At 42.8% G+C, this 96,987-nt stretch carries 96 protein-coding genes, 7 pseudogenes and 1 riboswitch; of the genes and pseudogenes, 84 read left to right on the top strand and 19 right to left on the bottom strand.

Annotation, left to right across the window (positions count from 1 at the left end; translation table 11 throughout):
- Nucleotides 1-194 precede the first annotated feature (194 nt).
- The 3 genes from ACFQ0C_RS10230 to ACFQ0C_RS10220 are packed head-to-tail and all read right to left on the bottom strand — an operon-like array spanning nucleotide 195 to nucleotide 1,713.
- The gene (locus ACFQ0C_RS10230) at nucleotides 195-707 is read right to left on the bottom strand and encodes an SRPBCC family protein (protein WP_379366420.1); all 513 of its coding nucleotides are present in this window, start codon (nucleotides 705-707) and stop codon (nucleotides 195-197) included.
- 44 nt (nucleotides 708-751) lie between these two features.
- Nucleotides 752-1,090 (bottom strand): DUF1801 domain-containing protein, encoded by a 339-nt coding sequence (locus tag ACFQ0C_RS10225; RefSeq protein ID WP_258213818.1) that lies wholly within the window; start codon nucleotides 1,088-1,090, stop codon nucleotides 752-754.
- Complete coding sequence (locus tag ACFQ0C_RS10220; protein ID WP_379366418.1) at nucleotides 1,090-1,713, bottom strand: TetR/AcrR family transcriptional regulator; 624 nt, start codon at nucleotides 1,711-1,713, stop codon at nucleotides 1,090-1,092. The genes ACFQ0C_RS10225 and ACFQ0C_RS10220 overlap by 1 nt, the downstream gene beginning before the upstream one ends.
- Nucleotides 1,714-2,233: 520 nt before the next feature.
- Here ACFQ0C_RS10220 and ACFQ0C_RS10215 point away from each other — a divergent pair.
- Entirely contained in the window at nucleotides 2,234-2,671 is a 438-nt protein-coding gene (locus tag ACFQ0C_RS10215) for a GNAT family N-acetyltransferase (protein ID WP_379366416.1), read from the top strand.
- 400 nt (nucleotides 2,672-3,071) lie between these two features.
- A complete protein-coding gene (locus tag ACFQ0C_RS10210) occupies nucleotides 3,072-3,443 on the top strand; it encodes an iron chaperone (protein ID WP_379366414.1) in 372 nt (123 codons plus the stop codon).
- Between the two features lie 1,034 nt (nucleotides 3,444-4,477).
- On the opposite strand, the gene ACFQ0C_RS10205 is transcribed toward ACFQ0C_RS10210, so the two are convergent.
- Nucleotides 4,478-4,855 carry a MerR family transcriptional regulator gene (locus ACFQ0C_RS10205; protein WP_379366412.1) on the bottom strand — a complete coding sequence of 126 codons (378 nt, stop codon included), beginning with the start codon at nucleotides 4,853-4,855 and terminating at the stop codon, nucleotides 4,478-4,480.
- Between the two features lie 182 nt (nucleotides 4,856-5,037).
- Between ACFQ0C_RS10205 and ACFQ0C_RS10200 the strand changes: the two genes are divergently transcribed.
- From ACFQ0C_RS10200 to ACFQ0C_RS10190, 3 genes are all read left to right on the top strand, one after another.
- Nucleotides 5,038-5,886: an SDR family oxidoreductase gene (locus tag ACFQ0C_RS10200; protein WP_379366410.1), complete on the top strand. Its 849-nt coding sequence runs from the start codon at nucleotides 5,038-5,040 to the stop codon at nucleotides 5,884-5,886.
- A gap of 223 nt (nucleotides 5,887-6,109) precedes the next feature.
- Nucleotides 6,110-7,054 carry an alpha/beta hydrolase gene (locus ACFQ0C_RS10195; RefSeq protein WP_379366408.1) on the top strand — a complete coding sequence of 315 codons (945 nt, stop codon included), beginning with the start codon at nucleotides 6,110-6,112 and terminating at the stop codon, nucleotides 7,052-7,054.
- Between the two features lie 160 nt (nucleotides 7,055-7,214).
- On the top strand, nucleotides 7,215-8,165 hold the full coding sequence (locus tag ACFQ0C_RS10190; RefSeq protein ID WP_379366406.1) for an MBL fold metallo-hydrolase: 951 nt from the start codon (nucleotides 7,215-7,217) through the stop codon (nucleotides 8,163-8,165).
- An 862-nt stretch (nucleotides 8,166-9,027) separates the two neighbouring features.
- Here the strand turns inward: ACFQ0C_RS10190 and ACFQ0C_RS10185 are convergent.
- Nucleotides 9,028-9,288 (bottom strand): annotated as a pseudogene (locus ACFQ0C_RS10185) (ArsR/SmtB family transcription factor); the annotation flags it as partial.
- A 115-nt stretch (nucleotides 9,289-9,403) separates the two neighbouring features.
- A complete protein-coding gene (locus ACFQ0C_RS10180) occupies nucleotides 9,404-9,826 on the bottom strand; it encodes a DoxX family protein (protein WP_379366404.1) in 423 nt (140 codons plus the stop codon).
- 214 nt (nucleotides 9,827-10,040) lie between these two features.
- Here ACFQ0C_RS10180 and ACFQ0C_RS10175 point away from each other — a divergent pair, with 214 nt between their 5' ends.
- From ACFQ0C_RS10175 to ACFQ0C_RS10140, 8 genes are all read left to right on the top strand, one after another.
- Nucleotides 10,041-10,370 (top strand): ArsR/SmtB family transcription factor, encoded by a 330-nt coding sequence (locus ACFQ0C_RS10175; RefSeq protein ID WP_258213671.1) that lies wholly within the window; start codon nucleotides 10,041-10,043, stop codon nucleotides 10,368-10,370.
- Nucleotides 10,367-10,768, top strand: a complete 402-nt coding sequence (locus ACFQ0C_RS10170) for an SRPBCC family protein (protein WP_379366401.1) — start codon at nucleotides 10,367-10,369, stop codon at nucleotides 10,766-10,768. The genes ACFQ0C_RS10175 and ACFQ0C_RS10170 overlap by 4 nt, the downstream gene beginning before the upstream one ends.
- A gap of 119 nt (nucleotides 10,769-10,887) precedes the next feature.
- A complete protein-coding gene (locus ACFQ0C_RS10165; RefSeq protein WP_379366399.1) occupies nucleotides 10,888-11,355 on the top strand; it encodes a phage tail protein in 468 nt (155 codons plus the stop codon).
- A 184-nt stretch (nucleotides 11,356-11,539) separates the two neighbouring features.
- Nucleotides 11,540-11,668: a hypothetical protein gene (locus ACFQ0C_RS10160; RefSeq protein ID WP_379366397.1), complete on the top strand. Its 129-nt coding sequence runs from the start codon at nucleotides 11,540-11,542 to the stop codon at nucleotides 11,666-11,668.
- Between the two features lie 2 nt (nucleotides 11,669-11,670).
- On the top strand, nucleotides 11,671-12,225 hold the full coding sequence (locus ACFQ0C_RS10155; protein WP_379366395.1) for a TetR/AcrR family transcriptional regulator: 555 nt from the start codon (nucleotides 11,671-11,673) through the stop codon (nucleotides 12,223-12,225).
- Nucleotides 12,225-12,596: a DMT family transporter gene (locus ACFQ0C_RS10150; RefSeq protein ID WP_379366393.1), complete on the top strand. Its 372-nt coding sequence runs from the start codon at nucleotides 12,225-12,227 to the stop codon at nucleotides 12,594-12,596. The genes ACFQ0C_RS10155 and ACFQ0C_RS10150 overlap by 1 nt, the downstream gene beginning before the upstream one ends.
- Nucleotides 12,597-12,766: 170 nt before the next feature.
- Nucleotides 12,767-13,321: a dihydrofolate reductase family protein gene (locus tag ACFQ0C_RS10145; protein ID WP_379366391.1), complete on the top strand. Its 555-nt coding sequence runs from the start codon at nucleotides 12,767-12,769 to the stop codon at nucleotides 13,319-13,321.
- Nucleotides 13,322-13,362: 41 nt separating this feature from the next.
- The gene (locus ACFQ0C_RS10140) at nucleotides 13,363-14,058 is read left to right on the top strand and encodes an aspartate/glutamate racemase family protein (RefSeq protein WP_379366424.1); all 696 of its coding nucleotides are present in this window, start codon (nucleotides 13,363-13,365) and stop codon (nucleotides 14,056-14,058) included.
- A 430-nt stretch (nucleotides 14,059-14,488) separates the two neighbouring features.
- Here ACFQ0C_RS10140 and ACFQ0C_RS10135 read toward each other — a convergent pair whose 3' ends face one another.
- Nucleotides 14,489-15,106, bottom strand: coding sequence for an SCO family protein (locus ACFQ0C_RS10135; RefSeq protein ID WP_379366389.1), 618 nt, complete (start codon nucleotides 15,104-15,106; stop codon nucleotides 14,489-14,491).
- Between the two features lie 251 nt (nucleotides 15,107-15,357).
- On the opposite strand from ACFQ0C_RS10135, the gene ACFQ0C_RS10130 reads away from it, so the two are divergent.
- From ACFQ0C_RS10130 to ACFQ0C_RS10115, 4 genes are all read left to right on the top strand, one after another.
- Nucleotides 15,358-15,744, top strand: coding sequence for a DUF6262 family protein (locus ACFQ0C_RS10130; RefSeq protein WP_379366387.1), 387 nt, complete (start codon nucleotides 15,358-15,360; stop codon nucleotides 15,742-15,744).
- 154 nt (nucleotides 15,745-15,898) lie between these two features.
- A complete protein-coding gene (locus ACFQ0C_RS10125) occupies nucleotides 15,899-16,477 on the top strand; it encodes a hypothetical protein (protein ID WP_379366385.1) in 579 nt (192 codons plus the stop codon).
- A complete protein-coding gene (locus tag ACFQ0C_RS10120) occupies nucleotides 16,453-17,241 on the top strand; it encodes a c-type cytochrome (RefSeq protein ID WP_379366383.1) in 789 nt (262 codons plus the stop codon). The genes ACFQ0C_RS10125 and ACFQ0C_RS10120 overlap by 25 nt, the downstream gene beginning before the upstream one ends.
- 28 nt (nucleotides 17,242-17,269) lie before the next feature.
- Nucleotides 17,270-18,298 (top strand): cytochrome c class I, encoded by a 1,029-nt coding sequence (locus tag ACFQ0C_RS10115; protein WP_379366381.1) that lies wholly within the window; start codon nucleotides 17,270-17,272, stop codon nucleotides 18,296-18,298.
- A gap of 71 nt (nucleotides 18,299-18,369) precedes the next feature.
- Here ACFQ0C_RS10115 and ACFQ0C_RS10110 read toward each other — a convergent pair whose 3' ends face one another.
- Entirely contained in the window at nucleotides 18,370-18,735 is a 366-nt protein-coding gene (locus ACFQ0C_RS10110; protein ID WP_258213661.1) for a c-type cytochrome, read from the bottom strand.
- Nucleotides 18,736-18,942: 207 nt separating this feature from the next.
- Between ACFQ0C_RS10110 and ACFQ0C_RS10105 the strand changes: the two genes are divergently transcribed.
- The 5 genes from ACFQ0C_RS10105 to ACFQ0C_RS10085 all read left to right on the top strand — a co-directional run bounded on the left by ACFQ0C_RS10105 (nucleotide 18,943) and on the right by ACFQ0C_RS10085 (nucleotide 23,290).
- On the top strand, nucleotides 18,943-19,764 hold the full coding sequence (locus tag ACFQ0C_RS10105) for a sensor histidine kinase (protein WP_379366378.1): 822 nt from the start codon (nucleotides 18,943-18,945) through the stop codon (nucleotides 19,762-19,764).
- A gap of 23 nt (nucleotides 19,765-19,787) precedes the next feature.
- A complete protein-coding gene (locus ACFQ0C_RS10100) occupies nucleotides 19,788-20,420 on the top strand; it encodes a response regulator (RefSeq protein WP_379366376.1) in 633 nt (210 codons plus the stop codon).
- 20 nt (nucleotides 20,421-20,440) lie between these two features.
- On the top strand, nucleotides 20,441-20,788 hold the full coding sequence (locus ACFQ0C_RS10095) for a c-type cytochrome (protein ID WP_379366374.1): 348 nt from the start codon (nucleotides 20,441-20,443) through the stop codon (nucleotides 20,786-20,788).
- A gap of 295 nt (nucleotides 20,789-21,083) precedes the next feature.
- Nucleotides 21,084-21,875, top strand: a complete 792-nt coding sequence (locus ACFQ0C_RS10090; RefSeq protein WP_379366372.1) for a hypothetical protein — start codon at nucleotides 21,084-21,086, stop codon at nucleotides 21,873-21,875.
- A gap of 128 nt (nucleotides 21,876-22,003) precedes the next feature.
- Nucleotides 22,004-23,290 (top strand): IS110 family RNA-guided transposase, encoded by a 1,287-nt coding sequence (locus tag ACFQ0C_RS10085; protein WP_379366370.1) that lies wholly within the window; start codon nucleotides 22,004-22,006, stop codon nucleotides 23,288-23,290.
- 401 nt (nucleotides 23,291-23,691) lie between these two features.
- On the opposite strand, the gene ACFQ0C_RS10080 is transcribed toward ACFQ0C_RS10085, so the two are convergent.
- A complete protein-coding gene (locus tag ACFQ0C_RS10080; protein WP_379366368.1) occupies nucleotides 23,692-24,573 on the bottom strand; it encodes a DMT family transporter in 882 nt (293 codons plus the stop codon).
- A gap of 409 nt (nucleotides 24,574-24,982) precedes the next feature.
- Here ACFQ0C_RS10080 and ACFQ0C_RS10075 point away from each other — a divergent pair, with 409 nt between their 5' ends.
- The 3 genes from ACFQ0C_RS10075 to ACFQ0C_RS10065 all read left to right on the top strand — a co-directional run bounded on the left by ACFQ0C_RS10075 (nucleotide 24,983) and on the right by ACFQ0C_RS10065 (nucleotide 28,924).
- Entirely contained in the window at nucleotides 24,983-26,722 is a 1,740-nt protein-coding gene (locus ACFQ0C_RS10075) for a Rieske (2Fe-2S) protein (protein WP_379366366.1), read from the top strand.
- Between the two features lie 436 nt (nucleotides 26,723-27,158).
- A complete protein-coding gene (locus ACFQ0C_RS10070; RefSeq protein WP_379366364.1) occupies nucleotides 27,159-27,509 on the top strand; it encodes a hypothetical protein in 351 nt (116 codons plus the stop codon).
- 452 nt (nucleotides 27,510-27,961) lie between these two features.
- Nucleotides 27,962-28,924 (top strand): right-handed parallel beta-helix repeat-containing protein, encoded by a 963-nt coding sequence (locus ACFQ0C_RS10065; RefSeq protein ID WP_379366362.1) that lies wholly within the window; start codon nucleotides 27,962-27,964, stop codon nucleotides 28,922-28,924.
- 122 nt (nucleotides 28,925-29,046) lie between these two features.
- Here the strand turns inward: ACFQ0C_RS10065 and ACFQ0C_RS10060 are convergent, their stop codons facing one another.
- A complete protein-coding gene (locus tag ACFQ0C_RS10060) occupies nucleotides 29,047-29,769 on the bottom strand; it encodes a class I SAM-dependent methyltransferase (protein WP_379366360.1) in 723 nt (240 codons plus the stop codon).
- Nucleotides 29,770-29,970: 201 nt separating this feature from the next.
- Between ACFQ0C_RS10060 and ACFQ0C_RS10055 the strand changes: the two genes are divergently transcribed.
- The 7 genes from ACFQ0C_RS10055 to ACFQ0C_RS10025 all read left to right on the top strand — a co-directional run bounded on the left by ACFQ0C_RS10055 (nucleotide 29,971) and on the right by ACFQ0C_RS10025 (nucleotide 33,485).
- Nucleotides 29,971-30,495 carry a Mur ligase family protein gene (locus ACFQ0C_RS10055; RefSeq protein ID WP_379366357.1) on the top strand — a complete coding sequence of 175 codons (525 nt, stop codon included), beginning with the start codon at nucleotides 29,971-29,973 and terminating at the stop codon, nucleotides 30,493-30,495.
- 14 nt (nucleotides 30,496-30,509) lie between these two features.
- Nucleotides 30,510-30,872: a Mur ligase family protein gene (locus ACFQ0C_RS10050; protein ID WP_379366355.1), complete on the top strand. Its 363-nt coding sequence runs from the start codon at nucleotides 30,510-30,512 to the stop codon at nucleotides 30,870-30,872.
- Nucleotides 30,873-30,881: 9 nt separating this feature from the next.
- Entirely contained in the window at nucleotides 30,882-31,298 is a 417-nt protein-coding gene (locus ACFQ0C_RS10045; protein ID WP_379366353.1) for a glutamate ligase domain-containing protein, read from the top strand.
- 346 nt (nucleotides 31,299-31,644) lie between these two features.
- Nucleotides 31,645-32,085, top strand: a complete 441-nt coding sequence (locus ACFQ0C_RS10040; RefSeq protein WP_379366351.1) for a GNAT family N-acetyltransferase — start codon at nucleotides 31,645-31,647, stop codon at nucleotides 32,083-32,085.
- Nucleotides 32,086-32,299: 214 nt separating this feature from the next.
- Nucleotides 32,300-32,752, top strand: coding sequence for a GNAT family N-acetyltransferase (locus tag ACFQ0C_RS10035; protein WP_379366349.1), 453 nt, complete (start codon nucleotides 32,300-32,302; stop codon nucleotides 32,750-32,752).
- Nucleotides 32,753-32,955: 203 nt separating this feature from the next.
- Nucleotides 32,956-33,153 (top strand): NUDIX domain-containing protein, encoded by a 198-nt coding sequence (locus ACFQ0C_RS10030; protein ID WP_379366347.1) that lies wholly within the window; start codon nucleotides 32,956-32,958, stop codon nucleotides 33,151-33,153.
- On the top strand, nucleotides 33,132-33,485 hold the full coding sequence (locus ACFQ0C_RS10025; protein WP_379366345.1) for an NUDIX hydrolase: 354 nt from the start codon (nucleotides 33,132-33,134) through the stop codon (nucleotides 33,483-33,485). The genes ACFQ0C_RS10030 and ACFQ0C_RS10025 overlap by 22 nt, the downstream gene beginning before the upstream one ends.
- A 90-nt stretch (nucleotides 33,486-33,575) precedes the next feature.
- On the opposite strand, the gene ACFQ0C_RS10020 is transcribed toward ACFQ0C_RS10025, so the two are convergent.
- The gene (locus ACFQ0C_RS10020; protein ID WP_379366343.1) at nucleotides 33,576-33,842 is read right to left on the bottom strand and encodes a VOC family protein; all 267 of its coding nucleotides are present in this window, start codon (nucleotides 33,840-33,842) and stop codon (nucleotides 33,576-33,578) included.
- 338 nt (nucleotides 33,843-34,180) lie between these two features.
- Between ACFQ0C_RS10020 and ACFQ0C_RS10015 the strand changes: the two genes are divergently transcribed.
- The 4 genes from ACFQ0C_RS10015 (at nucleotide 34,181) to ACFQ0C_RS10000 (ending at nucleotide 38,020) form a co-directional block, all read left to right on the top strand.
- Entirely contained in the window at nucleotides 34,181-35,176 is a 996-nt protein-coding gene (locus ACFQ0C_RS10015; RefSeq protein WP_379366341.1) for an aldo/keto reductase, read from the top strand.
- Nucleotides 35,173-36,078 (top strand): creatininase family protein, encoded by a 906-nt coding sequence (locus ACFQ0C_RS10010; RefSeq protein WP_379366339.1) that lies wholly within the window; start codon nucleotides 35,173-35,175, stop codon nucleotides 36,076-36,078. The genes ACFQ0C_RS10015 and ACFQ0C_RS10010 overlap by 4 nt, the downstream gene beginning before the upstream one ends.
- 189 nt (nucleotides 36,079-36,267) lie before the next feature.
- Entirely contained in the window at nucleotides 36,268-36,984 is a 717-nt protein-coding gene (locus ACFQ0C_RS10005) for a phytanoyl-CoA dioxygenase family protein (RefSeq protein ID WP_379366337.1), read from the top strand.
- A 184-nt stretch (nucleotides 36,985-37,168) separates the two neighbouring features.
- Nucleotides 37,169-38,020: a helix-turn-helix domain-containing protein gene (locus ACFQ0C_RS10000; RefSeq protein WP_379366335.1), complete on the top strand. Its 852-nt coding sequence runs from the start codon at nucleotides 37,169-37,171 to the stop codon at nucleotides 38,018-38,020.
- On the opposite strand, the gene ACFQ0C_RS09995 is transcribed toward ACFQ0C_RS10000, so the two are convergent.
- Complete coding sequence (locus ACFQ0C_RS09995) at nucleotides 38,015-38,869, bottom strand: AraC family transcriptional regulator (RefSeq protein WP_379366333.1); 855 nt, start codon at nucleotides 38,867-38,869, stop codon at nucleotides 38,015-38,017. The two genes, ACFQ0C_RS10000 and ACFQ0C_RS09995, sit on opposite strands and share 6 nt — an antisense overlap.
- A 226-nt stretch (nucleotides 38,870-39,095) precedes the next feature.
- Between ACFQ0C_RS09995 and ACFQ0C_RS09990 the strand changes: the two genes are divergently transcribed.
- The 26 genes and pseudogenes from ACFQ0C_RS09990 (at nucleotide 39,096) to ACFQ0C_RS09860 (ending at nucleotide 66,962) form a co-directional block, all read left to right on the top strand.
- Entirely contained in the window at nucleotides 39,096-40,130 is a 1,035-nt protein-coding gene (locus ACFQ0C_RS09990; protein WP_379366331.1) for a Gfo/Idh/MocA family protein, read from the top strand.
- 100 nt (nucleotides 40,131-40,230) lie between these two features.
- The gene (locus ACFQ0C_RS09985) at nucleotides 40,231-41,577 is read left to right on the top strand and encodes an ABC transporter substrate-binding protein (protein WP_379366329.1); all 1,347 of its coding nucleotides are present in this window, start codon (nucleotides 40,231-40,233) and stop codon (nucleotides 41,575-41,577) included.
- A 92-nt stretch (nucleotides 41,578-41,669) separates the two neighbouring features.
- Nucleotides 41,670-42,614, top strand: a complete 945-nt coding sequence (locus ACFQ0C_RS09980) for a carbohydrate ABC transporter permease (protein ID WP_379366327.1) — start codon at nucleotides 41,670-41,672, stop codon at nucleotides 42,612-42,614.
- A 1-nt stretch (nucleotide 42,615) separates the two neighbouring features.
- On the top strand, nucleotides 42,616-43,455 hold the full coding sequence (locus ACFQ0C_RS09975; RefSeq protein WP_379366325.1) for a carbohydrate ABC transporter permease: 840 nt from the start codon (nucleotides 42,616-42,618) through the stop codon (nucleotides 43,453-43,455).
- A gap of 470 nt (nucleotides 43,456-43,925) precedes the next feature.
- A complete protein-coding gene (locus ACFQ0C_RS39125; protein WP_445324351.1) occupies nucleotides 43,926-44,804 on the top strand; it encodes a helix-turn-helix transcriptional regulator in 879 nt (292 codons plus the stop codon).
- A gap of 147 nt (nucleotides 44,805-44,951) precedes the next feature.
- On the top strand, nucleotides 44,952-45,470 hold the full coding sequence (locus ACFQ0C_RS09960) for a DinB family protein (protein ID WP_379366321.1): 519 nt from the start codon (nucleotides 44,952-44,954) through the stop codon (nucleotides 45,468-45,470).
- Between the two features lie 191 nt (nucleotides 45,471-45,661).
- Nucleotides 45,662-46,639 (top strand): hypothetical protein, encoded by a 978-nt coding sequence (locus ACFQ0C_RS09955; RefSeq protein WP_379366319.1) that lies wholly within the window; start codon nucleotides 45,662-45,664, stop codon nucleotides 46,637-46,639.
- A gap of 230 nt (nucleotides 46,640-46,869) precedes the next feature.
- Nucleotides 46,870-47,583 (top strand): FAD-dependent thymidylate synthase, encoded by a 714-nt coding sequence (gene thyX / locus ACFQ0C_RS09950; protein ID WP_379366317.1) that lies wholly within the window; start codon nucleotides 46,870-46,872, stop codon nucleotides 47,581-47,583.
- Nucleotides 47,584-48,175: 592 nt separating this feature from the next.
- Nucleotides 48,176-49,315: a hypothetical protein gene (locus ACFQ0C_RS09945; protein WP_379366315.1), complete on the top strand. Its 1,140-nt coding sequence runs from the start codon at nucleotides 48,176-48,178 to the stop codon at nucleotides 49,313-49,315.
- Between the two features lie 215 nt (nucleotides 49,316-49,530).
- The gene (locus tag ACFQ0C_RS09940) at nucleotides 49,531-50,172 is read left to right on the top strand and encodes an NUDIX hydrolase (protein ID WP_379366313.1); all 642 of its coding nucleotides are present in this window, start codon (nucleotides 49,531-49,533) and stop codon (nucleotides 50,170-50,172) included.
- Between the two features lie 430 nt (nucleotides 50,173-50,602).
- Nucleotides 50,603-50,791, top strand: coding sequence for a DUF4259 domain-containing protein (locus ACFQ0C_RS09935; protein WP_379366311.1), 189 nt, complete (start codon nucleotides 50,603-50,605; stop codon nucleotides 50,789-50,791).
- Nucleotides 50,733-50,996, top strand: a pseudogene (locus ACFQ0C_RS09930) (DUF4259 domain-containing protein); the annotation flags it as partial. The gene ACFQ0C_RS09935 and the pseudogene ACFQ0C_RS09930, both read left to right, overlap by 59 nt.
- Before the next feature lie 391 nt (nucleotides 50,997-51,387).
- Entirely contained in the window at nucleotides 51,388-52,116 is a 729-nt protein-coding gene (locus ACFQ0C_RS09925) for a hypothetical protein (protein ID WP_379366309.1), read from the top strand.
- A 53-nt stretch (nucleotides 52,117-52,169) separates the two neighbouring features.
- Nucleotides 52,170-52,910 carry a hypothetical protein gene (locus tag ACFQ0C_RS09920; protein ID WP_379366307.1) on the top strand — a complete coding sequence of 247 codons (741 nt, stop codon included), beginning with the start codon at nucleotides 52,170-52,172 and terminating at the stop codon, nucleotides 52,908-52,910.
- 246 nt (nucleotides 52,911-53,156) lie between these two features.
- Nucleotides 53,157-53,315, top strand: a complete 159-nt coding sequence (locus ACFQ0C_RS09915) for an NUDIX hydrolase (RefSeq protein ID WP_379366305.1) — start codon at nucleotides 53,157-53,159, stop codon at nucleotides 53,313-53,315.
- A 590-nt stretch (nucleotides 53,316-53,905) separates the two neighbouring features.
- Complete coding sequence (locus ACFQ0C_RS09910; RefSeq protein ID WP_379366303.1) at nucleotides 53,906-54,514, top strand: class I SAM-dependent methyltransferase; 609 nt, start codon at nucleotides 53,906-53,908, stop codon at nucleotides 54,512-54,514.
- A gap of 238 nt (nucleotides 54,515-54,752) precedes the next feature.
- A complete protein-coding gene (locus ACFQ0C_RS09905; RefSeq protein WP_379366300.1) occupies nucleotides 54,753-57,035 on the top strand; it encodes a helix-turn-helix domain-containing protein in 2,283 nt (760 codons plus the stop codon).
- Between the two features lie 151 nt (nucleotides 57,036-57,186).
- Nucleotides 57,187-58,704, top strand: a complete 1,518-nt coding sequence (locus tag ACFQ0C_RS09900) for an extracellular solute-binding protein (protein WP_379366298.1) — start codon at nucleotides 57,187-57,189, stop codon at nucleotides 58,702-58,704.
- 15 nt (nucleotides 58,705-58,719) lie between these two features.
- Nucleotides 58,720-60,855, top strand: coding sequence for an alpha-amylase family protein (locus ACFQ0C_RS09895; RefSeq protein ID WP_379366296.1), 2,136 nt, complete (start codon nucleotides 58,720-58,722; stop codon nucleotides 60,853-60,855).
- Between the two features lie 107 nt (nucleotides 60,856-60,962).
- A complete protein-coding gene (locus ACFQ0C_RS09890) occupies nucleotides 60,963-62,516 on the top strand; it encodes a type 2 periplasmic-binding domain-containing protein (RefSeq protein WP_379366294.1) in 1,554 nt (517 codons plus the stop codon).
- Between the two features lie 21 nt (nucleotides 62,517-62,537).
- Complete coding sequence (locus ACFQ0C_RS09885) at nucleotides 62,538-63,365, top strand: phytanoyl-CoA dioxygenase family protein (protein ID WP_379366292.1); 828 nt, start codon at nucleotides 62,538-62,540, stop codon at nucleotides 63,363-63,365.
- A gap of 131 nt (nucleotides 63,366-63,496) precedes the next feature.
- A complete protein-coding gene (locus ACFQ0C_RS09880) occupies nucleotides 63,497-64,447 on the top strand; it encodes an ABC transporter permease (RefSeq protein ID WP_379366290.1) in 951 nt (316 codons plus the stop codon).
- 16 nt (nucleotides 64,448-64,463) lie between these two features.
- Complete coding sequence (locus ACFQ0C_RS09875) at nucleotides 64,464-65,345, top strand: carbohydrate ABC transporter permease (protein WP_379366288.1); 882 nt, start codon at nucleotides 64,464-64,466, stop codon at nucleotides 65,343-65,345.
- Nucleotides 65,346-65,536: 191 nt separating this feature from the next.
- Nucleotides 65,537-66,076 (top strand): hypothetical protein, encoded by a 540-nt coding sequence (locus tag ACFQ0C_RS09870; protein WP_379366286.1) that lies wholly within the window; start codon nucleotides 65,537-65,539, stop codon nucleotides 66,074-66,076.
- 174 nt (nucleotides 66,077-66,250) lie between these two features.
- On the top strand, nucleotides 66,251-66,733 hold the full coding sequence (locus ACFQ0C_RS09865; RefSeq protein ID WP_379366284.1) for a DUF2975 domain-containing protein: 483 nt from the start codon (nucleotides 66,251-66,253) through the stop codon (nucleotides 66,731-66,733).
- 10 nt (nucleotides 66,734-66,743) lie between these two features.
- Nucleotides 66,744-66,962 carry a helix-turn-helix domain-containing protein gene (locus tag ACFQ0C_RS09860; protein ID WP_379366282.1) on the top strand — a complete coding sequence of 73 codons (219 nt, stop codon included), beginning with the start codon at nucleotides 66,744-66,746 and terminating at the stop codon, nucleotides 66,960-66,962.
- A gap of 140 nt (nucleotides 66,963-67,102) precedes the next feature.
- Here ACFQ0C_RS09860 and ACFQ0C_RS09855 read toward each other — a convergent pair whose 3' ends face one another.
- Nucleotides 67,103-67,879, bottom strand: a complete 777-nt coding sequence (locus ACFQ0C_RS09855; RefSeq protein WP_379366280.1) for a lipase family protein — start codon at nucleotides 67,877-67,879, stop codon at nucleotides 67,103-67,105.
- Nucleotides 67,880-68,752: 873 nt separating this feature from the next.
- Nucleotides 68,753-68,934, top strand: a riboswitch (cyclic di-AMP (ydaO/yuaA leader).
- Nucleotides 68,935-69,038: 104 nt separating this feature from the next.
- On the opposite strand from ACFQ0C_RS09855, the pseudogene ACFQ0C_RS09850 reads away from it, so the two are divergent.
- The 5 genes and pseudogenes from ACFQ0C_RS09850 (at nucleotide 69,039) to ACFQ0C_RS09830 (ending at nucleotide 74,916) form a co-directional block, all read left to right on the top strand.
- Nucleotides 69,039-70,873 (top strand): annotated as a pseudogene (locus ACFQ0C_RS09850) (APC family permease).
- 301 nt (nucleotides 70,874-71,174) lie between these two features.
- On the top strand, nucleotides 71,175-71,540 hold the full coding sequence (locus ACFQ0C_RS09845; RefSeq protein ID WP_379366278.1) for a hypothetical protein: 366 nt from the start codon (nucleotides 71,175-71,177) through the stop codon (nucleotides 71,538-71,540).
- A 389-nt stretch (nucleotides 71,541-71,929) separates the two neighbouring features.
- Nucleotides 71,930-72,562 (top strand): LysE family translocator, encoded by a 633-nt coding sequence (locus ACFQ0C_RS09840; RefSeq protein WP_379366276.1) that lies wholly within the window; start codon nucleotides 71,930-71,932, stop codon nucleotides 72,560-72,562.
- 198 nt (nucleotides 72,563-72,760) lie between these two features.
- Entirely contained in the window at nucleotides 72,761-73,207 is a 447-nt protein-coding gene (locus ACFQ0C_RS09835) for an aminoacyl-tRNA deacylase (protein ID WP_379366274.1), read from the top strand.
- Nucleotides 73,208-73,665: 458 nt separating this feature from the next.
- Nucleotides 73,666-74,916 (top strand): ankyrin repeat domain-containing protein, encoded by a 1,251-nt coding sequence (locus tag ACFQ0C_RS09830; protein ID WP_379366272.1) that lies wholly within the window; start codon nucleotides 73,666-73,668, stop codon nucleotides 74,914-74,916.
- Between the two features lie 333 nt (nucleotides 74,917-75,249).
- On the opposite strand, the gene ACFQ0C_RS09825 is transcribed toward ACFQ0C_RS09830, so the two are convergent.
- Nucleotides 75,250-75,864, bottom strand: coding sequence for a cysteine hydrolase family protein (locus tag ACFQ0C_RS09825; protein ID WP_379366270.1), 615 nt, complete (start codon nucleotides 75,862-75,864; stop codon nucleotides 75,250-75,252).
- Nucleotides 75,865-76,910: 1,046 nt separating this feature from the next.
- Nucleotides 76,911-77,315 carry a VOC family protein gene (locus ACFQ0C_RS09820; protein ID WP_379366268.1) on the bottom strand — a complete coding sequence of 135 codons (405 nt, stop codon included), beginning with the start codon at nucleotides 77,313-77,315 and terminating at the stop codon, nucleotides 76,911-76,913.
- A 1,039-nt stretch (nucleotides 77,316-78,354) separates the two neighbouring features.
- Between ACFQ0C_RS09820 and ACFQ0C_RS09815 the strand changes: the two genes are divergently transcribed.
- The 6 genes and pseudogenes from ACFQ0C_RS09815 to ACFQ0C_RS09790 all read left to right on the top strand — a co-directional run bounded on the left by ACFQ0C_RS09815 (nucleotide 78,355) and on the right by ACFQ0C_RS09790 (nucleotide 83,412).
- Nucleotides 78,355-78,837, top strand: coding sequence for a hypothetical protein (locus ACFQ0C_RS09815; protein ID WP_379366266.1), 483 nt, complete (start codon nucleotides 78,355-78,357; stop codon nucleotides 78,835-78,837).
- Nucleotides 78,838-79,100: 263 nt separating this feature from the next.
- Nucleotides 79,101-79,289, top strand: coding sequence for a transposase (locus ACFQ0C_RS09810; RefSeq protein ID WP_379366264.1), 189 nt, complete (start codon nucleotides 79,101-79,103; stop codon nucleotides 79,287-79,289).
- Between the two features lie 92 nt (nucleotides 79,290-79,381).
- Complete coding sequence (locus ACFQ0C_RS09805; protein ID WP_379366262.1) at nucleotides 79,382-79,795, top strand: MerR family transcriptional regulator; 414 nt, start codon at nucleotides 79,382-79,384, stop codon at nucleotides 79,793-79,795.
- A 197-nt stretch (nucleotides 79,796-79,992) separates the two neighbouring features.
- Nucleotides 79,993-81,423 carry an aldehyde dehydrogenase family protein gene (locus ACFQ0C_RS09800; protein ID WP_379366260.1) on the top strand — a complete coding sequence of 477 codons (1,431 nt, stop codon included), beginning with the start codon at nucleotides 79,993-79,995 and terminating at the stop codon, nucleotides 81,421-81,423.
- A gap of 152 nt (nucleotides 81,424-81,575) precedes the next feature.
- A pseudogene (locus ACFQ0C_RS09795) lies at nucleotides 81,576-82,486 on the top strand (MBL fold metallo-hydrolase).
- Nucleotides 82,487-82,602: 116 nt separating this feature from the next.
- Nucleotides 82,603-83,412: an SDR family NAD(P)-dependent oxidoreductase gene (locus tag ACFQ0C_RS09790; RefSeq protein ID WP_379366258.1), complete on the top strand. Its 810-nt coding sequence runs from the start codon at nucleotides 82,603-82,605 to the stop codon at nucleotides 83,410-83,412.
- A 214-nt stretch (nucleotides 83,413-83,626) separates the two neighbouring features.
- Here the strand turns inward: ACFQ0C_RS09790 and ACFQ0C_RS09785 are convergent, their stop codons facing one another.
- Entirely contained in the window at nucleotides 83,627-84,028 is a 402-nt protein-coding gene (locus ACFQ0C_RS09785; protein WP_379366256.1) for a VOC family protein, read from the bottom strand.
- A 247-nt stretch (nucleotides 84,029-84,275) separates the two neighbouring features.
- Here ACFQ0C_RS09785 and ACFQ0C_RS09780 point away from each other — a divergent pair, with 247 nt between their 5' ends.
- The 3 genes from ACFQ0C_RS09780 to ACFQ0C_RS09770 all read left to right on the top strand — a co-directional run bounded on the left by ACFQ0C_RS09780 (nucleotide 84,276) and on the right by ACFQ0C_RS09770 (nucleotide 90,273).
- Nucleotides 84,276-89,462 carry a bacterial Ig-like domain-containing protein gene (locus ACFQ0C_RS09780; RefSeq protein ID WP_379366254.1) on the top strand — a complete coding sequence of 1,729 codons (5,187 nt, stop codon included), beginning with the start codon at nucleotides 84,276-84,278 and terminating at the stop codon, nucleotides 89,460-89,462.
- Between the two features lie 70 nt (nucleotides 89,463-89,532).
- On the top strand, nucleotides 89,533-89,919 hold the full coding sequence (locus ACFQ0C_RS09775; protein WP_379366252.1) for an S-layer homology domain-containing protein: 387 nt from the start codon (nucleotides 89,533-89,535) through the stop codon (nucleotides 89,917-89,919).
- A 180-nt stretch (nucleotides 89,920-90,099) separates the two neighbouring features.
- Nucleotides 90,100-90,273, top strand: a complete 174-nt coding sequence (locus ACFQ0C_RS09770) for a cadmium resistance transporter (RefSeq protein WP_379366250.1) — start codon at nucleotides 90,100-90,102, stop codon at nucleotides 90,271-90,273.
- Nucleotides 90,274-90,567: 294 nt separating this feature from the next.
- On the opposite strand, the gene ACFQ0C_RS09765 is transcribed toward ACFQ0C_RS09770, so the two are convergent.
- Entirely contained in the window at nucleotides 90,568-90,714 is a 147-nt protein-coding gene (locus ACFQ0C_RS09765) for a hypothetical protein (RefSeq protein ID WP_379366248.1), read from the bottom strand.
- Between the two features lie 640 nt (nucleotides 90,715-91,354).
- Here ACFQ0C_RS09765 and ACFQ0C_RS09760 point away from each other — a divergent pair.
- The 4 genes from ACFQ0C_RS09760 to gerPC are packed head-to-tail and all read left to right on the top strand — an operon-like array spanning nucleotide 91,355 to nucleotide 92,682.
- Nucleotides 91,355-91,816, top strand: coding sequence for a hypothetical protein (locus tag ACFQ0C_RS09760; RefSeq protein WP_379366246.1), 462 nt, complete (start codon nucleotides 91,355-91,357; stop codon nucleotides 91,814-91,816).
- Nucleotides 91,800-92,018 (top strand): spore germination protein, encoded by a 219-nt coding sequence (locus ACFQ0C_RS09755; protein ID WP_379366244.1) that lies wholly within the window; start codon nucleotides 91,800-91,802, stop codon nucleotides 92,016-92,018. The genes ACFQ0C_RS09760 and ACFQ0C_RS09755 overlap by 17 nt, the downstream gene beginning before the upstream one ends.
- Nucleotides 92,019-92,031: 13 nt before the next feature.
- Nucleotides 92,032-92,214 (top strand): hypothetical protein, encoded by a 183-nt coding sequence (locus ACFQ0C_RS09750; RefSeq protein WP_379366242.1) that lies wholly within the window; start codon nucleotides 92,032-92,034, stop codon nucleotides 92,212-92,214.
- Between the two features lie 48 nt (nucleotides 92,215-92,262).
- Entirely contained in the window at nucleotides 92,263-92,682 is a 420-nt protein-coding gene (gerPC, locus tag ACFQ0C_RS09745; RefSeq protein ID WP_379366240.1) for a spore germination protein GerPC, read from the top strand.
- 436 nt (nucleotides 92,683-93,118) lie between these two features.
- Here gerPC and ACFQ0C_RS09740 read toward each other — a convergent pair.
- Nucleotides 93,119-93,503, bottom strand: a pseudogene (locus ACFQ0C_RS09740) (transposase); the annotation flags it as partial.
- Nucleotides 93,504-93,720: 217 nt separating this feature from the next.
- Between ACFQ0C_RS09740 and ACFQ0C_RS09735 the strand changes: the two are divergent.
- The 4 genes and pseudogenes from ACFQ0C_RS09735 to ACFQ0C_RS09720 all read left to right on the top strand — a co-directional run bounded on the left by ACFQ0C_RS09735 (nucleotide 93,721) and on the right by ACFQ0C_RS09720 (nucleotide 96,830).
- Nucleotides 93,721-94,516, top strand: a pseudogene (locus tag ACFQ0C_RS09735) (undecaprenyl-diphosphate phosphatase).
- Between the two features lie 161 nt (nucleotides 94,517-94,677).
- Entirely contained in the window at nucleotides 94,678-95,157 is a 480-nt protein-coding gene (locus ACFQ0C_RS09730) for a hypothetical protein (protein ID WP_379366238.1), read from the top strand.
- 908 nt (nucleotides 95,158-96,065) lie between these two features.
- Nucleotides 96,066-96,440, top strand: coding sequence for a YciI family protein (locus ACFQ0C_RS09725; RefSeq protein ID WP_379366236.1), 375 nt, complete (start codon nucleotides 96,066-96,068; stop codon nucleotides 96,438-96,440).
- Between the two features lie 120 nt (nucleotides 96,441-96,560).
- On the top strand, nucleotides 96,561-96,830 hold the full coding sequence (locus ACFQ0C_RS09720; protein WP_379366234.1) for a hypothetical protein: 270 nt from the start codon (nucleotides 96,561-96,563) through the stop codon (nucleotides 96,828-96,830).
- Here ACFQ0C_RS09720 and ACFQ0C_RS09715 read toward each other — a convergent pair.
- Nucleotides 96,793-96,987 (bottom strand): annotated as a pseudogene (locus ACFQ0C_RS09715) (transposase); the annotation flags it as partial. The gene ACFQ0C_RS09720 and the pseudogene ACFQ0C_RS09715 overlap by 38 nt on opposite strands.

Raw genomic sequence — 96,987 nt, 5'->3', positions numbered from 1 at the left:
CTTCCAAGCCGTCTGTTAGCTACGGAGCAGCTTGGCCTTTACTCCGACCGGACTTTCACCGGCAAGTTGTGCCTAGCTTGGCTAGGCGCGCAAGTCCTAGACTGCTGCTGTTTTATTGAACAAACGTTCCCAGCTGAAACGTAATGCTCAAAGTGATTAAGGTTTTTTGGGCCGATTAACTTTTTTATCGCATTCTACTTCAGGGAGACAAGATAGTCGGCAAGTTGGTCGAAAGTACCCTCAAGACCTTGTTGAAGCATTGGAGCCATACCGTTGTAGGTTTCTTGTTCCTCAGCGGAAGCGTTCACAGGGCCACCTTTCAGTTTTAAAACAGTTTTACCTTCGTTATCTTCTAGCGTGATGATATTCATAATTTCAAGAGGCCAGCTTGCGCTAAAAGGCGCTCGGACCGTATTGCCTTGTTCATCGGAAAAGGATTGGATATAAGCCACTTTCTCAGGTTTGACAACCTCTTGGTATGCAAATTTTCCCCACATAACGTGATTTCCGTCAGGAGACGTCTGAAAACCTAAAAAGTCGCCACCTGATCGAGCGTCCATTTTAACGACTTCGAGGGTGAACCCCTGCGGTCCCCACCATTTTGCGAAATGCTCGAGCTCTGTCCATGCTTTAAATACGAGTTCTCGAGGGGCATCGAATACACGCGTAAATGCAATTTCGAAAGATTGATTCAGATTGTTATCCATGAAAATCCTCCTTGTTTTTTGAAGGGAACTATTCCCCTAATTTGCTACAGAGTGCTTGAAGCCTGAACCAGAAGATCGGCCAGGAGATCGTAATCGGGTGTATCCTCTTTACGGATTTTTAGCCATTTCCTCTCGTCTGGCCCTTCAAATCCTTTTGGAAACGTAAGGCCGGAAGAATTCATGATCATGAATGCAATGGTATCTTTCGATGGTGATATAACCGCCGCATAGTGTCCATTTTTCAGGAAATGGGGCTTTTTGTACTGAATGCGTTCTTCGGCTTCTGGAATAACCTGATGGACCATCTGGCGTAGTTGGTTGCTGACCTCGATTTGCCATGGTTGACTAAGGTTCTCGATAAATGCGGAAACTTCCTGATTCATCATTTCTTTTGCCGCTCCTTTTCGTAGTTTGTTTTGGAAAGAGTTAGAGACTGGACGAAGATTATCACGTTCTCTTGTATGAACTGATCGAGACTGATATCAGGATAATTGTTACCAGCTTCCAAATCGTTAATGAACGCGCCATATTGAGCCATCAAGAATGTAAACGCCTGCATGGTGGGGTTCGTACAGACTATTTTTCCTTTTTCGCACATCGTTATAAAGTAATCTGTCAGATACGTCAACAATTGGCGAGGATGTTGCAGACGACGTTCTTTAAAGCCGGGGATATGGACCTCATCTTTTAAGGCGATCAGTATCAGCTTTCGGTCTCGGTTCATGATGTCATGATATTTTCTGCTGATGGTTAGTAGGTCGACCTCTAACTCCCATACAATCTGCTCGTTGAAAAGTACTCGCATCTCTTCGGCGTACTGAAATCGTTCAAGGGCGGCTTCAAGCAAATTTTGCTTGCTACCGAAATGTCGAAAAAGCGTCTTTTCGCTTAAATCGGCAAATGAAGCGATTTCCTCTGTCGTAACGCCGTGATAGCCTTTCTCCGAGATTAGGTCGATCGCAGCCCGTAACAATTTCTCCGCGCTCCCTTGCTTAGTTTGACGCATGATCAACTCTTTACCTTTCTGTAGAACATGAAATGTCTGTCAGTGGTGACTGACATTATATTATTACAAATTTATCCTCTCGTCAAGAGGCCTGCACCTCGCTTGAATGAAAAAACTTCCGGCAAATCGTAAGGCTAATAGTAATAGCCTATGTATGCAAGATTTCTTGAAGCACTTTCTGAGAAGGCATAGTGGTAAAGTGGAAAATAGAGTTGAATGTTGAAGTATCGACGTTAGACATTATAGTGGTGTTTGAGTTTTATGCATTCGACACATGTGGAGACGATAGTGTTGCTACAACGATGAACTATGCAGAAATCCTTAGATTTAGGCACTTTTATAATCATACTGTGTTTATATTAGATGTTATAAATACAGATATAAAGTTATACAAGAATGCATTACCGTTTCTGTGATAATAGACCTCTTTATTTAGTGGATATATTTTATTTTCTGTATAATAATTCAGTTAGTAGTTATTATTTGAAAATTTATATTTTGAACAGGAAGGAAGTCAATCATGCTGTTTCGAAAAGCTATTACAACCGATATACCACAGTTAATTAAATTTCGTAAGATATTGCTATGTCATGAGGACAACAGTAGTATGGATGAAACATTTAGAAACTACTTTGATTCCTCATTATCAGACAAGTCACTCGTTGTATGGGTTGCTGATGATGACGGAGTAGTTGTATCAGCAGTATGTTTTTGCTTATGTCGATTTGCACCACGATTTGAAAATCCTTCTGGATTAGTTGCATACATGACTAATGTTTTCACAATCCCAAATTACCGTCGTCAAGGTATAGTATCCAAACTTATTAGTGAAGCAATAGATGATTTGAAGACACAAGGAATTAGAAAAATCCTGCTACATTCGTCTGATATGGCTAAACCGATGTATGAAAGTCTTGGTTTTGTTGAAGGAAAGAACTATATGTCAATGAATATTTGATGCTGCAGCTCTTTATAGGAATTTAGAGATTCGTCAGAGGAAAATGCTTGCTCAATGGTCTATAAAACGTGGATATATGGATACCCTTCGGAAAAATAAGACTAAGTTCTAGTAAATAACGTTAAGCTAACAGCTAACGGGAGAACGGGAGTGCAGGAGTTGCTTATAGTGGCTCCTTTTTTATTTCCGCTGAAGTATAGGCAGGATAGCTGATTGGGAATAGCAAGTTTTATGATATATTAATAGAAGATTAGACCCTGAAGTGAATCAGTTGAACGTTGAACATGGAGAGTATTCAATTAATGGGGGGAAGTGTTTTAGCGTTTCTGTATGGAGTTTTAACGATGGAAGGGATTGAGGAATTTCTCTGAATGACATAATTATTTTAGGAGGGTACAACGTGGAAGTTTTTTTCGAATACTTAGCGCGTATTGATAACTCCGACCATCGGGACCGAACGGAGGAGATTTTAGCGTGGGTCGCCAACAAGTTCCCGAATTTGGAAGCGCAAATCAAGTGGGATACGCCAATGTATTCCGATCACGGCACATTTATTATAGGCTTTTCCACAGCGAAGCATCATTTGAGCATTTCACCCGAAGAAGTATGCATCACACACTTTGCCGATAAAATTGCACAAGCTGGCTATAGCGCTACCAAAGGCTTATTTAGAATACCGTGGAATGAGCCGGTAAATTACGAATTACTTGAGAAAATAATCGAGTTTAATATTTTGGATAAAGCAGACTATTCAACTTTTTGGCGGAAATAAAAAAATGTAATTCAACTAACGAGAAACGAAAGTGGAGGTGTTTGCCGACAAGCAGCTCCTCTTTTGGTTTATTTAAGTAACGAGCAGTTCTATAACTACATTATGGTACAATTTAGGGATAAATATAGAATTCCTGCTCTAATTTTATTCTTCGTGACTGGTAGGAGTTTATTTAATATGGATTGTATTATATTTAATCTTCGTTGTAATCCCATATGGGGAACAATATCATTTTTTTAGTGAAGGAAGAGATCCGCAAGAGGATAAAATTTTACCATATTTTTTAATGACTACTCCAATATTAACAGGCTATCTTATCTTAGTAGTTATAAATCTTAAAAAAGTAATATATTTACGTTGTTTGAATTATCCTTTAATTATTTTTAATATATACGTATTCTCATTTATATGTTTTTCAGTAATAGGCGGTGCAGTTTTATGGTTAATGGTTTTTACAGCATTAATTCCTTTGATACTGGTTCCTGTTAGTTTTGTATTGGGTTTAATTAAGGATATAAAATATAGTAAGAAAGATAATTAACACTTAGGTGAGCACGGAAACAGTTTAGAGTATTTTGCCCGACAAAAGGATCGTTGTTCTTCTCCGCTAAGTATCAGGAATTATAAAGGCAAAGTTTGATGAACTTCATGCACTTTGGAAAGAAAAATGAGATTGTCCAATGACACAAATGTGCATACATAACATATGGAAGAAAAGCTTGAGGAATCAGGCTTTTTTTTATGTAGGGAGATTTGTGTCATTTACAAAATGATGATATGGAACTTGCCATAGAATGGCTAGATGAACGCGGTTATGAATGATCAATGGATTTCGATGACGACGTTAACGATGGCTGGAGAAAAGATGACTTTCTACTCAAGTATAATGACTGGTAGTTTGGAGTAATAAGCTGCTATTGTTCTGGAGTAAAGGAATTTGGGCTAAGCTCCAGTTTATGCGTAGCTCCAACTAAAGTAGATGAGGTATTTAGGAAGAGAATTTTAAGAGGATACGATTCAAGCTGCCCTTCATATTACGGCAGCTTTTCAAATTTATTATCTTGGACATCGATTAACGCCACCTTGTAATTGATCTTTTCCAGTGTTTTCAATAAAAGTGTTATTTGTTCCTCCACTTTGCTTTTCTGGAGTACCAGCAACTTTCTTCTTTCTTGCAATGTACTATCCCCACTCTTATAAAGCTCCACATATTGTTTTATTTCTGCTAGTGGTAAACCTGTTGAACGCAGGGCTTGTACCGTCTCAATACAATCGATGTAGTGTTCACTAAACATGCGGACCCCATTCGCATCTCGTTCAACCATTGGCAACACGCCTTCTTTCTCATAGAAACGAAGTGTATATGGAGTAATGCCCATTTTTTCGGAAATTTCCTTAATAGAATAACCCATAAGATATCATTCACCGCCTGTTTTGATTAGAGTTACTCTAACATATTTTACAATCAGAACTTACATCGAGTCAAATACAATCCTTTACCAATAAGGAGTAGATATATGCAATTGACTTAGAGTCACTTCAACCAGGTAAGCTAAGAAAGAAAAACAATAAATTATTCGAAGGAGATAGTTTTATGACAAAAACCGTATTGATCACCGGGTGTTCGACCGGATTAGGAAATACTACAGCCAGGAAGTTTGCTTATGAGGGATGGAACGTAGTTGCGACGATGCGCAAACCGGACCAGAGTTTGGCAATGGAAAATCCCGAACGGATTTTTGTAACGGAGCTCGATGTTACAAATCCTGCGAGCATAGAGGCCGCGATTGCGGCAGGAATTTCCAGGTTTGGCCAGATAGACGCCGTTGTGAACAACGCTGGAGTCAGCATCCTCTCGGTGTTTGAAACAACACCTATGAATGCAATCCGCGGGGTTTTCGAGACCAATGTCTTCGGTACCATGAACGTCATTCAGGCGATTACACCTTATTTTCGCGGGCAAGGCGGCGGAACCATTGTAAATATCACTTCGAACTTGGGTTTTGCGTCAAACCCGCTTCTTACGATCTATGCCGCGACAAAGCATGCAGTCGAAGGGCTTTCGGAATCGCTAGCGTACGAGCTTGAATCGCAAAATATTTCCGTCAAACTGGTGGAACCAGGTGCCATGCGAACGACGAGCTTCGCGTCGAACACCATGTCCGCATCCCAAGATGTGTCCGTTCCACAATCGTACAAGCTCTATTTTGATCACATGATGCAATCTATGATGAACTATCCATTTGATAATGCAGATGAAAACCAGGTTGCCGATCAGATTTACGCTGCTGTCAGCGATGAGTCTGAACAACTACGTTTTCTTGCAGGTCCGGATGCGGAAGAAACTGCTAGACTAAGATGGACCACGTCTGAAGAAACGTACATGACTACCATGCGCGAACTGATGGGGCAAACAGCATGGAGAAATATGCAAGGAAAGTAAGGATTTAAATAACCAAAACCAGTACTTGTCCTTAAAATTAAAAGCGCGATAAACGCCTCAGTGATGTACCACGTGCAGATTCTGAGGGTTTGTTGCTTATTATGAAACATTCGCGTAACAGCAATTTGAGAGTGGACATTTTCAACTATTGCCAACAAGGACAATGCATGGATCGGACATTGAAAAATGAAGTGTAAAAGTATAAACAAAGGATGATTGGATTATGGAGAATAAATTAAACCCGGAAATTAAAGAAATGTTTTCTTTTATACCAGAAGTCATTTATACCCGAGAGAATTTAGGTGCCAAAAGGAACGAGATGAATGAGATGTTTGCTGGTTTAGCTGGATCGCTGCCCATTAATGATGCAGTTATAACATCAGAGAAACATGTTCCAGGAGCAGAAGGGGATCCAGATGTTCGGATCAAAATTTATGAACCAAAAGCGAAGGATGAAACCCTTCCAGGTGTTCTATATATTCATGGTGGTGGCTATATCCTTGGATCTGCTGATATGATGGATCCTGCTTTGCAACAACTAGTATCTGAACTCAATTGCGTCATCGTTTCAGTGGATTATCGACTGGTTCCAGAACATCCTTTTCCGGCCCCACTCGAAGATTGCTATGCTGCACTCAAATGGTTCTCTGAAAATGCTGAAGAACTGGGGGTTGATTCATCTAGAATCGCCGTAGTTGGTCCCAGTGCCGGAGGTGGATTAACGGCTGCTGTATCCCTTTTGGCAAGAGATCGCAAGGGGCCTTCTATAATATTCCAAATGCCTCTATACCCAATGATTGATGATCGGAGCATTACTAAGTCCAGTAATGAAATAACAGATGAAAGAGTATGGAATAAAACAAAAAACCAATTTGGATGGAAAATGTATTTAGGGGAAATGGATGAAGTATCCCAATATGCTGCTCCAGCACGTGCAACCGATTTGTCAGGACTTCCACCCACATACACATGTGTTGGTGACTTAGATCCATTTCGTGATGAAACAATCGATTATGTATTAAGGCTAACGCAGGCTGGTGTGCCTACAGAGTTTCATTTATACCCCGGATGTTTTCACGGCTTTGAAGAATACTTTCCTACTGCTGAAATCAGCCAGAGAATTGTAAAAGGATATACTACGGCATTAAAGCATGCCTTACACAAATGATCGTTTATCCAATTTATGACTCTTATAGAATTAATAAAACGACGCGGTTAATAACTAGTAAAATGGTAGAAGGGATTAAGGATAAACAATTCATAGAATAAAAATAAACAGAGTGTAGAAATACGTTGCGAAGATAATGAATGAACGAAAGATGATAACCATGAAAAAATATGAAAATCAGATTCCGACCGATATGAGAATGGGTTTAACAAAAATATTCAGTATATTAAGAGATACTCTATTTGGAAGAGCGAAATTAAAGCCTGCAGCTAATATTGATGTAGAGACTTTTCGGTTAGCTGACGAAATTACTGTTCCGGATGCTGCACGTGTAACGTGGTTTGGCCATTCGGCTTTTCTACTTGAAATAGAGAGTAAAAGACTTCTCTTCGATCCGATGTTAGGCACTCGAATTCCGTGGGCTGGTGCGAAACGATACAGCAAGAATCTGCCTCTTCAGCCAGAGGATTTTCCCGCGATTGATGCGATCATTTTATCCCATGACCACTATGATCATCTGGACTATTCTTCAATTCGTAAACTAAAAGATAAAACCCGTCAATTTATCGTGCCATTAGGAGTAGGTCGTCATTTGATCAAATGTGGAGTCACACCAGAAAAAATTTCCGAGCATCAATGGTATGAAGAGCTAGATGATCTCACGTTGGCATGTATGCCGGCGAGGCATTTCTCAGAAAGAGGGTTATTTAACCGTAATTCTACACTGTGGTGCTCTTGGGTGATCGTCGGACGTGGGACGAGGATTTATTTCAGCGGAGATAGCGGCTATGGTCCTCACTTTAAGGAAATCGGTGAAACATACGGACCCTTTGACTTGACAATGGTGGAATGTGGGCAATACGACGAGCGGTGGTTGATTCATATGAAGCCTGAAGAAACGGTGCAAGAGCATCTTGATCTTAGAGGACAGCTCTTGATTCCCATTCATTGGGGAGCGTTCACGCTAGCCTTTCACTTATGGACTGATCCCATAGAACGGGTCACGAAAGCAGCATCAGCACAAAAGGTCAACATCGCAACTCCAAAAATCGGCGAAACTGTTGTGATAGCTTCTAAGGAAATTCCGACGAGCACTTGGTGGAAAAAATAGAACATGTTATGGAACATCACCTTCACATAGCATTTTGTCACGTGACACTTATCCACGCACTTGACCAAGCTATTACATATGATACACCATAATTTAATTTAATTAAGAGGGTGTATCAGAATGTCATGTTCGTGTGGATGTGGAGGAAGAAAGCGCCGCGAAAAGAAACGGAATAAATTCGTAAAGACTAGTAAGATGATTAGTACTCGAATTGGAAATTCAATGCTCTCTGTTCCATCATTTATATGTAAAGGTCGTAAACGTCGTCACGGAACAGGAATAGATTCTGTCAATTTATTCCACGATAGCCATTTTAGGATCACCCAATTCTCAATCACGGGAAATGCCGAACCATGTACTCCATTAATCACTGTAGGAAAAAGCTTTACCGACGCTAGAAATTGTCTGTTGGCAAATGATTTTGTAATACAGGACGCAACAGAAATAAGAATGAGATTTGTAAGATTCGCTCCAATACGGGTCGGAAATGAGATTGAAAACCTGATGATGCGAATTGGGACCGATCTGACAATCCCATTTCCAGAAGTAACGGGAAACTTATGAACAACTATTTTTCGCTAGATGGGGCGCGGAATGCTTTGGAACTGGCACGCTCCGTGTGGAGCAGGGGAAAAGCTGGCGATTACATCAAAGGATTACCTATAACTACAATACCGCAAAAAACTGAATGTTTTCACTTAACAAGCATATTGTCCGAAACAAACATAAACCGGTTGCAAACGGCATGCAGCCGGTTTATGTTTTCCAGCAACTAACTGGAGGTTATTCTGCCAATATCTTTTCAAGCGTGCCGCTCATTGCAGCCCAGCCACACTTCGTGTTTTCGAGTACATACTCAGGAAGCGACCCAAACCAGAATTTCGTGAAGAGGGGAGGTGTTCAGCCTGAATCGCGTTTCTCTGCCGACTTTTCGATCAAGCACCAACCCAGCCTCTTTAAGGATTGTCAAATGCTTGGATACGGCAGTACGGCCCATATTATATTGTGCCATCAATTCATGAAGCGGGATCTCCTCCGCCTCTGCCAAAAGATGGATGAGTCTACGTCTGGTTGGATCCGCTATCGCGGCAAACAAGTCTCGCAACCTGTCGTTCTCGCTCATAACACCCACACCTAAAACTCTTTCAAGCAAAACATAGCACCGGCATTCAACCCCAAGAACCCGCAACTTGAAGCAATTCAATTGGTTTTAGATCGCCGATAATCTCATCACCTCCTTAAAGTTTGCGGTTCTTCGGACGCAACGCCCAAGAGACGAGTGCCAGAGTTGCAAAGCCAAGGGTGGTAAAAATATGGTACGCATAAGCCCCGTAGTCCCCCACGAATGCATGTGATGCAGCAGCGCCCGTCATTTCAAAGAAAATACCGGCGTATGCCCATTCTTTAATCCGCGGAAGACTAGGTACGAGGATGACTATCGCCCCCAGCACTTTCCAACTCCCGATAATGGTCAGAAAGTATGCCGGGTACCCTAATAGATCCACCGTCTCGAGTGTCCCCCATTGAATGGTTATATCCCCGATTCCTCCGCTCCCAACAACGAATGCAAGCAGCGCCGTTGTAATCCAATAAGTGATATCTTTTCCCCGGGAATGAGTTTCTTCCTTCGCAGTTGTTTCCGTACCGACAATCTTGCTCATTTGTTTCCTCCTCACAATAAATATGGATACCATATGGTGTCGCTTATGAGCATAGGACACCATATGGTGTTGTGTCAATAGTATTTTTTCATCTCCGCAGTTGATTAGCTAAGGAAAGAAGGAGGATGTTTCTTGTTGACAGGACTCTATATAGTGTCCTAAAATAAAGACACCATTTGGTGTAATTTCATTTCATGCGAAGGAGTGGATGATGATGAGCGCAGTTGCACAGACACGGGATGTCTATTATGCCGTGGCCGATCCGACCCGGCGTGAAATCATTCGGCTGCTGGCGGATGCGGAAGAATTGCCGCTCAATCGGTTAACTCCGCATTTTGCGATGGGCCGAACCGCAGTCTCCAAGCATTTGACGATTTTGAAGGAAGCCGGCCTCGTGAGTGAGCGTAAAGTCGGCCGTGAGACGCGAAACAGTCTCAATCCCGCACCGCTGAAGGAGCTTCAGGATTGGTTGTCGTACTACGAAAAATTTTGGAAACAAAATATGGTTCGTCTGGATCAACTTCTTAAGGAGGAACAGGAATGAAGCAGGATCTATCGCTCGACTTTCAGTTCAAAAGTTCAATCAAGCAGGTGTGGAACGCCTTGACCGACTCCGATAAGCTGGCGAAATGGGTCATGGACAACGATTTCAAACCGATTGTCGGCCACCGTTTTCAGTTCCGAAGGGAACCGGTCGAAGGGTGGGATGGCATCATCCATTGCGAAGTGCTGGAAGTCGTCGAGCCGCACCGTTTGTCATATACTTGGGACAGCGGCGGAGAGAACACTACGATTATCTGGACATTGCAAGAAAATAAAGACGGAACGGTCCATCTGCATCTTGATCACACCGGCTTCAGTAAAGTTCAAGCGCTCGGAGGCGCAAAATACGGCTGGACGAGCATGTGCGGACAACTTGAAAAAGTATTGGTTGAATTGTAAAACAATTCTGTTTCAGATATTCAATGTTTTGACTCGAATCAACATAATCCGAACGGCTTAGTTTTTAGTGAAATGTGGATTCCTGTTGATATAAAAAAGTGATAAAAGGAGCGATAAAAATGTCCTATATCGTTGATTTTAAAAATGTGTCTACGGTTGGTTTAGAATCTTCACCTGTAGCAGATGCGCTTGCTGGTTTACGTGCGAATGAAGCTCGTTACTTCATGAACAAATACAAGCATGAATTTACAGTGGTACCAGCTAGCGAAAGCCAGGAGACCCTCGATTATGTGAACCGAATTTTGAAAGAAGAACGTGATATTGAGTTTGTGGCCAAACCTTTAGAAACGTCGTGTCTTCAAGTGGAAAATATCAAATGGACCTTCGTCTTTTATGAGGATGGTCTAGCGGTCAACGTCCTGTATACGCTTGATAACCCTAAGAAGCGGGCCGTTGGTTTTAAGCTTTCTGAGGGGATGGAGGTACCAAAGGAGTTAGAAGAGAAGAAGTTTAAGTTTGCTAGACAGAAGTCAAAACTAGCTGGAACAATTCGAGGCACGTTTTTTGTAATTAAGCGAGAATATTAAAAGAAGCAAAAGGCAAGTGTAGCGGTGGATCCGATATTTCGTTCGCAACGCCGCGCTACACCACATTGCGTTAAACGTTCCTGTATAGCCTAAGAAATGGGCTTTGTCAAAAAAAAGAGCGCCTCGGTATGATGGGTTTGTCGACGGGTAAATACCCAACACCATCAAGGAGGCGCTCTTTGTTATGAAGTTTAAACAATCGGATGGACAAAATCAACGGATTGAACGAACTACCAAACAGGGGGAGACTGCTAGTTTTAATGAACTTGAAATAAAACCGTCCAGACGGTATAATTATTATGGGTGGTGGTGAAAATGATCTCAAGTAAAAAAAATTTAAAAAGAGAATTAATTCTCAATACCGTCTCACAAATTGTACGTGAAGAAGGTGTCGAAAAATTAACCTTGGAAGCTGTTGCCAATAGGGCGGGTATTAGTAAAGGAGGATTGCTGTATTATTTCCCCAATAAAGATACGCTTATTCTTGGAATGATCGAACAATTATCCAATCACTTTGTTGATGAGTTTAATCAAAAGGCACAAGATGATCCACAACCACAAGGTAAGTGGACACGTTCCTACATAGAGACAACCTTTTGCGAAGATAATAGCTACGTGAATGATTTGTATACCGCTCTTTCAGCAGCTCATTTTACTAATCCAGAAATGCTAGAGCGACTACAAAAAGACTATTCTGAAATTCAACAAAAAATTGAGAATGACGGATTAGACCCTATTCGATCGACGCTCATACGTTTAGCAATAGATGGATTATGGTTTGCTGAAATGTTTGGGCTGGCTCCCCCAAAGGGAGAACTAAGACAAAAAATTATTGATGGACTGAAAGCAAATTTAGAGGAGGAAAAATAATGGCATATTTTTTCTTGGCAATCTCTATCATTGGTGAGTTGATCGGTACATCGATGCTTAAGGCATCACAAGGATTCACTAAACTATATCCAACTCTATTCACACTAGTTGCCTTTGTTACCTCGTTCTATTTTCTCTCGCTTGCACTCAAAGCACTTCCCTTGAACATGACTTACGCTATCTGGTCAGGGGTAGGCGCAGTAGCAACTGTGCTTATTTCGGTCCTAATTTGGAAAGAAAAAATAAACACTGGAAGCATTGCAGGTATATCTTTAATCGTAATTGGGGTTGTGATTTTGAACTTGTTCGGTGCAGGACATGGCGAGGCACAAAATGAGAAAGAAACGGTAAGTTCAGTTGTCCAAAAATAAACTCTTGATAGAGTAGATCATTGTGCTAACGGAAAACGATAGTGGAGGACTCGATTCGCGGCAGCTCCTCTTCCATAGTTGAAAAGTTAACTTTCCGGTATTAATATGACACAAGGTGACATATTTAAGGTCTATAATGAATGGTAGATCAACGAAAGGAGTAACAAATCATGAAACGAAGAATAATTTTAGATTTAGCAGTTACTTTAGATGGTTTTATTGAAGGGAAAAATGGGGAAGTTGATTGGTGCATTATGGACTCTGAGATAGGGTTTATTAATTTCTTAAATCAAATTGATACTATTTTATACGGAAGAAAAAGCTATGATATGTGGGGACAATTTACTCCAGAAATTGAAGATACTGAAACTGAAAAAGAAATGTGGGGATTGGTTCATAGTAAAGAAAAATATGTGTTTTCCAGAACGCAAAAAGGGACTGATACTAAAGCATTATTTATAAATGATAATATTCTTGAAGAAGTAAATAAATTAAAGAATAAGGCTGGTAAAGACATCTGGTTATATGGTGGAGCGAGTCTTATTACAACTTTTATCAATTTAGGACTTGTTGATGAATTTAGATTATCTGTTCATCCTGTTATTTTGGGAGAAGGAAAACCGTTGTTTATTGATATTAAACAGAGGTTGAATTTAAAATTGGTTAATACAAGAACGTTCTCCTCTGGCGTTGTGCAACTAATCTATCATTTGAATGGGGAATAATGTTAATATGTAATAATTATTTAATTCAGGGGTGTTTGACTATAAAAACAATTGGGCTAATAGGTGGAATGAGTTGGGAGTCATCCTTGCTTTATTACCAAATCATCAATCAGCGTGTGAAGGAAAAATTAGGCGGACACCATTCTGCAAAAAGTCTTATGATTTCGGTGGATTTTCATGAGATCAAGACTCTTCAATATGAGGGGAACTGGGATGAAGCCACAAAAATCATGACTGATTCTGCACAAAAACTTGAATCTGGCGGATCAGATTGCATTGTCATATGCACGAATACCATGCACAAGATGGCAAAAGAAGTAGAAGAATCGGTTTCAATACCATTACTGCATATAGCTGATGCAACGGCAAATAAAATTGTTGAATGTGGTATTAAAAAAGTCGCTTTACTCGGTACTGCTTTTACGATGGAACAAGATTTTTACAAGGGTAGACTTATTGAAAAATTTGGACTTGATGTTATCGTTCCAGATGAAGCAGATAGGAAGATTGTACATGATATCATCTATGAGGAACTTTGTCTCGGAATTATTAATGAAAATTCGAAACAGTCCTACTTAGAGATAATTAATAGTCTTGTCCATGATGGAATAGAAGCCGTTATCCTTGGCTGCACAGAAATCACCTTATTAATATCTCAACTGGATTGCAGTGTACCTATATTTGATACAACGAAAATCCATGCTGAATATGCAGTGGATTTTGCTATGAAAGATTAAATAGATGATACGTAAAGGAGCAGCGAAGCAGGTTTCGTTTTTAGGATTTTGGTTAGAAAATACCTTATATATGTTCCAAGGCAGCCGACCGGAATTGGGTCGGTTGCCTTTTGTGCTAACAGAGGATACTAGTAAACTTTATGCATACTTAATATAGTCATTCGTTCGGTATTGGGTGGGGTCTATTTCCATAGCCACCGCGGACAATATAACAAAGGATAAACCAGATATCTCCATTTCGTGGCTGACTCCGATTACGGATCAGTAGGCAGGAGGGGTCGTGATGAAGATTGTTCAGGAGATAGCTTACGATACTATACTTGGATACGTATTCTTTCAATGGTACTAGAAGGAAAATGAAGAAGTAGAGGATTCTGAGGACTCTCTGCTTGTATAAGTAAACTTGCTTTGTTATTAAGACAATATTCCGCTACTTGACTGATCCGGCAATTTGCCGGATTTTTTGTAGTATATCCTCATTGTCCATACCTTCGCCCATAGCAAACACTTTTCGAATTTTTCCTGCTCCATCGACGAGAAACAAGGAGGTCACGGTATGGACAAATGAGCCATCCGGCATCTTCTGTACCATGACACCAAAGCTTTTGGCAACCTCTCCGGTTTCTGCCTCAGTCCCAGTCAACAGCTTCCATCCATCATAGTCCATCCCCATACGATCCCCATACTTCTTGAATTCTTCAGGTGTATCCTTGAGTGGATCAAAGGTAATTGATAAAAATTGTACCTTGTTTCCCCAAATCCCTTCCTTTTTAAGCTCATTTTGCAGTTTCACCATATTGTAAGTGGTCATGGGACAAACGTCCGGGCAGCTGGTAAATAAAAACTCAATCAGTCGTACTTTTCCAGCAGAATCGCTTAATTGCACCTTTTCTCCTTTAAGACTGTTTAAAGTAAATGAGGGAGCCTGCTTGATCACGGGCAGCGCGGGACTATCTTGATTAAGCCATGAAATGACACTACCTATAAACAGAGCAAACAGCAGTGTAACCAGCAATTTAAATCCATTCTTTCGTAAAAAAGCGTTCATCGTTATCTCCTTAATCGATGTATTCATCGGACTGTTGTAGAATTGGCCTCATTATAGCACAGTCCATACGGAAGCCCCATAACTCGAAAGGGCTAGATTGTCATTACAAACGTGAAAGTATGTCCAAGAACTCCTTGTTTTTGCCATAACTAACCTGACTTTGACACTTTGTAGTCATTTTAATCATGAAACGTTTGGCTATAATAGGAATGGAGATCGACTATATACATGTCTTGAAGGAGGGTATTAGGATGAATAGAAACATACGACTAAGTCAGGAAGATACGACGGGTAGATCAAAGCGCAAAATAAGAAATACAGATGGTATCAAACAATTCAGCAATCAAAAAACGATACACGCCTTTAAGAAGGCGCAAGAAGCTATAGAAAGGCTAATGAAGCGGAATCAAAAAATTAATTTCAATACGGTTTCCCTGGAAGCTGGGGTATCCAAGCCCTTTTTGTATACTCAATCAAAGCTTCGCCAACAAATTGAAAGCCTTAGAGAACAGACTGATCAAGCACCGCTTTCGGAACTCTCCCTCATGATTTCCTTAAAACAAGAAAATGAGAAGCTAAAACGTGAGGTAGATAAGCTACAGAATCTAGTAAGAAAAACCACTGACATTATCTCTTGACAAAAATATATAGTAAACAGCGTGACCTGTTCAAATACATTTCATAAATGTAGCTCTAACGAGGCATTTTGAGGAACCACGATTTCGATATAATCATCCTTGTCGTTTACGGCAAGGATTTTTATTTGTTTAAGGAGAGGGGATTGGATGCATTATGGATTTTCCGACAATAGATTTCGGTTGGATCGGAAATGGAAACTTGATCGGTATGATGGCGGTTCTGCACGTCATGATCAATCATGCGGTCGCAATTGGAGGCTCAATACTTATGGTCTCTATCGAATACGTTGCGGTTAAACAGCAGAACGAGCGTCTCGAAGCTTTTTCAAAATGGCTTAGCAAATGGGTTTTGATCATTACAACCACGCTTGGGGCCATGACGGGGGTAGGTATTTGGTTCACGACGACAATCATTCAGCCTTATGCTATTGGTTCGCTGATCCGTATTTTCCACTGGGCCTGGTTTACGGAATGGCTCGTATTTGTCTCTGAGGTTATTCTGATCCTGATGTATTTCTATACATGGGACCGATGGAGCGGGGATAAGAAGAAGCTGCATTTGCGCACAGGAGTCGCTTTATGCGTAATGTCCTGGTTCACTATGGTACTGATTACGGGTATATTGGCCGCACAAATTAATCCTGGGAATTGGGCGAAACTTTATCCTTTTGGAGCGCCTTTCTTAACGAGACCTGGATTCCTTCAACTTTGTTCCGAACCTTCACGGCTATAACACTTGGAGTCGCTTTGCTTGCTCCAGTTACGAGATGGTTTGTCAAAAACAGACTGGACCGTGTAACCGTTGCAAAGCTCTTTGGAAAATGGCTGCTCCTTTCAGTTCCTCTTATGCTCGCATCTGGGATCTGGTATCAACGGACTTTACCTGAAAAGGCACAATCGCTTGTTGTGTGGGGCTCCGGTATGAGCGATTTGACCTTCGCTATTATTAACGTAACCGGCTTATTGTTGATTTTTGTGTTAGGGATTATGTTTCTTGACGGAAGAGCAAATTTTCCTATCGGTCTAACCCTATTTACAGCGTTATTTTCCCTGCTGCTCCTGGCTGAATTTGAAATTATCCGCGAAAATATTCGCAAGCCTTATGTCATTTATAATTATATGTATGCCAATGGTGTGTTGAAATCGGACTTGGAACGCTACAATAAAGAAGGCATGCTAAGAGAGTCTAGATTATCCGGGATTCAAAAGGTAACGGAGACGAACAAGCTGCAGGCGGGTGAGGAGCTGTTTCGGATGCAGTGCATTTCTTGTCACAGTATAGACGGAGCTCGTCGAAACAGAGCTATGGCTGTACGTGTCAACGGATGGAGCGAAGACGCCATCGCGTCCTTTATCCCCAATATGCACCAAGTGCGCTCAGCTATGCCTCCATTTGCCGGCAATGAAGAGGAAGTAAAAGCGTTGGCTGCATATATTCATAGCGTTGTGAATGAGAAACAAGTGCAGGCTGGCAGCAACGCTGCTTCACAAAAATAGGATCAGTAAATGAGAGAGGGGATCATATATGGGAAATCACGCATGGTTACGTACGGAATCGCCTGTACCGAACGATTTGGGTCTAGCCATACCGGGCAATCTGCCGATGTTTGAAGTTATAATCGTTGTAGGCTTTATCCTTCATATCCTGTTTGTCAATCTATTAGTCGCGGGAAGTGTATCCGCTGTCTATCTGGAGATTAAAGGAATCGTCAAAAAAGAACGGATCTATGACAGTGTAGCTTACAAGCTGGCAACACAAATATCCATCTTTAAAAGCATTGCAGTGGTGCTTGGCGTAGCACCCTTATTAATCATTAGCACGATCTACACGCAGTTCTTTTACCCTTCCACCATATTGATCGGGCATATGTGGCTGATGATGATTCCTCTACTAATCGTTGCGTTTCTGGCCTTGTATGTGTATAAGTTTACATGGGAAGTATGGCGCGATCGTAAAAGGATGCATCTATTTTTTGGTCTGTTAGGTATGGGGATTCTCTTATTTATTCCGCTTTTGTTTATTACTAATGTTGCTTCCATGCTGCAACCAGAGCTATGGGACGTAACAAGAGGTTTCTGGAGGTCGCTGTTTCATTATCCAACTATTTGGCAGCGGTATATGCATTTCATAGCTGCGAGCTTTACCATGACAGGCATGTTTATGTATTGGTGGTGGGGAAGATCGCATCGGCATTCCCATGATCCGGTTGCCAGCGAAAGCAGACGATTCGGAAAGAGACTTGCAGCGAGCTTTACCTTACTGCAGCTTGCAGCAGGTCCACTATTGTTATTAAGTATGGATGTCAGTGTCAAGAAGGCTTTCATGGGTGGATCATTGTTTCACACAGGCTTGCTCGTTTTGGCGATAGCATTGGCTGTTGTTTTAAGCTGCATGCTTCTGAAATTGATGAAGGCTGATAACCACCGGCTGTTTGTATCGTCCTTGGTATTATTGCTGATTGTTTTAAGTTTAATGAGTTGGATCAGGCATGAGGTAAGAGAGCTTTACTTGGCTCCATATGTTAAGGAATCTCCGCGAAATGAACAGAATTAATCAAGCATGTATGTAGATTACAAGGAACAGGCCGCAAAGCTGATAAAGCTTTGCGGCCTGTTTACTTCATGTTATTTTTTCTCGGCCAACCAACGAGCCAGATTGGCTATTTCTTCATCCTTAATCGTTCCTTTAAAAGCAGGCATTCCACCTCTACCGCTTTGAATGAGCTTGTAGAGCTGTTGATCCGACAGCTTGCCGCCAACCTTCTGGAGGTTGGGACCCATTTTTCCCTCCAAATCCGTTCCATGACATGCGATGCAGGATTGCTTGTAAATCGCCTCTGCCGCTTGGGCATTTAACGGAGCATCCGGCATTGCGGGTGCCGTGGCTGCCTGTTGTATTTCCCCTTGATGGTTGTTCACTTGGATGAACAGTACGCTTATCCCAACCACACAGGCAATGCCGCATAGCAAAGCCATTGTCCATTTGAGCATAGGTAGTCTCCCTTCGGTTTTTTCTCGAATATACTAGCATTTTGACTGAATGCTTGTATATAGCACTTTTGAGTCAGGTTGAGATGCTATCAGGCCACTTCGTTACAGTCAGGTGAAGAACCCGAGAACAGATAGCTCTTACGAGTCATAGGTTTTTATTGAAAATTATGGTTAGATTAAAAAGAAGATTAAGGAAGGAGTAGTACTATGCTGTATAAAAACATTAAAAGTCTTATTCTGATCATACCCACCCTAACGATTGGCTTATGGGAGTATGCACGTCATACGTTTTTATTGCCCTACATTTCTATGGAGCTTGGGAACTGGCTGGCTCCCCTGCTTGTATTCGTAGTGACCATGACTTTATTGCGCAAGCTGTTCTGGATGCTGGAGGTACTTCAAGAAATGCTGCAGCAAGAAAGAAGCGATAAAGCGGCTCTTATGGAACGCGAGAAAATTTCCAGGGAGCTTCATGATGGCATTGCTCAAACCTTATTTCTGCTATCTGTTAAAGTAGACCAAATGGAGCAGGAAAATGAGAAGAGGAAAGAACCGTTAAACAGCTTCCGTAAAACGGTCCATCAAGTTAATGAATATGTCAGACATGCCATTGCCAGCTTACGTTATCCACCTGTAGCCGAATCCAAGCCATGGGGAGAGTCCATCCACAATCTGGTCCTTGATTTCAAGAAAGATACAGGCATTGCAGCTGAATTGAAATGGCAGCTTCGTGAGGAACGACTTTCATTAAAAGAAAAGGTAGAGCTGTACGCAACCTTGCGGGAAGCTCTCATCAATGTGTACAAGCATGCAAATGCACGACATGCATGGGTAATCGGGGAAGAAGAAGCGGAAGGCTGGAGATGCAAGGTTACCGATGATGGAATCGGCATTCAGGTAGACAGCATGGCGAATCCCAAGGGGTTTGGTATTACTATTATGAAGGAGAGAGCACAGGAAATGGGCTGGTTCTTAGCTTTTAAACAAGAGGGTAGTGGAACAACGGTCGAGGTAGGAAGGAGGGGATAGCTATAATTCAACCCATACGATTGATGTTGGTCGATGATCACGCGCATGCACGTCAAGCCATGCGAGAAATTATTCAGATGGATCCTGAGTTCGATATTGTGTGTGAGGCTACGAATGGTCGGGATGCTATCGCGTTGGCTGAACAGTGGATGCCCGATCTTATATTGATGGATATTAATATGCCGCAGCTAGATGGTTTAGAGGCTACCAAAATTATAAAAGAGCGGTTTCCTTATGTAAAAATTGTAATGGTGACCGTATCTGATGATATTACACACCTTTTTGAAGCCTTGAAAAAGGGAGCACAGGGATATTTATTGAAAAATTTAAATCCTGTATCCTGGCATAAATATCTTCGAGCGGTGGCTATCGATGAAGCTCCCATGTCAAGGGAAGTCGCCGTGCGTCTGCTTCAGGAGTTTTCTTCCATCAAAACAAGCGTTCCCGAGCATTCACCGCTTACAACGCGTGAAAAGCAAATATTGGAATGCGTGGCTCAAGGAAAAAGCAACCGGGAAATTTCAGAATCACTTGCTATATCAGAGCATACGGTGAAAAATCATTTAAAAAATATTTTACACAAGCTTCACTTGGACAATCGGGTGCAGCTTATGCGATACGCATATGAGAAGGGCTGGTTCAGAGGACGTACCTAAACTAAAGGAGGAAGAGTCTTATGATTAAACAATGGATGCTATTTTTAGTCGGATGTATGGTACTTGTCGGAATGACGGCATGTGGCAGCACTCAAGGAAGTACTTTGGACAAAAAGCAGACAGCTGCTACTACACAAAGTGGTGCTGCAGATGCAGAGACTATCTACAAAAGCAGCTGTATAGCTTGTCATGGAGCCAATCTAGAGGGCAAAGCTGGACCCGGCTTACAGAAGATAGGGGCCAAGCTTGGTAAAGAGCAAATTGCGACCAAAATTCAAAACGGAGGCGGAGGTATGCCAAGCTATAAAGGCAAATTAAGGAATGAAGAAGTACAATCGCTCTCGGAGTGGTTGTCGGCGAAAAAATAAGCACATGTCCATGAACGCATTTGCTCATGACGGCTGAACTCAAATCAACTTACGGGTGAGTAGAGTCTCGATTACTGTCGGGTGACAAGAACTTTATCCCATTCCCGACAATGGTTACATAACGTGGGTATTACTGGCCAAATCACCGCAATCAATCAATTGAACAGAGTATCAAGCAAACGGGCAGTTTAATATAGGTAAAATAAGGGAATTAAATATTTACATTCACGAACATTTGTTCTAATATTAAAAATAGAATCAACGGTTATGCCATAAATATTGGGAGGTATTTAAAATGAAACGGATTAGCGAGTTTACATTTGTTTTCCCACAGAACACGGAAGAGGAGCGAGAGTGGGGTGCCCATTTTCTCCATCTACTGGAATATATCCCCACGTGTAGACAGGGCAGTACGGCTTTGCCTAGGATCGGATTCCGGTGGGAGAATGGGGCCTTACCCGCTGTATATTGGAGCACTAGTGAAGATTCGGATAGACCTATTCCTCTAGGTTACGGTGTCGAGAGTATCGAGTCCGTACAAGAGGGAGCGCTTTCTATGGAGCAACTGTACAAGCGACTTGAAGGTAGGTTGATCGGAATGGATCACGCGGGCGTGAACATCCCTACGGCTTCAATCATACCTTCGGATTGGACGGCATTGTTGTTGGAATTGGCTGAAAGGGCGAATCTTTATCGTTACCCAGGCGAAGACTGGCCGTTCATTCTGCCCGCTGAGCAAGGGGAATTCGAGACTGATATTACCAACTTCTCTGTCAAGAGAACGCCTAAGTTTGAGCTTGTTCACGATAAGTATACGAAAAGTCCGATTTTCCAATTCGCGTTGGAGACAGATCTATCGAGGAAGGAGTCCGAAGCGCTTTTCCCTGACCCGATCGGCTTCGCGATCCCAGGGCTGGACGAGATTTTTCGATCATTATTCATTCGTCATCCCTGGGAAATGGAGATGGCAATCCGGTTCGATTTATACTATAAACCGGCAAGCCTGGAACTGTCGGATTGGGAGACCGGGGAATGGCTGGTCGTGAACGGCGGACGAATGGTGGGAAATACCCCTAAGAGCCAATGAATTGGTTAAATCATTTATAGTATTACGCTAAACATTCCTGTTGAGCCTAAGAAATTGGCTTTGTAAAAAAAGGAGCACCTAAGGTATGATGGGTTTGTCCACTACACCATCAAGGAGGCGCTCTTACTATGAAGTTTAAACAAACCGACGGACAAAATCAACGAATTGAACAAATTACTACTTCGCATCTCGTCGTTGGGATCGACATGGCCAAAGAAACTCATGTGGCACAGTCCACAAATTTCCGAGGAATCGTCATTTCAAAACGACATCTCTCATTTTCAAATAGCATTGACGGTTTTGAAAAACTGAGCCGCTGGATGACTGAATTACAGCAGAAACATCGATTAAAGAAGCTCATCATCGGCATGGAGCCAACCGGTCATTACTGGTTTAACCTGGCCAACTGGTTATCAGATAAGGGGTTACACGTGGTCATGGTAAACCCTGCTACGACGAAGCGTAATAAAGAAAACCGAGATAACTGCCCATCAAAAAACGATCCCAAAGATGCTCTGGTTATCGCTGATGCAGTTAGTCGGGGCTTCTACTATGAGTACACACGTCAATCGCTTGTGTTCCAACGATTAAAGACGATGATGAGTGATCGAGAATTCTGGGTAACGAACAGTATACGGTTGCAGAATCGGATCGTGCGGTGGCTGGATATCCGTTTTCCCGAGTATCCTTCCGTATTCAAAGACTGGACCTGTAAGCGATCATTGGCAACTCTCAAGACATTTCCTAGCCCACAAGATTTGGAAACGTATACAGTGCCGGATGTAATCCATGCTTGGCGAGTCCATATGCAGCGCGCTGGGGGTTCTACGGGGATAGAGAAGGCCGCACAGCTCATCGCACAGGCCAAACGCAGTGTCGGAGATCGAACCGCTGTAGAGGAATCGAAGCTCGACTTAAAACGGCTCATTGAAGAATATGAACGAGTTACCACCATGCTTGAGGAGATTGAAAAGGATATCGAAGCTCTGCTTACTGAGATTCCAATGGCGCAGCAGATTCGTACCATAAAAGGTCTCGGAAAGATCTTCACAGCGGCCATACTAGCTGGCACAGGAGATCTAAGACAGTATGCACATGGACGTCAGGTATTACGAAAGGCAGGCCTAAATTTGGCCGAAAGTACGTCTGGAAAGCGAAAAGGGCGAATTATTCTTTCGAAACGAGGAGACTCGGCTTTGCGAAAATATCTCTATCTCGCGACGGTTCTGCTTGTTTGGAATAACCCTGTATTCCGGCATCTTCATGAGCATAATTTGCAAGAAAAGAAGATGAAAAAGCAGCAATCCATATTTAAGTTAATTGGAAAGCTAGCACGTATTCTAGTTGGAATTGTTCAGCGAGGAGAAAATTTCACACCTGAGAAAACCGTCCTGACCTGGACAGAAGCAGCTTAAGTTAAGAAGCATCACGTATATTGACTCGTTCGTAGGATTTCACAAAGAAAGCACGGAGGACCGAGCTCGTGTCCCAAAAGGGCTAAGACCCATCCGCTAAACGCTATCGGTCTCCACACCTTGGACAGGTATGACGAAGGAATGTAAGGGCAGCGACCCGTTGAGATCTGGGAGGGTGAACCTCCAGGGGATTTGTGGAGTATGCGTGCAGTAGAAACTAACTGGGGGATATTTCCTGATAGTTCCTTTATTTCCGCATGCCCAGCCCACCACCTCAACCGGTCTTATCCGTGCATCTTCTTAAGATTGACCGAATTCCAGGTGACGAAATCCTGCGAATGAGTGAGTAAATGTTAGATAAACCCTTAAAACCGAGGGACGGGACATTTGTGTGAAAGTGATCATTTAGACTTAGCCAAAAAATAAAATCCCATTCCTACTATTGTAAATAATCCTCCAACGATTTGGAAAGAGCTTACGGCTTCTCCCAAGATAAAGTAAGCAAGAATTATGGCAAGAACAGGTTCACCAATAACACCCACTGAAACAGTAGTTGCACCGATTGATTTTAGCAACAGATTAAATATAAGATGCCCAAATATAGTTGGAATTAAGGCAAGTAATAAAAAGTACATCCAATCAGAGGAACTATAGTCTATTAAAGAAAAATGGTTCATTAGGCTGTATATCAGCATGACGCAACCACCAATGAAAAAAACAATAACGCTGTATACATTAGCTAGAATTTTATGGCTCACTTTTTGCCCTGCTAGCATATAAGCAGAAATAGCGACAGTCCCCAATAAGGAAAGTAAATCTCCAGTCAGCGCTTCTCTTGAAACGCCTATATCTCCCCAAGCTATAATGATAGAACCGAAAACGGCAGTTATCATACACAGTACCATTAATTTGTTTACTCGTTCTTTAAATATAAAATAAGATCCAATCATTACGAATAGAGGTTGTAAAGTCAAAATAACCATCGAACTTGCTACCGATGTATACGATAAAGACTCCATCCAAAATAAAAAATGTAATCCAAGAAAAAAACCAGCTGATAAAACAAGAAGCCAGTCGTACTTAGTTAATTTTATTAATCTTAGCTTTTTCCAAGATACAAAAGGAAGCAGAATCAATACAGTTATATATAACCTATACATTCCTGCAACAGACGGAGGAGTATTTGATGATTTAATCATAATTGACGATACAGCAATGGCAAGAATACTGATAAACAGCAAAAAATACGGATTAACTGCCACATTTGATATATTTAGTTTCATGGGTACCTCCACGCTTGGATCATGTGTTCAACGTATTCTACAAAGCGGCCTGTCTTCCTTCACCGCAGGGGCAGACTGGCAACGGTTTTGACAAAATCATAGAAAGCAGCGTCATAAGTGTAGTTTTGAGTAAATTGTAAACGATTTATATCCGTTGTACTAGTTTCGCAGCAATTATATGAATAAACATTAATTAATATTGTTAAATATTAATCAGACTAAATGCGCATCACTCGCATTGCAGACTAGTAATTTTGCCATTTAATGTCGAAGGATGTGATGTGTTTCGGTAAAGATAAAAAATAAAAGAGTGATTCGACTTTATAAATATACATATTTATAAAGTATCCAAAGTATGATATTGTATAAATAAGGAAATTACATCAAACCAAGAATTGGAGGCGTTTTCATGAAAGGTTGGATCCAGGCGGGTACAGTAGAGGAACTTCGAGAGCAAGGTCCGAAACTGATCAAGGGGGGCATTGTTGTTTTTTATCACGAGGATGAAGTGCATGCACTTGACAACCGATGCCCTCACCTCGGTTTTCCCCTCCACATGGGAAGTTTGAGCAACGGAATTTTGACATGTCATTGGCATCACGCGCGGTTTGACGTATGCAGCGGTGGAACACTCGACCCTTGGGCTGACGATGTTCCGGTACACGACATAACCGTTCATGATGGATTAATTTGGGTCAACCCGAATTCCCGGAACGGCAATCAAATACAGCTGTATAAAGACCGGCTTCTGAGCGGCCTTGAGCAAAATATCGGCCTCGTCATCGCCAAGGCCATAGTCGGATTAATGGAGGCGGGCGTTCCCGAGACGGAAATCACAGCGATCGGGATCGAATTCGGGGTCAAACAGCGGAGACAAGGGTGGGGTTCCGGATTAACGATTCTTACCGCGATGGCTAACGTCCTGCCCAAGCTTGATAAACAAGGCCGTATCCTTGCGTTGTTTCAAGGGTTGCTGCGTACGGCACGTGACTCAGCTGGAAGCGGAACGCGCTACTTGCTCGATCCGCTCCCGAATACGGGCGTTTCCGAAGAACGATTGTCGGGATGGTACCGCGATTGCATCGAGGTTCGGGATACGCGCGGTGCCGAACGGGTGCTGCTGACCGCCATTCAGGCGGGGGCGGATGAGAAGCGGTTATTCTCAATGATGAGCATTGCTGCGACGGACCATTTCTATATTAATGGAGGCCACACACTCGATTTCCATAATAAGTCATTCGAGAGCTTGAAGTATGTCGGGCTTGAGCAGCGAAAATATGTCCTCGCCTCGCTCGTTCCGATGTTTGGAGACGCCTCGCGCAGCGAAGAGCTTCACAGCTGGCAGTCTCCGGTCAATTTGGTTCAACCGTTGAAGGAAGCGTTCGAAGAGCTGTCGAATAAGGGTGTTTCGTCAGATAGCGGGGGCTCAGGCATCGACGACGAGGCGCTTCTCCAAACGCTGCTCGGAGACGAACCGTTGCGGACCGTTCGCGTGCTAAAGGAAGCTTTGCTCGGCGGCGCCTCTCCGGTGCGCATCTCGCAAATTGCCGCATTGGCTGCGGCGGAACGGGTCGTCCGCTTCCATACACAGAACGATTTCGGGGACTGGATTTCGGTGCTACACACGTTTACGCATGCTCACGCCGTTCACGAAGGTTTGATCCGTTCCACCGATCCATGGCTGGTTCGCGGCATTTTCCATACGGCGGCTACGATTTACCTCGACCGGTTTTTGAACATCCCGGCTGCCCCGAGACCGGCTGCAACTGGCGCGGCTGAGGAAGTGCCACAGCCCGCGGAGCTGCTTGAGATTCTCGACAAACAGCAGCAGGTGGCGCCAGCGGCGGCATGGGTGATCCGCTATCTGCGCAGCGGCGGAAAACCGGAGCCTTTATTTAGCGTATTGGGTCATGCGCTGCTTCGAGAGGATGCGGAATTCCACTCCTTCCAAATGTACGAGGCGGCCGTATCGGAATATGACCGCTGGACTTCCGAGTCAGGACCGTTCGCTGAGAAAGCCCGGGAAACGCTGATCCTTGCGGTAACGCGTTATTTGGCGGCTCATGCTCCGACTTCCCGCGAGACACCTCATACGGCGAAAATTGCATGGCGCCTCCATCGCGGCGAGAAACTGTTCGAAGAAGAATAAAGTGAGATACCCAGCCCGCTGTGATTATTGCAAAAGTATTTTCATTTGTAAAGTGAAATGTTGTCTGTTATTACAATGTAGGGAGATTTGCAAAATAACTGTCCAATGACACAAATGTGCCTACATAACATATTGAAGAAAAGCTTGAGGAATCAGGCTTTTTATTTTTTATGTAGGGAGAATTGTGTCATTTGAAAATGCACAATTCTCCCTACATTGTCGCGAAGTATAGTTGCACATGTTAGAAAATATTGTTGCAGAGTGAGAAAATATAGTATTAGACTGTCGGAGACATTAAGCTAACTGGCAGTTTAGCGATAAGCAAATATTATAAAAAAAGGTAATAAGTTGATTCCTGACGAATTATTATTGTTAAGACATTATGTGAAATACCATAATAATGGTAAAAATTATTGGAGAAAGAAGAGATTTTTCTATGAACTTGCAAGATTTATTAAATGAAAAACCAACAAAAAAATGGCATGAACGTATGGTGGAATATGGAGATGATCTATTTACACATAAACGATTAGAGTTATGCGATAAGATAATTGATAAATATATTAACGAATTGAACCTAATACAGGAAAATCCTGACCAGGAGAAGATCATGACTTTGGTTGGAGAAATAGTAGTTTCTTTTAACCAGTTGAATGAAGAGAATGACTTTTTCATAGAGACAATGGAAAGAGAAGAATTGGCTGAATTCATTGATATAGCGGCAAAGCTAGCTGGACTCAAAGTTGAAGAAGGGCAGGATATAACAGAAGAATGGCGAGAATGGTAATGGTAGGGGGTAACTCAGCTAACGGGTACGATAGCTTTAAAAACAAAATGACGCGGCTGCCACATTACACAACACAACAACCCAGGCGTTAACTACTAAGATTGGATATCGTCGTTCGACACAAAGGAAAACCGGAAGAAGCGGAAGCAGATGAGCCACAAATATGTGGGGGGGCTAACGATCGAGAGGAGGCTGGATGAGCTGGAGTAGGGATAGCGCTTATGCAGGATGGGCGGGGGCAATGACCTAGCTGACCGACAAACAAAACTCCCGGAGCAGCCGCCACAAATAGACGTGCGATGGCTGCAACCGGGAGCGTTCTCTACGAGCGCGAGGTTGTGATATAGACAAGAAAATAATTGAAACTCAGTAGTCAATTGTTCGGTGCATAATAACATTGGTTAGAATTTACTGTTATCAGCTAGTAGATTCTAATGAATGGTGGTGATAGAATGGCGATCATTGACGTGTATCCTAACAGTTCGACAGCTATTCAAGATGCTGTTACTTTGTCCAACCCTGGGGACGTTATACGGGTGCATCCAGGTGTTTATCGTGAAGATGTTCAAATTGCTAGTGAAAAAAGCAATATTCGCATCATTTCTAAAATCAGACAGGGTGCGATTTTAGACGGAAGTCATACTCTGCTTGAAGCCTTTGCACTGAATGACGTGGCGGGTGTCGAAATTGAAGGATTTATAATAAAGAACTATATTTCTGGAGGTATTCGGATTTTTAGAGGAAAATCGAATCGGGTTCTTCATAACAAAATCAGTAAGATAGAAGGGACCAGCCAACCAGTTGGTATATTTGTAACGAATTCCGCGGGTAATTTTTTCATGAAGAATACGATCGAGCAAATTGGCAAAGCAGGAACAGGCACTGGGATGAGTTTAAATGTGGTTACAGGAACCTGGGTCATTCAAAACAAACTACAATATAACGCAGCCCACGGGATCGAAGTCCTAGACAGTATTCATGATGCGATAGTAGATAATAAAATTTCCAAAAATAAGGGAGTGGGGATTCAGATCAGAGGATCTGAGAATCACCTAATCCTAAATAATAAGTTATACTCTAATGGATCTAACGCCGTGGATGCACAAAGCACGAATAATTATATTGTGAACAGTAAGATAAAAGGAAATCGCGAGAATGGCTTGTTGCTCTCATTTAATTATAACTTTGCAGGATTCAACGAAATTAAGGATAATCATCAAAGTGGCATTCAAATTGACTCCGATTATAATGACATTCAGGGAAATGAAATTAAGAAAAACATTAACAATGGAGTGTTTATTCGAGCATCGCATACTGGGAACATGGTATTTGATAATGAGATTAAAAAGAATAAGTCGCATAATATAAAAGACTTCGGGGTAAACAATAACATTTTTCAGAATAGAATCAATTAGCCTCTGAGCGCTCATGTTATTTGTCGGTAAGATTTCACCTTCAGTGACGTGAGCGTTTGGTTGCTTTACTTGGCTTATATAAATCATAACTATTTCAGGGACATGCTTCCTGTTGTGCTGCTTTAGACAGTCTTGGACCCTATCCCATACTGGAAGTAGGTAGGGGTACAATGCACATGCAGTTCAATTCCCACATCAGCTGCAATTTGCTCAATCTCCTTGTCGCCAAAGAAATTCTTCACTATAATGGCATGATCACCATTGTTAAGTTTCCGAACCATCGTTTGCCCAGATGCCCCCACTACATGAGACTCACGGGTTCCTGCTACTTCTCGATCATCGACAAAGAACATTTTCCCTCCGGTCTTCAAACAGCGTGATACCATGGTGAAGAAGCCAACCAGTCTCTCTCTTGGTAAATGCGATATCCAAAAAGTAAAAGCAACTGAATCATATAACTGATCAGGAGACCATGTGAAAAGGTCAGCAATGATCGTCCTCAAATTGGGTTCAGCAACTACCGGATTATGCGAAAGCATTTCTACGGAGCCGTCTACAACTGTCAGTTTCCGGGCTTCTTTTAAGTACAGACAACTCCAAGTGCCGGTCCCCGCCGCAAGTTCAAGAAAGTCACCCTGAAAATGCTCAGCTTTAAAAGAATCTTTAACCATGCTGACCTCATCAAACCAGATTCGGTTGGCTTCTTCTCCGTGATTAAATGTGCTACGACGGTACCACCAGTCGTCATACTCTGGAGCTCGTTCTCGATAATAGTTCAGCTGATCTTGAAGCTGCTGATCTGTCACACTTTCGTACGAAGCACCTTCGCGCTCTTTGCTGTTCATGCAAACATCTTTCCTTTCTCTCATCGGGGCTAGAGCCTATGTTTTCTCCATTGACCATGCCGATTTGGTACAAGAACATATATTGTTTCCCGCAATTGAGGAATCTTTTCAAAATGATCAGTTATTCATTAGCTAACAGGCAGGATCGTTCCAATATGTGGTATATTTGATTAAAATGACATTTTCTAAGCGGAGGTACTTATGAATCCTGCTTTTGACACCTATATCCAATCACTGGCCGGTCGGGACGTAACCGTCATCGGCGCCGGTGTTAGCAATTCACCCCTGATCCGCATGCTGTGTTCGGCCGGGGGGCGCGTCACCGTGCGTGACCGCAATCCGGCCCTGCCCCGGGAGGAGTGGGACAATCTAGGCGTCGTGTTGCGCTTAGGGGAAAATTATCTGGATCACGTTGGGGGCGACCTGGTGTTCCGTACTCCAGGCATGCGCCCAGACCATCCGGCGCTGGAATCGGCCCGCGCTGGTGGCAGCCGTGTGACCAGTGAGATGGAGGAGTTCTTTGCGCTGTGTCCGTGTCCTATTTTCGGCGTGACCGGTTCGGACGGTAAGACTACCACCACATCGTTGATTGCAGACATGCTGGCTGACGGAGGGCGTACGGTTCATATGGGCGGCAACATTGGTACTCCACTTCTGACGCGCGTGGGGGAGATGTCGTCGTTGGATGCGTGTGCGGTCGAGCTATCCAGCTTCCAGCTGATTTGACGCGCTCTCCCCATGTGGCGGTGATTACCAACCTCTCGCCCAATCACCTCGACTGGCACCGTGACATGGATGAATATACCGCCGCCAAGCGCCGCCTGCTGGATTTTCAGAGTGCTGACGACTTTGCCGTCCTAAACGGCGACAATCCGGCGACCGCCGCACTGCGCGGGCAGGGGCAGACCAAGTATTTCGGCAGGCACACTCTCCACGATGGCGTGATCGACGGTCTATTACCCATCAGTGACATTCGATTGCCAGGTTGGTATAACGTGGAGAACGTTATGGCTGCTATGACCGCCGTGCGGGGGACCGTGTCTGATGAGGCAATCCTGGAGACGGTGCGCAACTTTGTCGGCGTGGAGCACAGAAACCAGTAGGTGGCAACTGTGGGCGGTGTGCATTTTTACAACAATTCAATCGGCTCAAGCCCCTCCCGTACCATCGCCACGCTGCATGCGCATGTGGGCCGAGTGCTGTTGATCGCCGGCGGGCGTGATAAGAAAGTACCGTTTGACGAGATGGCCAGGCTGCTGCCTGATCATGTCAAGGTGCTGCTATTGATTGGAGAATCGGCCAGTCAAATCGAGGCAGAGGCGCGCAGAGTGCCGAATTGCCCGCCTATTGTCCGCTGTGAAGGCCTGGCCGAGGCAGTGACGCAGGCGCACAAGCTGGCCGCATCGAGTGACACTGTGCTGCTGAGTCCTGCATGCACTGCGTTTGACCAATATCGTAACTTTGAAGAGCGCGGGCGTCACTTTGTAGAACTGGTCGGAGCGCTGCACCGGTCAGAGGGAAAGGAATGAACAAGACAAGGCGTTTTCCTGGGAAGATCAATGAAAAACATACTGTCTTTTATACAAAAAAGAAGCACAAATTGTGGCTTGGTAAGGGATTCTAACAGGATACGATAGCAGAGGAGCTTGCAGCGATGCGGCGCCTTTTTTGATTCTCATTAGTAACGGGCAGGTTAGTATCAATGGACGTTGTGTTCAAATATAATCATTTTTTATCATGTTAATTCATATCAAGTGTTGTACTGTTAAGTTATGAATAAGAGTCGAACACTTGTTTTGAAAACGGAGAGCAATTAATAAAATAAAAAACAAAGGGCTATCCAGCGGATGGTCGCCTTTAAGAAAGAGAGCATTTATGCAAATAGAATCGCTTATTTATAGCGATAGGTTGTGGCAAGTCGTTGCTGAGTATGCGCAGAATTGTTCATGGAAGGCAGGATCCAATTTAGCGAAACAAATGAAAAAATGCCATTTTTCAGACTGGGAAAGAGTTTTTGCAGCACTTGATGGTGATCACATTGCTGGTTATTGCACTTTAGCAAAAACCGACTGCATACCTGATGTTTCCTATACACCTTATATCGGGTTTGTGTTTGTGGGAGAGCAGTACAGAGGCAATCGATTAAGTGAAAAGTTGATTTTATCTGCCTTGGCATACGCGAAGGAACTGGGTTTTGATAAAGTATACCTTGTCAGTGACCATGTTAATTTGTACGAAAAATATGGTTTCGTGAAGATAGATGAGAAAGAAGCACCTTGGGGAGCAATGGAGACCATTTTTATGTACCTGACGTAACGTGCTGCTATCCAGCAAAAAAGGGAGTGCCTTAAAACTTGCTGTTACATATAGCACGGTGAACCTAATTTGAAAATAAGGTAAAGGTCATTCCTCTAACGGGCAGATCTACGTAGGAATCGCACTTATATGGTGACTACCCAATATGGTAATATAAACTAAGATAAAGTTCGCAAATTGATAGTAAATCTGAGTGAAATATTGGGGGATTTTCGTGAATGTTAGAAGTATCAGTAAAGGTGATTCCACTAGAATACTTGGATTAGTTGAGCAATGTGGTCCATATGTGGCACCACACAACCTATACGTGTACTGGATGCTCGAACAATATTATGCATCAACATGTAAAATTATAGAAAAAGACAACGATATAATAGGATTTGTAAGTGGTATGCCGAGTGTGGATAACAATTCATTATTTATTTGGCAAATTTGTATTCATCATAAATATAGGAATCAAGGAATTGCAACTTTATTGTTAGATTCATCATTACACAGTGCAAGAGAGATGGGATATAAATTCATGGAATTATCCATTTCTAAAGATAATATTGCTAGTCAGATGTTTTTTGATAAATATGCTCAAACGAAACAAATTGCAAGTGTTGAAAAGTTTGAACAAAACATTGGAAATACAGCAGAGATAATATTAAAATACAGACTATAAGAGATCTACCGGGACACTATAATTCAATAAGCAACCAAGACGAGGCTACCGGTATGGATCGGTAGCCTCGTCTTGGTTGCGCTACGGGCAGGATAATTGAAGAAGATGGAAAAATGTAAAGCTAGAGATTTGTCAACTTCAAAAAGTAGGATGTTTATGTATTCTAGAAGATACCATTGAAACCATCGTTGGGGTGAATGATTATGGAAGAAACATTGATTTTTGGTGAGAAAGTTAAACATCTTAAATATCAAAGAAGAGATGGCAGTTATGCCGTTATTATAAATGCTAATAAACAACAGGTTGCCGCAATTTTTACGACTAAAGGAAGCTATTTTTTGCCTGGTGGTGGGATTGAAGAAGGCGAGACACCCGAAGAATGTCTAAGACGAGAACATTAGAGGAAACAGGTTATGAAATATACATTGGTTCTTGTATCGGCAAGGCACAAAGATATTTTATCAGTCCTCAAAATGAACCTTTATTAAGCAATGGAATTTTCTTTTTAGCAGAGTTTATTAAAAAAGTACAAGAACCGATGGACGACGATCATCATTTAAAGTGGATAAACTTAAAAGAAGTTGATACTATTTTTTTTCATGAACATCAGTCATGGGCAATAAAAAAAGCAATTACTATACTAGGCCAACCAATGATAAATAAACTCGGCAATAAAGTTGGAGAAGGCGGGTGTACGGAAGTAATTGAATGGGACAACGATAGCAAGATGTAGCAAAGCCCAACACGTGTACTGCCCCCTTACAAGTACAAAACAAACAAAGTTGACATAACCGGCACGATCTGCAGCCTATTCAACTATCGGTCAGATTACCGGTAGTAGCAACAAAGCCCCCTCGATATTATTTTCGTTCCCCCGAATGATCGGCTCAAATACGGAATCGGACATTAAGAAGTTAATTCCTCCGGCCATCAGACTCAAGTTAACGACTTTGTCCTTGAGTTCTTCCTTTGCTTCAGGAAGCTGTCCATGCGTCATAACGGACAGAATCTCTCCGCCTAGCGCATAAGTGTAAAACTCAGCTTGAGCTCTTGCGTCCTCCGACATAATATAAGTTGTTTGTTTTGCCATCTTATAACATCCTTTCATCCCTAGGTTTGGACTGTTCGAACTCAGTCTCTATTAAGTCAACGAATGAGAAATAACTAAATCGACAGATTCCAAAAAAATATTTTATCTTTTTTAACATGTCAATTTGGTCTCGAAGATCGGCCTCCACATGGATCGGCAGCCGCGTTGTGCAAACGGGCAGGAAAATGGAGTAATGATCGAGAACCTTCCTTTTCTTCGTGAAGGTTTGCTGAACCTGAACAAAAGTACAACTTTTACTACAGGTTTGGCGATGTTTTGAATTCTTTTCCATGATACAAATAAGACAGGACTGGATTTGCTTAAGAAGGGAGACATTTATGCAATCGTCCATATTCGCTCGTTCGGGTGAAACCATTAGCAGGCTTGGCTTTGGTGGTATGGGTTTAAATGGTATTTTTGGGCAGCAGGATGATGCTGCAATGATCCGTTCCCTTGTATATGCACTTGAGAACGGGATTAATTTTATTGACACGGCAAGAGTCTACGGAAGATCGGAAGAGCTCATAGGCAAGGCTTTAAAGGAGTGGAGAGGCGAAAAACCGTTCATTGCAACGAAAGCGGCCGCATCGGCACCGCCTCATTCGTTACCCGGTGCAGGCTTTCACTTTCCGCTGGATGTACAATCCACCTATCCACCCGGATCGATTCGGGCAAGTGTGGAGCAATCACTGCAGGCCATGGATATAGAGACACTGGACCTGCTCCAGCTTCATGTGTATTGGCCTCAGTGGGATGCTGTAGATTATTGGATGGAAGAGCTCCTTAGGCTGAAAGAGGAAGGGAAGGTTCGCTATTTGGGTGTTTCCCTGCCAGACCATCGGCATGATCATGCGATTCCATTGGTTAGAGCAGGAGTGATCGATTCGGTGCAGACAATCGTCAATATATTTGACTCGGTGGCGCTTGATTGTCTGGTTCCGATCTGTCAGGAAAATCAAGTGGCAGTCATAGCAAGGGTAATTCTGGACGAAGGAGGACTGACCGGATTTTTGAAGGAGGATACAGCCATTCCCGAGTCCGATTATCGTTACAATTACTTTGACTGTCAGCCAAGAAGCGTTTACCTGGACAAGGTGAATCGTCTTTGCCAATATATTCCTCAATATGCAAGCTCATTAACCGAGCTGGCGATTAAATTCGTGCTGAAGGATCCAGGTGTGACGGTTGCGATTTCTTCGATGCAGGTACTGGAATACGCAGTGGAAAATATTGCAGCCTGCTACAAAGAAGCGTTGCCGGATGAGCTGTTTGAGCTTATTAAAATACGAGAGCGCTGGATCCGACATTTCTATCATGCAAGGAGACATTTATGAGCTATGCCTCTAAAGCCATGTCCAAGGTTCTGTGGGCCGAGCTGTTCCCAGCTGAATTCATTGCCCGTCAGCAGGAGTGTCCCATCGTGTATGTACCGCTGGGTTTATGTGAACCGCATGGTCAGATCAGTGCTTTTGGTCTGGATACTTTCAAGACGGAATATTTATGCGCGAGAGTAGCCCGTCAGATGGGCGGCATTGTCGCTCCCAGTATGGGCTATCATGTGCACGAGGCAGGGCCTTCGGCCAAATTTCTGGAGGATAACGTTGGAGAGCATAACCCCTTTATGTCTTCGGTTCCTCCGTACGTATTTTACCATTTCTTTTTATATCAGCTGCGCTCGTTCTATAATGCGGGCTTTCAATCGGCAGTGATTTTGTCCGGACACGGTGGAGCGCATGTGCAGGATCTTCGACAAATTTCCCGGATGTTTCAGGAGCAGACTGGGATGAGCATTTGGTATGGGACGGATTTTGATCTCGTCGAGGGTACGTATACCGGAGATCATGCCGGAAAATACGAGATTTCCATGCTGATGCATATTCGTCCCGATCTGATTGATCCTTCAAAGAAAGGATTGGAGGAGCTAGACGGGGCTGGAGGACGACTGGCGGCTGCACATGATGCCAATGAGGCGACTCGGGAGTATGGTGAACAAATTTGCCATGCATGCGAACTTGCTTTAAGTCGCATCGCGGTCGATCTTGGACAACGATCTCAAGCTGTGACAAATCGAATGCCTCTACCCTATGAAGTGGTTGAGGATCTATGGTCACAGATTGTACAATCCGCCGAGATGGGTACTGAGCATTGGGCAGCCTTGCAGCCAAGGGCAGGTCAATCCCCTGTCTCGGAGCAGTCCCGATGGAAGCCTTACGAGCATATCCGTATGCGTGACTAGCTTGCAATCATTTTAAAGAGCATTCCTTTCTCGGAACGAATGAATATCTATTCACCCATTTGGTTTCGTCAAACAGACTTCTAGGAATGAAAGATTGAACAAATGTACAACTAATTGATTGAAATGAAGCAGTGAAGAAAATGTTTTTTCGATATAGTTATAGCATACCATCCAAGGAGGGCTAAACCCATGTTAATGACCAACATATCGAATTTTGTATTGACTGAAGATATGATTGAAGAATTTTACCGCGAAGGCTATTTCTACGCACCCGGCTTCTTGACCCAGGAAGCGGTAGATAAAATTAACAAAGAGAATACCGAGTTTGCTACCCAGCAATCCAGTGATGGCAAATGGAAGTCCAACGCTACATTGAACTTGGCCAAAAGTCAGGAACAGTTCCCGGAAACAGTCAATTTCCTCAGCAATACAAGGATCATTGAAACCTTTGAAAGCATTTTGGGTGATAACGTTAAGCTATGGATGGGGATGTATGCAGTCGTTCCTCCACATGGTGAAGGCTTAGCCTGGCATCAGGATAATATGTACACTCATATTCTGGGGCATATGCTCAATGGTTTTGTCGCTCTGGATCACATCACTCAAGAAAATGCTGGTTTGTGGTTGGCGCCAAGATCCCATCGATTGGGTCGTCAAAAGGATCTGAATGAAGTCGGAGAATCGCATCGCCGTGCAGCAGACCCGGACAATGGAGCACCATGCAGACCGATGGCACCCGGAGATGCTGTCATCTTCCATAGGGAAACACTGCATCATAGTAAAACGAACCATACGGATCGGCCAAGAAGAGCGTATGCCTTTCAGGTGGCATCAGCCGTCTGCCGGTATGCCGAGACTGGCAAGTTGTTGACAGACCGCGAAGATCTGTCATCGTACAAGAAATAATGTATACGGTTTGTGGTTGACACAGGGTGTTTCCATGATCGGTAATCAACAAGAACCGGAAGCCAAGCGCTCTCGGTTTTTTTAAAAGCTTATGTTTGGATCCGCTTTCATAATACTAGGACGTCTGCTATATTAATGGTTGACAAGTATTCCAGGTTCTGCTGGGGAAGACGGAGGGGCAGCTATGTTTTACGATGATATTCGTTTGGACGATGAACTTAATTTTGTCAAGAAAGTCGGTACCTTAACCGAGCATGAGATGCATCTTCATGATGCGCTTGAGATTAGCATCGTGCTAAAAAATAATGTGAAATATCATCTGTGTGACCGTGATTATCATGGCAAGCCTGGTGATGTATATGTGTTTCGTCCTTTTGAGCCGCACTATAACCTGGCTGAGGATAGCAATAAACCGGTAGAGTGGACGATGGTGTTATTTGCCCCGTCAATTGCAAGGTCGATCCCGGAAGGACATAAGCTGCTGACGCCGTTCTATGCCGCCGACAAGTTCTCACCATTAATTCCTGCACATACGACGTTCGCTCAAGCTATACAAAATGCTTCCAAGCTGGCCATTGCGGAAGGGGAGCAGCAGCTTCCTGGATGGAGGGCCAAGCAATTTCTTTATTTTATCGATATTCTGGTCATGATCTTCCGATACTATGAGGCTGTGCAGCAGGATGAGTTATCCAATTCCAAAACCGATCAGGGGATTATTAATGTTATTCAATATATGCTGTCCCATTTCTCCGAAGATATCGATATTAATGAGATGATCGTGATGTCCAATCTGCGAAAAACGATGTTTTTCAAAAAATTCAAAGGCATTACGAGTCTTTCACCGAATGAATTTATAAGCCGTCTTCGACTGCAATCTGCAGTTTATCTGCTGGATCATACGACAAAATCGATTACCGATATCGCTTTTGAGTGCGGATTCCATTCGTTAAGCTACTTTAATAAGCAATTCAAGCTGTACAGAGGCATTTCGCCAAGAGATCAACGCAATCATTTAAAAATCAGAAGAGAACTATAGGTCCAAAAACTGTTTTCGGTATTGATAAGGCGTAATACTCATTCTTTTTTTGAAAAACTGGCAAAAGTAAGACAAATTTGCGAAACCGCTTTCTAAACAAATCTCACTGATTGTCTTGGAGGAGGTTTTTAATAATAAGCACGCCTGATTCAGTCGCTTGGCCATCAGATAGTCGGTAATGGTTCCTCCGGTTTTTTGCTTGAACAGTGCAGAGATATGCTTGTGGGACAGATGAACCTCTTTGGCCAGCTCGTGGATCGAAAAGGGCTCCTGATAATGCTCCTCGACCCAATCCATAATGCGCTCCGCATGATTAAGCGATCTGATTGAAGCGCCATCAGAGCTATTATATTCCGACCACAGGGGACGGAGCAGACAGAGAAACCGAACGAAGAACAATCCATACTCCTCAGCCAACGTGTTGCGGGGAACCTTGCTGCAGCGCTCATGAAGCTCCTTATAGAGCAGGACCAGCGGATGCTCTTCACTCAGCTCAAAAATTTGCTTGGTAAGCTGATCCTTCCACAGATGATGGAAAAAGCTGCGTAATACCGGAAACGGCGCCAAATACGTATCAAATAGAGACGGCTCAAATACAACATAGGAACGAATATAATCTGAAGTGTTGTCTTGTCGGATACAGTGAAGCTGAAAAGGCTGGAAAAAAATCAACTGACCGCTTTTAAACTCATACATACGGCTATCCAGCATCAAATGCCCCTTCCCTTTGGATATATACATAAACTCCATCCCTCTGTGGGCATGAAAATGGTTAACCATCTGTTGATCCGCATGATACTTTAGAACAAAGTGGTTATCGGTCAAATCCAAGTGCTCAATAACTGCCATTCGGCACCTCCCATTATCGTACTTTAACAACATTATAACCGTTATTAATGAAAGTTTAACCCATTTTTTTATGATAAGCTTTATGAGTAGACTTAGAATGATTAAGGGAATGAAATGTAATTTGCAAGCGCGTACATGCTGTAGGGGCAACGGAATCGCCTGAACGCTTAAGAGTTTTACTGCATGAACTAACAGGCTCATAGCTTTCTAAAAGGAGGTTAACAGAATGAGGGTGCTAAAGGCTGCATTAATCGGTATCGGTGGCATTGCCAAAGCACTTCATCTTCCTGCACATCAAGCGGTGAATGGTTCCAGACTCAAATGGCTGTGTGATCCTGATATCCATAAAGCGCATGCTGCAGCTGAGCAATTCGGTATCCCGTATTGGACTGACAATCCTGAATCTGTATGGTCCGATCCGGAAGTGGATTGGGTGGATATTGCCGTGCCCAATCGTTTTCACGAGGCTGTAACAATAGCTTGTCTGGAATCCGGTAAGCATGTTTTATGTCAAAAGCCGATGGCAGACACCCTAGATGCCGCACGGAGAATGGTGGATGCATCCATTCGCTGCGGACGTCAGCTGGGCATCTATATGTGCTTTCGAGGTGATCCGGGTATTCAGCAGCTAAGGCGGTTGATCCGGCAAGGAAATTTTGGTGAAATGATTTCACTGCGGGGCAGGATGATCTCTTCCAACGGGTTTCACATACAGAAGGGTCAATGGCGAATGGAGGATGCTTCAGGAGCTCTGGATTTGCTTGGAGTCCATATGATTGATCTATTTGCTTGGCTACATAGCGATATCGAATGGGTGCAAGCGTACTCCAATACCTTGCATGCCCCGATGAAAGGCGATGATGTGACAACGGCGATATACGGTTTAGCCGGAGGTGTAACAGCGGTCCTTGAAACGACCTACTGCTCGTTTGTTCACACGGATACTCCCTTATACGTGCTGGAGATCAACGGAACAGCAGGCTGGGCCCGATATGTGCTGGATCGTGGGCAGCTGACGATGCAACTACAAGACAGCTATACAGATGGTCAGCTTACCTATATGGCAGGAACCTTGTCGGAATCAACATTTCCACACACACTATCTGGTGGCGGTGCACTTCCGAATGTACATCAATCCTTTGTCGATGCTTTACGAGAGGATCGACCTTTCGAGATCGATGGTAATTGTGGTGCACGAGCCCTTCGCGTCATGTCCTGTACAAGGCAAGCGGCGACTGCACATGCGAGGGTTCTTATATAACCATAATGGTAGGAGAATTAAATTTGTTGTTCATGAACGTTACGTAAGCGCTATCTTGATACACAAATCATGATGTACACAGGAAAAAGGAGGTTTCAATATGAAGCGAAGTATGGTAGCAATGATGTCCATGATAATATTGGCAGGGGGAGTTGTAGGGTGTAGCTCGGGAGCCAACAGCGGTAACAATGCCTTGGCTCCCAAGGCGGAGGCGCCAAAGGCAGATGCTCCGAAGACAGATCCTGCAGCCAAGGCCAAAATCCGTGTTGCCTGGTGGGGTTCTCAGGACCGGAACGATAAAACGCTAAAAGCGATCGATTTATTCATGAAAAAAAATCCGAATATTGAGGTGCAATCTGAATTTATCGGGTTTGATGATTACTGGAATAAAGTCAATACGCAGGCTGCCGGAGGCAACTTGCCAGATCTGATGCAAATTCATGAGGGCGTCATTAACGAGTACGTATCCCGTAAATTGCTTGTCGATTTGAATCCATATGTAGACAAGGGAACGATTAATCTTAAAAATGTCGATGCCAACTATTTACCGGATAAGGTGAATGGCAAGCTGTGGGGCGTCAATCTGGGTACGAATACGATGACAATGGTCTACGATCCGGCTTTGTTCGAGAAAGCGGGTGTCGAAGAATTAAAGCCGGGCTATACGTATGAAGATCTGGCCAATACTTTGCGTAAAATGAAAGCCAAACTGGGCAAAGATTTTTACGGGATTACTCTTGATAACGGTTATGATGGATTCAAGCATTTTGTCAGACAGAATGGAACGATGTTTTACTCAGAAGATGGGAAAAAGCTCGCCTACCCGGATGATAAGGTATTTGTTGAATACTATACGTATTGGCAGAAGCTGATGAAGGAAGGTTTGGCGCCAGGGCCGGAGATTCAATCTGAATTTAAACAGCTGGAAAACTCACTACTTGTGCACGGTAAAGCAGCAATTCAGCCGGTTCAAAGCAACCAGATTGTCGCCTTAGTGGCGGCCTCCAAGCGTCCCTTGAAAATGACCGTTTACCCTACACAACCCGGCGGAAAGGAAGGGCACTTCCTCAAGGCAGCGATGTCATTCGCGATCACCAGCCATTCGAAAAACCCGGAAGCCGCAGCGAAGCTGATCGATTTTTTCACCAATGATGCTGAAGGCAACGATATTTTGGCGGCAGAACGGGGAATTCCGATCTCCTCTGAAATCCGTAAATCGGTTTCCGCGAAACTTCCGGATACCTCCAAGCAGATGTTCTCCTATGTGGAAGTCGCACAAAAGTATGCTCGTGAAAGTGAAGCGCCATCTCCTGCAGGAGATAATGAAATCAGAACGCTGCTCGGCAAGCTGCAGGAGCAAATCAACTTTGGCAAGCTGACTCCAGAGGAAGGCGCGAAGCAATTCCGTAAGGATGCTGAGCAAATTCTAGCCAAAAGCGCAAAGTAATTAGCAGTTGTTCTGTTATGATTATTTCAAATTAAGTAAAGATGAGCCGTTCGGCATCGGACGGCTCATCTTCATATAGGGGGCTATTCGCGATGCGCCAAACAATAGCAACAGACCGCCATTCTATCGGGGTGAATAAGCTTGCGGCTATACGGGAATGGAAAAAAACGATCATTGGTTATGCTTTTATTTCACCGTGGTTCATAGGCTTTATCGTATTCATTATCGGCCCGATGCTGGCATCTTTGTATTTCTCCTTTACACAATATGACATGCTGTCAAACCCCAAATGGATTGGCCTGGATAATTATATCGAGATGTTCACCAGTGATAAGCGTTTCCTTACTGCACTCAAGGTGACCCTGCTGTTCGTACTTGTATCGGTTCCGCTTAAATTGATGTTTGCTCTGCTGGTGGCGATGATTTTTAACGTTGATCGAAAAGGAGTTACCGTGTATCGCACCTTGTATTACATTCCTTCGATTCTTGGCGGAAGTGTCGCGGTTGCCGTGATGTGGAAGCAGTTATTTGGCTCCAAGGGAGCAGTTAATTCACTTCTTGGCTTAATCGGGATTAAAGGCATGAGCTGGATTGCGAGTCCCGACTTTGCTTTATGGACGTTGATTCTGCTCGTGGTATGGCAATTTGGCTCGCCGATGCTTATTTTTTTGGCTGGACTTAAGCAGATTCCGACTGAATTGTATGAGGCTGCCAAAATGGACGGAGCCGGAGCGGTCATGCGCTTTTTCCGTGTTACATTGCCCATGCTGACTCCTATCATATTTTTTAATTTGGTGATGCAGACGATAGGAGGCTTTATGACCTTCACCCAAAGCTTTTTAATTACAAGTGGCGGACCGATGGATTCAACTTTATTTTATGCGGTATATTTGTACGAAACGGCATTTACGCACTTCCACATGGGTTATGCATCGGCGATGGCCTGGGTGCTGCTGCTCATTGTAGGCCTGTTTACAGCATTGATTTTCAAATCCTCTTCCTCATGGGTGCATTATGAGACAGAAGGAGGGAAATAAGATGAACAGCATTATACGTACCTTTTTATTTCATACAGGTGTTGTACTGCTGGGGATATTCATGGTTTACCCGATCCTGTGGGCGATTTCAAGCTCAGTGAAGCCGGAACCGGAAATTTTCCAGAATGCCTCATCGTTACTTCCTTCAAGCTTTAGATGGGATAACTATGTAAAAGGATGGGCAGGCTTTGGGAACTTCCATTTTGGACTGTTCTTTCAGAATTCCTTAATCGTGACATCAGCGATTGTTATGGGGACACTTGTTTCCTCGAGTCTGGTAGCCTTCGGTTTTGCGCGTCTGCAGTTTAAGTTGCGCAAGCTGCTGTTTGCTTTGCTGTTGATGGCGATCATGCTGCCTGCTCAAGTCACGCTGATTCCCCAATATATTTTGTTTCACAAGCTGGATTGGGTGAATACGTTCCTGCCACTGATCGTTCCCGCATTTGTAGGAGGAACTCCGTTTTTCATCTTCCTGCTCATTCAATTCATTAGAGGTATTCCCAAGGAGCTGGATGAGTCGGCAGTGATCGACGGCTGCTCAACCTTCGGGGTGTTTTGGCATATGATACTTCCGTTGATGGCTCCGGCTTTGGCGACGGTGGCGATCTTTTCCTTCTATTGGTCGTGGGATGATTTCCTCGGTCCGCTCATTTACTTGAATCAAACGAAGCTCTTTACCGTTTCGCTCGGTCTGCGAATGTTTGCAGACCCATCCTCGATGTCACAGTGGGGTCCGCTGTTCGCCATGTCCGTACTGTCGATTGTTCCGCAGTTGCTCGTATTTTTGTTTTTTCAAAAATATTTGGTTCAGGGACTTGCTACAACGGGCTTGAAAGGATGAGTGGAATGGATGCTTAGCAACTGCAGACTAATCTGATCGCTTCAAACGCATTATAGATGAACCAGTAACTATACAAGAATACAGGATCCGTTGGATAAAAGCTGGTGCAGTATGGTTTTCATCTACGGAAAAGCAACCATTAAATTTTAGTCTTCGGGAGCAACTGAAAAATATTGATTTAAATCTGGAAAATATTGATTTAAATCTGGAAAATATTGAGTAGACTCTCCGTAAACCAAATGGATGCTCTTACGCTAAAGAGGAACGTTTGTTCTATATGAAGACTAAGACGAGGCTGCCGGCATGATTCGGCAGCCTCGTTGAAGTAACAGGCAGGTTACTACGTTAGCAAGATTTGGTGAGTTTGAAGCATTTAAACACAAATTTGTTTTAGACAATATCAAACTAACGGAAACTATCGCTCAGGAGCTGAATTAATGCAGCTCTTTTTTTGATTTCAATGAAGTAACGTGCAGGATAGCGTAACGGCTGCGATCCGGAAGAAAGCTCACCGCCGCGCAGATCGCGGACAGTTTGGAGATCAGCGTCCGGACCGTGTATCGGTATATCGACGCATTGTGCGCCAGCGGCGTGCCGGTCGTGGCGGAATCGGCCACGACGGCGGCATCCGTATTCTGGAAAGCTTCAAGGAGACGCCATTGTTCTTCAACTCCGTTGAACTAAAGGCACTTGTGGACGCGTTTAAATTTGCTAAAGGCGCTTGCTACCCGTATACAGAGGAGTTGGAAAGCGCGTTGAAGAAGGTGGAGAACGGGCTACACGAAGAGCAGCGCCATGATCTGTCCCATCAGACGAGCGGTATGGATGTGATTCCTCCGTCGCGTCCGCCTTCCGTCGTACCGTTGTTGCGGGACCTGGAGCAGTCGGCGAAGGAAGGGCGAACGGTACGCATCGCCTATCTCAAAGCGAATGTGGAGCAGGCCGACGAACGTGAAGTCGATCCGTACGGGTTGGCTTTCGACCGAAACGAATGGTACGCTGTCGCGTTCTGCCATCAATCACAGACGTTACGGACGTTTCGCGTGGACCGCATTACGCGGCTGGAGCCGACCGAAGTGCGGTTCGAAAAGCCGGAGCGTTTTTCCACATCCGCCTATTTCCGCAACCAGTCCGAGCGGGCACGAGAAGCGGACGGACCACTGGCGGTCATCCGCATTGAGGGAGAGCCTGATACGCTGAACGCGCTTTGCGGCCACTGGCCTTTGCGCCACTATTTGACGGAACGGACTTCTGATCGACGTCCCGACGATGAACAAGTACCTTCCGATGTATCTGATTACGTTTGGCACGGCCATTCGCATTCGGGAGCCGCTGGAACTGAAGCGTAGGATCCAAGAAATGGCATACGGAATTGCAAAACATTACGAAAACGATCCCGATTGAACTTCACTGACAGCGGTTGTCAGCAAACCCGGTATACGATATAGACAAGGCTGCGCAGTCAAACGACGAATAAAGGGAAGGTGAATTCATCCATGCTTCAACACCCTCATAAAATGTACGACTATCATGTTTGGGCGAATGATCGGCTATTCGCCCACCTGGATCAGCTTCCGAAAGAAGCGTTCCATGCGGAAGTGACAAGCGTGTTTCCGTCCGTGTCGCAAACGTTCGGGCACATGTACTTGTTCGAACAGCTCTTTATGACAGTGCTCGCGGAAGTTCCGAACGAAGACATTTTTCCGAAGATCCCGGGCTGGACGGAGGAAGCGCAGGGCAAATCAGTGGACGAGATGCGGCAACTGTTCGCCGGTGTTGCCGAACATTTCCGCGATTTACTGAGGCGTACGCCCGAGCCGGACAAAACTATGACGATCCAGCATCCGCAGTATGGCCGAATCGATACGCATTTCTCCGAAATCCTGCGGCATGTTGTCAACCACGGAACGTATCACCGGGGCAATGTGACCGCGATGCTGAGACAGCAAGGGTTTTCCGGAGTCCCGACCGATTACATGTTTTACTTGGTGGAACAGCAGAAAGGTCAGCGATAAACGGATGTGAGGATGTTTCACTGTATAGCAGATGAGAGAATTGATTCGTTCAATTAGAAAACGATAGCTCAATAACTAACAGGATGAGGCTGCCAACAAAAATCGGCAGCCTTTTCTCACCTAACAGGCAGGATAGATTTGTAGTATGATAAAATTTGGAAAACACTTTAAAACAGTAGGAGGCAATGGACATGCATTGGAAAGCCAAGCTGTATGCAACCGCGAATCACATTGCAGAAAAATATGTTTCTGATCCACGGGTTCTAGGTGTAGCTTTTGGAGGAAGCATCGGGCGCGGGGTTGCCTGGAAGCATTCTGATCTGGAATTATGCCTACTAGTTGAGGAGCGAATCGAGGAGTTCCAACATTTTAACGTGATCGAAGGAATGGGAGTCGAGATATTTCAGTATACGAAGCCTCGTTTGGAGAATTTTTTGGCGCAAGTCAATGAACCTGACGAGTCGGTACTAGAATTTCGTATTCAAATTTACGGGTGCAGGATTGTCTATGATCCAACTAACCTGCTGACTACTTTCAAAGAAAGATTTGATCGGATCCTGTTTCATGAAAAGGTAACTTATATGAAATCTACCCAGGCGCTGGGGCAAGCTGATACCCGACTTGAAAAGGCAAGAGAAATGCTTGAAAAAGGCTGGTTCCGCACAGCTATAGCTCATCTGCGTATAGGATTAAACGATTTAATTTTGGCAACGTATTGGCAACACCACATGCTACCGAGAAGTCAGAACCGTACCGAATATTTTCTTAAAAAGAATATCGGCGTATTTGGGCATGACCAATTGTACAGAGCATTTATCCGGACTTTTTGTCTTGATCAACCGCTTGAGCAGATGAAGAATCGTCTATTTGCATCTAAAAATGAGATTCACATACTGGCTGAATCCCGTATGGGGAGCAATTCACCCCATTTTTTTCATACAGCAGTTGATGGAAACTTAGAGTGGGGGTATGAAAAGAGCATCCTTTACGTTTACAAATACTGCCTCCATCGTATGCAAGATTCTGACCTTCAGGTGAGCGGTCTGCTTGATGAAGATGTTTATTCTAAACAATATGTTAATCTTTATCGCTTTTTAGATCTGGAGGAGATGAATATTCAAGATGTCGAAGAGATGGTATATCTTTTTGAAAAGGCTAGACATGCTTGATGTCTATTCTTCACTCTCAAATAAAAACTAATTTTGAACTTAGTACACTGGAGAAAGAGCTGATTAGGGGCACGCGCGCGTAAAAAGCAAGCGAGCTTAAGGACGGAATTATTCATTGAATTATTCACATTGTCATTAAAGTAACGGACAGGTTACTTTAGTATTACCTTTGCAGGAAATAGCAGTGCTTATGAAGAAATTGGTAATAAAATAAAGGGGGAGAAAGCTAAATGTCATTTGTTAATGTGCTTAATGAAGGTTATGTACGGCTAGTAGATCACATGGGATCCGATTTAACTGTCGTTAATGCTGCTCGTGTATCTTATGCCAAGGAGTCACTAGAGCTTAGTGAGCGAGATATAAAACTCATTAAGTTTCTGGCTCGCGAAGGTCATACATCACCTTTTCGGCATGCTATCGCACAATTTGAAGTGTACGCACCATTAATGGTCGCCAGACAGTGGTGGAAATATGTAGTCGGTTCTGCTCATTATGAAGGCACTGGCGATAGTTTAGATGCCTGGAACGAATCAAGTCGTCGATACATAACCGAAGAGCCCGTTTTTTATACCCCAAAAGCAGATGAATGGAGATCAAAGCCTGAGAACTCCAAACAAGGCAGTGGAGACATAATTTCCTGGGAACTTGGTGAGAAACATACACAGGAATTATTGGTATACATCGAACTAGGGATGAAAAAATATGAACAGGCATTAGCAGATGGAATTTGTGCTGAACAGGCCCGGTTGTTCTTACCATCATATGGAATGTATGTCCGCTGGTATTGGACCGCGTCCGTTCAATCGGTCGCTCATTTCTTGGTACAACGATTAGAACATGACGCTCAAAAAGAAATTCAGGACTACGCAAAGGCTGTCTTAGAACTAATCAAAACAGTATATCCGGCTTTAATCAAAGAATTAGTTTCAAAAGAAACAAATTAAGAGGATAAGAGTTGTAACAACAAGACGAGGCTGCCGCTAATAATGACAGGTAGCCTTATTAAGCTAATGGGCAATTATCTTCAATAGGCCACTGTAATAAAATGGATAATAATTTGAATAAAAGGAAGCCATGAGTGGTGTCCGTTAATCTGGAATTAGGTAAACATTATAGAATTATTTTTGAGAATGGATCCAAGATAGCTGGTGAACTTACGGATGTTAAACGGATAGGATCGAAGATATATTCACTCTGGATTGATATAGGAAGGCAACCTGTATACATCGCTTATCGTGAAGTTAAAGAATTTATGCAAATTGATAATTACGAAAAAGACAAATAGTTTGATCAATCGCTCAGCTAACTGGGAACTATAGCTCAATAAGAACGCGGCTGCCGGTATGGATCGGCAGCCGCGTTGTGCTAACGTTTTTTTAACAATCAAATGGGGGTTGAAATCTTTGGAGAATGGAGCAAAACGTTAGTTCAATAAAAAGAAGGGCTGTCTACGTACTCGGAAACCTCTTCAAGTAACACAACTTATTCATTAAATGAAGTTGGAGCGACGAGGCAATAAAGGAGGACAGGCACGAATTGAAAATACATTTGATCATCCAAACCTTGATGCTGGTTACCATACTTACTGCAGGTTGTGATAATTCTAAACCGGAAAATGTTCAGTCTTCCCAGAAAACTCCTGCGTCAAGCGAAACTCTTAGCCAGGATCCTGTCGAAACTCCTGAGACTATACCTACCCCAGTCGTGTTGAGTGGTTTTCCCATGCCATTAACAAGCGGAAATCGGATATATTTTTATAATGAAGGCGATTTGACAGGATGGACGGTCGACCGACCACCAAATGCCAGCATCAAGACGGGGCTCCAAGTCTATCGTACGGATAACCATGGGATAAATTGGAACTCCAATCAATTACCAATCGAGCAGGCCTGGGAGGCTGAAGTGGATCAAGATCATATCCTGGCATCACTTCATCAAAATGGACCATCTTGGATCATGCTGCAATCGGAGCCAGACGGGGATTTAGCCCAAAAAACGCTGTATTTATCAGAAGACGGCGGAACAACATGGACCTTAAATTGTGACTTAACATCTAGTATCAGCGGGTATGTCACTTCAATGATGATTCAAGAGAATGGGGTAGGTTATATAACTTCTTCCTATAAGAAGAAGGATGTGATTCCCTTCTATCGTACAACTGACAGCGGGAAGAACTGGAGATTGCAAGAGTTTCCACATAAGAAGGACTTTCAATTCGGGATGGCATATCCACCACAAATTAGTAAGGATGGGATAGGAACGGTCAGGGCCGATTTTATAAAGGAAAAGGAATCGGATACCGTTTATTACGAAACAACAGACAACGGCTCAAACTGGCATCTCTTCAAAACGGCATCCATCCTGCGATTTAATGGTGATCCAGCAGCTCTTGACATCATAAAACGCTTTGCCGATCACTGGTTAGCTCAAGATGAGCAGAAAGTCGGTAAGCTGTTTGTACAGGGGGCATCCGAATCGTGGATTGAGCCAATGAAGAAGCACAGATATACTTTTATCGGAGCATATCCGCCATCAAACGAAGAAGCTGCTCAGGATCAGTTTTGTGTGGGGCTTCGATATCAAACGGATGATAAAGATGATCCAATCGGAACTATGGCGGTCTGTGTGCGAAAGCAGCAAAGTAGCAAAGAGTGGAGAATCTACATGTTGGATTGATGGGAATATTCTGACCAAATGAAGATTAAGACGATAGTTAAATAAGACATGACGGCAGCCGATACCAAATGATCGGCTGCCGTTTTCGTTGAAGTAACTGGCAGGATAATGAAGTAATAATATGGAATATAATGGTGATAAAAAAATCATTTGCTTTGATATACAGTCAGAACAAGTTCATCGCGAAATATCGAAAAACTTTGGAGGAATAAGAAATGGAAAATGAATTATTCAATATATTTGATGATGATAAGAAACCGATAGGTGTAGCTACTAGAAGTGAAGTTCATAAAATCGGCTACTGGCATGAAACATTCCATTGTTGGTTCATATATAAAGAGGCAGGTCAAGATTATATTTATTTGCAGATTCGTAGTGATACAAAAAAGGACTATCCTTCCCTTTTTGATATTACTGCAGCAGGGCATATTTTAGCTCATGAAACGATAGAAGATGGTGTCCGGGAAGTTCGAGAAGAAATCGGCATTAACGTATCCATAACCGAACTTATATCATTAGGGGTTATTAATTATTGTGTTATAAGAAAAGAACTCAATGATAAAGAGATAGCTCATGTTTATCTTTTTGAATCAAAAAATTCATTTAATGATTTTAATTTGCAAAAAGAAGAAGTATCAGGAATCATAAAGGCTAACTTTGATGAATTTCATTCACTTTGGAAAAATGACATAGACAAAATTAATGTTGAAGGTTTCGTAATTGATGAGCTCGGAAATAGGGTGTGTTTTAAAGAAAATGTGGGGAAAGATCGATTCGTTCCGCATGAAGCTTCTTATTATGATAAGGTGTTAAGTTTGATTTACAGTCATTTACAATCTCATGAAAGACAATTCTAGTAATTGAGCTATTGCTCATATAAGGGAGATGATAGAGAGAAGGATACCTGCAATCCAAATGCTGTTATGAGACAGAAAATAACTTATCGCGTTAATGGAGGAAAATATATACAAAAAGTCGAATCACTTATCGACCTTAAAAACTAGAAAGAGAGGCAAGGATATGCAAAAGAAGTCAGTAGAATTGTATAAAACTTTCTTGGGCTGCGATCAGGAGTGATCACAAGGCGAATTATGGACAATGGTTGGCCTCAGACAATCGAAAATAATAATAAGGTTCTTGATGCGTTAACACTAGCAGACGGCCGAAGCAACTGCTCCCTTTTCGCATTGAAGTAACGGAGGATACTTTCATGATTTATCGAATACCTAAAATACGAGTCAAGTTGTTTCAAACCACCATTAAAAGAGATTGTGAGGCTATTCATACATGGGAGTATGGGGAATTGGAAATTTCGAAAATGATACAGTACAAGATTGGATAATTGAACTTACAGAAACTCAAGACATTATTTTACTTTCGGAATCTATTGAAATGGTTTTAGAACAATTACTTAGATGCAGATGTAGCATGTATTGCCTTAGGAGCAGTAGAAATACTGGCAGCGTTACAAAATAGACCAGGGAAAGAAATATATGAAGATGAACTTCAAGAATGGATATTACAACATAAAGGACAAGGAACAAACCTATTAGAGAAATCCCACAAAGCTTTAGAAAAGATACTTGCGGAATCGGAACTTAAAGAATTATGGGAGGAAACAGAGGAATATGGGAACTGGGTCACCACAATAAAGGAATTGCAAAGTAGGATAATTAATTAAGAAAATTCTGCTAACGGGTAACTAGAGCACGATAATCCTTGTACCTCCAATGAATATTTATGAGACGATCATGACTATAAGAAGTAAATATATTTTTCTAGGCGGATTCAGACATCAAATAACTGTCAAATCTTCGTGTGGGCTAACAGAGGATATGATATGGCTGCCTACACATTAAGAAAATAATATCAGAATACGAAAAACAGTTGGTTGGCCCAGTTTCTTTGGACACAAGGATGTCTTGCATTTAGACATTAAGTCGGAGTAGTTTATAGAGTTGCATAAACGACGCGTTTCAGTGTTCACCAAGGAAAAATGTGGATATATGTTTACTGAACTTACTCCAAAAAATTTTGTTGAAAGAGTACCGTCTACTCTCTGGAGGATAAGTATGAGAAAAAAGTTACTACTATTCATATGCTTGATCACACTCTCTATAACATCAACGGCAGTAGGTGTTTATGCGTCTTCTGAGATCAAGCTTTTCATTTACGGCAAGCAGGTTCAGGGAAATATTAGAATGATTGACGGTAAAGGCTATGTTGCGGTTCGCGACGTAGCTCAGTGGCTAGACAAAGGATTAACATGGGATGATAGTAATCGAGAGATCCATATAGGGAAGAGGAACATTGCAGTCGAAGGAACGTCACTAAAAACTCCCGCAACGATGGGCTCCAAAGCCATGTTTGAAAAACATACACCTTTTGAACCTTTCTACCAGGGATATATGCAGGTCGTTGAGGTTGTGCGTGGACCGGAAACGAAGAAGCTTATGGATGAAGTAAAAGAATACAACCAAGCATATTATGGTGTTAAAAATCATGATGAGCCCCAAGAGGGAATGGAGCTGCTTCTTGCTAAAATTACTCTTAAAATCACGACTAACGCAGATAATGAGGGAAAGGTAGATATCGGATTTCTTGATTTTGGGCTAGTTTCATCTACAGGTAAAAATTACGAGCGTTTACTTGCTATGCCTCCGCGACCTTGGCTAAAGGAATTATCGGTTGGAGAAGAGACTACAGGCTGGGTGGTACTTCAAGTCGACGTAGATGATAAAGATCCTATTATTACATATAAAACGTATTTAGCTCAGCCTATTTATCTGAAGACGAGCTAAATTTGATAATCGATTATTGAAATGAAGCCACCGTGGGAGGCGCAAACGAAAATATGAAAAAATATATTGCATTAATTGCCTTATTTACCTTAACATCAGTAATTTGCTTCACCACTGGTATTATTGCGTCCCCAGGGATAAAGCTTTTCGTTAATGGAAAAGAAGTAATAACAGATATTAAGCTTGTCGATGGAAATAGCTATATTCCAATCCATGATGTTGCTGAATGGTTAGGTAAAGAGGATATTTGGATGGACGGTGAACATAACGAGCTGCATATTGGTGGGGAGGAATCCTCAATTGCGGGGAAATCCTATCAGAACCCCGCACCTATTGGCACTGAAGTGGATTTTCAGAAGGTTACCCCATTTGAAAAGTACCATGGGTCCCTCCATGTAGATGAGATTGCGCGAGGAAGCAAGGCTCTAAATTTGATGGTAAATATAGTAGACTTGCAGCGCGGAGTCTGGATTGAAACTACAGATCCATCTAAAGTTGATCCAGAAGAGAGAGAGCTATTTCTTGCTAAAGTCACCATTAAGCTTACGAATATCTCTGATAATAAATTCCTTCAAATTAAGAATGATGATTTTCAGCTAGTCTCTTCCACTGGTAAGATTTATAGACCAATCCTTGAAACTCCCCCAAGTCCTTCCATAGCTACAAAATTGCTTCTTGGAGAACAACATACAGGATGGATCATTATGCAGGTTGATAAAAACGATAAAGCGCCTATTTTAGAATATGGTTCAGTCTTGGTTGACGGTGCGTGGTTCAAGACAAATGATTACTGAGAGTCACTCCAGACTCCGGAAATGTAATTCTACTCCACTTATCACCATACTTAACGAATAAAAATTGGTGGAAAAATTATTAGGATAGCAAATCATGGGCTACAACTTAAATATCAAAAGACGCGAATCGAAAAACTCCTTTAGCTCTTTGTTGCTAGTTGTTCAAGCACTCTCTATACCGTCAGTTCACTTTATGGCGAGTCTTACGCAGGCACTGAATGGTATAATCCCGAGCAGCAGAGCGTCATGATCTGGTTTCTGGCCAAAGAGACCGACGGGGAGCATTGTGCGGGAGATGACATCGACCAAGTAGATTATTTCTCTTACGAGGAGCTCCCCCGAATCGCTTTTACCGCACATGAAAACGTGATTCACAAATTGCTGGAGGAGCAGCTCATAAGCTAGCCATCCTAACATCCTCAACCGTCAGGTCGCTTGTGACAAGAATAATAATCTCAATATTAGCAAACGCAGAGATGAAAAATAAAAAGTATAAATTCAAGTTCATCGATTGATCTTGACTGAAAATAAAGCATTAGACTGACGAAGCCATAAAGCTACGCGCAGAATAGTTGAAGTTTTATGGTTTTTTTCATGCTATTATAAAAATAAAAGAAATGAGAATGGATATACCGCGATGCAGATGATTAAATATATGTATAAACAATTCTTAAGGGAACCTTTTTGGTTTAAGGTTCTAGTTTCTTCAACTTTGCTGATCGCGATAATATTTAGTACTACTTTTTTTTCGGATAAAGGTTATTACCAAATCATTGCTAAATTAGCTACGGCTATTTTTTTCTCTGCGTATGGCATCAAATTCCGTAGAAATAATCTAATTTCTGTAATCTTTTTCGCGTTAGCAGTTATATGTTTTTATCTGACCTGGGACAAAATTGACCAAACACGTCTTTAAACTGACGAAGAACGATTCATAGTTCCATAATACAAATCATGCTTGCTCGTCTGATCGTTGCTTATTGGAGGAGGGTACTATGGATAAAGAGAAACTAATCCATAAATTCGATAATCAATCCAAAATTTACGAAATGAGAAGGAAGAAGCAGTCGGAACGGAAATGGCGGGAAAAATTGATCGGGAGTGCAACGGGGAAGGTTCTTGAGGTAGCGGTTGGTGCGGGAGCGAATTTTTACTTTTACCCCAAAGATGTGGATGTGACTGCTGTCGATTTCAGCGGTGCTATGTTATCCAAGGCAAAAGAGTCCGCTACGGCTAGCAATGTTCGGGCCACATTCATTCAATCCGATATAGAATCTATTTCGTTTCCTGAAAACTCATTTGATACCATCGTCTCAACATTATCCTTTTGCGGTTACGAATATCCTGTTAGAGTGTTGGAATCTTTCAGCAGGTGGTGCAAGCCGGGCGGTCAAATTTTGTTAATGGAGCATGGTCTCAGTTCAAACCGATTGATTGGTACCACCCAAAAGATCATCGGGCCAGTATTCCTACGCGTTGTCGGCTGCCATCTGGATCGTAATATGATCAATATTTTTCAGCAGTCCCCAATTCATATACATCATATGGAACGATACAAGTTTAATACCGTTCAATTGGTGTGGGCGTCGCCAAACAAGGTTTAAAGGTGTACGGCAATTAATGAGTGAGCAATAAAGCAAATACTAACAGCCTTTCTCCGCTTGATGCGGGGGCGGCTGTTTTCATTTTATGTAGGGGCCATAAGGTGGAGCCCGGGGAATTCAATAGGACAAGCAGCGATGAGGTTACTTTACAAAATTTTTCTAAACTGGAAAAGGTGATGCAATTAACGACGTGGAAAGTATTAGTAAAGCATGTTTTTCTTATGGAGGTATTAAGAATATGAGTCGGTTCGATGCGCTAAGGCAAAAGAAATATTTAAGCCGGATTATTATTTTTGGATGTATTTCGGCCTGCATTCCTATCATATTAATTGGAAGCGTTTACTATCATTTTGCGATGAAATCTGCTATGGAAAACATTGTTAACGATGCTAAAGCCTCCTTGTTGATTTCCAAGGACCGGGTAGAACGTATATTTCAGAACCTTGAGCTCGATTCCTATTCAATTGCATCCAGTCCTATCGTGACCAGCTCTATGTATGATCAAGATTTCACAAATAATGTGCTAGGCCACGGAGAAATTAATGAGATGCTGGACAAAAAGAAAAACTCCAATGACTTCATTGTGGACATTGTTTATTATAACAGCAAAGCAGAGGGAGCTATCTCTAATAACTACGGATATATCCCCGAGCGTTTCTATAAGGATAATCAAGATTTGAGGACAGCTATGAGCTGGGAAGCATCCTCTAAGTGGGGGTATTTGCCTTATTCGGGGAAGAAGGGGTACCTAACCTTTGTGAGGCAGCTGCCCGTGGTTAATGGCAATAATAAAAACTTGGGTGCGCTTTTGATTCATGCCGATACTCGTGAAATAGCCAAATATATCGATAGCCCAACGGTAGAATCTGTACTCATATTAGGCCCGCAGCAAGAGGTGCTTCTCAGGACAGGGGAATATGGCGTATTTGATAATATGAGCGCCGCACACTTCATGCAAACCATCAGGGGAATCGAAGACAGCTCGGGGTCCTTTTTCCAGGATGAAGTGCTATACACCTATTTAAAAACTTCCTTTGATCGAACTTATATTTCTATGATTCCCCAGAAGGAAATTGTCAGCAGCATTAGCTGGATACGTTCCTTTGTCATAATTACGGTCACCTTCTTCTTCGTATTAAGTATTTTACTGACGTTGTTGACCTCAATTAATGTGTATAAGCCGATTCGTCGCCTCATGCATTTGGGCAAATCGTTAAATTTTTCCAATGCGAAGTCTATCCATGCGAATGAAATCTCATTTATTGAACAATGCATGTCTTATCTAAAGCAGCAGTCCGATCAATTAATTCATGATGTGGACGAGCTGAAGCCGGTTCTTAAAGAAAGGTTTTTCCAGCAGTTGGTTGAAGAGAGCTATGTGAATGAGAAGCTGATCCGTTCCCATCATCAAATCCATGAAATTATGTCCCATCGAAGCTATCTCGTGTTGGTGGTGACCATTGGTGATCTGCATAAGGATCGAAGGTTTAGCACTAACGATCGGTCCATTATTACTTTCATGATGAAGAATGTGATGAATGAGCTTCTGGTAAAGGTCGATCGGTTTCAAGGGGAAGTTATTCAGGACAGCCAGAATCGAGCTGTGGCCGTTATTTTCTCGGATGGGGAGCCGTCGGCTTCAGAGCTTCTTGATAAGGTGATGGAATATGGCCAATTAATTGTGGAGTCTATTCAACATTATTTGAAGCTGTCTGCTTTTGTAGGAATTGGCAGGGTACATTCTAGCTTTACCGATATTTCGTCATCCTACAGGGAGGCTCTGCTGGCTTTGCAAAACCGCACTTATCTTGAAAGTGTTTCCGTTATAAACGCAGAAGAGGCACAACCGGTAAGAAAGCACGGAAATTATTATTATCCGTCTCATCTTAAGCAGTCTGTCGTAACGGCATTATTAAATGGTGATTTAAGTACGTCAAAAGCTAATCTGTCCGAATATGTGCGGGCCTTACGTGCTTCCGAGTCGTATACCGTAATAACCCATGGTTATTTTACTTTATTGCACGCACTTATGGAATCCCTAGAACAGCAAGATACCGTCGCATACATGGAATTGATCGAGCATGATCTAATCGGTCAATTGAAAGAACGGCAAACCCCGGGCGAGGTGTATGATTGGTATGTGTATGAGCTGTTTCCGCTGTTTCAACAAATCCTAAACCGTAAATCTAATGTAGCAAGTGCCATCCAGCTTGTCGTTCAATATATCCATAACCACATCTACGATGATATTTTGCTTACTCATATTGCAGAGATAGTAGACATGAGCCCTTCCTATTTAAGCCGTTTGTTTAAGAAAGAGAAAGGAGTCCAGTTTCTGGAATATGTGCAGGAATGTAAAATTAAGGAAGCCAGCCGATTGATGGATGAAACGGGCATGACCATTGGAGAAATCGCATCCAAGATCGGATATTCGGAAAGGAATCTAACGCGGATGTTTCAAAAACATACTCATATGACGCCCGGACAATACAGAACCAAGCAAAGAGAGTTCGTTAAATGACAGACAATATTTTCCTGAATGGGTCATTACCCACTAATATCCAGCTATATGAGGACAATTTTTGATAAGTCAATGATTGTCTCTTTTTATATCTGCTTGGTTGCTTATCATTAGGGATAGGCGCCGACAATCCATTAAGCGGAGGGTTAACATGCTAATTAACTCCTATCGAATAAGTATCTGGGTTATCGTATCCGCTTTGGTGCTCCTGATCGGTGGATGTTCGCCGGAGCTGCCGCCGCCGAGGACAACGGCTAATGGGGAAGCCGACAACGGTCCCCTACATGTCAGAATCATAGGAGGATTGTACAGCGAATTGCCGGACATGAACAATGCATACTGGACGGAGCTGCAAAAGCGCCTCCACATTAAGCTGGATCCGGAATGGATACCTTCAGGGGATTTCAATACCAAGATAGACTTGATTCTCGCTTCCGGAAATTTGCCGGATATCATTGCTTATCCAAGCCAGCAGCTGTCCCCTTCCATGCAGAGCGCCATACAAAACAACGCATTCTGGGATCTAACGCCGTTTCTAGGCGATTTGAGCCAATTTCCTAACCTTAAAAACAATACGCCTCCAAATGCTTTGAAGGGTCTATCCATGGACGGGAAAATCTATGCGCTTCCGCGATCCCGATCAAGAATCGACCTGTCGCTTAACATCCGTAAAGACTGGCTTGATCAATTAAATATCCCTGTTCCAACAACCCTGGATGAATACCGTGACGCGCTAAAAAAAATAGTCGACCATAATCCTTCTAGAGTCGGTACGATTGGCCTAATCGGACATGGCGTCATCATAAATGATGGCGACGGGGTGTTTGAAGCTGCTTTTGGCGCATTCACAGCAACCTACGACCGTGAAGGGGGGATGATCTGGCATCAATTGACGGACTCCTATACGGAAATGGTCGGCTGGTTCCGTCAACTGTACAGCGATGGCATTCTTGCCAAGGACTTTCCTACGATGAAAATCAGTCAGGCGCAGGAGGCTGTTTCAGCTGGAAGGGCGGCGTCTTACGTTCGCGGCACGCGATATCACTACGACTTTGAGACATCCACCAAGAAAGTACAGCCAGAGGCTAAATTCATTGCTCTTCCACCGCTCAAGGGACCCAATGGCTACGCGGTTGAGCTGTCGAGCGGGGTTAACGGCGGCTTCTATATTTCAAAGAAAGTCCCGGAAGCGAAGGTGAGGAGGATCTTGAAGTACTTGGAGGCGAGCGCCTCGCAGGAAATTACGGATTATGCCTACAACGGTGTTGAGAACGTCCATTATAAAGTGGTGAATGGCCAAAGAGTTCCAACGGAGCTTGCCAGGAGAGAGATCAATACAACAAGTCTTGGAGTGACCGTCCTGGCTTATACCAAGTGGGGCAAGGTAGATAATCCGGCCGCTCCCAAGGAATACAATGATTCCAAACATCGTGAGGTCGCCGATTACGAAAGCTTTGGCTTTGTAAATCCGTTCACAGGTCTTTATTCAAACGCTTGGACGGAGGTCTGGCCTAAATATGCCGATGAATGGAAATCGAATATGACCAAGGCTATTATTGGCAAGATTTCCATGGACGAGTACAGAGCTTACGTAAGCAAGCTGAACAGCATGCCGTATTTTAAGAAAGCCTATCAAGAGCTGGCGAAAGCTTACGAATATATGAAATAGAGGAGATTTGTGATCATGTCTAACGATGCAGCCCTACCCTGGTACCGGAGAACCTATCGCTGGGGTCAAACCAACCTCACGGAAATGGATCCTGTTTACGGTGACTTATCGTGGTGGAAGGAATATTGGCGCAAGACAAGAGTTCAAGGTGTAATCATTAATGCAGGCGGAATTGTCGCCTATTACCCGAGCTCCCTAAAGCTGCAATATCGGGCGGAGGGCTTGGGCGAGCAAGACTTGTTCGGAGATTGGGTAGCTGCTGCCCGCCAGGAGGGGCTCTCTGTTCTTGCCAGAATGGATATTAACCGGGCAACCAAGGAGTTTTACAATGCCCATCCTGACTGGTTTGTCGTCAACAGCGAGGGTGAGCCTTTGATCGTGGAGGGACGTTATTTTTCCTGTATAAACAGCGACTATTATAAAAAGTACATACCGGAAGTACTGAAGGAGATTATTGTCAATTACAGACCGGATGGTTTTACGGATAACAGCTGGACTGGAGTCTCACGAAAAAGCATTTGTCATTGCCTGAATTGCAGGGCTAAGTTTAAGGCTGAGGTTGGGCTAGAGCTCCCGTCAGCCTCTAATTGGAATGATCCGGCTTACCGCAAGTGGATTAAATGGAGCTACAGCTGCCGTACAGAGAACTGGGATTTGTTTAATCAGGTTACGCAAGAGCATGGCGGGGCCGATTGCTTGTGGCTGGGAATGGTCAATGCCAATCCGGTAAAAACACATGCCTCCTTCTGCGATCTTAAAGAAGTTGGGGAAAGATCCGTCATTATGATGTGTGACCATCAATCGAGGGACACCTTGAACGGATTCGAGCAGAACAGCCTCAACGGCCATCTGCTGCATGGGGTTGCCGGCTGGGACAGCATCATACCTGAAAGCATGTCTAACTATATTCGAGGCGAGCGAAGCTTTCGTCAGGGGAGCAACCCAGCCAATGAAACCAGACTGTGGATGGTGGAAGGTATTGCAGGGGGGATATCTCCTTGGTACCATCACGTCGGTGCGGTTCAGAAGGATAGACGCCAGTTTGACAACGCGCCTCCGGTCATGCAGTGGCATGAGGAGAATGAACGCTATTTATATAATCGACGGCCCGTTGCCAATGTTGGCTTAATTTGGAGTCAGGAGAATATCGAGTTTTATGGGAATGATGACACGTATGAGAAAGTGGAACTTCCTTGGCATGGCTTTGTTAGAGCGTTGACACGTGCAAGAGTTCCCTTTATTCCCGTACATGCAGATCATATTGCAAGAGAGGCTGCAAATCTTGAAGTGCTGATCCTGCCAGATCTGGCTGCGATGACGGATTCTCAATGTCTGGCTGTGCAGAGGTTTGTAGAGTCCGGAGGCAGTCTTGTATTTACCGGCGCTTCCGCAACCTTGAACGAGTGGGGCGAAACGCGAGCCCGGTTTCCTCTCCAATCCATAACCGGAATGGAACATTTGTTTAAAGTTGAAGGCGCCGTTGGTAAGCAATCGTCGGATTGGGCATTTTTTAATGCACATAATTATTTCAATCTTCCGGATAATCGGCATGAGGTGTTAGCCGGCTTCGAGAATACCGAAACCCTCCCATTCGGTGGGCAGGTCCATAGGGTTCAGATAGTGGACGAAAGCTTGACAGAGCTTGCGACGTACATCCCGTCCTATCCCATTTATCCTCCGGAATTTAGCTGGGTGAGAACACCGCAGACGGATATTCCCGTTATGCTTGCCGGTCAGCATTCGTCCGGAGGACGCCTGTTTTACTTTGCCGGAGATGTCGACCGTTGTTACGGCCGCACCCATTTGCCGGACCTGGGCGATCTGTTGGCTAACGCGGTAAAGTGGGCGGCGGCGGATAAGCTCCCTTTGAAGGTGGAAGGCCCTGGCTATTTGGATTGCAAACTGTATCGACAAGTGAACAGATTAATTCTCCATATTGTGAATCTTAGCGGAGCTAATCAACATCCTGGTTATTTGGAGGAATACTTACCGGTGGGGCCAATTACAGTTTCACTGAAACTAGAGGGCCTGCAGCCGAGCAGTGTGCAGTTAAAAGTAGCTGGCCGTGAAGCTATTCCTACTCTTGATGATTCATGGATAACGGTTCGAGTGGATTCAGTTGCTGATCATGAATTAATTATTATCGAATAGCAGCACAGATTGATGAAAGCGCATTTATTTCCTTGAGATTTAAGATGTTTGCAGTGTGTAGGTTATTCATTTAACACGAAGCTCATTAAGTTAAGGAGGAGATTGTATTGAATTCAAAGAGGAATTGGCGGAAAAGAACGAATTGGGCAATCACGTTAAGCTGTGTTCTGGCTTTGGCAGCCAGCGGATGCTCTTCAGGCGGCACGGTGGCAACGGATAGCGGTGTCGGATCGAAGGATAAGCCGGGCACGGCTCCTGCGAATGACAGCAAACCGCTGCAAATGCAAATATTCGGCGGATTATACAACGAGATGCCTGACATGAACAATGCGTTCTGGACGGAATGGCAAAAGCGGTTAAATGTGAAGCTCGATGCCAACTGGGTTCCTTCGGGTGACGTCATTACCAAGCTGGATCTGGTTCTTTCCTCCGGAGATATCCCTGAAGTTATCGCTTACCCAAACCAAGGCTTAACGGTCACCATGATTAACGCCATTCGTAATGGAGCATTTTGGGATTTGACTCCTTTCCTAGGAGATATGAGCCAGTATCCGAATTTGAAAAACAACACACCTCCCAACTGGCAGAAGTTTCTTGCTGTAGACGGAAAAACATATGCCTTACCGCGATCCCGCTCGCTTATCGATAATTCGATCAATATTCGGAAGGACTGGCTCGATAAGCTGAATATTCCAGTCCCGACAACGTTAGATGAATACCGAGATGCATTAAGAGCCATTTCCAACGGAGATCCGGACGGCAACGGCAAGAAAGACACCATGGGAATTGTAGGAACCAATGAAGGCGTAAGTCCCTTTGAAGCCGGCTTCGGTGCGTACTCTCCGCATTATGATAGCGAGGGAGGACTTATCTGGCATGAGTTGACCAATGAATATACAAATTTGGTTGAGTATTTCAGAGGTCTGTATGCAGACGGAAGCATGCCCAAGGAATATATGACGATGAAAAGAACGCAGATGGAAGAAGCTATCGGCACTGGAAAAGCGGCAACCTACATGCGGAGCACCCGCTATCATTATGATTTCGAGTTACAGGCTAAAAAGGTGCAGCCCGAAGCGAAAATTATCGCATTGCCTCCTTTAAAAGGGCCGGGCGGCTATGCAGTCGATTTGTCAACAGGCGTTAACGGTGGCATTTTTATCTCGAAGAAGGTACCTGAAACAAAATTGAAGCAAATGCTGAAATATTTTGAAGCAACGGCGTCCCAAGAGATCACGGATTTCGGTTATAGCGGTGTGGAAGGAATTCACTACAAAATGGTCAACGGTCAGAAGGTGCCGACAGAATTATCAGTAAAAGAAGTCAATACGACAAGCCTTGGGGCCGGTGTATTCGCCTACGTGAAGTGGGGGAAGGTCGATAATCCGGGTGCGCCTAAGGAGTATGTTGAGCAGAAAAGAAAGGAAGTTGCCGAGTATGAAAAGATTGGCGTATACAATATTTTCACTTGGCTGATATCGAATGCGTGGGTAGACACATGGCCTAAGTATTCCAATGAATGGCAGTCCATGATGACTAAAGCGATTGTCGGACAAATATCAATGGATGAATATAAAGCGTATGTGAGCAAGCTTAATAATCTTCCTGAGTTTAAGCAGGCTTATAAGGAATTTGCGAAGGCGTACAGCTTCTATAAATAATCAATCGGGAGGGTTTACTTTATGGAAACATCAAGCTTGCAGAACAGATTGACTGAAGAGGAACGGCGCGCTTTTAATGAGACAGGGTACATTATAGTAGAGAATGCGCTGTCCCCTGAGCAGGTGACCGCACTAACGGCCGAAGTCGACCGGATTTACGAGAACAAGCTGCAGGAGGGCCATGATCCTCAGAAAGCCTTATTCTATACTGATTTCGTGAAGGATCATCCATTATTCATGGATCTCGTAGATTATGGAAAAATTCTGCCAAAAGTATGGGATATTCTCGGCTGGAATATTTATATGTACCATACGCACATGATCATTACTCCACCCTCGGGACAGGAGAAAAGCGATAAGACCTTCGGCTGGCACCAGGACAGCGGGAGGGTTAATCTGGAGATGGAGTCTCATCCACGTCCGAGGCTGTCATTGAAGGTAGCTTATTTCTTGTCGGATCTCTCCGAACCTGGACGAGGCAACTTCTGGATCGTGCCCAACAGCCATGTGCAGGATAAAATACAAATTCCCGACAATGGCCTTGGCCAGCCGGAGGGAGCTATTCCTGTATGCGTGAAACCTGGAACTGCCGTGTTCTTTGATCGTCGTCTATGGCATGCGGCCAGCACCAATTGGTCCGATATTACGCGAAAAGTGCTGTTCTACGGCTACGGGTATCGATGGATTCGGAGAAAAGATGATATGACTATGGATGGTCTCTTGGAGAAGTCAGACCCTATCCGCCGCCAGATGCTGGGAGATGGCTTGAACTGCAACGGCTACTATACACCAACGGACGCAGACGTCCCACTAAAGGTATGGATGAGAGAGCAAGGCCTACCCGTTTAATCATAAATTAGTAAGCGCACAAACCCTTAGGCTGTCGAGAAGGCTCGGCAGCCAAGGTGCTTTATACGGAGATTAAGGAGCTCGCTACTTGGAAATAACAGATCACAATGAGAAGGCAGGTGCTAGCCACAATGCAATCCTCTGTTCTAACTAAAGCTGCGGGCAAAACACGCAGGGAGTCCAAGCTGTGGATCCGTGTGCTGCAGCATAAGTACATGTACGTGCTCGCATTGCCCGGGATCCTTTATTTTATTGTGTTTAAATTTATTCCGATGTGGGGACTCGTTATCGCATTTATGAAATACAATCCCTATGCTGGTATTAGCGGCAGTGAATGGATCGGAATCAAAAATTTTATCGACCTGTTTGCTGACAGTAAATTTTATCTCATGCTTAGAAATACATTTGCCATTAATATCTTTGGGCTCATCTTTATGTTTCCGCTGCCGATTTTCTTAGCACTAATGCTGAATGAGGTCCGGCATGACGTGTTCAAAAGAGTAAATCAATCGATTGTGTATTTGCCCCACTTTCTTTCATGGGTGGTAGTGGCTAGCATGACGTTCTTTATCCTCTCCTCTGATGTCGGAATCGTTAACAAGCTGATTGCCGAATCTGGCCGCGAACGCATTACCTTCCTATCCAACCCCAATTACTTCTGGGCGCTGCTGACCTCTCAAAATATGTGGAAGGAAGCAGGATGGGGCACCATTATATTCCTAGCGGCAATGGCTGGCGTTGATCCTCAGCGTTATGAAGCAGCCGTCGTAGATGGAGCCAGCCGTTGGAGACAAATTTGGCATATTACATTGCCGGCGATCCGTCCCACGATCATTATTCTGCTCATTCTAAGACTTGGGCATATGGCTGACGTTGGCTTTGAGCAGGTGCTGCTGATGACGAACCCTCTGGTTATGTCGGTAGCGGAAGTGTTTGACACATACGCTTACTCGATCGGTATTTTGAAAGGACAGATCAGTGTCGGAGTTACTGTCGGTATGTTCAAGGGCATCGTAGGCTTGGTGCTAGTGATGGCTTCCAATTACATAGTTAAAAAAATGGGACACGAGGGCATCTATTAGGAGAGGGGAGCAAGACATGAGTTTGGTAAGCTCTAAAAGAATGACGGTATTCGATTACGTCAATTATTCGCTGTTGGTACTGATCTCTATCGTATGTGTGTTTCCGTTCATTTACGTGTTCAGCGTCTCCTTTACAGATCCTAAAGTGTATATCCCGCTAAAATTTTATATGTTTCCGGAGCAATGGTCGCTTGCGGCGTATAAATACATTTTATCGACCAACAGCTTCCTGAATGCCTTGAAAAGCACGGTGTTCGTAACCTTTATCGGAACGGCACTTAGTGTAGTTACTTCTTTCACATTCGCTTATGCATTGACTAAGAAAACGATGCCGGGACGTTCGGTGATGCTGAGCGCGGTTGTATTTACTTTGGTATTCCAAGCAGGTATTCTACCAAGCTATATTTTAGTAAAATCGCTTGGCTTGCTCAACTCCTATTGGTCGCTGATTTGGCCAAGCTTAACAAGCGCCTGGAGCTTAATAGTGATTAAAAGCTTTCTCGAATCTCTGCCCTCGGAGCTGGAGGATTCCGCACGTATGGACGGGTGCTCGGACATGGGGGTGTTCCTGAGAATCATTATTCCTTTGTCTATGCCGGCCATTGCGGCGTTCACGCTATTTTTCGCTGTGTCTTATTGGAACACGTATTTCAACGCGCTTATTTATATATCCGATTCTAAGAAATGGACGCTGCAGGTTTTGGTCAAAACACTGGTAATCGATTCGGACTCAACGGGAGTCGGTCAAGCGGGAGCCAGCGGAGATGATCGTATAGTGCCTCAGGAAACGATCCGAATGGCTTCCATCATGCTCGCCATGGCGCCGATTTTGGCCGTATATCCGTTTCTTCAGAAGCATTTTGCTAAAGGCGTCATGCTTGGCTCTATTAAGGGATAAGGAGGAAATGTGAGTTACTTCTCTAATGAAGCAGCTGTGCCAATGACCGGCAGCTGGTACAGTGAGAAGATATAATAAGCAGAAGCACTCCATCGTGGGTGCTTTTTTATTGGCATTTCAGCAACCTTCCTTGATGCTCAACGTCTAATCATAATAAAATGGTCATAAAGAAATGGGAGAGGTTGTGAAATGTGAATAGATTTATTGTTATTGTTTTTATCGCATTAGTTTTCATGATTTCTGCGTGTTCTAATCCTAATTCGCAATTACCTAAGGGATCAATAACTAAAGTGAATGGAAAATCTACTAACGAGATTGTAAACAATCAAGATAGTTTGGCATTGTTGAATATTGTGTTACCTAAAGATTGGAAGCTTGATAAAAGTGAAAATGTTGTATATAAATTTTTAGATGAAAATGGCGAGAATAGAGGAACAGTTAGTGCAATTAACTACATGGATAACTTTAATTTTCTAACCCAAATGCCTAATCATAGTAGCGTAACTAATAATGAATATATTGATCTGCCTTTGGGTAAATCTGGATTAATTACATTAGATTCCGACAATGGTACTGCTGCCTCAGGTAGTGCAGGAACACATGATACTTATTATGCATCTTTACCTATAAAAGGAAAGGCTATTTATATGTTAAACTTCACAAAAAATGATAAGGAGCCTGAAACTAAAAGTCAATTTATAGAGATATTAAATAAGTTAAGTTTAAAGTAATCATTTTAAAGTAAGAGCATTTCTTCGTAATGAGAAATGCTTTTATTTTTTTGCTTAAAATAAAAAGGATATTCCATTAACAATAACAATTTAATAAATAACGATATTAATTTATTGTAAAACAATATATTTTCTGTTAAAGTCATTTTATATTAAATTAGCGAGGTGCTCTTAATGAAACGGGGAACAACACTCTTTTTGAAGATGGCTGTTATTTTTATTGGAATCCCAATTCTTGCTTTTTGCATATTTTTAGTGCCTAAGATCGGGAATTTTGCTGGAGAATTGTACCCAGATATCGCTTACATGAAATCTCTCGTTTTAATCGATATGTACGCGGCAGCGATACCTTTTTACTTTGCTCTGTATCAAGCTTTTAAACTTTTGAGCTATATTGATAAGAACCAAGCGTTCTCGGAATTATCTGTAAGGGCTTTAAAGAATATAAAATACTGTGCCATCACAATCAGTACCTTGTACCTGCTAGGTATGCCACTCTACTATCTCATGGGGAAGAGAGTTGACCCTCCAAGTTTCATTCCAATGGGATTGATCATTATTTTCGCCTCTATGGTGATCGCCGTTTTTGCTGCTGTTCTTCAAAGACTTTTACAAGAAGCTATTAATATAAAATCAGAAAATGATTTAACGATCTGAGGTGAATAACATGGCGATTATCATCAATATTGATGTGATGTTAGCAAAGCGAAAAATGAGCGTAACGGAGCTTGCGGAGAGGGTTGGAATTACTATGGCGAATCTTTCCATTCTGAAAAATGGGAAAGCAAAAGCTGTTCGTTTTTCAACATTAGAAGCGATATGTAAGACTTTGGATTGTCAGCCAGGCGATATTTTGGAATACAAAAGTGACAAAGACACTCAATAAAACAGACAACGAACGGGACACGAGAGTTCAGGGAGTTAGGAGGGCCGCCTCCGGAAGGGCTAACAGCTTCAGGAACGACCAGGCGAGCTCCCTGTTCTAGTAATAATGTGTAGTCGGGTGACAAGAACATCGGTTTGGAGTTATGGACACAACCCGGGATTGCCCGTGCACAGCAGCTGCGCATAAGTGGGATCCTGCAGCGAAAGCTCGGTGAAGTAGTTGGCAATTTCGTGATTGGCGGCGACAGAGCCCTTTTGGAAAGGCAGCTCACGGCTTTTTTTGGCGTGTAAGTAGGTGTAGGTTTGGCCTGTTTTCGGAGATTTATAGAGAATAGGCGGCAGCTGCGGAACGAGATCGAACGGGTTGTGAATTCGATGCCGGTCGAATATTTGGTTGAAGGTGCTGGAAAATTCAGCGTTCCCCACACGAGGTGAAGCATACGTATAAACGATAGGATCGCTGAAGCCGCTATTCACTGCGGTGTCAACGGCGCATAGATGGGCAAGCGCACCGCCAAGGCTATGCCCTGTAATATAAAGCGGCTTATGACGGGAAAGAGTCTGTAAGGCTGACAAGACGGGTTGCCGAGCCGATTCATAAATCCCGAGAAACCCCTGGTGCACGGAGCCGCTGTTCTTCACATAGGGAAACGCGTTCTGTCTGGCGATTGCATCGGATATCCAGTCCGATTTGGTATTCGTTCCACGAAACACCAGGACGATCCGGTCAGCTGCCTCGGCGATAAAGCCGAACGGTTCTTTTCTGCCTGTAAATGAAGCGGCTTCAAATTCCGTAACCAACTGATAACGACGCGGCAGAACAAATGTTCCATCGGCGCTTTCAAACTGTTGATAGCTTTGGCTGCAAAGTGCGGACAATAAAATGGCGGTCTGGATATCAAACAGATTCTTGCTCATAGATCTCCCTCTTCTGCTCACACATGTTTTATGTATGTATATGAAAATGATGGGCTTACGTCCACGGGCATATGCCTAACTTATTCAAGCCAGACCACGCTACCCGTCCCCTCAGCTCCAGAGGAGGAATTTATTTAACAACCCGAACTGATTATTGTCGACCATAATTAAACGTCGTTCACGTATTCCGATTTTTTGCCCCAGTAGTAGCCAGAAAAAAGTACTCATCGTCATAATAATGCCCCCGAACTGCAATACGAGCATCACCATAAAATAGCCGAACACGCTATATGTTTATGCAACATTAAAAACGCCGAGGCCCGTATCAATTACTATACTGACGGCGGTAAAGAGACATTGTCTTGCTTCGCGTTCTATAAACAAGTGGATTTTGGGGAAATTTAACTCCAATTGATCGTATCAAAAGTAAAAGTGTAGCTCACTTAACTAACGGAAAACGAGAGAGCAATGGACGTACTTAGGAAGCTACTTCTTCCTTCAGTACGTCCATTTATATTTGAGAGCTATGAGTCTGTTCTCCCTCAAATAAGTTGTCGAAATCCCAAAGAAGCAGATGATTTGTTTTTCTTCACTAACACAACATTGGATATTATCAAGGATTTAAAAAAACTATCGGGCCTGCGTTCGACAATTGTAGAACTTGAGTAAATAGTTAACCTTTTTATTAAAAGATTTATGATAGTTGAAGAAAGAACGCGATAAAGTGAGCTTATAGAACCTTGAACACCAAGTAATCGCTTACATGTGATAAATACAAGATAATCCACCTTTTTCAATCCATATTTAAATTTTACAGTCACTGACAAAAGGAGTAGTATTCATTCTTGTATCTATAACTAAATACAGTTTCCAATTCTAATATCGCTGAGTTTTCAGTAAATGAAAAGCGGGGGAACCAAACAGGTGTAGGGATGCCAGTTGTAAAAACTGTTGTCTGCTCACTTGGGGTGAATCCAAGGATTATTAATCCTGGTAGGGCGACTCTCAACGCCCGAATCCGACAGCTAACTTCGTAAGCGTAAATGGAGAGTGGAGGGTGAAGCTTCTGATCCTAGTGACCACAGGGCTGCATGCACCTGTGTTTTTTGTTGTTTACAATTATCAATCTTAAAGAAAGAGCCCGGGAATTGGGTGTGAAATGGTGGTGAACACGAGTGTTATCTGCTCTAAGAGATTTTTAATTGGCCGACCGTTAAAATCAAATGAATTAGGGGAACAAAAACTTAATAAAACTAAGGCTTTAGCCATCCTTTCTTCAGATGCCTTATCTTCAGTTGCTTATGGCCCAGAGCAAATATTATTAGTCTTAGTAACCGTTAGTGCCGTAGCATTTTGGTATTCCATGCCAATTGCCTTTGGAGTATTAATTCTGTTATTAGCTCTTATTTTATCTTACCGGCAAATTATTTTCGCTTATCCTCACGGTGGTGGGGAGTATGTGGTATCGAAGGAAAATCTGGGTATATATCCTGGGCTGATCGCCGGAGGCTCCTTGTTGGTAGACTACATCTTAACGGTAGCAGTAAGTGTGTCTGCCGGCACGGATGCTATTACGTCTGCATTTCCTAGTTTACATGCTCATAATGTAGTCATTGCTAGTATATTTGTCTTGTTTATTACAATCTTGAACTTAAGAGGCGTAACGGAGTCTGCTTCTATATTAGCCTATCCGGTTTATTTATTTGTTTTAGCTTTATTTATTCTAATTAGCGTGGGTATTTACAACATCCTCACGGGACATGTTTCACCTGCTTTACATACACCAATCGGTACACCAGTGGTTGGAATTAGCTTGTTTCTACTTCTAAGAGCTTTTGCCTCAGGTAGTTCTGCTTTAACAGGAGTTGAGGCCATCTCGAATGCCATTCCGAACTTTAAAAACCCTGCTCCTAATAATGCTGCTAAAACGTTAATTGCGATGGGTACTTTATTGGCTTTGTTATTTTCCGGAATTGTATACTTGGCTTATTATTATGGAATTTCTCCGAGATCCGAGGTAACAGTTGTCTCCCAAATAGCAGAACAGACGTTCGGAAGGAACTTTATGTACTTCTTCATTCAAGGAACAACGGCATTGATCTTAATCCTTGCTGCTAATACCGGGTATTCTGCTTTCCCCTTACTTGCCGTGAATCTTGCAAAAGATAAGTTTATACCTAGAATGTTCACGGTTCGAGGGGACCGGCTGGGATACTCCAATGGGATCATTATTCTTGGGATTCTTTCAATCGTCTTAATTATTGTTTTTGAAGGACGGACGGAACAACTCATCCCGCTTTATGCTGTAGGTGTGTTTATCCCATTTACCCTCTCCCAAACAGGAATGGTTGTAAAATGGATTCGTGAAAGACCAAAAGGCTGGGTTGCCAAACTCATTATTAACACAACAGGTGCTGGGATCAGCTTTATCGTCACCATGATGTTCTTTTTAACCAAGTTCTCACAGGTTTGGTCTGTATTAGTTTTCTTGCCTTTAATCATTTATCTCTTTCATCGAATTAGAAAGCATTATGAAGCAGTTAGCGACCAATTGAGACTTACAACCTGTGAGCCTGCTGTGCCGATTGAGGGAAATGTAATCATTCTTCCTGTGGCGGGAGTTACTCATGTGGTGGAGTACTCATTAAACTATGCAAAATCCCTTTCACCCCACCAGATTATTGCAGTGTACGTCCCGTTTGAAAGAGAGGATGAAGCGGCGTTTGAAGAAAAGTGGAACAAGTGGCAACCTGATGTGAGACTGGTGACACTCCACTCTCCTTACAGAAGTATTATCCAGCCACTGACCAAGTTTATTGATACCGTTCAACGCAAAGCGAATGAGTCGAGCTATCAGGTTACGGTTATTATTCCGCAATTTATTCCTAAAAAAGGCTGGCATAATATCCTGCATCCAGTTTACTGATTCGTACACACTTGCTATATCGGAGAGATGTAATTGTAACTACTGTACCGTATCATTTAAAGAAATAGAATCAACTAAGTCATCTGAAATTATAAATCCATCTCAATCTGATAGAAAAATGACACAAATGTGCCTACATAACATATGGAAGAAAAGCTTGAGGAATCAGGCTTTTTATTTTTTATGAAGGGAGATTTGAAAATGCACAAATCTCCCTTCATTGTCGACTAGTGACACAAATCCTGTATTTACTTCAACATAGATTTGGTTAAAGGTGGATTGTGATAACGGAGATCGCTAGCCGCCCTATTCGAGGTATGACAATTCATCAAACAAATAATACAGAAACTAAGAAAGGACAGTACTAACATGGAAAATGTATTAAATGTAGATAAATTTGAATCAATAAAATCTTTACAATCGACAATTAGTAAACTCGAGAATGCCTTGTCCCAGATGACTCAAAATGGCGCAAATACTAGCCTAGTAAAGAAACGACTCAAAGCTGTTTCCATCGGCTTAGCCATGCTAGAAAACGTTTGGAATCAAAGACCCCATTATTACACACAGGAAGATTTAGCAGAAGCTCGCAATGTTATTACTGGTTTATTTCCATCCATTGAAAACAGTTATGCTAAGTCAAAGGTTGGTAGTCCCCAAAGAACGCTTTTAGAAAGAAGAATTAAAGCGTTGGAACTAACTGTCCAAGCGATTGACGATCTTTCCACTAAATAACTCATATTGTAAACGAAGCGTTAGAAGAAACCTTTTTTAACAAAAACTAACTGAAGCCTTTTTTAAATTGATTCTGGAGTTGTTAAGCCACTCAATTCACGGAGAACGATAGTTCAATAAACAACCACGACGCGGCTGCCGGCATAGATTGGCAGCCGCGTTGTGGTAACGGGCAGTTATGTGGCAAAGAAACTCAAAAAAAGATTTGTATAAAAATTCAATGTTGCGTATATTTATGATACGTAGGTACGAAAGGAATCGGCCGTGTTAAAGTGGTGACGATTATCGGAATGAAAAAAGCACTGAAGGAAATGTTCTGTCATGTTGAGATTCTTCCCCATATTGTTTAAGGCCACTTCTACGGCCTAGCCTGAGAGGAGTAATGTACTTTGGTAACTTCCGGTACTTTGATTGCTTTTGCAGTAGTTTCGCTCGGCATGGTTTGTTCTCCGGGTCCTAACATGATTTATCTGATTTCTCGTTCCATTTTGCAAGGACGCGTAGCGGGGGTGATTTCGCTTCTAGGCGTTATTCTTGGGTTCTTGATTTACATTGTAGCAACCATGTTCGGTCTTTCAGCTCTCTTCCTAACCGTCCCCTTTCTTTACGTATTAGTAAAATGGGCGGGGGCCATCTACTTGCTTTGGCTTGCTTGGAAAGCAGTCAAACCGGGAGCCGTTCCGATTTTTGCGCCTAAGCAAAGTCTTTCCATTGATCCTCCGAAAAAGCTGTTTTTAATGGGATTGATGACAAATCTGCTAAACCCCAAAATTGCTCTTTTATATGTATCACTATTGCCTCAATTTGTGGATCCTACCCGTGGTTCGGTGCTGCTCCAAAGCGCAGCTTTAGGTCTGACACAAATTACCGTCAGTTTTACGGTAAACCTGCTTATTGTTCTTACGGCTAGTAGAATTGCCGATTGGTTCGGCACACGCCCAACGTGGCTGAGGCTGCAACGCTGGTTGATGGCAAGTGTGTTAACAGGACTTGCTGCTCGTCTCGTTTTTGAGCGCAAATAGCGAATCATTCGCTAAGCTAACGGGACACGATATCGCGGCGATAGAACCGATCCATCGCTTATTTTCTTCGTTGCCGTGGTTCTACACTAACTGGTAGGAAAGTGTAATCAAGCTTGTACCATAAAAAGGAAATCGACTATTGCTTACGAATAGTTTTGTATGAAAGTAGCCAAATTTCAGTATGAAAGAGGGAAGTATATGGAGGAACTAATATCCATTTTAAATAACGAGCAAATTGAATATGAGATCATTGAACATAGCATACCAATTAACACAGCACAGGAAGGTGCAGATTATTTTGGTATTCAGCTTGGACAAACTGCCCCAACACTCATACTGAAGACCGATAAAGGTTATTATTCGTTGATAATTTCTGGAGATTATGGTCGAGTGGAATGTGATTCGTTGAAAGAGATATTAGAAATTCAAGAAATCAAATTGGCAAAGCCTAAAGAAGTAGAACAAGTAACTGGCTGTAGGATTGGTAATGTGCCATTAATAAATCCAAGTATCCCAACAATTTTAGATAGAGAGTTATATCGATTTCCTTTTGTTTACGGTGGTACAGGGTTATCGCAAACGACTTTGAAGATTCAACCACAAGATATAGAAAAATTAAATAATGTAGTTGGTTACTTAAGGTAAAGAAGATGAGTTTGATGAAAGGATTTATCGCTAAATGGAGATATTGCTTTGATTAAGAGGTTTTGAGCTTTTTGATAAGACAACTGGCTATTATATCTCTCATCAAGTAGTGAAACCCAAGTCTGTAGGAATATATGAAAATTTGATTAGTCCAAAAAGGTATAGAATTAAGATTTACAACAAAGTTATATCCACTTAGAGATGCGATACGCAGAAGCTGCATTGTAGCAGCTCTTTTTTTGATTCCATTTAAGTAAAATAGCTAATTTCCACTTTTTAAAAATGTCATAATTTGCTATGTAGTGGAAATTTTCATACTTTATTTTATTGGAGCGTTATTATGTGTTTAACTTTAAAAACACGACAACAAGGTATCATTTATAAAACTACCTATCTACAAGAAACAAAGTTTGGAAATTTTAGTATAACTAAATGAGATCTAAAGGGGGTAGTACGCATTGAAAAAATTAGTGATTGGAATGATTTTGGGTGCCGGTTTGACCCTATCAACGGTTGTATATGCATCAGATACGATACAAGCTATCAAGTTTCAAGTTAGCTTTTTATTTAATGGTGTCTCTAAACAGGTAGATAGTGAATACACAGTTTTGAACTATAACGGGCATGCTTATGTGCCCATTCGGTTCGTTGCTGAAAGCATGAGAGGGCAAGTCGAGTACGACGAGACGAAGCAGCAAATATCGATTAAGTATGGGACACCGACCGAGCAGAAACAAACAAGAGTCGAAATGACGGCTCTCCAATTATTTGATGTAGCTGGACATGGCGATTTAATAGAAACAAAGAAATACGTAGATGCTATAGCTTCAGAGGATCTTAACCCTATTTTTCTCCAAATTCTAAAAATTGCTCATATGTTTCAAGGGAAGCCGCACGTTGCCGATTTAGTTGATCTATTAATTCAGAAGAAAGTTGACCTCAATATGGTAGATGAATCAAATGGGTATACGCCACTGCATTATGCAGCGGAACGAGCCATTGATTTAACGGGAAATCTATTGGATGCCAAAGCCAACGTAAATGTTAGTGCCAATGGAATGACCCCGCTCATGCAAGTAGCAAGCAAAAAAAAACTAGGGTTAGTCAACAAGATGCTTGCTATGGGAGCGGATCCGAATCTAGGTGGAGGGGCTCTGCTTTCAGCGCTTCATCCTTTCGCTCATTCGGGATTAACCGATGAGAGCGTAGAAATTGTAAAGTCGCTACTCGCGAACAAAGCTGATGTGCATGCTGCTGGTTTTGAGGGGGAAACGCCGCTGTTAGCGGCTGTAGATATGAGCATGCCGCAAAATCTGCAAATTGTGAGGATACTGATCGAGCACGGGGCAGACCCTAATCAGAAGCCCAAAAGTAATTGGAACGGTACCACTCCATTAATGAGAGCAGTCAATCCTTTCGGATATGACACCCTCCAAGGTGTCTACGAAATGACCGAGTTGTTGATAGATGCGAAGGCGGATGTCAATGCAGTAGATGAGAAAGGGAATACGCCGCTCTCCTATGCGGTTGATTTTAATCAACATGCTCTAGCAAGCAATGAAGAGGTGACTAAGGTGATTCAATTGTTGTTGAAAAAAGGCGCTAATAAGGAAATGAAAGACAATAGTGGCCTCACACCGCTCGATAAAGCGAAGGAAATTGTAGATGAGAAGAAAAGATCCGAAATTCTAAAACTCTTAGAGAAGTAAATGAAGTGGAAACGAGCAAGGATTCTAAATATAGAGGAGGGGCATGCTGGAGTGACATCATGTCTCTTTTGTTTGTCGTTTTTTTTGATTCTGCTAGGTGTCATTTATACATATGTCTCATAAATACCCTAGTAATTTCGTTGTTGTATTTCAATGTAAGAGGACAAGTACGTATATCTATAGAAATCCACGTGCTGCGCGGTTTTATTATTTTATGAATGTAAGTTCTTGTCCCGCAAGAAAAGAACTTACATCCTTTACCGATACTGGGCAAAGAACATATATCCTTTGCCATGGTTAGTTCAACACATAATATCGGTCAGATTAACAACCTCACAGTTGAGCAAGAAGTTCTTCCGTTGTTATAATAATGTGAGCAAACGTAGGCCCATTAACTTCATGCGCCGAGTGCATAGCTTCTTTACTATAAGCCGCTGTAGCATCTTTAACCAGAGTAACATGGTAACCCAACTCCGAGCCGAAGCGTGCGGTTGCTTCGATGCATGTATTGGCTAACAAACCGATAATAATAACCTTTTGTAAGCCATGCATTTTCAGCTGATGATCCAAGTCTGTGTTCGCAAATCCGCTGCTCGACCAATGCTCTTTGATAATCACGTCGCCCTTTTGAGGTTGAAAATCGGGATGAAATTCCCCACCCCAAGTACCTTTTGCAAATATTTGTGATTTTTTTGCTCTGACCTGATTGGGATTTGGATACAACCAAGTATCGAAATCATCCGGTTCAGATCGGTGATGGGGAACAAAAAAAACACGGATGCCGACTTTTCGAACCCTATCAACGATTGCTTTTAAATGTTCGAGCAGGTTTACGGATTCCGATATTTCTTTGTGACGAGGATAAGCTTTACCTTCCGGTGATAAGAAATCATTATAGGGGTCAACCAATAATAAGCCCGTAATTCCTTTATCGTAGATTTTAGTCATCAAGGCAACATTCCTCACTTTCCTGTCGGAAGTACATTTCGTTATAAGTTTCGTCAATTGACCATACTTTATGCACTTGACGGCTGTGTGGAGAAACTAGAGTGGCTTTTACTGTATCAAATCAGTATGACCCTCAGCTGAGCCGATAGGCGGCGGTCTCCAAAGGTCCGAATTTAAGCGGGCCTGTTGGAACAGAGAAGTCGTTAACGGTCGATCTATGGGTTAATTTACCATTTTTACTGTCTCAGTTCTCAAACATAGCCAGGCTGCCGTCATAGATCGATAGCCTCGTTACGTTAACAGGCAAGTATGCTTCCTAATAGAGAAGGTTTTACTGTTCAAACAACAATTCATCATGCTGCAGCTTAATAACCTATAAAAATATGTGAACGGTGGAAATAACTAAATGAGGCTTTCCCAGAAACTTCTGAGAAAACCTCATTATTTTTGTTCGAATAATTCCTAATACCGGTTATTATTATACCGGCAGTTTATCGTACTTTCTTTGAAGGCGTTATACATTCGATATTCAGATGACACACATGTCGGGTGACAAGAACTTTATCCCATTCCCAAAATTGACAAGAACATTATCTCATTCCCGACAATCGTTACATAACGTGGGTATATGGCCAAATCACTGCAATCAATCAATTGGACAGAGTATTAAGCTAGCGGACAGGATACTATAATGAGCAGCATAAAATGGTTGGAGATACTCGCCCAAAAAAGGAGGCGTTTAGTATAGAGGATAAGTCTCCAAAAAGAGAACTCCAGGAGGACGTTCGTAGTAATTCCAATAACCACTTTCATTACCGGCTGGGAAGGCTATTTGAGATTAAAAGAAATATTTTTTGGAGCTATGCGGAAGGCGATAACAAAATATATTTAGACAAAGAGGAGCGCGAAATAGATCCGTTTCTCAATAAATAATGAAGAGCCAAGATAAAATGAAGACACCATAGCTCGTTGCTATGGTCTCTTTCTATGAAGCGGTTAGTAAAATTACTAACTATGAAATTCGCCTCACTCACTTCAACTGTCCGTCAACGCCTACCGCTGAACCGTTTGATCGCTTCCTCGGTCACCGGCGCGAAGAGGTTAACCAGGTTGCCGTCGGGATCGCGAAACAGCACAGCACGGTTCCCCCACGGCATCGTGGTTGGTTCCTTTACCCACTGGTCGACAAGCGGCTTCAAGCGCTCGTATTCGGCATCGACATCGTGGACGCGGAACTCGATGATGACTGTATGATTGTCGGCCGCCACTGCGGAACCAGCGCCGAACAGCTGCACCGTCTGAGAGTGGCCGATCGCTAGTGTGCACGATGGCACAACGAGTTCGGCAAAGACGGGCGCGGGGCGTTCCGCCGAAACACCCATGACTTTCTCATAGAATTCGACGAGACGATCCACGTCGTCGGTAATGATGCGTACAGAAGCAAAATTCACGAGATACCATCCTTCCTATAATAAATGATACAATACCGTATCATATCATTTTGGGCCAAAATACTTCGCATTTATCTCCCACTCCTTTACGGTTACTTACTTCGATTATAAATAAACGCTACTGACAACAGTATGTCAGTAGCGTTTTAAAATTTTTTTGGCTTCCTCCCGAATTCGATTTCGGAATACGTCAGTATACGATATGTCTTGATTCTTATCTTTTCAGAACTGCTCACATTATGGATTGCAGTGATTAGTGATACGTGTGCAGCATTGATTGTCATATTGAATTGCAACAATTCTTTGTAAATAATCACTTAAACAAACCAAAATGCTGTAAAATAATATAAACAACAGATACTGGGTGATTTAATGATTTTAGATTTTGTTTGGGGGATTTTTGTTTCTGAAGGGACAACGCGGTTTCCTAACTTCTTTCCAATTGCCATTTATACATCTAAAGAAAAAGCTATTGAAGAACTTATTGCCTACTGAGGACTTCAAATTATCAGTTGCTTAAATTACCAGTAGACCGCAATTTCGCTTACTATTATAAGAAAAGTGGAAAGTTGGTTGGGATGGACGGTATTTATCATGAACATTACCATCATAAAGATGATGATGAGCAAAGGGACAATGATGCTGGAGAGATAGGGAAGTGAAGAAAAGACTTTCGGTTAGCAAAGAAGAGTAGTCAGATTCAAGAGAAGAATATTATAGAAACGACTGCCTAGATATAATTATTAGATTTGGAGATATATTGGAAATACATGAATGTACAGTTTATTTAATCAAAAACAGTGAACAAATTCAGCTTAGAATGCCATATAAACCCAGAAGCTTTTGGTAAGAGACATGGCTTAAAGTAAAAGATTTCTATGGGCTTGATGATTAAGCTAACAGGAAACGATAGTTGAACAAAACAAGGAGCAGTTCTGCCGCGGCAGCTGTTTCTTTTTTTTATTAAGCTATTGGTCAGATTAACGTAACACTTTCCCAATACGTTTCGTCTACTATTTAGAATGGAGGGAGGACAGAGATGAATCAACTACTTGTGAAATCGGTAGGCTATTTGGGGTTGTTGTTGTGCATAATGTTTTTGCTGTACAAAGTAACATTGTTTTGGAACCCAATAGGTATACAAAAGCAAACCGTTTCATTCCTGAAAGCAGTCCAGGAGCAAAACTATGACAGAGCTGCGGAACTGTTTGGCTGGGAAGGGCAGAAGACCGCGGGCAGCAAGGAAAGCGCTTGGAAGCAGTTGGCTGAAGAAGAAGGTGTTCGACTACTATCCTTCAGTAACGTTCGCGCCGAATATGACGATGGTTGCTATTGCACGGGCCATGCGGATCTTGTGTTCGAGGTGAACGAAAGCCCTATGCAGGTTAGAGCTGTGATTACGTATGGAGTAGGTGCAAGGCCGAAACAAATATGCGCAATAACACCTTCCGGGATGCAAGGCGGTTCCATTTCCCAAATTGCGGCATGGAACTCACTGGCATGTGGGAATAACTCGTTTTGAAGTCTTCATTGACCTAACGGGTACGTTTGTTTAATAAAAGAAACTAAGACGAGGCTGCCAGCATGAATCGGCAGCCTTGAAGTAACGGGCAAATGATGTTAATAAAAAGTATAAATTACAACTTTTCAGCATCCGTCCTTGATGCTCAACGTCTAATCATAATAAATATCCATAAGAAATGGGAGAGGTTGTGAAATGTGTGACCCTGCCCCGAATAGATAGACACATAGAAAACCTCTATAATAAAAGTGGAGGGATTTATCATGAGGCAACGCAAGAAGGTTGATAAGGCATTTAAGGAACAGGTTGTATTGCGAATATTAGCCGGAGACACAACGTTTGCGAATGCGGCTAAGGAACTGGATGTTCATTACACCACAATCCGAGACTGGGTGAAATTTTATAAACATGACGGAGACAGTGCGTTTCGGGCAGCAGTTACCTTAAGATGATGAGGTACGTAAAGTTCGATAACAGTTGGCAGATCTCAAGGAAGAGAATGATATTCTAAAAAATAGACGCTTGGGAATGGGGAGAGAGCGAATTGTTTACAATAAAGGAAGCATCGGAAAAATTAAATTGCCCTGCACATACAATACGATTTTATGATAAAGAAGGATTATTGCCGAATATTCGCAGGGATGACAACGGCAACCGCCTGTTTGATAAAAGGGATTTGGACTGGATTCGATTAATGACTTGTTTTCGTGCAACGGGAATGAGCATAGCTGGGATAAGAGAAATTGTTGAGCTTGCCAAGCAGGGAGAAAAGACGATTGCGCAGAGAAGGGCCATATTGGAAGCGCATCAAGCTGAAATCGTAAAAAAGCAGCAGGTGCTGAACGATGCTTTTGAAGCGGTGAGTCAAAAGCTGGAGGTATATAATAACATCCAGAATGGCAACCCGGAAGAGAGCTTTCTCGAATATATTAATAAGTTGGATGAGCCCAACGAATGAAGATTTCTAGTGAATACGAGCGAAATTCTGCTTTGAAATTGTATAAGCGAAGCCCTGATCCATTATTTCTATCGATAGAAATAATGGATCAGGGCTTCGCCAATTTTATGTAAAGCTATTGACTTAAAGTGGACTTTAACGTTTACAATGTAAATGAGTTACGCTAAATAATCTGTAAGGATGGGGAGGAAACAATAATGAATGTGTACGACAAGATTTATATAAATGGACAATTTGTCAAACCGGTGGGTACGGAAGAGCTGGAGCTGATCAATCCCGAAAACAAGCAACCAGCCAGCAAAGTCGTGCTCGGAAACGTTGAGGACACTCGCAAAGCAATAGAGGCAGCTAAGGCTGCATTCAAAACGTACTCTAAAACGAGCGTTGAGGAACGCATGGAAATGCTTTCGCGGCTGCATGAATCGCTATCGCAACGATTCGACAGATTGACGGAGGCGACTGTTTCGGAATACGGCGCGCCGGTTACAGTGGCTAAAATGCTGACACAACTTGCGATCAACGCCTTTTCGCTTATGAAGGAAACGGCCCAATCGTATCCCTTTATACGAGCAGCCGGCACAGCAAAGGTTCGAATGGAGCCGGTTGGCGTTGTGGGAGTCATTACGCCTTGGAATGCCAATGCAACGCATCTTGCCAATAAAATTGCGCCGTCGCTTGCAGCGGGCTGCACCGTCGTTGTCAAACCGAGCGAGTTTAGCGCTGCGCAAACGGAACTATTTATGGAAGCCGTCCATGCGGCGAATATCCCGGCTGGCGTTATCAATATCGTTAACGGCAAGGGAGAAGTAGTCGGCGAAGAGTTGACTCGCCATCCGGACGTTACCGGCATCACGTTTACAGGCTCTACAGCAATCGGAAAACGAATCGCGGCAGGCGCGGCGGCTAACTTAAAAAGGGTTACGCTCGAGCTTGGAGGGAAATCGCCTACCGTCATTTTGGATGACGCCGATTTAACGAAAGCCGTTCCGCTTGCGGTAAGGGCTGGATTCATCAACAGCGGTCAGGCTTGCCTTGCCGGTACTAGGGTGCTCGTTCCGGAAACGCGTCTAGAGGAGGTCAAACGTTTAATGGCTGCAACCGTCGAGGCGTTAAAAGTTGGCGACCTCTGGAACGAAGCTTCTGTTATTGGGCCAATGGTGAATCAAAAGCAGTTCGAAAGGGTTCAGCACTATATTACCCAGGCGATCGATGACGGAGCTGAAGTGGTTGTTGGTGGCGCAGGCAGTCCTCAAGGGCTCGAAGACGGTTACTATGTAAAGCCGACTGTTTTTTCCAATGTGACGAACGATATGACTATTGCACAAGAAGAAGTATTTGGTCCTGTCCTATCGATTATTACTTATAAGACGGAAGAAGAGGCTATTGAAATCGCGAACGACACACCATATGGCTTGCAAGCATTCGTCTTTTCCGGAAGCACGGAGCGGGGCAATCGGGTCGCTGAGCAAATCGTGGCCGGACGGATATCAGTCAACGGCTTACACGACGAACCGAAAGCACCGTTCGGAGGGTTTAAAAGCTCAGGCATAGGCAGGGATCACGGCACGTACGGAATCGAAGAGTATTTAGAGCCTAAGGCGATTCTGGGTCACAGTTCCGTTATGTAATGAAGAGAAAGTTGGGAATAAACAGAATGAAATTATTAATTCTAGTTGTTATTGCAGCTTTAGTCATCTTGTTGATGCTGAAATATTATCCTCCGCTTGGCGGCAAAAGCTCGGCAGAAAGTCAGAGAAGAATTCAGGCTTCCCCTCAGTTTATCGACGGGAAGTTTCGCAATCAAATTCCAACGCCGATGGATTACAGTTTAAAAGATACCGCGGATGCGCTGATAAAAACAATAAAAGGGACTCCGAACAGCAGGCCGAAGGGGAACGTACCGGTCGATTCTTTTGATTTGAAAGCTTTTAAGGAAAATAAAGAAGATCAAGTGATCTGGTTTGGTCATTCCACGCTATTGCTGAAATTAAATGGGGTGAAGCTGTTAATAGACCCCGTATTTAGCGATTATGCTTCTCCTGTTCCTTTCTTTGGTCCCAAACGTTACAGTGACAAGCTGCCGGCAGAAATACAGGATTTGCCTGAAATAGACGCTGTTATAATATCGCATGATCATTATGATCATCTGGACTATGGATCGATTCGCAAGCTGAAAGGAAAGGTAAAGCAGTTTATAGTTCCCTTGGGGGTTGCCGGTCATCTGACGAAGTGGGGAGTCGAACCTGAGTTCATTAAAGAGCTTGATTGGTGGGATAAGGAGTCCGTTGAAGGACTAACGTTAATCAGCACGCCGGCAAGGCATTTCTCTGGCCGGGGCGGAAGCAGCGGCATGTCTACCTTATGGAGCTCCTGGGTCATTGTTAGTGATCAAATGAAAATATATTATAGCGGGGACAGCGGATACGGGCCGCATTTCAAGGAGATGAAAAGTGGGCAAATATTCATTTGACTCCTGAAGAGTCGGTGCAAGTTAACCTGGATGTGCAAGGTAAATTGATGATCCCTATACACTGGGGAGCTTTTACGTTAGCGTTGCACAGTTGGACAGACCCTATTGAACGGGCAAAACTAGCGGCAGAGCAGCTGAATGCAGCTTTGGCGACACCTAGAATAGGAGAAACTGTAACAATAGGAGCTACGAAATACCCTTCTGCAAACTGGTGGGAATAACTTTTAGGCGTATTGTAAAAGAATGATTTTTTAAACTAGCGCTTGACTTAAAGTCGACTTTAAGATTTAAGATCATTCTCGAGCGATGCTCAAACCACTATCGGGAGGGAATACAGATGAGTAAAACCATTTTAATTACTGGCACGTCAACAGGCTTCGGCAAGGAATTGGCCCTTCAATTCGCCAAGCGTCATTGGAATGTAGTAGCAACCATGCGAGATCCGCAGAAAGCCGCTCCTGCATTTGATCAATACCCTAACATTCAGGTGCTGGCATTAGATATAACGAATCAGGAGATGGTTCATCAGGTTGTCCATACGGTAACGAGTCAATATGGGCGAATTGATGTTTTGCTCAATAATGCGGGATACGCTCAAGCGGGCGTTTTTGAAGAAGTAACGGTCGAACAAGCTCGCAGGCAATATGAAACGAATGTATTTGGCGTCATGGGGACGATTCAAGCTGTGCTTCCGCAAATGAGGAAAAATCGTTCCGGACATATTATCAATATATCGTCTATGGGCGGTGTACAAAGCTTGCCGACCTTGCCCATCTATTGCAGTTCAAAAGCAGCCCTTGAAAATCTTAGCGAAGGTCTGGCTGCCGAAGTGAAGGAACTCGGGATCAATATCACGCTTGTCGAGCCGGCAGGCTTCAAAACAGGCTTCCAAGGAAATACGCAAGAAGTTAAAAGCGATATACCCGATTATCAAACGGCTTATGATTGGTACAATGAGCTTGCCAAAACCGCGCCTTACGGCGATGTAGAAAAAGCAATGTCTGCGGTCGCCGATATTGCCGGCACAGACAATCCGCCAAGAAGACTGGCTTTGGGGAGCATGGGACTCGTAATGGCTCGCACACAGCTCAATTCCATGCTGGAGGAATATGAAAAATGGGAGCACATTACCTCAAGCGCAGATTAATTTAAATATTTTCAAACCTAGGAGATCTTGCTCTTCATACGCAGGAATGGGTAAAAATCATGGGAGACGGTGACAATGGGCGTTCGTTCGGGCACTCTTTTCCCATTCGGCCAAAATGAGTTCACCCAGATTTTGATTTGAATGACAGATATGAGATTATACGGGGTGTAAAAAAAACGCCGGTGACCTTAAGCAGGTGACCGGCGTTTCCATATTAGCGTTTTGGCATTTTGCTCTCATCCATGTACAGCAGGTTCCAGCGGTGACCGTCCAGATCGGCAAATCCTGCGCCGTACATCCAGCCGTCAATTTCACTCGGCTTGCCAAAGATGCTTCCTCCGGCAAACTCTACTTTTTTGATAAACGCATCTACTTCTTCTCTGCTTTCAGCGCCAATGGAAAATATTACTTCTGCGCTATGGGAAGTATCTGCGGTTTTTGAACCTGTAAATTTCTCAAACGCCGCATCCAGGAACAGTAAAATCGTTGTTTGGCCTATGGCAAGCTTGGCTCTCTCGATACCAAAGCTCACTGCATGGAATCCAATCTCATTGAAAAAAGCAGTTGACCTCTCAACATCTTTGACCGGCAGGTTAATCCAAATTTCCTGTGACATGGCTATAGCCTCCTAGAATATATTTTCAACTATTCCTACTATACTCTACTACTGGCAGCAGAAGCGAATCTTATAAAAGAAACCGCAAGGTATGACATTCCTGTCATGCATCCTGCGGTTTCCATAGTAAACATATTTACTTGCGGTACCAGATGAATTAATCAATTCAAAGCTCCAATTTTCCATTGACTATCATGGATTATATGTTACTATAATTTGAAAACGCTTTCTCAAAGGAGGTTGTCAAATGAAACTAAAAAGAAGTCTGGCGCTACTATTAGTACTGGTAATGATCGTATCGCTTATACAAGTTCCCGTATTTGCTAGTACGGACGCACTAAGCGGACATCCGCAACCGAATATCACCATTTCTGGTGGCAACACATTTGTCAAAGGAGGTTCCTTCTCCTTTGGCGTAACCAGTGATATGGGCGGTTCTTTGACCGTATCAGTCGGCGGTTTAGCCGGCATGGCGGTGGAATCACAGCCGATAACGGCTAATTCCGAATTCACAGTCAATGTCCCAGCAATGCCGGATGTTTCCTCGTCTGAAATCGCAGTAATAGTTCGTCCAGACAATCCATTGGATATTGACCTAGAAAAAGCTGCTGTTACAGGAATGAAGATATTTACTGTGACTGCAAAAAGTGGTGGAGTGGCAAGTAGGTTATTTAGCCTTGCTGCTACTCAAACGGTGGCTTCACTAGTAAAATGGACAAGTATGGTTTTTGGCCAAAGTGTTGAGAATTCTGGTAAAGATGCAGGTAGTGTTACTAGCTCTGTTTACAATCCCAATAATACTCTTGCAATTGATCAAAATACTGGTAATATTACACTTTCTTCATTGAATGACAAAGGCAAGATTCAAGGAGCATCGGATGGTATTAATTATTACTATACGACGGTAGACAGCTCTAAAAATTTCCGTATTTCAGCAATTATGAACGTTAGCGATATAAGCTTGAATAATCAGAGTGCAGCAGGCTTAATGATACGTGACGCATTTGGGGCTAGTGCTACACCTTATGATGGTGCATCAAAGATGTTGATGGGTGGATGGCTCCAATCCAGTACTGCAGATTTAGCTAATCCGGCTGCTTACAGGGTTACTAGCCCTACTACCTCACTTGTAAAGCTGCCGTCAAGCACACAAACCATTAATATGAAAACAGGTGTAGATTATAGGGTTGAGATTGTCAAGGTTGGCAATAGCTATACTGTTTATGTTTCTTCCGGAAATAAAAAGGATTCAGTAACAATGGTTTCTACTTCTACTATAGGCCTCCCAAATAGTTCAGGAAAGGACCTATATGTGGGAGCATTTACTTCTCGTACTGCAACAGCAACATTTAAAGGCCTTACATTTGAGGAGTTGACCAATTCAACAACTCCTGCGAATCTTACTATTACACCTCCTGCAGCAGCATCTTTCATACAGAATACAACACCTGACTGGTCGGATATGGTGGTTAAATACAACACAGTTTCAGATGCAACATATTACGCAGCACCTTCTACTGACTACTTTATCTCGGGATATGATAATCTTGCTGTAGGCACAAGAAATACAACAGTTTATTATCGTGGGGTATCTGCACCATTACAATATACAGTTAGATATGACTATAGTGTTAACATGTATGTTTCCATTCCACCTCTGAAAAATACTTATGCTGTTGGAGAGGCATTTGATAGAACCGGACTTGAAATAAGGTCCAATAATGCCTCAGGTATGCAGCCAGTAATGAACGAAGGTTCGGCGCAAGGAAATTACACTTTAAACATACCTGCCTTCGATACACCTGGAAAGAAAACAATCACTGCTACAAGAAGTGGGGCTAATACCGGTGGTGTTAATCCGTTGACGGTAACCTTTGATGTGGAAGTTAAGAATATTACCGTAAATAGTCTAGAGATTTCTCAACCACCATTAAAAACCTCTTATTATGTAGGGGATACATCATTTGACGCTTCAGGCACTGCAGCTGCAACTAAAAAGCTCCTCTCAGGTATTATTGTCAAAGCGGTTTTATCTGATGGTACAAAGAAAATAATAGCTATGGATACTGGAAATGGGGCTGGCTATACTGTCAATTACACTACCACAAGTACAGACTTCGTAAAGAATGCCGGCACAAGCAAAGTAATTTTATCCTATGCAGGAAAGAGCATTGATGTAGGCTTCGATATAATCAGTGTTGCTAATTCAAAGCTTGTTGCTACTGCCTATCCTAAAACAACCTACAACATTGGTGATACTATAGATCTCACCGGTCTGGTTGTCAAAGCGCAAAATAACGATGGCACCTACGGCTCGGTGCTTGCAGCCGGAACCGACTACAATGCTGTTACATCGGCGGTAGATATGAGTAAAGCAGGCCTGTACAATATCACTCTTCAGGGAATTGGTTCATATCAAGGCTTAACTGGTACTGTACCGGTTTCTGTGAAGGTGGCGCAGGATTATACAAAAGGCTGGAAGCAGGTTACATTCGGTCAGTCCGCTAGTAAGGGACCTAATAACGTGTATACCGTAACTCCAAAAGCTAATGACGGAACCATATCACCTGGTACTACTATAGATCTTGAAACTAAAAACGGCGCAGGTAAGGTCGCTGACGGACATGACGGTATAAATTATTATTATCAAAGACTAAGTAAGGATGATAACTTTAAGCTGACCGCGGATGTAAAAGTTATAACGTTCAGTAATCCGGATGGAGTAACTGCCATTTATGGTCAGGAAGCCTTTGGACTTATGGCACGTGACCGAATTGCAACAGATGGCGATACAAGCGTTTGGTCGTCTTCCATGTTTATGGCCGGTGCGAGGGGCAGTACTTCCTGGAATGCTTTCTACCGTGACAATCGGACGGAATATATCGAAGGAGCTACTGCTACTAACCAGAACATGCCAACCGATAACGTCACTCTTAGTCCGTTTGATAGATCAGGGAAGACAGGTACTGGTAATACATCTACTATTACTATTGAGCGTAAGAATAATATCTGGTCTGCAACCATTAAACAAGGTACGAATGTGAAGACCTACTCAAAAGAGAACGACATCCCGCTGGACTATTATGATCCGGATTACATTTATGTTGGATTCTTTACAGCACGTAACGCTCATATAGAGTTCTCCAACATAGAATTATCAGTAACATCATCAGCAGCTGATATACCAGGTCCGATTATCGCTCAGGCAGCTGTTACTCCTGCGATAACAGTTCGCTCGGCTGCCAGCACTACATCCTCAGACTATAACTTGGTTTATACCTCCACTGCGGAAGGTACAGCTAATATTTATTTGAACAGTAATCTCGTTGCGTCGCAGGAAGTTAAGGCTAATGTTCCAATGACTCAGCCAGTGAAACTAGGCGGTGTAGGTTCTACAAATGGTATTATCGTAGAGTTCTTCCCAAGTACTTCTAAACAATATTCTAGTTATGACAGAATCATTTCACCAATTCCGGTATCTGTAGTACAGGGCTTTGACACGCTTTATGTCTCACCTGCAGGGGGAGGAAATGGGCAGACCTCAGCAGCGCCTACTACTTTTACAGATGCGGTATCAAAGCTGGCCCCAGGCGGGACAATTTACCTTTCGTCGGGTAATTACGGTGGGTTAACTCTCCCGCGTTACAATGACGGTACAGCGAAGGCCTATAAAAAGGTTATAGGACAGGCTGGAGTTAAAGCTACATCTCTCGCTGTCCAGGCAAACTTCTGGCACGTGAAAAACTTTGAAGTCGCAGGCGGAAGTGTATCTATCAGCGGTAATGACAATATTATTGAAATGATTAGTCAGCACGGCTCAACAAATGCAGGTATACAGATTTCACGTGGAGATGCAGCCACACAGCCTTCACTGGCATATTGGCCTTCACGAAATGTTATATTAAACTGTGAAGCATATGACAACAGGGATGCATCCGAAAACGATGCTGACGGGTTTGCAGCCAAGCTGACCAGCGGAAGCAATAACAGATTTATTGGAGATGTAGCGCACCATAATATTGACGACGGATGGGACTTATATGCTAAGAGTGTTCCCATAGGTCCCTCTATTTTGGACTTCTGTATTGCCTATGCTAACGGGCATACCTTATCGTACCCGGATACAGACGGGGGAGATGGAAACGGATTCAAGCTTGGTGGTGAAGGCGTTCCGGTCGCACACTCAATTTCTAACTCAATAGCTTTTGGAAATAAAAGTGCGGGCTTCACATCCAACTCAAATCCGACATTGATTGCAACAAATAACGTATCCTTCGACAATAAGGGAGCTAATATTAACTTTGTAAGCTATAGTAATGTCCCAGTACGCGGATATGTCATAAATGGTTTCTACTCATATCGCAAGGACACTGCTTCTACTGTAACTACAAGTGATGTTATTGAGTCAATGAAAGATTCGGCTATTGTAAAAACCGATGGCAGAAAGCAGTATACAAACAATCCCCATTCAATATATTTATGGGATGGAACTTCGAAAACATCAACAAACGATATAGGCCGTAAAGCTACAGATAATTTCTTTGTTAGCTTAACAATGCCGGTTGGTTATCAGACAGCAGCACCGTCAGTGTTTGAAAGAGATAAAAATGTGAAGAATGAGGTTCCGTCGGGAACTTATTCATCCAATCTACTATTTGGGGATTTCTTAAAGCTTACTTCTCTTGCTAAAGACCATACACATGTAGGTGATGTCACATTTGATGCTAATGGTGGTGCCTTTGACGATAGTACAATAAAAGGCAAATCCCTTCCGGCGTATTATGATGAAGCTAGGGCTAATGCTTTTGTAACCCAAATATTGCCTGTTGTGAGTAGACCTGGTTATGCTTTTGCAGGATGGTCTACAAGTCCAGATGGATTAGGAACTCAGTTTACAAGTAGTACACCAGTTAGCAGCAGTGGTCTGGTGGTTTATGCAATCTGGGCACCGGTTGTACCACCACAAGGTCAAGCTCCTACAGCTCCATCGGGACTTACCGCAACTGCAACCGCAGGGAATAATCAGGTTAGCTTAACGTGGAATGCAGTAACTGAGGCGACTGGATATAATGTATATCGATCCGCAAGAAGTGACGGGAATTACGAATTAATCGCTTCTAAAATCAAGAATTTAAACTTCTTGGATACAGGCGTTTCTATCGGGTTGACCTATTATTATGCAGTTACTGCTGATAATGCGTATGGAGAGAGCGCGAAATCCGTTCAGGTAAGTGTAACGCTTCATTCCAACAAAAAGTCGAGTGGAAGCACTGGGGGGGGCACGACAACACCTGCGACGCCTACAGTACCAACGCCTTCGACAGAAACGACACCAACAGAAGCAGCACCATTGAAACCATCGACGAATCCTAGCACACAGCCGTCTTCTGAAGGTAAAAAATTCACCGATGTGAGCACNTCAAGGCACATCTGACACCACCTTTGATCCGGATAAAAAAATAACAAGAGCTGATTTTATCACCATGTTGGTTAGAGCGCTTGATATGAAAGCTGAGTTTAGCTCTAATTTCAACGATGTGAGCAGTAGTGATTATTATTACCAGGCTCTAGGTATTGCTAAACAACTTGGTATTACCACTGGAGTAGGGGATAACCTCTTTAATCCAAAACAAGAAATCTCCAGACAAGACATGATGGTACTGTGTGCAAGAGCGCTTCAATTATCAGAGAAGCTCAAGCTTACAGGGAATACCTCGGATCTTGCCAGCTATAGCGATAAAGGATCTGTTGCTTCTTACGCTGAAGAAGGTGTGGCTTCCATGGTGCATCAAGGGATTGTAGAAGGAAATGGAGCTGGCCTCAATCCTCTCGGAAATGCTACAAGAGCGGAAACAGCAGTAATCATCTTTAGAATCCTTAAGAAATTGTAAAAAGAAAGTTATAAACTGTAAGAGGTGTTTCCATGGTTATGGAGGCTGTCCCGCAAGGTTGGAAGGACCTTGGGCAGCCTCTTTGTCTATTTAAAAAGCAAAGAATTTGGTTGATTACTTGGTAAACAATGTCAGGATAGTTATATTAACTTATTTGTTGTAAATGCAATTACTCTAATTGTGTTCTTTATTATGTTGGTGTTGTGGTGTTTCCTTGGCTATAAACTTGTTAAGGCGCCTGTAGTAGCAAAGGTATTGGAGAAATACGGACATGTCGCCGTTCCGATCGTTTTAATTGGTATCGGATTGTTTATTCTTTATCATAGCGGCAGTTTCAGCTTATTAGGTTTCTAATTACCAAGATCATTAAACTACCATGGAAAGCTAACGGGTATGCTATTTAAGGGAATTTTGAACTGAAGCTCCATTTAACTCTATTTGGAGAACAATGATTAAATAAAGTAACGATTGAATAAAGTAACGAAAGCCAGGAACGTTGTTCTTATGTCCCTGGCTGCTTGGGATATTCGCATAAATCTGTCTCACTAATTTAAGAAGTTATTTTGACCGATCGGATATAACAGGAAAGTAGCCCAGTGCTTATCCTTCGACACAATAGAATAACCGCCATCTTTGAATCTTAGTGATTTACGGTTCATCAATATATTCTTCTTCGCTTGGAATGCTGTTCAAAATGTTTTTATCTTTTTGTTTCTGATCTTGCTCGGTATCGCAATTAACAATACACTTCATTATTTCTTCGGAGTTGTCTTGAATGTTAGTGTACTCAACCATACATGTACCTCCTTTCATCGAAATTAGATTTTCCAATATCAAGAAAATTATTCGATTAGTGATTTGGATGCTTCCATTGAAGTGATGCTACTCAGCAGGATGCGTGAATGGCTAACAGGCAGTTTAATACATAAAACAATAACTTGTTTAATAATTCCATAAAAGGAAGCAATATGGTTATTAAATTATTGATGATATTAAAAATTCTCCGAGGATATGAAAGCTGAAAATAAGGATGTTAAATTGATATTGTATGCGGACGGTGCTCATGGACTCAAGGGTCAATACCGGGCATCCTTACCTCGACCATGCTTGAAAGATCGCTAAAGGGTAAGTGTCCATGTCCATACGCTAAGCACAGATTCATTTAATTATTTAAAAATATATCAATGGAATTGTTCAACTCAAAGTAAGTGGACTCAGCCTTATAAGTATACTTACTTTAATACGAGAGCGATCTTTTTCTACGATACATACACCAGGTTTAATAATATTTTGACTCGTAGCTTTGTTTCACGTGGTGCTGCTTGTCCTCTCTTCATGTCCGCTCCACTTTCCTCCGGCAATAAATTAAGGCACAGATGCCCAGGAAAATGAATACACTACATCACAAGAATGAATGAAAGGGAGTGGGAATCGGATGAAAAAGACGAAGATGGCTTTTCCGTGGGACGACATGACACGCATCTTAGGACCAAAGATCGCGTCCAATCTGCAACTGCTGCAAAAGTCTGAACTCATCGAATCCGATATCCGAGGCGAATTGAAACGGCATTCCGGAAAGCCGGATGCTCCCCCGCAAGGGCAACCCGGCTATCGGATCCATGAGAAACCGGTATGTCTTATTGTTAATGTACCGATTTTGCCAGCGATGCCGAGGCGCAATCTGCTCGTCTTGGCCAATTCTCGAAGCATTCGGATTCAAGGGCTACCCGGCAGTATCAAAATGTGTTTCGCGCTGCCAGCCTTGGTATTTCCGAGGCTCGCCCCGGCTTCCTTCAGTCATATCAATCTTCGCACCTCAAATGTCTCAAGTGCGCGAACGACCGGTACTTCGCGGTCAAATTGCCCAAAGGATGAGCTTTATGCCGAACGTCTTTAACATATTTAACATTAGAATCAATGAAGTCGCTACTGGTGGCGTTGTCAATTTCGGAGACAACCTGTTGACCGGAAATGCCGCAAATTCTAAAGCAGTAGGTGGCAACACTATAATTGGGGATGCCACTTCTTCCGTTAATACGGACGGAAACAACGTTCTGGATCCGGATGTCAACGATCAGGGAACCAGCAACCTCGTATAGGAGAGGGCAAGAGATGAACTTTTATATTAACAATATTAAAATCAACTCCATTGCCAACCTGGGCTCCCTCAATATCGGCTACAACATTTTGTCGGACAACAAGGCAACGGAGATTGCGGAAGGCGTGAACGAGAAGACTGCTTCCATGGTTCCGGAAGAAGAAGTGTTGCCACCCCCACATCCTGTAGTCGAATGATCGGTGGCAGTAAAGCCAAATCTTTGCATACCTGAAGGAGGCGGCATCATGTATGATGCAATTGCTTATCTGCACTCCTATATATGCCAATTCGAGCAAAAGATCGCTATTCTGGAATTTAAGCAATGCGAGTTAGAGGCCGAAAATCAACGGTTGAAAGATCAACTGTTTGGACCGGTACTCAACGACCTATGCGATCAGCTCCAGGCTCAACTGAAAGATCATCTGGATAACCAGCTCAAAGAGAAGCTGAATAATCATTCGGCTGACCAAAAGCACACAACACCCCCGAATATTACCTACAAAATTCAGGAGCTGCACGTAAATGAGCTGAAAGGTACGCTTAACATCGGTATAACGTCCGTTGCAACTACCGAGCAGTTGCATGGAATGATCGAAAAGCTGAAACCCGATCAGGAATATACCGCCGAAAACATGGTTTTTTCACAGGATACGGAGACCCCCTGATAAGTGATTTTGAGCGTCAAAATAGCCCCCATCTGGAGGTAGGAGCAGACTTCGATTTTGCACTTGTTAATTCTTATTCAACCTGCAGTCGGCCGGAAATGAGGCCGACCAGGGCATGTGCCTCCGCTTGGAACTGACCGGATAGCTCTATGTAGAAGCGCTCGAAAGTTGCTTTAGCAACCTCAATCTTTTTAGTGTTGCACTCATCTTTCGGCTATATTATGTTAGACAAAAAAATAAGAGCAAGTAGAAAAGAGATATTATAAGGAGCAGATCTACTATACCAATGCAAAGAAGTACATTTACAATAGAGTTCAAACAATAAACGGCAAAGCTATGAGAAAGGTTCAGCTAACTAACGAACGAATGAACTAACGAAATTTATCGGCGGAAATTGAAAAATCGAATTTTCGTTTTTTGAAGAAAAATTTAAATATCAAGTTAGCTCGTAGAACTCAAGCGATAAGATCCCGATGGTAATTGTAGCCGTTAAAACACAAGCCGATAATAGGCGATTGAATAATTGCCCCTGGTGCGAAAGCAGAATTCGTCTAAATAGGATTGGAGATACTTGGGGCCAGACCGTGAAACGTACCGCTAATAAAGGCTTTCACATTGAGATTATCGTGTACAGCCATTTCAGATGATCGGGATTATCCTTGGCGTTAAATTCAATCGGTTGGTGGTCGTAGCCTTCCTTACCGAGCGCTTTGTAAGAGCGGTAAGCGCCGCTGTTACGGTCGCGACGGGTTTAATATGATGGCGGGGGCAAACTCGACTAACGTCTACCCTTTGACGCCCGGAATCACATGCATCTCAATTAATATGAAGGTGAGATGTACCGCACATACCCTGATTGGGTAATAGCGGTTCATTTTATTTTCGATGTCGTAATTTGTCTGCATATGACTGACTATTTGAAAAAAACCGGACGATAGAGAAGCCTCACTAGTTAAGTTTTCAGAATATCTGTCAAATTCGCTAGTCCACGATTTGATGATATAATGAAACTAATGAACCATATAGGGAGTGGGGACATTGGATAGTGTTTTGGTTGCTATTATTTCGGGTATTGTAGAAGGTCTCACCGAATTTATTTTTGCTAGTTTCATCCTCGGGTCATATGATTTTGGTTGCTGATCTGCTAAATTTCTCCGGAGATAAGGCGAAAGCATTCGAAGTTGTTATCCAATTCGGTGCCGTATTGGCAGTAGTTGTTCTGTATTGGCGTAAATTCCTCGACCTTTTACGTTTTAAACGAGAACAAGGACGTCTAGATATATTACATATCGGGTTGGCGATGCTCCCCGCTGTCGTTGTAGGGCTAGCGCTTCACGGAGCAATAAAAACGTATTTATTCGGACCGACGACAGTTCTGGTGAGTTTGATTGCAGGCGGAATTCTTATGATTATTGCGGAAAAAGCGAAAAGGAAAGTAACGGCGGAGACGGTTGATGACATTGCCTACAGGCAAGCATTCGGTATCGGATTGTTCCAATGCCTTGCTTTATGGCCGGGCTTTTCCCGCTCGGGTTCGACAATATCAGGCGGGTTGTTACTAGGTGCTGGCCAGAAAGCGGCTGCAGACTTTACTTTTCTCGTTTCGGTACCGATCATGTTTGCGGCAACGGGGTTAGACTTGTACAAAAGCAGGGAGTTTTTGACGGCAGACGATTTGGGCTTTTTTGGAGTAGGACTGGTAGTGGCTTTCATCGTAGCAATGTGCGCTATCGTAACGTTTTTGAATTTAATCAAGCGGTTAAAATTGTCATGGTTTGCGTATTATCGCTTCCTTATTGCAGCATTGTTTTATTTTTTTGTAATTCGGCCTTAAGTAAAAACAAAAATAAATTTTTGGTGATTAAAGCTATTATTTCGTCCAATTGTTACTGGAACCGATACATACGTCGGATACTTATATCAGAAAGCAAATATGAAAGTAGAACAAATAGCGTAAATTGAACGGAAGATGGTGAGTAGTGGATGTTGAATACCTTGAAAAATAAACCTAAAAAAATTATACTATTCTCTATTTTATTCGTTATGTTAATAATTTCATATTATGCATCTATTGGAACTATCAGTAAGGTTAACACTCCTAAAATTGAAGCATTAATGCTTGAGGAATTATCAAATGGACAAAGTAAAATAGTAAATTCTTTTACTATAGAAAAGGGAACGCTTGAGTGGCTTAATAAAAAACAGTCTGAATTAGTATTATTAATAGCAAAACAAACGAAACTAGAAAGTAATGATGTTCTTATTGTTCTAGGCCCTATGTCAAATTTAAAAGATACTGGCAGTTATAATATAGCGTGTTCAGTCGTTCTGAAAACGGAGTCAACATTTGAAGACAAAATAATTAATAAAGTTTTAGAAGATATAATTAGTACTATTACACAAGATTCGGTCGATGCAAAGATTAGCGAAGAGAATATTAGTATAGTAAATAGTAATGGTGCTAAGCTTCATTAATTAATTATTTTGATGCTCTTGATTTGATATTCAACTAACTAAGTACATAAGTTAAGCAAGGAAAGAACGTCTATTGATGATCTTTTTTTGTTGCCTCTCACATAAAATGCTGGTGATTTTCTCAGAACCATAGACTGTGCTTGCAACAGGATTCACTTCAGTTTATCTACAAAAAGAACGATGGATAACAGAAATGAACGATTGAGCAGATTAGAGGAATAGGCCATAATTTTTAATGGGACAAATGATAGACATAGTGCATGTTCGATAAATTTGTTTATGGTAATGAACCCATTGAGAAGTTCGATGACTTTGTAGCAAAGATTAATAAATTGGCTCTGGCCGATGTTGTAAAGGTTCAGCAAGCTGCATACGATCGTTACAGTTAACGTTAAAACAAACACAGGAGTGTGTCCTCGCTAAGAGGACACACTCCTACTTTAAATTTAATAATAATCATGTCGGGTGACAAGAACTATACGATGAACGTTTTCTAACGGTTTTGATATAACTGGCCAACTCGGAACGAAAGGAATTTGGATAAACAAGCAGAATAGATTTAAAGACGAAGGCGATTGGATTCTCGATGCATCATAGAATTAAATCGCGACAGAACTCGAAATCGTGGATAAGCTGCTGTCGAAACCATCCTTGAAAAACTATCATTTATTTCCGAGCAACCGCGAAGATTTACTCATGAAATTGGGACGACTCGACGATGGAATTTAAACGTGCTGTGGTACTTGCGGGCAACGCACGTGAGAAAGAGTTTCTGTTGAGAGGTGCCGCAGTCGATTATATTTTTGAAATTTTCTCTCAAAGGTATGTCGATTTAGCTGTATTTCGTTCGTTGATTAAATAGAGGCAAAAATAAATGCTTCAATTTAACGTTAAAGGAGAAATAAACAATGAAATTCCTCTGTTTGGGTTACTTAGATTCAGAGAAAATGGATGCTCTTCTCAAGGAAGAGATTGATGCCGTTATGCACGAATGTCGGCCTCACCTAGAGGAACTTTACAAGAGCGGTCAAGTAATTATCGATGCTGGCCTCACCTCTGAAACGAAATGTTTGCGGCGGACGAATGGGAAGGTGAAGATTATGGACGGTCCTTTCATAGAAACGAAGGAGATGATTGGCAGCGCTTTTCTCATAGAAGCGCAGGATATGGAGGAAGCAATTCGGATAGCCTCCTTACATCCGGCCGTACAGGTGGGTGCGAGTGAGCAATTCGGATGGGGGATCGAGATCCGTCCAATTCACTACTTCAAATTGACAGATTAGAACCGCCGGAGATTTTATTTCACGAGGACATTCGCTCGATTCTTATGTAAACGTTAGTTTGATTTTCTCAGAATGGCCATCAACTTGCCGTTACAGACAGCACGGTGAACCCTATCACAAGTGATAGTAAAGCGGAGGTTCGAGTTAGAGATAAGTGAATGGGGCAATCGGCAGCTGAATAAAAAGGGCTCCGAGAAAGAGACACGCCATTATGTATTTGATCTCAAAAAGAGTGGATTGCATTACGAAGTCGGGGACGCTCTTGGCGTATGGCCAACCAATTGCCCGGAACAAGTCCAAAAGATTTTGGCAGCGATCAAGGTGAATGCGTCCGTCAGAGTGAACGTAAAAGAACACCAGCAAACGCAACTAGCTTCTTGGCATGATTGAACCGATCGATTTCCCCGATTTCAGCTAAAATTGTTGCAGCAATTTTGGTGCCAATGCCGGGGATCGATTGGATTAACTCATATTCCATTAACTTTTCAGCCAAAGCCTCTATCGATTGATCAAGTTTCGCTAGATGCTCTTGGTATTGAAGAAGCAA

This window comes from Paenibacillus sp. GCM10027630 (assembly GCF_042676305.1).
Lineage (GTDB): Bacteria > Bacillota > Bacilli > Paenibacillales > NBRC-103111 > Paenibacillus_S.
The sequence above is the reverse complement of the archived record's forward strand: the minus strand, read 5'-3'. Positions and strand labels throughout refer to the sequence as shown.

Bases quoted from the DNA above. Each gene is read 5' to 3' on its own strand.
- ACFQ0C_RS10230 (WP_379366420.1), bottom strand. From the start codon at position 707: ATGGATAACAATCTGAATCAATCTTTCGAAATTGCATTTACGCGTGTA.
- ACFQ0C_RS10225 (WP_258213818.1), bottom strand. From the start codon at position 1,090: ATGAATCAGGAAGTTTCCGCATTTATCGAGAACCTTAGTCAACCATGG.
- ACFQ0C_RS10220 (WP_379366418.1), bottom strand. From the start codon at position 1,713: ATGCGTCAAACTAAGCAAGGGAGCGCGGAGAAATTGTTACGGGCTGCG.
- ACFQ0C_RS10215 (WP_379366416.1), top strand. From the start codon at position 2,234: ATGCTGTTTCGAAAAGCTATTACAACCGATATACCACAGTTAATTAAA.
- ACFQ0C_RS10205 (WP_379366412.1), bottom strand. From the start codon at position 4,855: ATGGGTTATTCTATTAAGGAAATTTCCGAAAAAATGGGCATTACTCCA.
- ACFQ0C_RS10200 (WP_379366410.1), top strand. From the start codon at position 5,038: ATGACAAAAACCGTATTGATCACCGGGTGTTCGACCGGATTAGGAAAT.
- ACFQ0C_RS10195 (WP_379366408.1), top strand. From the start codon at position 6,110: ATGGAGAATAAATTAAACCCGGAAATTAAAGAAATGTTTTCTTTTATA.
- ACFQ0C_RS10190 (WP_379366406.1), top strand. From the start codon at position 7,215: ATGAAAAAATATGAAAATCAGATTCCGACCGATATGAGAATGGGTTTA.
- ACFQ0C_RS10180 (WP_379366404.1), bottom strand. From the start codon at position 9,826: ATGAGCAAGATTGTCGGTACGGAAACAACTGCGAAGGAAGAAACTCAT.
- ACFQ0C_RS10175 (WP_258213671.1), top strand. From the start codon at position 10,041: ATGAGCGCAGTTGCACAGACACGGGATGTCTATTATGCCGTGGCCGAT.
- ACFQ0C_RS10170 (WP_379366401.1), top strand. From the start codon at position 10,367: ATGAAGCAGGATCTATCGCTCGACTTTCAGTTCAAAAGTTCAATCAAG.
- ACFQ0C_RS10165 (WP_379366399.1), top strand. From the start codon at position 10,888: ATGTCCTATATCGTTGATTTTAAAAATGTGTCTACGGTTGGTTTAGAA.
- ACFQ0C_RS10160 (WP_379366397.1), top strand. From the start codon at position 11,540: ATGAAGTTTAAACAATCGGATGGACAAAATCAACGGATTGAACGAACT.
- ACFQ0C_RS10155 (WP_379366395.1), top strand. From the start codon at position 11,671: ATGATCTCAAGTAAAAAAAATTTAAAAAGAGAATTAATTCTCAATACC.
- ACFQ0C_RS10150 (WP_379366393.1), top strand. From the start codon at position 12,225: ATGGCATATTTTTTCTTGGCAATCTCTATCATTGGTGAGTTGATCGGT.
- ACFQ0C_RS10145 (WP_379366391.1), top strand. From the start codon at position 12,767: ATGAAACGAAGAATAATTTTAGATTTAGCAGTTACTTTAGATGGTTTT.
- ACFQ0C_RS10135 (WP_379366389.1), bottom strand. From the start codon at position 15,106: ATGAACGCTTTTTTACGAAAGAATGGATTTAAATTGCTGGTTACACTG.
- ACFQ0C_RS10130 (WP_379366387.1), top strand. From the start codon at position 15,358: ATGAATAGAAACATACGACTAAGTCAGGAAGATACGACGGGTAGATCA.
- ACFQ0C_RS10125 (WP_379366385.1), top strand. From the start codon at position 15,899: ATGGATTTTCCGACAATAGATTTCGGTTGGATCGGAAATGGAAACTTG.
- ACFQ0C_RS10115 (WP_379366381.1), top strand. From the start codon at position 17,270: ATGGGAAATCACGCATGGTTACGTACGGAATCGCCTGTACCGAACGAT.
- ACFQ0C_RS10110 (WP_258213661.1), bottom strand. From the start codon at position 18,735: ATGCTCAAATGGACAATGGCTTTGCTATGCGGCATTGCCTGTGTGGTT.
- ACFQ0C_RS10105 (WP_379366378.1), top strand. From the start codon at position 18,943: ATGCTGTATAAAAACATTAAAAGTCTTATTCTGATCATACCCACCCTA.
- ACFQ0C_RS10100 (WP_379366376.1), top strand. From the start codon at position 19,788: ATGTTGGTCGATGATCACGCGCATGCACGTCAAGCCATGCGAGAAATT.
- ACFQ0C_RS10095 (WP_379366374.1), top strand. From the start codon at position 20,441: ATGATTAAACAATGGATGCTATTTTTAGTCGGATGTATGGTACTTGTC.
- ACFQ0C_RS10090 (WP_379366372.1), top strand. From the start codon at position 21,084: ATGAAACGGATTAGCGAGTTTACATTTGTTTTCCCACAGAACACGGAA.
- ACFQ0C_RS10085 (WP_379366370.1), top strand. From the start codon at position 22,004: ATGAAGTTTAAACAAACCGACGGACAAAATCAACGAATTGAACAAATT.
- ACFQ0C_RS10080 (WP_379366368.1), bottom strand. From the start codon at position 24,573: ATGAAACTAAATATATCAAATGTGGCAGTTAATCCGTATTTTTTGCTG.
- ACFQ0C_RS10075 (WP_379366366.1), top strand. From the start codon at position 24,983: ATGAAAGGTTGGATCCAGGCGGGTACAGTAGAGGAACTTCGAGAGCAA.
- ACFQ0C_RS10070 (WP_379366364.1), top strand. From the start codon at position 27,159: ATGAACTTGCAAGATTTATTAAATGAAAAACCAACAAAAAAATGGCAT.
- ACFQ0C_RS10065 (WP_379366362.1), top strand. From the start codon at position 27,962: ATGGCGATCATTGACGTGTATCCTAACAGTTCGACAGCTATTCAAGAT.
- ACFQ0C_RS10060 (WP_379366360.1), bottom strand. From the start codon at position 29,769: ATGAACAGCAAAGAGCGCGAAGGTGCTTCGTACGAAAGTGTGACAGAT.
- ACFQ0C_RS10055 (WP_379366357.1), top strand. From the start codon at position 29,971: ATGAATCCTGCTTTTGACACCTATATCCAATCACTGGCCGGTCGGGAC.
- ACFQ0C_RS10040 (WP_379366351.1), top strand. From the start codon at position 31,645: ATGCAAATAGAATCGCTTATTTATAGCGATAGGTTGTGGCAAGTCGTT.
- ACFQ0C_RS10030 (WP_379366347.1), top strand. From the start codon at position 32,956: ATGGAAGAAACATTGATTTTTGGTGAGAAAGTTAAACATCTTAAATAT.
- ACFQ0C_RS10025 (WP_379366345.1), top strand. From the start codon at position 33,132: ATGTCTAAGACGAGAACATTAGAGGAAACAGGTTATGAAATATACATT.
- ACFQ0C_RS10020 (WP_379366343.1), bottom strand. From the start codon at position 33,842: ATGGCAAAACAAACAACTTATATTATGTCGGAGGACGCAAGAGCTCAA.
- ACFQ0C_RS10015 (WP_379366341.1), top strand. From the start codon at position 34,181: ATGCAATCGTCCATATTCGCTCGTTCGGGTGAAACCATTAGCAGGCTT.
- ACFQ0C_RS10010 (WP_379366339.1), top strand. From the start codon at position 35,173: ATGAGCTATGCCTCTAAAGCCATGTCCAAGGTTCTGTGGGCCGAGCTG.
- ACFQ0C_RS10005 (WP_379366337.1), top strand. From the start codon at position 36,268: ATGTTAATGACCAACATATCGAATTTTGTATTGACTGAAGATATGATT.
- ACFQ0C_RS10000 (WP_379366335.1), top strand. From the start codon at position 37,169: ATGTTTTACGATGATATTCGTTTGGACGATGAACTTAATTTTGTCAAG.
- ACFQ0C_RS09995 (WP_379366333.1), bottom strand. From the start codon at position 38,869: ATGGCAGTTATTGAGCACTTGGATTTGACCGATAACCACTTTGTTCTA.
- ACFQ0C_RS09990 (WP_379366331.1), top strand. From the start codon at position 39,096: ATGAGGGTGCTAAAGGCTGCATTAATCGGTATCGGTGGCATTGCCAAA.
- ACFQ0C_RS09985 (WP_379366329.1), top strand. From the start codon at position 40,231: ATGAAGCGAAGTATGGTAGCAATGATGTCCATGATAATATTGGCAGGG.
- ACFQ0C_RS09980 (WP_379366327.1), top strand. From the start codon at position 41,670: ATGCGCCAAACAATAGCAACAGACCGCCATTCTATCGGGGTGAATAAG.
- ACFQ0C_RS09975 (WP_379366325.1), top strand. From the start codon at position 42,616: ATGAACAGCATTATACGTACCTTTTTATTTCATACAGGTGTTGTACTG.
- ACFQ0C_RS09960 (WP_379366321.1), top strand. From the start codon at position 44,952: ATGCTTCAACACCCTCATAAAATGTACGACTATCATGTTTGGGCGAAT.
- ACFQ0C_RS09955 (WP_379366319.1), top strand. From the start codon at position 45,662: ATGCATTGGAAAGCCAAGCTGTATGCAACCGCGAATCACATTGCAGAA.
- thyX (WP_379366317.1), top strand. From the start codon at position 46,870: ATGTCATTTGTTAATGTGCTTAATGAAGGTTATGTACGGCTAGTAGAT.
- ACFQ0C_RS09940 (WP_379366313.1), top strand. From the start codon at position 49,531: ATGGAAAATGAATTATTCAATATATTTGATGATGATAAGAAACCGATA.
- ACFQ0C_RS09935 (WP_379366311.1), top strand. From the start codon at position 50,603: ATGGGAGTATGGGGAATTGGAAATTTCGAAAATGATACAGTACAAGAT.
- ACFQ0C_RS09925 (WP_379366309.1), top strand. From the start codon at position 51,388: ATGAGAAAAAAGTTACTACTATTCATATGCTTGATCACACTCTCTATA.
- ACFQ0C_RS09920 (WP_379366307.1), top strand. From the start codon at position 52,170: ATGAAAAAATATATTGCATTAATTGCCTTATTTACCTTAACATCAGTA.
- ACFQ0C_RS09915 (WP_379366305.1), top strand. From the start codon at position 53,157: ATGATCTGGTTTCTGGCCAAAGAGACCGACGGGGAGCATTGTGCGGGA.
- ACFQ0C_RS09910 (WP_379366303.1), top strand. From the start codon at position 53,906: ATGGATAAAGAGAAACTAATCCATAAATTCGATAATCAATCCAAAATT.
- ACFQ0C_RS09905 (WP_379366300.1), top strand. From the start codon at position 54,753: ATGAGTCGGTTCGATGCGCTAAGGCAAAAGAAATATTTAAGCCGGATT.
- ACFQ0C_RS09900 (WP_379366298.1), top strand. From the start codon at position 57,187: ATGCTAATTAACTCCTATCGAATAAGTATCTGGGTTATCGTATCCGCT.
- ACFQ0C_RS09895 (WP_379366296.1), top strand. From the start codon at position 58,720: ATGTCTAACGATGCAGCCCTACCCTGGTACCGGAGAACCTATCGCTGG.
- ACFQ0C_RS09885 (WP_379366292.1), top strand. From the start codon at position 62,538: ATGGAAACATCAAGCTTGCAGAACAGATTGACTGAAGAGGAACGGCGC.
- ACFQ0C_RS09880 (WP_379366290.1), top strand. From the start codon at position 63,497: ATGCAATCCTCTGTTCTAACTAAAGCTGCGGGCAAAACACGCAGGGAG.
- ACFQ0C_RS09875 (WP_379366288.1), top strand. From the start codon at position 64,464: ATGAGTTTGGTAAGCTCTAAAAGAATGACGGTATTCGATTACGTCAAT.
- ACFQ0C_RS09865 (WP_379366284.1), top strand. From the start codon at position 66,251: ATGAAACGGGGAACAACACTCTTTTTGAAGATGGCTGTTATTTTTATT.
- ACFQ0C_RS09860 (WP_379366282.1), top strand. From the start codon at position 66,744: ATGGCGATTATCATCAATATTGATGTGATGTTAGCAAAGCGAAAAATG.
- ACFQ0C_RS09855 (WP_379366280.1), bottom strand. From the start codon at position 67,879: ATGAGCAAGAATCTGTTTGATATCCAGACCGCCATTTTATTGTCCGCA.
- ACFQ0C_RS09845 (WP_379366278.1), top strand. From the start codon at position 71,175: ATGGAAAATGTATTAAATGTAGATAAATTTGAATCAATAAAATCTTTA.
- ACFQ0C_RS09835 (WP_379366274.1), top strand. From the start codon at position 72,761: ATGGAGGAACTAATATCCATTTTAAATAACGAGCAAATTGAATATGAG.
- ACFQ0C_RS09825 (WP_379366270.1), bottom strand. From the start codon at position 75,864: ATGACTAAAATCTACGATAAAGGAATTACGGGCTTATTATTGGTTGAC.
- ACFQ0C_RS09815 (WP_379366266.1), top strand. From the start codon at position 78,355: ATGAATCAACTACTTGTGAAATCGGTAGGCTATTTGGGGTTGTTGTTG.
- ACFQ0C_RS09810 (WP_379366264.1), top strand. From the start codon at position 79,101: ATGAGGCAACGCAAGAAGGTTGATAAGGCATTTAAGGAACAGGTTGTA.
- ACFQ0C_RS09800 (WP_379366260.1), top strand. From the start codon at position 79,993: ATGAATGTGTACGACAAGATTTATATAAATGGACAATTTGTCAAACCG.
- ACFQ0C_RS09790 (WP_379366258.1), top strand. From the start codon at position 82,603: ATGAGTAAAACCATTTTAATTACTGGCACGTCAACAGGCTTCGGCAAG.
- ACFQ0C_RS09785 (WP_379366256.1), bottom strand. From the start codon at position 84,028: ATGTCACAGGAAATTTGGATTAACCTGCCGGTCAAAGATGTTGAGAGG.
- ACFQ0C_RS09775 (WP_379366252.1), top strand. From the start codon at position 89,533: ATGAAAGCTGAGTTTAGCTCTAATTTCAACGATGTGAGCAGTAGTGAT.
- ACFQ0C_RS09765 (WP_379366248.1), bottom strand. From the start codon at position 90,714: ATGGTTGAGTACACTAACATTCAAGACAACTCCGAAGAAATAATGAAG.
- ACFQ0C_RS09760 (WP_379366246.1), top strand. From the start codon at position 91,355: ATGAAAAAGACGAAGATGGCTTTTCCGTGGGACGACATGACACGCATC.
- ACFQ0C_RS09755 (WP_379366244.1), top strand. From the start codon at position 91,800: ATGCCGAACGTCTTTAACATATTTAACATTAGAATCAATGAAGTCGCT.
- ACFQ0C_RS09750 (WP_379366242.1), top strand. From the start codon at position 92,032: ATGAACTTTTATATTAACAATATTAAAATCAACTCCATTGCCAACCTG.
- gerPC (WP_379366240.1), top strand. From the start codon at position 92,263: ATGTATGATGCAATTGCTTATCTGCACTCCTATATATGCCAATTCGAG.
- ACFQ0C_RS09725 (WP_379366236.1), top strand. From the start codon at position 96,066: ATGAAATTCCTCTGTTTGGGTTACTTAGATTCAGAGAAAATGGATGCT.